General features: G+C 69.3%; 62 protein-coding genes (1 of these 62 running past the window's edge). 35 read left to right on the top strand and 27 right to left on the bottom strand.

What is annotated here, in order from left to right; translation table 11 throughout:
* The 3 genes in view from D7Y04_RS30615 to D7Y04_RS30605 are tightly spaced (each overlapping or abutting the next) and all read right to left on the bottom strand, a layout consistent with a single transcriptional unit that may run on beyond the window.
* Window positions 1–2,246, bottom strand: partial view of an ATP-binding protein gene (locus D7Y04_RS30615; RefSeq protein WP_121761583.1) — the 5' portion only. It extends 682 nt beyond the left edge of the window; only the first 2,246 of its 2,928 coding nucleotides appear in the window; it begins with the start codon at window positions 2,244–2,246; the stop codon falls past the left edge of the window.
* On the bottom strand, window positions 2,243–3,028 hold the full coding sequence (locus D7Y04_RS30610) for a methyltransferase domain-containing protein (protein ID WP_171808535.1): 786 nt from the start codon (window positions 3,026–3,028) through the stop codon (window positions 2,243–2,245). Before D7Y04_RS30610 ends, D7Y04_RS30615 begins: the two co-directional genes overlap by 4 nt.
* A complete protein-coding gene (locus D7Y04_RS30605) occupies window positions 3,028–5,472 on the bottom strand; it encodes a PilZ domain-containing protein (RefSeq protein WP_121761582.1) in 2,445 nt (814 codons plus the stop codon). Before D7Y04_RS30605 ends, D7Y04_RS30610 begins: the two co-directional genes overlap by 1 nt.
* Window positions 5,473–5,851: 379 nt before the next feature.
* Between D7Y04_RS30605 and nadA the strand changes: the two genes are divergently transcribed.
* Window positions 5,852–6,784 (top strand): quinolinate synthase NadA, encoded by a 933-nt coding sequence (gene nadA, locus D7Y04_RS30600; protein ID WP_120599477.1) that lies wholly within the window; start codon window positions 5,852–5,854, stop codon window positions 6,782–6,784.
* Between the two features lie 89 nt (window positions 6,785–6,873).
* Entirely contained in the window at window positions 6,874–7,485 is a 612-nt protein-coding gene (locus D7Y04_RS30595; RefSeq protein ID WP_120599478.1) for a hypothetical protein, read from the top strand.
* A 51-nt stretch (window positions 7,486–7,536) separates the two neighbouring features.
* Here the strand turns inward: D7Y04_RS30595 and D7Y04_RS30590 are convergent, their stop codons facing one another.
* The gene (locus D7Y04_RS30590) at window positions 7,537–7,929 is read right to left on the bottom strand and encodes a metallothionein (RefSeq protein WP_120578457.1); all 393 of its coding nucleotides are present in this window, start codon (window positions 7,927–7,929) and stop codon (window positions 7,537–7,539) included.
* A 183-nt stretch (window positions 7,930–8,112) separates the two neighbouring features.
* Between D7Y04_RS30590 and D7Y04_RS30585 the strand changes: the two genes are divergently transcribed.
* Both D7Y04_RS30585 and D7Y04_RS30580 read left to right on the top strand, forming a co-directional pair.
* A complete protein-coding gene (locus D7Y04_RS30585; RefSeq protein WP_199749754.1) occupies window positions 8,113–9,675 on the top strand; it encodes a hypothetical protein in 1,563 nt (520 codons plus the stop codon).
* Between the two features lie 23 nt (window positions 9,676–9,698).
* Window positions 9,699–10,886 (top strand): hypothetical protein, encoded by a 1,188-nt coding sequence (locus D7Y04_RS30580; RefSeq protein WP_121761580.1) that lies wholly within the window; start codon window positions 9,699–9,701, stop codon window positions 10,884–10,886.
* Between the two features lie 88 nt (window positions 10,887–10,974).
* Here D7Y04_RS30580 and D7Y04_RS30575 read toward each other — a convergent pair whose 3' ends face one another.
* The 3 genes from D7Y04_RS30575 to D7Y04_RS45240 form a co-directional block, all read right to left on the bottom strand.
* On the bottom strand, window positions 10,975–11,781 hold the full coding sequence (locus tag D7Y04_RS30575) for a hypothetical protein (RefSeq protein ID WP_167548358.1): 807 nt from the start codon (window positions 11,779–11,781) through the stop codon (window positions 10,975–10,977).
* A gap of 158 nt (window positions 11,782–11,939) precedes the next feature.
* Window positions 11,940–14,864, bottom strand: a complete 2,925-nt coding sequence (locus tag D7Y04_RS45245) for a serine/threonine protein kinase (protein WP_199749753.1) — start codon at window positions 14,862–14,864, stop codon at window positions 11,940–11,942.
* A 213-nt stretch (window positions 14,865–15,077) separates the two neighbouring features.
* Window positions 15,078–16,142, bottom strand: a complete 1,065-nt coding sequence (locus D7Y04_RS45240; RefSeq protein ID WP_199749766.1) for a hypothetical protein — start codon at window positions 16,140–16,142, stop codon at window positions 15,078–15,080.
* A gap of 159 nt (window positions 16,143–16,301) precedes the next feature.
* Between D7Y04_RS45240 and D7Y04_RS30560 the strand changes: the two genes are divergently transcribed.
* From D7Y04_RS30560 to D7Y04_RS30550, 3 genes are read left to right on the top strand one after another with little or no spacing between them, the layout of a single operon-like run.
* The gene (locus tag D7Y04_RS30560) at window positions 16,302–17,120 is read left to right on the top strand and encodes a glycerophosphodiester phosphodiesterase (RefSeq protein WP_120598918.1); all 819 of its coding nucleotides are present in this window, start codon (window positions 16,302–16,304) and stop codon (window positions 17,118–17,120) included.
* A gap of 13 nt (window positions 17,121–17,133) precedes the next feature.
* A complete protein-coding gene (locus tag D7Y04_RS30555; RefSeq protein ID WP_120598919.1) occupies window positions 17,134–17,883 on the top strand; it encodes a deoxynucleoside kinase in 750 nt (249 codons plus the stop codon).
* Window positions 17,884–17,917: 34 nt separating this feature from the next.
* On the top strand, window positions 17,918–18,436 hold the full coding sequence (locus D7Y04_RS30550; protein WP_120581020.1) for an acyl-CoA thioesterase: 519 nt from the start codon (window positions 17,918–17,920) through the stop codon (window positions 18,434–18,436).
* Window positions 18,437–18,521: 85 nt separating this feature from the next.
* Here the strand turns inward: D7Y04_RS30550 and D7Y04_RS30545 are convergent, their stop codons facing one another.
* On the bottom strand, window positions 18,522–18,905 hold the full coding sequence (locus D7Y04_RS30545; protein WP_121761579.1) for an iron-sulfur cluster assembly accessory protein: 384 nt from the start codon (window positions 18,903–18,905) through the stop codon (window positions 18,522–18,524).
* Between the two features lie 101 nt (window positions 18,906–19,006).
* Between D7Y04_RS30545 and D7Y04_RS30540 the strand changes: the two genes are divergently transcribed.
* Window positions 19,007–19,339: a rhodanese-like domain-containing protein gene (locus D7Y04_RS30540; RefSeq protein WP_121761578.1), complete on the top strand. Its 333-nt coding sequence runs from the start codon at window positions 19,007–19,009 to the stop codon at window positions 19,337–19,339.
* On the opposite strand, the gene D7Y04_RS30535 is transcribed toward D7Y04_RS30540, so the two are convergent.
* Window positions 19,340–21,556, bottom strand: coding sequence for a serine/threonine-protein kinase (locus tag D7Y04_RS30535; RefSeq protein ID WP_121761577.1), 2,217 nt, complete (start codon window positions 21,554–21,556; stop codon window positions 19,340–19,342).
* A gap of 72 nt (window positions 21,557–21,628) precedes the next feature.
* Here D7Y04_RS30535 and D7Y04_RS30530 point away from each other — a divergent pair, with 72 nt between their 5' ends.
* The 8 genes from D7Y04_RS30530 (at window position 21,629) to D7Y04_RS30495 (ending at window position 31,082) form a co-directional block, all read left to right on the top strand.
* Window positions 21,629–22,297, top strand: coding sequence for a hypothetical protein (locus D7Y04_RS30530; protein WP_121761576.1), 669 nt, complete (start codon window positions 21,629–21,631; stop codon window positions 22,295–22,297).
* A 225-nt stretch (window positions 22,298–22,522) separates the two neighbouring features.
* Window positions 22,523–23,803 carry a hypothetical protein gene (locus D7Y04_RS30525; RefSeq protein ID WP_121761575.1) on the top strand — a complete coding sequence of 427 codons (1,281 nt, stop codon included), beginning with the start codon at window positions 22,523–22,525 and terminating at the stop codon, window positions 23,801–23,803.
* A gap of 14 nt (window positions 23,804–23,817) precedes the next feature.
* Window positions 23,818–24,537, top strand: coding sequence for a VTC domain-containing protein (locus D7Y04_RS30520; protein WP_121761574.1), 720 nt, complete (start codon window positions 23,818–23,820; stop codon window positions 24,535–24,537).
* A 6-nt stretch (window positions 24,538–24,543) separates the two neighbouring features.
* Window positions 24,544–26,256, top strand: coding sequence for a dTMP kinase (tmk, locus tag D7Y04_RS30515; RefSeq protein WP_121761573.1), 1,713 nt, complete (start codon window positions 24,544–24,546; stop codon window positions 26,254–26,256).
* A 5-nt stretch (window positions 26,257–26,261) separates the two neighbouring features.
* Complete coding sequence (locus D7Y04_RS30510) at window positions 26,262–26,972, top strand: DUF4956 domain-containing protein (protein ID WP_121761678.1); 711 nt, start codon at window positions 26,262–26,264, stop codon at window positions 26,970–26,972.
* A complete protein-coding gene (locus D7Y04_RS30505) occupies window positions 26,969–27,778 on the top strand; it encodes a hypothetical protein (protein ID WP_121761572.1) in 810 nt (269 codons plus the stop codon). Before D7Y04_RS30510 ends, D7Y04_RS30505 begins: the two co-directional genes overlap by 4 nt.
* Before the next feature lie 693 nt (window positions 27,779–28,471).
* The gene (locus D7Y04_RS30500) at window positions 28,472–28,675 is read left to right on the top strand and encodes a hypothetical protein (protein ID WP_199749752.1); all 204 of its coding nucleotides are present in this window, start codon (window positions 28,472–28,474) and stop codon (window positions 28,673–28,675) included.
* 1,045 nt (window positions 28,676–29,720) lie between these two features.
* Window positions 29,721–31,082, top strand: a complete 1,362-nt coding sequence (locus tag D7Y04_RS30495; protein WP_121761571.1) for an IS701 family transposase — start codon at window positions 29,721–29,723, stop codon at window positions 31,080–31,082.
* 671 nt (window positions 31,083–31,753) lie between these two features.
* On the opposite strand, the gene D7Y04_RS30490 is transcribed toward D7Y04_RS30495, so the two are convergent.
* From D7Y04_RS30490 to D7Y04_RS30475, 4 genes are read right to left on the bottom strand one after another with little or no spacing between them, the layout of a single operon-like run.
* Entirely contained in the window at window positions 31,754–45,757 is a 14,004-nt protein-coding gene (locus D7Y04_RS30490) for an RHS repeat-associated core domain-containing protein (RefSeq protein WP_121761570.1), read from the bottom strand.
* Window positions 45,758–45,765: 8 nt separating this feature from the next.
* A complete protein-coding gene (locus D7Y04_RS30485; protein WP_121761569.1) occupies window positions 45,766–46,611 on the bottom strand; it encodes a peptidylprolyl isomerase in 846 nt (281 codons plus the stop codon).
* Window positions 46,608–77,888 carry an Ig-like domain-containing protein gene (locus D7Y04_RS30480; RefSeq protein ID WP_121761568.1) on the bottom strand — a complete coding sequence of 10,427 codons (31,281 nt, stop codon included), beginning with the start codon at window positions 77,886–77,888 and terminating at the stop codon, window positions 46,608–46,610. The genes D7Y04_RS30485 and D7Y04_RS30480 overlap by 4 nt, the downstream gene beginning before the upstream one ends.
* Window positions 77,889–77,916: 28 nt before the next feature.
* Window positions 77,917–78,702, bottom strand: a complete 786-nt coding sequence (locus D7Y04_RS30475) for a peptidylprolyl isomerase (RefSeq protein ID WP_147477223.1) — start codon at window positions 78,700–78,702, stop codon at window positions 77,917–77,919.
* Window positions 78,703–79,003: 301 nt separating this feature from the next.
* Between D7Y04_RS30475 and D7Y04_RS30470 the strand changes: the two genes are divergently transcribed.
* The gene (locus D7Y04_RS30470; protein ID WP_121761566.1) at window positions 79,004–79,960 is read left to right on the top strand and encodes a peptidyl-prolyl cis-trans isomerase; all 957 of its coding nucleotides are present in this window, start codon (window positions 79,004–79,006) and stop codon (window positions 79,958–79,960) included.
* A gap of 822 nt (window positions 79,961–80,782) precedes the next feature.
* Here D7Y04_RS30470 and D7Y04_RS30460 read toward each other — a convergent pair.
* The 4 genes from D7Y04_RS30460 to D7Y04_RS30445 all read right to left on the bottom strand — a co-directional run bounded on the left by D7Y04_RS30460 (window position 80,783) and on the right by D7Y04_RS30445 (window position 83,959).
* Window positions 80,783–81,283, bottom strand: a complete 501-nt coding sequence (locus tag D7Y04_RS30460; protein WP_147477222.1) for a hypothetical protein — start codon at window positions 81,281–81,283, stop codon at window positions 80,783–80,785.
* A 952-nt stretch (window positions 81,284–82,235) separates the two neighbouring features.
* Window positions 82,236–82,634: an Imm1 family immunity protein gene (locus tag D7Y04_RS30455; RefSeq protein WP_121761564.1), complete on the bottom strand. Its 399-nt coding sequence runs from the start codon at window positions 82,632–82,634 to the stop codon at window positions 82,236–82,238.
* Window positions 82,635–82,957: 323 nt separating this feature from the next.
* Window positions 82,958–83,374: a hypothetical protein gene (locus D7Y04_RS30450; RefSeq protein ID WP_233601643.1), complete on the bottom strand. Its 417-nt coding sequence runs from the start codon at window positions 83,372–83,374 to the stop codon at window positions 82,958–82,960.
* 387 nt (window positions 83,375–83,761) lie between these two features.
* Window positions 83,762–83,959 (bottom strand): hypothetical protein, encoded by a 198-nt coding sequence (locus D7Y04_RS30445; RefSeq protein WP_121761562.1) that lies wholly within the window; start codon window positions 83,957–83,959, stop codon window positions 83,762–83,764.
* 207 nt (window positions 83,960–84,166) lie between these two features.
* Between D7Y04_RS30445 and D7Y04_RS30440 the strand changes: the two genes are divergently transcribed.
* From D7Y04_RS30440 to D7Y04_RS30390, 11 genes are all read left to right on the top strand, one after another.
* Complete coding sequence (locus tag D7Y04_RS30440) at window positions 84,167–85,831, top strand: metallophosphoesterase (protein ID WP_121761561.1); 1,665 nt, start codon at window positions 84,167–84,169, stop codon at window positions 85,829–85,831.
* A gap of 210 nt (window positions 85,832–86,041) precedes the next feature.
* Window positions 86,042–87,532 carry an RsmB/NOP family class I SAM-dependent RNA methyltransferase gene (locus tag D7Y04_RS30435; RefSeq protein WP_120600244.1) on the top strand — a complete coding sequence of 497 codons (1,491 nt, stop codon included), beginning with the start codon at window positions 86,042–86,044 and terminating at the stop codon, window positions 87,530–87,532.
* A gap of 36 nt (window positions 87,533–87,568) precedes the next feature.
* Window positions 87,569–89,341: a M61 family metallopeptidase gene (locus tag D7Y04_RS30430; RefSeq protein WP_121761560.1), complete on the top strand. Its 1,773-nt coding sequence runs from the start codon at window positions 87,569–87,571 to the stop codon at window positions 89,339–89,341.
* A 13-nt stretch (window positions 89,342–89,354) separates the two neighbouring features.
* The gene (locus tag D7Y04_RS30425; RefSeq protein ID WP_147477221.1) at window positions 89,355–90,779 is read left to right on the top strand and encodes a tetratricopeptide repeat protein; all 1,425 of its coding nucleotides are present in this window, start codon (window positions 89,355–89,357) and stop codon (window positions 90,777–90,779) included.
* Window positions 90,780–90,846: 67 nt separating this feature from the next.
* Window positions 90,847–91,236: a carboxypeptidase-like regulatory domain-containing protein gene (locus D7Y04_RS30420; RefSeq protein ID WP_216669168.1), complete on the top strand. Its 390-nt coding sequence runs from the start codon at window positions 90,847–90,849 to the stop codon at window positions 91,234–91,236.
* Between the two features lie 279 nt (window positions 91,237–91,515).
* A complete protein-coding gene (locus tag D7Y04_RS30415) occupies window positions 91,516–92,394 on the top strand; it encodes a ribonuclease HII (protein WP_120576658.1) in 879 nt (292 codons plus the stop codon).
* On the top strand, window positions 92,391–93,026 hold the full coding sequence (locus tag D7Y04_RS30410) for a hypothetical protein (protein ID WP_120594764.1): 636 nt from the start codon (window positions 92,391–92,393) through the stop codon (window positions 93,024–93,026). The genes D7Y04_RS30415 and D7Y04_RS30410 overlap by 4 nt, the downstream gene beginning before the upstream one ends.
* Before the next feature lie 81 nt (window positions 93,027–93,107).
* Entirely contained in the window at window positions 93,108–94,013 is a 906-nt protein-coding gene (locus D7Y04_RS30405) for a peptidoglycan-binding protein (RefSeq protein WP_233601642.1), read from the top strand.
* A gap of 35 nt (window positions 94,014–94,048) precedes the next feature.
* Window positions 94,049–94,936, top strand: coding sequence for a hypothetical protein (locus D7Y04_RS46955; protein WP_147454470.1), 888 nt, complete (start codon window positions 94,049–94,051; stop codon window positions 94,934–94,936).
* Window positions 94,937–95,149: 213 nt separating this feature from the next.
* Window positions 95,150–96,346, top strand: a complete 1,197-nt coding sequence (locus D7Y04_RS30395; RefSeq protein ID WP_121761556.1) for a C39 family peptidase — start codon at window positions 95,150–95,152, stop codon at window positions 96,344–96,346.
* 102 nt (window positions 96,347–96,448) lie between these two features.
* A complete protein-coding gene (locus tag D7Y04_RS30390) occupies window positions 96,449–96,811 on the top strand; it encodes a DUF3060 domain-containing protein (RefSeq protein WP_121761555.1) in 363 nt (120 codons plus the stop codon).
* A 51-nt stretch (window positions 96,812–96,862) separates the two neighbouring features.
* Here D7Y04_RS30390 and D7Y04_RS30385 read toward each other — a convergent pair whose 3' ends face one another.
* Together D7Y04_RS30385 and D7Y04_RS30380 are read right to left on the bottom strand one after the other, a co-directional pair.
* Entirely contained in the window at window positions 96,863–98,344 is a 1,482-nt protein-coding gene (locus D7Y04_RS30385; protein WP_158627612.1) for a metallophosphoesterase, read from the bottom strand.
* A 64-nt stretch (window positions 98,345–98,408) separates the two neighbouring features.
* Window positions 98,409–100,196: a DUF885 domain-containing protein gene (locus tag D7Y04_RS30380; protein WP_121761553.1), complete on the bottom strand. Its 1,788-nt coding sequence runs from the start codon at window positions 100,194–100,196 to the stop codon at window positions 98,409–98,411.
* 106 nt (window positions 100,197–100,302) lie between these two features.
* On the opposite strand from D7Y04_RS30380, the gene D7Y04_RS30375 reads away from it, so the two are divergent.
* The 3 genes from D7Y04_RS30375 to D7Y04_RS30365 all read left to right on the top strand — a co-directional run bounded on the left by D7Y04_RS30375 (window position 100,303) and on the right by D7Y04_RS30365 (window position 103,229).
* Window positions 100,303–100,776 (top strand): MarR family winged helix-turn-helix transcriptional regulator, encoded by a 474-nt coding sequence (locus D7Y04_RS30375; RefSeq protein WP_120594757.1) that lies wholly within the window; start codon window positions 100,303–100,305, stop codon window positions 100,774–100,776.
* Window positions 100,766–101,377 (top strand): hypothetical protein, encoded by a 612-nt coding sequence (locus D7Y04_RS30370; protein WP_121761552.1) that lies wholly within the window; start codon window positions 100,766–100,768, stop codon window positions 101,375–101,377. The genes D7Y04_RS30375 and D7Y04_RS30370 overlap by 11 nt, the downstream gene beginning before the upstream one ends.
* A 130-nt stretch (window positions 101,378–101,507) precedes the next feature.
* Window positions 101,508–103,229, top strand: coding sequence for a GMC oxidoreductase (locus D7Y04_RS30365; RefSeq protein WP_121761551.1), 1,722 nt, complete (start codon window positions 101,508–101,510; stop codon window positions 103,227–103,229).
* Window positions 103,230–103,239: 10 nt separating this feature from the next.
* Here D7Y04_RS30365 and D7Y04_RS30360 read toward each other — a convergent pair whose 3' ends face one another.
* Window positions 103,240–104,460, bottom strand: coding sequence for an FAD-dependent monooxygenase (locus D7Y04_RS30360; protein WP_121761550.1), 1,221 nt, complete (start codon window positions 104,458–104,460; stop codon window positions 103,240–103,242).
* Window positions 104,461–104,683: 223 nt separating this feature from the next.
* A complete protein-coding gene (locus D7Y04_RS46615; RefSeq protein WP_304988640.1) occupies window positions 104,684–107,038 on the bottom strand; it encodes a M4 family metallopeptidase in 2,355 nt (784 codons plus the stop codon).
* A gap of 287 nt (window positions 107,039–107,325) precedes the next feature.
* Between D7Y04_RS46615 and D7Y04_RS30350 the strand changes: the two genes are divergently transcribed.
* Window positions 107,326–107,937, top strand: coding sequence for a hypothetical protein (locus D7Y04_RS30350; protein ID WP_121761549.1), 612 nt, complete (start codon window positions 107,326–107,328; stop codon window positions 107,935–107,937).
* A gap of 12 nt (window positions 107,938–107,949) precedes the next feature.
* Here D7Y04_RS30350 and D7Y04_RS30345 read toward each other — a convergent pair whose 3' ends face one another.
* On the bottom strand, window positions 107,950–108,858 hold the full coding sequence (locus D7Y04_RS30345) for a LysR family transcriptional regulator (protein WP_121761548.1): 909 nt from the start codon (window positions 108,856–108,858) through the stop codon (window positions 107,950–107,952).
* A gap of 94 nt (window positions 108,859–108,952) precedes the next feature.
* On the opposite strand from D7Y04_RS30345, the gene D7Y04_RS30340 reads away from it, so the two are divergent.
* Complete coding sequence (locus D7Y04_RS30340) at window positions 108,953–109,828, top strand: aldo/keto reductase family oxidoreductase (protein WP_121761547.1); 876 nt, start codon at window positions 108,953–108,955, stop codon at window positions 109,826–109,828.
* Here D7Y04_RS30340 and D7Y04_RS30335 read toward each other — a convergent pair.
* Window positions 109,791–110,681 (bottom strand): LysR family transcriptional regulator, encoded by an 891-nt coding sequence (locus D7Y04_RS30335; protein ID WP_121761546.1) that lies wholly within the window; start codon window positions 110,679–110,681, stop codon window positions 109,791–109,793. The two genes, D7Y04_RS30340 and D7Y04_RS30335, sit on opposite strands and share 38 nt — an antisense overlap.
* 72 nt (window positions 110,682–110,753) lie before the next feature.
* Here D7Y04_RS30335 and D7Y04_RS30330 point away from each other — a divergent pair, with 72 nt between their 5' ends.
* Window positions 110,754–111,575: a nuclear transport factor 2 family protein gene (locus D7Y04_RS30330; RefSeq protein ID WP_121761545.1), complete on the top strand. Its 822-nt coding sequence runs from the start codon at window positions 110,754–110,756 to the stop codon at window positions 111,573–111,575.
* 6 nt (window positions 111,576–111,581) lie between these two features.
* Here D7Y04_RS30330 and D7Y04_RS30325 read toward each other — a convergent pair whose 3' ends face one another.
* From D7Y04_RS30325 to D7Y04_RS30310, 4 genes are read right to left on the bottom strand one after another with little or no spacing between them, the layout of a single operon-like run.
* Entirely contained in the window at window positions 111,582–112,394 is an 813-nt protein-coding gene (locus D7Y04_RS30325) for a HEAT repeat domain-containing protein (protein ID WP_121761544.1), read from the bottom strand.
* A gap of 2 nt (window positions 112,395–112,396) precedes the next feature.
* On the bottom strand, window positions 112,397–113,251 hold the full coding sequence (locus D7Y04_RS30320) for an N-acyl homoserine lactonase family protein (RefSeq protein ID WP_121761543.1): 855 nt from the start codon (window positions 113,249–113,251) through the stop codon (window positions 112,397–112,399).
* Between the two features lie 2 nt (window positions 113,252–113,253).
* Window positions 113,254–113,832, bottom strand: a complete 579-nt coding sequence (locus D7Y04_RS30315) for a TetR/AcrR family transcriptional regulator (protein WP_121761542.1) — start codon at window positions 113,830–113,832, stop codon at window positions 113,254–113,256.
* Window positions 113,833–113,864: 32 nt separating this feature from the next.
* A complete protein-coding gene (locus D7Y04_RS30310) occupies window positions 113,865–114,245 on the bottom strand; it encodes a type II toxin-antitoxin system PemK/MazF family toxin (RefSeq protein ID WP_121761541.1) in 381 nt (126 codons plus the stop codon).
* 101 nt (window positions 114,246–114,346) lie between these two features.
* On the opposite strand from D7Y04_RS30310, the gene D7Y04_RS30305 reads away from it, so the two are divergent.
* Window positions 114,347–115,237, top strand: a complete 891-nt coding sequence (locus D7Y04_RS30305) for a CPBP family intramembrane glutamic endopeptidase (protein WP_121761540.1) — start codon at window positions 114,347–114,349, stop codon at window positions 115,235–115,237.
* Window positions 115,238–115,343: the final 106 nt, after the last annotated feature.

Raw genomic sequence — 115,343 nt, 5'->3', positions numbered from 1 at the left:
TTGAGGGGGTTTCGCACCTCGTGCGCGAAGCCGGAGGTGAGCAGGCCGATGGCCGCCAGCCGCTCGTTCTCCGCCGCGCGCACGGCCGCCTCGCGCAGGCGCAGCTGCGTCTCCACGCGCGCCAGCAGCTCGCGCGGACTGAAGGGCTTGCCCAGGTAGTCATTGGCGCCCGCGCCCAGGGCCTCCACCTTGGCGGACACCTCCTGGCGCGCGGTGAGCAGGATGACGGGCATGTCCACCGTCTGCGCATGGGCGCGCAGCTGCACCAGGAGATTCAGGCCGGACTGCACCGGCATCATCACGTCGGACACCACCAGGTCCGGCCGCTCCTCCATCGCGCGGCGCACGCCCTCTTCCCCGTTGGCGGCCTCCAGCACCCGGTAGCTGGGCGCGAGGATGTCCGCGATGAAGGCGCGGATCTCCGCGTCGTCCTCCACCACCAGGATGCGGGGGGCCTTCGAGTCCGCGCGCGTGTGGTCCTGCGGCTCCGTGGGGCGCTGCGCCCCGGCGACGGTGGCGGCCAGCACGGTGGCGAAGCGGCCGGAGCTGCGGCGCTCGCGGCGCGTGGGCAGGTCCGTGGCGCGGCGCTCGCGAAGGTCCTCGCGCAGATGCTGGGTGCCCTTGGGCAACCGCACGCGGAAGCTGCTGCCCTGCCCCGGCGTGCTCGACACCTCGATGCCGCCCGCGTGCAGCGCCAGCGTCTCCTTCACCAGCGCCAGGCCAATGCCACTGCCTCCGAAGCGCCGCGTGCCCGTCGTGTCCGCCTGGGCGAAGCGGTCGAAGATGACGGCCAGGTCCGCGGGCGCCATGCCCTGCCCCGTGTCCACCACCTCCACGTGCACGTCCGAGTCGTCCTCGCGCAGCCGCACCGCGATGCTGCCGCCGGCCGGAGTGAACTTGAGCGCGTTGGAGACCAGGTTGTGGAACACGCCTTCAATCCGCTCCGCGTCCGCGTGCACCGGCGACACCGGCCCGCCCTCCAGCGCGAGCGTGAGCCCCTGCTTCTCCGCCACGGTGCGGAAGGGCAACAGCTGCGAGGACAGGAACGCGTGCAGCTCCAGCGGCTGGTAGCGCAGCCGCACCTTGCCCGCCTCCAGCTGCGCCAGGTTGAGCAGGTTGTCGATGAGCCTCAAGAGCCGCTGCGTGCTCCGGTCCAACGTCACCAGGTGCTGCCGCACCACCGTGGGCAGCGACTCCGGTTCCTTCTGGAGCGCGTCCAGCGACAGCAAGATGAGCGTGAGCGGCGTGCGCAGCTCATGGCTCACATTGTCGAAGAACTCCGTCTTCAGCCGGTCCTGTTCGCGCTGTTTGACGAGCGCCGCCTCCAGCTTCGCGTTGGCCTCCGACAGCTCCCGCGTGCGCGCGACGACACGGTCCTCCAGCGCCACGTTGCTGCCGAACACCTCGTCGTAGCGCTGCTGCAATTCTCGCAACGAGCCCATGTTCGCCTGGGCTTGCGCCGCGAGCAGCTCGTCCTTGCGTTTGAGCTCGCGCCACCGGTCCAACCAGCCGCCCAGCGCGAAGCCGCCCATGCCCAGCGACGCCACGGAGAAGAGCGCGTCCCCCCAGCCCAGGTGCGTGGCCAACAGCCCGCTCACCATGCCCAGGAGCAGGCCCAGGTAGTGGCCCCAGAGCGTGGGCGGATCCGTCCAGGTGAGGTGGTAGCGGCACGCGTGGCCGCCCAGCACCTGGCACTCCGTCTCCCGCACCTCCGCGGGCGCCAGTCCCCAGATGGTGGGGAAGGACGCGAACTGGCCCATGCGCAGCTCGCAGATGTTGCGGTTCTGCTCCGGGATGCTGCTGCGGTAGGACAGCTTGAGCCGCTTGTGCTCCAGCAGGTCCACCGCGAACGACCCCACCCGGTTGTAACTGGGGGAGAAGTCGATGGTCTGCTTGTAGCAGGCCTTGGGTGAGCCGAAGGCGCGCAGCATGTAGAAGACGAAGCCCAGCGCCTGCGGCGACGCGGTGAAGAGGCCCGCTTCGCGCATGAAGCGCGAGTCACCGGAGTCCTCGCGCAGCGCCGCCGACACGCGCTCCAGGAAGCGCAGCGACACGTAGTTGGTGGGCTGGCGCATGTAGTCCAGCCCCAGGCTGAACGCGTGCTCGCGCCACACCCGGGCCAACCGCTCCGCGCCATAGCGGTGCTCGAAGTAGAGCAGCAGCGTGGACGTGGCGCGGACGCTCACCTCGGGGGCGTTGTCCGCGGACACGTCCTGCACCTTCACCGCCGGAAGGCGTTGGGTCACGGCTTCGTTCCTTCGGTGACCAGCGTCACCGCGTACTTCAGTCCCTCCGGGTCCTCGAGCATGGCCAGGAAGTCGGCGCAGTGCGACTGGTAGGCCTCCAGCCCGCCCAGGACCGCCGCGCCCACCGGGGCCAGCGCCTCGAAGCGCGTCTTCCAGTCGCGCACGAGCCGCGCCTCCGCGGCGCCCGGGGAGAGGTAGAAGGGCATCAGGTGCACCCGCACGTCCGTGAGCCCCGCGCGGCGGAACTCAGAATACAGCTTGCGGCCCACGTACAGGTCGAACCCCTGCGTCGCCAGGGCGTCCACGATGCGCTGGGTGCCCACGCGCAGGTGCTCCGGGAAGGGCCAGTTCTGGAGGCCCAGCCCGTCGATGTCGGACACCACCACCCGCCCCCCGGGCCGCGTCACGCGGATGAGCTCCTCCAGCGCCACGTCCCGGTCCGGCAGGTACTCGAAGACGTACTGGCTCCACGCATAGTCGAACGCGTCCGCGGGCAGGCCCGTGGTGCGCACGTCCGCCTGGAGGAACGTCAGGTTCGGGCGGTGTTCGTTGCGCAAGCGGGCCTCCGCGAGGCGGCCGTCGTGCAGCTCCACGCCGGTGACGTGGCCACCCTCCCCCACCAGCTCCGCCATCAATTCGGCGATGCCGCCGGGGCCGCAGCCGGCGTCCAGCGCGCGGTCCCCCAGCTTGAGGCCCGTGCGGCGGAGGACGTCGCGCGTGTCCTGGGACTGCTCCTGCTCCAGGAGGCGACGGGACTCTTCGGCGGATTCCATGAGGTACATCAGCGCGCCTCCTGCTTCTGGACGAACGCCGTGGCCTGGACGGAGGCCCGGGGCTTCATGCGCCGCATGGGCATCTGCCGCTCGAAGAGTGAGCGCCAGGCCTCGCACCAGCGGCGCACCATGGAGCGGTGGAAGGTCCACTCGGAGAAGAGGCCCTGGTTCAGGAAGCCCCAGGCGCCCAGCACCGGCACGTCCAGCGCGTCCACCATGCCCAGCGCCGAGTTCCGGCCCCGCTCGCGCGCGTGCGCCATGCACCGCAGCGCCAGCGCCGCCACCGCGTCCTTCGCGCGAGGGTGCTCCCGGTCCGCCACCACCAGGTTGAAGCCGTTGGTGACCTCAATGAGGCTCAGGCCCGGCGAGGCCTCGTCCTGGAGCGCCAGCGCGAGCGGGCCGTCGTTCCCCTCCACCACGAACATCCGCCGCTCGCGGTGCAGGCCCGCCGCCCGGAAGCGCGCGCCCAGGACGGACTCGGGGCCGGGGTCCGCGCCCAGGTCCTCGCTGAGCAGGCGCACCATCTCCCCCCGGCGGCGCAGGTACGACTCCAGCCACTGGCGGTCCTCCGGGCCCGCCTCGCGCACGGCCGGCAGCGCCCCCGCGTCCACGGTGGGCATCTGGGACAGGTCCGCGCGCAGGTAGTGGAACTGGCGCAGGTGGCACAGCCCCTGCCCTTCCAGCACGCGCGCCAGCCACGTGCCCAGCCGGTGCGGCCACCGGTTGTCGGTGCGCCACATGTAGCGGATGAACTCCACGTCCTCCATCGCCTCGCCCACCTCCACCGCGAGCGACGTGAGTTCGCTGGAGATCTGCTCGCTGCGCCGGAAGCCCGGCATCACGGCCAGGTGCTGCACCAGCCACGTGGCGGAGTACATGCGCAGGCCGTTGACGTGCCCCAACAGCCGGTGCGCATCCGTGAAGACGAGCGAGCGCCCCAGCTCGCGCGAGCGGCTCAGCCGCTCATGCGTCGCCTCCAGCACGGGCAGGACGCGGGCCTCCTCGCCGAAGGGGTGGTCCGGGTGGAAGGTGTAGCGGGCTTCCTCCATCATCCGCCAGACGTCCGGGAAGCGGAACACCGCGCCGTCGCGAACATGGGGGGCTCTGGCGGACACGAACGCGTCCACGATGGCGTCCGCCACCGCGCGCGGCATGTCCAGGATGCGCACGCCGCAGCGGTAGGGCCGCAGGCGCTGATCATGCCGGGACTCGAAGGGGACGACGTCCACCGAGCGCACCTCCACGCGGCACGCCACCTCCGTGCCATCCGGCAACAGCAGCGTGGTGTCCAGGCGCGAGCCCACCGGCAGCACCTCGCACGACGCGTCGATGGGGAAGGCGAACCCACGCGCGCCCAGGTCCAGCACCGCGCGGGTGATGCGCTGGCCGCTGAACGGCGAGGTGAAGTGCACCAGGAAGCGGTGCTGCGCGCTGGGGCGGAAGCGCTGCTGTCCCCGCCGGTTCTCCACCGCGAGCGAGCGGGGCATCCCCAGCGTCACGCCGTCCTGCCCCACGTGGAGCATGCTGGTGACGCCGCGGTAGCGCTGGCCGCCCATCTCGAAGGAGAGGTGGACCACCTCTCCCACGCTCGCGGGCAGCGCCGTGGACACCTGCCCGCGCAACACGCCCCGTTCGTCGGAAGGCTCCACCGCGGCGGACTCCAGTTGGAAGTGCGCCGTCTGGCTGTCCGCCGGATGCAGCCACACGGGCAGCTCGCGCCGGAGCGCCTTGCGCAGCGCGGCCTGCACCGCCACCGGGTCCCTCAGCGTGCGCGGAGGGGCGGCGGTGGACTCGTCCTGCGCGATCCGCCAGGAGATGCCCACGCGCAGGAACGCGTGAGTCCCCTGCTGGACGGGGGTGGCGTGGCGCACGTAGGCGCGGGCCACGTGCAGCACGGGCCGGCCGTCACGCAGCATGGTCAGCGAGTCCAGGGGCGTGCCCGGCAGGAAGGCCGCCAGCGACGCGTCCATGGGGACCTGCAGCGCGGCGCCGAAGTGGCCCAGGTCCTGGCACTCGGCGGTGAAGGACTGGCCGCGCAGCAGGAAGTCCACGCGCATGCCGGCATCCAGCGACACGCGCGTGGAGGCGCGCAGCTGGAGGATGTCGCGCAGGCGCGTCTTCAATTCGCCTTCGGTCAGCGCGTCATCCACCGTGCTGAAGACGTGCCCCTCCGCGGCCGTCTCCACCAACTCCTCCAGCCCGTGCTGATCCGACCGGGCGCAGACGAACACGCAGACGGCCTCCGGCGCCGCGCGGTCCACGTGGCGCAGGAAGCGGCGCGCGTTGTCCGCGGGCGCGATGATCAACGTGGGTGCGGTCGCCTCCATGCGCCGCGTGGCTTCCAATTGTGAACCCACCACTGAAACCCGGTGCGCGTTCAACGCGGACTTCAGCGCGTTGCGACGCATCTCGTTGGGGTGGACGATGAGGACTTCATGAGTCGGCACGCTCATGGATTTTTCCCGACGCGCAAGAGCCACACTGGCGCCCGTGCATGGCGCCATTCCCGTCGACGCGGGGCATGCACGCGCCCCGTTCCCGCCATCCGCATGTCTTGAGTGTCCGAGCCTGGTGCTCTCTCTGTTGCCAGCGGGCCCGCGCTGAAACGCCTTCCCCGGTGAGCCGCCGGCGAACAACCACCGCGTACTTTACCTGCTCCTATGGATTAGGTGATGTACGCGGGGGTGAGAGGACTTTTCGGAATAGGTTAAAGACGCGCAGTCTGCTGGGACCCCTTGGTGGGTAGGGACGCACGCGCGAGGGCCTGATGAGTGCGCTGGCCCCGGGTCGCGGACACGGTTACAGAATGCGTGGGCGACGAGGAGGCCCCCCATGGGCGAGACGGTGGATTACGAGGCGGGCATCCGGGAGCTGAAGCGCTCCATGAACGCGGTCATCCTGGCGCACTACTACCAGGAGAGCGAAGTGCAGGACGTGGCCGACTTCGTCGGTGACAGCCTGGCGCTCGCGCAGGCGGCGGCGCGGACGGAAGCGGACGTCATCGTCTTCTGCGGTGTGCACTTCATGGCGGAGACCGCCAAGATTCTGAATCCCAGCCGACAGGTGTTGCTTCCGGACCTCAAGGCCGGCTGCTCGCTGTCGGACCGGTGTCCGCCCGCGGCCTTCAAGGCGTTCAAGGACAAACACCCGGACGCCTTCGTGGTGTCGTACGTGAACAGCTCCGCCGCGGTGAAGGCGATGAGCGACGTCATCTGCACGTCGTCCAACGCCGTGCGCATCGTGAATCGGATTCCGAAGGACCGCCCCATCCTCTTCGCGCCGGATCAGCACCTGGGCCGGCACGTGATGAAGGAAACGGGCCGCGACATGGTGCTGTGGCCGGGCAGCTGCATCGTCCATGAAATCTTCAGCGAGAAGAAGCTCGTGGGGCTGAAGGTCGAGCATCCGGACGCGGAGGTGGTGGCCCACCCGGAGTGCGAGCAGCAAGTCCTGCGGCACGCGGACTTCATCGGCTCCACCAAGGCCATCCTGGATTACGCGGTGAAGAGCCCGAAGAAGAAGTTCATCGTGGTGACGGAGGCGGGAATCCTCCACCAGATGAAGAAGGCCGCGCCGGACAAGACGTACATCCCGGCGCCGCCGGACAACGGGTGCGCGTGCAACGAGTGCCCGTACATGCGCCTCAACACGCTGGAGAAGCTCTACCGCTGCATGAAGGACCGGACTCCGGAGCTGGTGCTGCCGGCGGACCTGCAGCACGCGGCGCTGGCCCCCCTGCAGCGGATGCTGGAGTGGTCCGCCTGAAACAAGCGGGACGCGGAGACTGTCGCCCGCGTCCCACGTTTGGCAACTCGCGTCTTGCGGACGGCGGGCCCAAGTGCCATGGAAGGAACGTGGCCTTCCGATTTCTCGCACTTCCCGCCCACCGGCTGGTGGACTTCCCCAAGACCCTGCCGGACGAAGAGCGCCTCGAGCCGGAGCTGCCTCCGGTGCACGAGGCCGTGGAGCGCGCCCTCGCTGGCGCCGAGTTCCGCGACCTGAAAGCCCGCGACCGTCTGCGTGCCCTGCTCCAGGGGGACCGTCCCCCGGCCCTGGGCTCGCCGGGCAAGGGCTTTGGCGCGAGCGCCATCTTCGCCCAGCCGCCCCAGGACCTGCCCGCGCTGCTGCGCCTGGCGGATGAGCTGGAGCACCTGGCCCGCCTGGAGGCCGGCGAGCGCGCGCTGGTGTGGAAGTGCAGCCAATGCAGTGCCCGCTACGCGGTGCCGGTGGCCCTGGTGCGCCAGGTGTCCATCCGCTGCGAGCGCTGCGGCAACCCGGTGCAGCTGTCCTCGCAGGAGAGCCTGGGCGAGGAGGCCCTCATCGACCCGTTCCAGGGCGCGGTGAACAGCAGCCGGCACCAGCTGGCGGCCTTCTTCCGCGAGGCCATGGCGCGAGGCTGGCCGGTGCTCGTGGCCGAGGGCGGAGCCCCTGCCCCGCGCGGGCGTTCCTCCAGCCCGGCGGCCTGAGCCACCTCGCTGACGTTCCCAAGGGGGCCCTTTCACGGGCCCCTTTTCGTTTCAGATGAAGATGCCGGCGGAGGCGTCGTTGCGCGCCTCCTGGAGCTCCTGCGTGGCGGGGCGGCCGCGCAGCGCATCCGTCACCTGGCGCGGCGCATGACGGCCCGAGCATTTGGAGCACTCGCACTTGCCGCGCTTGCAGGTGCAGTCCGCCTTGCTGCCGCAGGAGCACTTCGCCGTCAGCAGCTGATCCAGCTCCTCCAGCGGGCGCGGCGCGTCGTCCTTCTTGGCCTCCGGGGCCTTGTGGGCCTCCGGTGCCGGCGTCTGGGGCGCGGTGCCCTTGGACGCGGCGGCCGCCTTCGCATGGGCCTCGCAGGCGTGGGCGCTTGCGGGCAGAAGCCAGAGGCCGCCCATCAGCAATCCCGCGGTCATCAACGTCGCGCTGCGTGCCATGTCCGCTCTCCTTGGCGAAGGCCCGGGGAAGGCTTGGGGGGAGGCATCCGCCATCCCGGCCTATAGCGCAGGGCATTCCCCCTGCCAAGGCATTCGCACGCACCTTTGCCTACCCATCAACGGAGCCCACGGTGCGCTCGCCCGGCGCGGGGGCGCGCGCGTACAGTCCGCGCCCTCCTGCCCGTGACGAACCGAACTGCCCGCATCGCCTTTGTCGCCGCGCTCGTCCTGGGGGCGCTCCCGCTCTGGGTGTCGCGCCTGCTGCCCATGGTGGACCTGCCGCAGCACCTGTACCTCATCTCGGTGCTGCACCGGCTGGACGACCCGACGACGCTCTACCCCACGCTGTTCGCGGCGCGGCACGAGCTGACGCCGTACCTGGGCTACTACTACCTCGTCAGCGCACTCAACTGGCTCTTGCCGCTGGAGATGGCCAACCGCGTCTTCCTCACCGCGTACGTGGTGGGGATGCCGCTGGGCATGGCCTTCCTGTTGCGCAGCCTGGGCCGGCCGTCGTGGCCCGCACTGCTCACGCTGCCGCTCGCGTATGGGGACAGCTTCGGCTGGGGCTTCATCAACTACCTGGCGGCCCTGCCGCTGACGCTGCTGTGCTGCGGCCTCTTCGTGCGGACGCTGACGGACGCGCCACGCCGCGCGCGCTGGGGCGTGGGGCTGGCGGTGTGCCTGGTGGCGGTGCTGCTCTTCCACGTGCAGGCCTTCGGGTTCCTGGCGTTCGGGCTGCCGTGGCTGCTCCTCACCACGCCGGTGCCGGAGGACGCGGCGGCGAAAGGCATCGTGGCCCGGCTGCGGCCACGCGTGCCGGCGCTCCTGGGCGTGGTGCCCGGCGTGACGCTGTTCCTGTCGTGGGTGGTGCTGCGGTTCGGCAACCCGCCGGACATCCAGCCGGGCGCGCCGTGGAAGGCGTGGGGGCCCACGTTCTCGCCGCAGAACCTGGCGTGGAAGGGCTTCGAGCAGAACCGCGCGGAGTTCTTCCAGGTGCTCGCCAACACGTTCCACGACGGCTCGGACCGCTGGCCGCTGTACGCGGTGGGCGCGGTAGCGGTGGCGGGCTGGGTGCTGGGACTCGTGGGGCCGGGGACGCGCCGCGAGGGCCCACTGGCGCGCTGGCGGCTGTTGGGGCTGGGGGTGCTGGCGCTGGCGCTGTACTTCCTCCTGCCCTTCGACATCCGGGGGTACGTCTACTACCTCAACACGCGCTACGCGCACCTGGCCGCGGCGCTGCTGGTGGCGAGCATGCCGGCCGCGCGCGCGGACTGGCGGCGGCCGTTGGGGCTCGCGGCGGCGGCGAGCGCGCTGCTGCTGGCCTTCGTGATGGGGCGCGGCTTCCAGAACTTCTCCCAGGAGGCCCGCGAGTTGGAGGCGCTGTCCGGCCTGGCCGCGAACCGGCCGAAGGTGATGGGGCTGGTGTTCGACCCGCGCTCCAGCGTGGTGCGCTTCCCCGTCTTCATCCACGCCGCGGCGGTGGTGGCGCGCGAGCGCGGCGGGGTGCCCAACTTCACCTTCGCCACCACGCCCCACTCGCCCCTGCGCTACCGGGGGGAGGTGCCGCCCACCTTCCCGTCCGAGTGGCGGCCGCAGGAGATGAACCAAGCGACGCAGGGTAGCTGGTACGACCACTTCCTGGTGCGCGGGGTGCATCCGTCACGCGTCTTCGGCGCCCGGCTCCAGTCGGAACTGGTCATCGTGGGACAAAGTGGAGGGAGCTGGCTGGTGCGGCGGCGGTAGCGCGTGAAGTAGAAACCCGGCGCATGAGCCCTGTCTCCACCGAGCCCCGTCCCCTGCTGGATGCGTTGCGCGCCGGCACACCCCTGCCCGCCTTCCCGGAGGCGGACGTCGCCCAGGCCCGGAAGCTCGCGGACGAAGTGGGCTCCGCGACACCCGCGGCCGTGGAGGCCCTGCCCGAGGCCCTGGCGGGCGCGGTGCTGGAGGCCGCCGTGCTGGCGGGACAGGTGGCGCTGCCGGAGGCCCTGTCCGCTTCGTCGGTGAAGCCGCTGGCCAAGGCCGCGAAGAAGGCGCTCTACCGGCTGCGCTCGCGCGGCGTCACCCCGGCGGAGGCCCCCAGGGAGGCGCCCACGGCTCCGGCCCCGGAGACGCTGCCCACGCTGGTGACGGTGGTGTCGTCAGCGGGGCAGTACGGCCTGCTGCTCACGCGCGTGGTGCGCGGCGGCGTGGAGCTGCTCCAGGTCATCGCGTCGGATGAGCAGGGCGTGCTGGAGCTCAACCGCACCGAGCAGAGCCGCGGGGACATCCGCCGCATCCTCAAGCACGGGCTGAAGAACGGCTTCGGCATGGAGGTCTCCCGCGAGGAAGGGGCCCGGCTGCTCGCCGAGGCCGCGGCCCTCAACCTGAGCACCCGCACGCCCTTCCCGCCGGACCTGGAGGCCGCGCTGCGCCACCACGGAGTCCAGCCCATCCACGTGCCCGAACCCCTCCCCGCCCCCGAGCCCGACGACGTGCGCCATGCCCTGGAGGGCGATCAGCTCCATGCGACGCCGGAGATCGCCGAGTGGATGCCGCCCGACGCGGAGATGCGGGGCCTGATGGAGCAGGTGCAGGCGATGGTCTCGAGCCCGCTGGCGTTGAGCGGGGCCCAGCGCCAGGAACAGGTGCGGCAGCGGGTGCTGGACGCGGCGAAGGCCTTCTTCACCCCAGAGGTGCGCCAGCGCTACGCGCGCCGACTGTGGCGCATGGCGGCCTTCTTCGACGCGACCGGGCGGGCCCTCCAGGCGTCCATCGCCCGGGGCGAGGCGCGGCGCCTCTTCCACGGGCTCGACGAGCCCTTCTCGCTCTTCGCGGAGACGCTCTTCGCCAAGGTCGTGGTCCTGGCCGCGGCGGGTGCCCAGGCCCAGGCGGCGCAGGGTGCCACGGCCCCTGAAGCGCTTCCTGCCGCCCTCACGGGCGAGCGGCGCAGCCCCGGCGGCCTCATCCTGCCCTGACGGCGCCCCTGAGCCTTCAGGAGCCGCCGTCAGCAGGGCCCGCGCCCCGGACGCCTCAATGGGCGCCCCGGGAGCGGGCCCGCTTGCTTCAGAGCTGCTCCGTGCGGGCGCACAGGAGCAGGTCCAGGTTCTCATGCTCCCAGGCGAGCGCCCGCTGGTAGTCGTGGAAGCGCTTCTCGTGCTCCATCAACTCCGGCGGGTGGATGCAGCGCCGGCCGTCCTCGCCCCGGCGGGCGCGGTAGACGTGGTGCAGCATCTCGTGGAAGACGATCCACTCCACGAAGTACCGGGGCACCAGCGGCTGATCCAACGCCGGGTGGATGCGGATGACCTTCGAGTCCGCCGAGTACGAGCCCATCTTGATGCTCTTGCGAGGCCCCTTCACCCGGGGCGCCGGCCCGTAGGTGATGGCCGCGTCGATGCGGCTCTGGAAGTAGCGCTCGTTGAGCCGCTCATAGATGCGGGTCAGGTCGTGGTAGCGCCCCACCGGGGACAGCCGCAACCGCTTGCGCATCTGCGCCGGGGACAGCCGGCGGATGAAGATGCGGTTGCGCTCGATGTAGCGGTCCAAGAGCGCGCTGGCGTCCGGGTCCCCCTTGCGCACGAAGCTCGCGAGCGCCTGGAGCACTTCGTCCGGTGCGGCCAGGAACATGTGGTGCAGCCTCAACCGCCACAGCGCCCGCTGGCGTTGGAACGTCAGCATCGTGTGGGTGTTGTCGTGGATCTCCACCGCCACCTTCCCCCGCAGCCGCGTGCGCAGCCGGCGCTCCAACACGCGTCGCCACACCTTCACCAGTCGGTTGGGCTCTGGGGCGACCGGGAGCTGCCGGGCCACCCTCCCCGCGGGGTAGGTCCTCTGTCGGATGATGTTCTTCTGCTTCTTCGCGCGAGCCATAGAGGGGCCGGAGTCTACGGACCCCTCTGACATGTGTAAACGCGCCCGCTTGGTGGAAAGCCAAGGAATTCCAACGACTTAAGGGCACTCAAGCGTACCCGGTCCTACGTGTCCTCCGGGGGGTGCGGATGCCGCATACGCGTAAGTCGCCGTGCCAATTAGCGCCGCCTGCGGCATGGGACCCGGAGCGTCTGGAGTTCCCCGGTTACAGGTCGGACGTTGTAGGTCTCGATGCCCCGAGGTGCACGCCGTCCCGGGCAGGTGTACTGGACGCGGAGCGGGCCGGGAGCCAGGGCGACCACCTGATTGATGGGCAGCTTTCCGCCCCCCGGCCGGCCAAGCACGGTGCGCACCGGGGCCTCGAAGCGGACTTCCACGGTGGCGGGGGGTGGGGGCTCGGCCGGGGCCGCGGTCGCCACGGCCAGCGGGGCCACGGCTTCGGTGCCCGCCGCGGCCACCGCGAGTCCTGCGTCTGGCGGGCTCGCGGCGGTGTCCGCGAGGGCGGGTTCAGCGGGCTGCCGCGCGGCGGTGTCCGCGAGGGCGGGTTCAGCGGGCTTCGGCGGCGCGACTTCGGCCGGAACAGGAGCGGGTGGCGCGGGCGCCTTCACGGGGGCCGTTCCCTGAGGACCGGGCCGCGCCGGGCCTCCCGCCGGAGGCCCCCTCCTGGGCGCGGGAGGCGCCTGCGCTTCCGGACTGAAGAAGCCCATCATCCACGCGAGCCCCAGGCCCAGCACGGCCACGAGCACCACGCCCGCCACCAGCACGATGGCGCGCGAGCGCCGGGGCGACCGGGAGGCGTCGAGCGTGTCGGGCCCCTCGTCGTCGTAGTCCTCGTCCTCGTCGACGGGCGCGCGCACGACCCGACGGGGCGGCGGCCTTCGCGGCGCCTGGAACCCGACGGTGGACTCGTCGTCGTCCGGGTCTCCTGTCATGACGGGCGTCGGGTCCGTGAGGCTCACCCCGGAGGGTCCCGGGTCGGTGTTGAAGCGCTCGTCGTCTTCCGGTGACGGCCGCGGCGGAGGACGGACGTTGCGAGCCCCGGAGTTGCCGGACGGGGCGGAGCGGTTCGCGTCGCTGGACGCGGAGGCGCCCCGGCGCGGGCCCGGAGGCTGCGACAAGCGCCCATCGTCGCCCATGCGGCGGGGACCGGACGCCAGCGGTTCGGACCGGCCATCGTCGCCCATGCGGCGGGGACCGGAGGACAACGGCTCGGACCGGCCATCGTCTCCCATGCGGCGGGGACCGGAGGACAACGGCTCGGACCGGCCATCGTCTCCCATGCGGCGGGGACCGGAGGACAACGGCTCGGAGCGGCCGTCGTTGGCGGACGCCATGCCCGGCCGACGCGGGCCAGGTGGCGGCGTCGTCGCGCGGCCCTCCGGCGTGCGACGCGGCGTGGGCGCGAACGGATCATCCCCGCCACCCGCGCCGCGAGGCATGGCCACGCCGGTCGACGGACGTCGCGAACGGTCTGCTCCGCCCCGCTCTCCGGACCCGGAACGCGCGGTGGGCTCCGGCGGGCCATTGCGCCGCGCCGGTGCGGGCGTGGGCGCGACAGGCCGGGGGCGGCGCGCGCGCAGCGGGACGGTGGAGTCGCCCTCGTCGTCCTCTTCCTGCTCCTCCTCCTCGTCCCAGGCTTCCGCCTCGAACACGGGCTCCAGGTGGCGGCGTGGCGAGGGGGCGCCGGGCATCGTGCCGACCGCGGTGGACTCGCCGTCGTCATCGTCGTCGTCGTCGTCGTGGCCCGAGGGCAGGTCGCGCGGCCGCGCCATCTGCGTCTCCGGCTCCCCTTCTTCCGCGTCCCAGGTGCGCAGCGCCGCGGCCTCCGCCGTGGGCCTGCGCGCGGGAGGCCGGGACACCAGCCCCACGGGCGTCAGCGCCGAGGGCCCCCGGGGCTGCGACGCCGTCCCGCCCAGCGGAAGGGTGCGCGCGCCCGTGTCTTCATCGAGCGGAGACGTGCGCGACGACGTGTCCTCAGTGAGGGGCAGCGTGCGCGCGGCGGTGTCCTCCGCGTCGGCCAGCGGCAGCGTGCGTGCGGCGGTGTCCTCCGGCAGGTCGGGCACCGGGGGCGGCAGCGGCGTGCGCAGGGACGGCAGCGGCAGCGTGGCCTCGTGCCGGCCCGCGCGCTTCGCCGGGGGGATGTGGAGCACGGTGCGCTCCTCCTTCTCCCCCAACAGCCGCGCGATGTACTGCGCCACGTCCAGGCTCTGCTTGAGCACGCCGGACGCGAGGAACGCGTGCAGGTCGTCGCGCACTTCGGAGGCCCGCTGGTAGCGCTGGGTGCGGTCCTTCACCAGGCACCGCATCACGATGCGCGACAGCGTCTCCGGATAGTCCGGGCGCACCAGGTGCGGCGGCGTCGCCTCCTCGTAGCGGATGGCGTAGAGGATGCCTTCCGTGGTGGGGCGGTGGAAGGGCTGCTTGCCGGTGGTGATTTCGTAGAGCATCACCCCCAGCGCGTAGATGTCCGCCCGGTGGTCCAGCCGCTCCTGGAGAATCTGCTCGGGGGAGAGGTAGAGGAACTTCCCCTTGATGACGCCCGGCTTGCTGCGCTCCATGAACGCGCCGGCCTTGGCGATGCCGAAGTCGACGAGCTTCACGCGCCCGTCGTACGCAATCATCACGTTCTGTGGAGAGACGTCCCGGTGGATCAGCTCCAGCGGGCGCCCATCCACGCCACGGCTGAAGTGCGCGTGGTCCAGGCCCGCGGCGATGGCCGCGCAGATCTTCGCCGCGACGCCGTACGGCATGGAGGCGCCGAACTTGAACTCCTCCGCGAGCACGCGGCGCAGGTCCACGCCCTCCACGTACTCCATGCAGATGAAGATGTTGTCCCCCTCCTTCCCCAGCTCGTGCACCTGCACGATGTTGGGGTGGTGGAGCTGGGCGGCGATGCGCGCCTCGTCCAGGAACATCTGGACGAACTCCGGCTCCTCGGAGAGGTACGGGAGGATCCGCTTGATGACCACCAGCGTGGGGTCCGGCGGCTTGTGCGCCAGGAACAGCTCCGCCATCCCGCCCAGCGCGAGGCGCTTGATGAGCAGGTATTTGCCGAACGGGGTGGCCGTCTGGGGCGAGCTCAAGGACGTGGAAGGTGTGGGCCGCGGGTGGAACTTTGAAGCGTGTCCGGAGCCTACCTGCATTCCCGCCCCGGGGGGAGCCGTCCGACCCGCCCGGCGTCGGACTCTAGGCAGGCCCGGCGGGGCACGCGAACTTTCAGGCCCCTGAAACACGACCGCCCCCCGGGGCATGTGAGCCCTGGGAGGCGGACGGGGAAAGCGTCAGATGACGGGGGATTACGGGACGGCCGCGCCCGCCACCTCGCCCGGCAGGTCTTCGCAGCCCTGCGGGATGATGGTGTAGGTGTAGCGCTGGTCCGTGCCCGGCACGCCGCTGTCCCGGTCATTGCCGCCGGTGCCGCAGCTGGTGATGTTGGAGCTGCCGTTGATGCAGCCCGCGAAGGTGTAGGTATCCCAGACACCCGTGATGCCGTTGGGGAACGTCACCGAGCCGCCATCCAGGGCCGCCTTCTGGTAGTCGCAGCCCAAGCCGCCGTCGGACCGGTCACGCGTCTTGTCGTGGTAGACGAGGATGCCGCCGGTGACCTCGAAGCCGTAGAAGAGGGTGCCCGCGTCCTCGTTGTCCAGGCGCTGGAGCTGGGAGGGCTGCGGGTTGGTCAGCGTGAGCGGACCCGCCAGGTGCACGCGCGTTCCCAGGTAGGCCGCGCTGTTCTGGAACGCCGCGAGCGACGCCTGCAGCTGCTCCGCCGTCACCTCGTTGGCCGGGGGCAGGTTCGCCGTACCCGCGTCCGTGAGCTTGGGCGTGATGGCCAGGGGCACCGCGGGAGTCTGCTGATTGGCCAGGTGGTGGCGGCGGCCGGTGAACGGCGAGTTGTTCGGCTCCGTGCCGAAGTAGCCCACGATGTCGACGGTGTCGCCGATCTGCGGGTGGTACGCATCCGGAGTGTCCGTGTAGAACTTATGGATGAAGAGGCCCTCCTTCGGAGCGGCCGGATCCGTCACCCAGAAGTACGAGCGCCAGGAGCCGTTGCCCTGGTCGCTGAGCTTCTCGTAGTGGATGCCCGAGACGACCACGTCGCGCAGCGTCGCCTTGGTGCCGAACGACACCTTGCGCGTCGCGGCGATCTGGTTGGCGGTGGGGCCCGCGTCAGTGCCCGCGTCGGTGTTCGTGCCCGCGTCAGTACCCGCGTCAGTGCCCGCGTCGGTGCTGCAGACGCCCGTACAGCCGGCGTCGGGAGTGGGAGTGGGGTTGTCGTCGTCACGACCGCCACAGCCGGCCGCGGTGGCCATCGCCGCGGCAGCCAGGAGGGCCGCAGCGCCCAGCTTCGTGCGCAGTTCCATTTGAAATTCTCCGGGAGGTGAAGGGCGCCGAGGTGGTTGAAGTCCGACGCCGGTCGGGCTGAGGATTCAGGCCCTTATACCGGTGGGTTAGTAGGGCCGGCAAGGAACGGACCGGGGCCCTGTTCGTCACACCATCGTCAATTCAGGAATAGGTGGATCATGCTGCCGCGCGACATGTTTCTTAATGGGCTGAAGCCCACGCTCCACATCGCGCACCGCGGCGGAGCGCTGCTCGCGCCGGAGAACACGATGGAGGCCTTCCAGCGCGCCGTCCACACGCACCGCACGGACATGTTGGAACTGGACGTGCACCTGTCACACGACGGTGAAGTCATCGTCGCGCACGACGACACGCTGGAGCGCTGCACCGACGGAGAAGGTCCACTCGCGGCGCTGACGTTGGCCCAGCTGCGCAAGCTGGACGCGGGCCACCGCTTCACGCCGGACGAAGGCCGCACCTTCCCCTTTCGAGGCCAGGGCGTGCGCCTGCCCACGCTGCGCGAGGTGCTGCGCGCCTTCCCCACCCTGCGCCTCAACGTGGAGCTCAAGCCGGACGTGCCGGGCGCGGAAGCCGTGCTCGCCCGCCTGCTGACCGAGGAAGCGGCCTTGGGCCGCGTGTGCCTGGGCAGCGAGCAGGACGTCATCGCGGAGCGGCTGCACCAGGAATTGCCCGACGCGTGCCACTTCTATCCGCGCGACGCGCTGGCCGCGTTCGTCCTCGCGCTCAAGGCGGGTGAGGCGCCGCCGGAGGACGCGCGCTACAGCGTGCTCGACATGCCGCTGTACTTCGGCGAGGTGCGGCTGGTGGACGACGTGCTGCTGAAGGCCGCGGCCGAGCGCGGCAAGTGGATCAACGTGTGGACGGTGGATGATCCGGCGGAGATGGACCGGCTGATTGAGGAAGGCATTGGCGGCATCATGACCGACCGGCCGGACCTGCTCCGCCAGCGAATGGACGCCTCTGGAAAGCCGGGTTAAGCCTTCGGGCTCCATGCCCCGCTCCACCCCCCGCGCGCGTCCGGCGACGTCCCGCACCGAGCCCTCGACCAAGGCGCCACCCCCGGCCGACGCCGACACGAAGCCCGCCGCCCGCAACACGCTCAAGGTGAAGGTGCCGCGCGCCAAGCGCTTCGTGGCGCTCGCGGGCAACATCGGAGCGGGCAAGACGACGGCCGCGAAGCTCATCAGCCAGGCCTTCGGCTTCGAGCTCTTCGACGAGCCCGTCATCGACAACCGCTTCCTGCGTGACTACTACGGCGACATGTCGCGGTGGTCGTTCACGCTGCAGCTGGAGTTCCTCATCCGGCGCGTGGAGCACCACGAGCTCATCCACTCCGTCAGGAAGAGCTGCGTGCAGGACCGCACGCTGTACGAGGACCCGGAAATCTTCGCCAAGTACCTGCACGGCCTGGGGCACATGACGAACGCGGAGCTGGACCTGTACTACGAGTACTTCCAGCGGCTGTCGCGCCACATCGTGCGGCCGGACAAGGTCATCTGCTTCGACGTGCCCTCGGAGGAGGTGCTGCTCCAGCGCATCCGCACGCGCGGCCGCGCGGAGGAGAAGGGAATCGGGCGGCCCTTCCTCAAGGGCCTCAACGGCTACTACGCGGGCTTCCCGCAGGTGCTCCAGGAGAAGTACGGCGTGGAGTGCCTGGTGGTGGACGTCTCCAAGCAGGACATCCGCCGCGGCGCGGGCCGCGAGGAGTTCATGGACCGCGTCTCCGCATTCCTGGCCTGACGCGGCGCTGTTTCGTGCGACGCTCGGCGGCGCCATGCACGACCTCAGCCCCAAGAGCCCGCGCGACTCCGAAGTGGTGATGACGCAGCTCATCCTCCCTCCGGACGCCAACAACCTGAACGCCGCGTTCGGCGGGAAGGTGATGCAGTGGATCGACATCTGCGGCGCCGTGGCCGCCCAGCGCCACTGCCGTCAGGTCGTGGTGACGGCGTCCATGGACGACCTGCACTTCCACGCCCCCATCCGCGTGGGCTGGATTGCCCTCCTGCACTCACGCGTGCTCGCGGCGTTCCGCACCTCGCTGGAGGTGGGCGTCACCGTGCACGCGGAGAACCCGCTCACCGGTGAGCGGCACCTCACCACCAGCGCGCTGCTCACCTTCGTGGCGCAGGGCCAGGACGGCAAGGGCGTGCCCGTGCCGCCGCTGCTCCTGGAGTCGGAGGCGGAGCGCCAGGCCTTCCAGGAGGCGGAGGCCCGCCGCGCCCAGCGCCGCAACCGCGGCCAGGGGGAGCAGAATTGGATGAAGGTGATGAAGCCCGTGGCCGGCGCCTGAGGGCTGGACGCACGAAGGGCCGGGGGCACGCCTGCCTGGCGTCCCATCCCGGCCCTCCTTCCACCCTGAATCGACGAACAGCGAATCAGGTGGTGAACGACGTCCCGCAGCCGCAGGACGACTTGGCGTTGGGGTTCTCGAACTTGAAGCCCGCGCCGGTGATGCTGGTGACGTAGTCGATGTGCGTGCCCGAGAGGTACTGGGCGCTCAGCGCGTCGGTAGCGATGGTCACGCCATCCTGCTCCCACGTCTGGTCGCCGGCCTTCATCTCCTTGACGAGGTTCAGGTCGTAGCCCAGGCCGCTGCAGCCGGAGGGCACCACGCGGATGGAGAAGAAGTAGCCCTGGAAGCCCTGGGCCTGGATGACCGTCTTCACCTGGGCGATGGCGGCGGCCGTCAGGACGACGGGCTCGGAGGCGGCGGGCTGGGAGGCCGGCGTGGAGCCGGTGACGGCGGTAGAAGTATCCATGTGCTTCAATCTCCTCGTAGACGGTGCCACATAACGCCCTGGCGCCTGAAAAGCCAAGGGACCTGACGGGCCCCTTCCCGGCTCAACAGAAGATAACCCCCATGCCCATCCCTGAAATCACCCCCGCCGAGCTGGCCCGGCGCCTGGCCGGCCCTCCCGAGTCGCGCCCCGTGCTGGTGGACGTGCGCTTCCCGCACGAGCACGAGTGGGTGGCCCTGCCCGGCTCGGTGCTGATGCCGCTGCCGGAGCTGGCGGACTTCCACGAACAGCTGGAGTCCTTCCGCGGCCGCCCCGTGGTCGTCTACTGCCACCACGGGGTGCGCAGCCTGGACGGCGCCGCGTACCTCATCGACCGGGGCCTGGAGGCCGTGTCGCTCCAGGGCGGCATCGACCTGTACTCGCGCACCGTGGACCCCGCCCTGCCGCGCTACTAGCTACATCGACGTTTCCAGGTTGAGCGTCTGGTCGGTCACTTCGCTGGGGCTGACCTTTGCCTCGAACGTCACCGGCTCCTTCAGCTTGGAGCCGCGCAGTTCCAGAATGTGCTTGCCCTCCATCAGCTTGAGCGTCGTGCTCGCGTTCCCGATGAGCTGGTTGTTCCGGTAGACAGACAGGCCCGTCACATTCTTGGGCAGGATCTTCAACCGGAGGGTGCCTTCCTTGAAGCTGCGCTCGAAGGTCTTCAGCTCGCCGGGCTGGCCGAACGCGAGCTCCTCCGAGTCCTCCAGGTAGATGCCCTGGGCGTCGTTCTCCAGGATGAGCGTGTCCTGCAGGTGGGCGCCCTGCACGCGCGTGAGCGGCGCGGTGCCCAGCATCGTCACCGGCTCCGGGCTGTTGCAGCGCTCCGTGTGCCGCACGGACACCTTCACCGGCTGGTTGGTGTTCACCGTGAGCCACACGCCCTGCGCGTCCGCGGCCTTGGACGTGAGCGCCAGCATGATGGGTTCGCGGAAGAGCACGCCCAGCGCGAGCAGGCCCACGACGAGGCCCACCGTCACCAGCGAGCGCACACTGCCGCCCCGGGGCTTCACCGGCTCCGGCAGCGCGGGGGCGATGGAGCGCGACGGACGGCGCTCGCCGGAGTCCTCGTCATCCACCGGCGGGGCCACCGGGCGGGCGCGCGGAGCATCCACGCGGCTGGAGGTGCGGCGGCGCGGAGGCTCCACGGCGGACTGGTTGGTGCTGGTGCTGGTCCGGCGGCGCGGAGGCGGCGGCGCGGGCGCGGGCTCCGTCTCATCATCCGGAGGCGGCAGGCGCGTGCGCTCGTCATCCTCCAGGTCCATGCGGTGCACGCCCGAGCGCGAACGCATGGGCGGCTCCGACACCGGCATGGCGCGCGACGCCGTGCGCCGGGGCGGCGGGACGTCGTCCACGGACTGGCTGCGCAGGTCCGAGCGAGAGTTGGTGCGGGCAATCTGCGTCGCGTTCGGGTTGCTGGTGGACGTGCCGCGCCGGACCGCCGGCTCCGACACGCTGGAGCGGCGCCGGGGCGGAGGCTGCTCCACGCCGGTGAGCGACGGCGCGTCGTATTCGTTCGGATCATCCGACAGCGCGGGGGACATGCCCGTGGCGCGGCGGGGCGCGGAGCCCGTGCGGGTGGCGTTGCTTCGCGAGCGCTCGCGCGACTCCCCCGGCGGGGCGTCCCAGTTCATGTCCGGGGGCGGCCGGGGCGGCGCGGTGTTGGAGTCCTCGCCCACGGGCATGACCTGGCCCTGCTTGAGCTCGGCATCCAGACGATCCGCGAAGAGCGTCTTCATCAGCTCCGAAATCTGCCCGGAGGTGACGAGCCAGCGCTCGTTGACGAGCAGCTCCTCCAGCGCGGTCTGGAACTCGCGCGCGTTGTCGTAGCGGTCATCCGCGCTCTTGGCCAGGGCGCGCATCACCACATGGTCCATGTCCCGGGGCACGTCGGCCACCTCGGACGGGGACGGGATGGAGCACTCCATGGCCGCCTGCAGCGTGGCCAGCTCCGAGTCCTTCTTGAGCGGCCGGTGCCCGGTGAGCATCTCGTACAGCACCAGGCCGATGGCGAAGATGTCCGCGCGCCGGTCCAGGTGCTTGCCCGCGGCCTGCTCGGGCGCCATGTACGCGAACTTGCCCTTGATGGCGCCGGACTTCGTCATCGAAGCCTGGTCCGCGGCCTTCGCGATGCCGAAGTCCACCAGCTTCACCGAACCATCGAAGCTGATCAGGATGTTCTGCGGGCTGATGTCGCGGTGCACCACGTTGAGCGGCTGGCCGCGGTCATCGTTGCGGCTGTGCGCGTAGTAGAGGCCTTCGCACGCGGACGCGACGATGCGGATGGCCAGCGGACGGGCGATCCACTGGTTCATCCCGCTGGCCTTGCGCATGACCCGGCCCAGGTCCTCGCCGTGGATGAACTCCATGGCGATGTAATAGGTGCCGTTGGCCTCCCCGAATTCGTAGACCTGCGCGATGTTCGGATGATTGAAGCGCGCGGCGATCAGCGCCTCGTTCTTGAACATCTCCACGAACTCGCGGTCCTCCGCGAGGTGCGGGAGGATGCGCTTGACGACAAGCTCTTTCTGGAAGCCCTCGATGCCGGTCTGACGCGCAAGCCAGACTTCGGCCATGCCGCCCGTGGCGAGCTTCTTGATGAGCTGGTATTTCCCGAATGCTTGAGGATTCATCCCGGGGACTCCCCGGGGGGAGCAAGCTTGGTGGAAGGTGACAGGGCAGCGCATCTTAGGGGACAGCGGTCCATGAGGCAAAGCCGCACGACCTCCTTCCTGGGGTGGGTCGTCATGACCTGCCTGCTGGCCCTGCATGCCGCCGCGGGCCCCGCGTCGGATCAGATCAAGGTAGAGCGGCGCGGCGAGCTGCTCTCCCTCTCCTGGCGTGACGCGGAGGACCAGCTGAACGGCGTCCTCACCCCCGCCGTCCCCCGCCCCGGTGAGTCGCTGCGGCTGACGCTGTCGGTGGGAAACCTCCAGGGACCTCCCTTCCAGGGCGCCGTCACGGTCGCGTTCTCCCGTGAAGGCGTGCCGGGCCAGGTGACGCGCACGCTGACGCGCGACGCCGTGGGCTGGAGCACCGAGTTCGTCCCCGACGAGGCCGGCACGTGGGACGTGGACGTGCGCTTCCTCACCACCCGCCCCAAGTCGGCCCACGCGCGCTTCACCGTGAGCGAGCCTCCGGTTCCACCCATGGTCTGGCGCGTCCTGATGGCCATCGCGGGAGGGCTCCTGCTGGCGCGGGTGCTGTACGCCGTCACGCGGCGAGGGGTGACGCCGGAGCACCCCATCCCTCCCCTGCCCCAGGCACCTCCGGAAGCCGCACCCGTGGAGTCCGGTGCCGAGGCTCCGGAGCCTGGCGCTGCGGCGCCGGTGGAGCCCGCCGCCCCTCCGGCGGATCCGCCCGCTGATCGGTAACACCGCCCTTCTTACAGTCCGTCGTTACAGCCATGCGGGGCCCCGGGAGGGAAAAAGTCTTCCCAGGTTGGGTCTCGTCACGGCCACGTCACGGGGCATCCACCCCGCGCGCCGCTTCCGGATGTCCGGCAGTGCACGTCCCTGCCCTGGGCACCGGGGTTGCACAGGGGAGCAGGCGGCGGGTTGGAAGGCGTCGGGCATTACCGGGGCGGGGAGACATCGGGCATGGGCGGGACGGGGCTGGAGGAGAAGGGGTGGCGGCGGGGACTGCTCGTCGCGGTCCTCCTGGGCCTGCCGGCGGTCGCGAGCGCGGCGCCGGAGCCGGACGAGGACGCGGCGGCGGAGGGAGTAGACCGGCCGCTCGAGGTGTCCGGAGACGACGACGCGAAGAAGCCGGCGGACGGCACAGGTGACGCGCTGGAAGGCGCGGTGGCGCAGGCGATGCCCACGGGCTCGCAGGGGCCCGTCATGGGTGCGCCAGAGCAGGTCTCCGAGCCGGGCGCGCCGGTGCCGGACGCGGCGGTGCCGGGCAAGAAGAAGAAGAAGGACACGGGCCCCAAGGCGGACACGCTGGGCGAGGCGCCGGACGAAGCGGACAAGGTGGACGACAAGGGCGGGCCGCAGCAACGGATCCGCGTGTTCGGCCGCGTGTTCGCGCGGGCCGCCGCGGACGAGCGCCAGAAGTACGAGCGCGACCTGGGCATCGAGTCCGCGCGCGTGGGCGTGGCCGCGTCGCTGTCCAACCTGGAAGCGGAGGTGAGCGCGGATCTCGCCTCCAAGACGATTCTCAAGGACGCGTTCGTGCGGCTGGCGGACGACGGCAAGCGCATGAGGCTGTACGCGGGCCGCTTCAAGTCGCCCTTCCTGCAGCGCTCGCAGGAGTCGGCGTGGCGGCTGCCCATCCAGGAGCGCGGCCTGGTGGAGGACTACCTCACGGAGACGAACTCCCTGGGCGGGCGGCGTCTGGGCGTGATGGGCGAGATGCGGCTCAAGGAGGCGTGGGGCCTGAAGTTCTCCGCGGGCCTCTTCGAGGGTGGCGAGGACGCGACCGGGAAGCGGCTGAGCGAGGACGGATCCGCTCGGCTGAGCATCCGCCCTTTCAAGTTCCTCACGCTGGGCACGAGCACGTACCTGACGCAGGTGATTGACGGGACGAAGCAGTACGCGACGGCGGCGGACGCGGAGCTGAACCTCTGGGGCCTGTCGTTGACGGGTGAAGCGTCGATGGGCCGGCTGGCGTTGGGGCCGTTCCAGTCGCAGTCGGTGCTGGCCTACTGGACGGTGCCGGTGGGCCACAACGGGTGGGCGGTGCAGCCGGTGGTGGGGGCGGAGGCGCTGCAATTGCAGGGTGGCATCCAGGCGGAAGGGCATTCGGTGACGGGGGGGCTCAACGTGTTGTTGGCGGATTCGTTCAAGGCGCAGGTCCAGGCGGAGCGTGCGCTCCGGCCGGGGGACGTGGCGCCCGCGCTCGAGCTGTCGGTGCAGCTCGCCACCCGCTTCCGTTGAGGAGACACCTGGAGATGATCTCATTCGCTGAAGGGGAAGTGACGAAGCTGCGGCGTGAGTTCAAACGCGTGCTGGAGGCCCCGGACGCCAAGGCGGTCTGCGCGAGGCTGTCGCAGGAGCTGGGGGGCTACCTGCCGCCGCCCACGCGCATTGTGTCGGTGTACTTCGACAAGCCGGGCCATCCGCTGGCGATGCGCGCGCTGCGCACGCCGGACGACTGCCTCAAGGTGAGGACGAAGGAGTATTCGCCGGACGTAGGCGCGGCGGGCCGTGAGCGCGTGGTGCTGGAGGTGAAGCTCGAACGTGGCGGGCTCACGCGGAAGCGGCGCGTGTGGGTGCCGCGCGCGGAGCTGGGCCGGACCATCAAGGGCGGCGTGAGCCTGTTGCCGCTCATCGCGGGGGGCAGCCTGTCGCCGGTGCTGGCGGTGACGTACCGGCGGCACGTGTACCAGGTGTCGCAGGAGTGGCGCGTGACGGTGGACCGGGACATCGGGTTCCACGCCGTATCGCCGGAGCTGGCCCTGTCGCCCGTGGCGCTGACGGTGGAGCGGCTGGGGATGCCCGTGTGGGAGGACTCGCGGGTGGTGGTGGAGGTGAAGCACCTTGGGGCGGCGCTGCCCGAGTGGCTGTCGGCCCTCAATCCGGGGGGAGCGACGGCGTACAGCAAGTTCGCGGAGGGCATGGCGCGGGTGCATGCCTTCACATCAGGTGGCGTTGGGGTCGTAGGGGGTTAGGGCACCGTGTTCATCGATTTCGAAGGCATTGACGGCAGCGGCAAGACGACGCTGTCCAACCTGCTCGCGGCCCGGCTGAAGCGGCTGGGCTACAAGGTCGCGCACGCGCGCGAGGGCGGCGAATTGCAGTCGCCCACCGCCCGGCGCATCCGAGACCTGACGCGCGACGCGCGGCTTTTGGAGATGGGCCCGCGAGCCGAGTTCTTCCTGAACCTGGCCCGTGACGCGCAGCAGTTGGAAGAGGTCATCGCGCCCGCGCTGAAGCGGGGCGACGTGTGCATCACCGACCGCTACCTCTACTCGCAGCTCGCGCTGACGGGCGGCGGGCGGGGCCTGAAGGAGGAGCAGCTGTTGCCCGCGTGCGAGCTGGCCTCGCAGGGGCTGTGGCCGGACCTGGTCATCCTGGTGGACGTGGACCCGGACCTGGCGCGGCTGCGCAAGCGGCTGGGCAAGGTGCAGAGCGGCAAGGTGAACGACGCGGACAGCCGCAAGGGCCTGGTGGGCGCGGGGCTGGCGGTGCGCGTGCGCGAGGCGTTCCTGGCGCAGGCCCGGAAGGACCCTGCGCGGTGGATCATCCTGGAGAACAATGATCAGCCGCTGCGAGTGCTGGAGCAGCGCCTGGTGGACGCGGTGGTCGCGCGGCTGGAGGGACGTGAGCAGCCGGTGCAGCGGCTGGTCCCCGCCCCTGCCCCGCCGGCGCCGGGCGCGGTGTCCGTGGACGACGTGGAGGAGCGCTTCTTCCAGGCGGTGGACGGCCTGGAGGCGCGCGAGCCGCAGCTGGCGGCGTGGCTGCTCAACGGCATCCCGGGCCTGCCCGCGCACCAGCGCCGGGTGGCGTACGCGGAGCGACTCCCAGGTCTGGTGGCGCGCAGCCTGAGCGGGCTGGATGACGACACGGCGTGGACGCTGCGCGACGTGCTGTCGGCGAGCGTGCCGGTGGACGTGGCGGAGGGTCTGGGGTTCGTGACTTCCCCGCGCTCGCACGCGCTGCGGCAGCGGCTTTACGCGCGGGCGCCGGCGGCGGTGCTGGAGGGGCTCAAGCGCCAGGACTCGCCGGAAGCGTGGGCGCTGCGCGAGCGGGGCCTGAAGGACGGCCACCTGGCGGCGGTGCTGCTGGGCCTGGTGGGCGTGGACGGCGAGGAGTCCTGGGTGGTCCGCGAGGCGGGCATGCAGCGCAAGCTGTACTCGGAGGTGGCGCGCAGCCTGGGCGGCCTGGCCACGGAGCGCGCGGAGGCGCTGCGCGATGCGCTGATTCCGCACGACCGGCTGGCGGTGCTGAAGAGCACCACGGGGCTGGAGACGCCGGTGGCGGTGGGCCTGCGCGAACACCTGGAGAAGGGAGCGCTGAAGCTGGTGCTGCGTTCGCTGACGGGCGTGGACACGCCGCGGGCCTGGGCGATGCGTGAGCGGGGCGCGCAGTCCACCAAGGAGGCGCTGGACTCCGTGGACGGGATGGACTCGCCAGCCGCGTGGAAGCTGCGGGCCTCCGCGGCGCGCCGGTGGCCCGCGACGGTGGTGTCGTCGATGAAGGGCCTGCCGCTGGTGGCGGAGACGCGGGCGCTGTTGGATCGCATCCTGGAGGAGCAGGCCGGGAAGCTGCCGGTGCTGCGCAACGCGTACGCGGTGGTGGCGCACGCCCGCGCACTGGAGCAGGCGCAGCGGCCGGCGCGAGCGCTGGCGGAGACGCTGGGAGTGGACGCCGGGCGGCAGGAGGCATGACGCCCATGGAGGGTCCGTTCGGTGCCCTGTTCCAGGACGTGGAGCAGGAGCTGCAGGCGCTGTCGATGGGGGCCATCCTCCCGCGGCTGGTGGCGGCGGCGGTGATTGGCGCGCTGTTGTCGTCGCGGCCGTGGCGGATGCTGACGGGCAAGCCGCTGCCAAAGGTAGAGATGGTGCAGGCGCAGATTCTGCTCTGCGCGGCGGCGGCGGTGATTACGGCGGTGATTGGCAACAGCGTGGCGAAGGCCTTCGGTCTGGTGGGCCTGGGCGGGTTCGTGCGGTTCCGCTCGGGGCTGAAGGACCCGCGTGACGCGGCCATCCTGTTCCTGGTGATTGGCCTGGGCATGGCATGCGGCCACGGGAACCTGGTGCTGGCGTGCGTGGGCACGGGGTTCGTGGCGGTGCTGCTCTTCGTGCTGGACCTGTTCGAGAAGAAGGCCGTGGCGACGAAGGAGGCGAAGCAGCGGATGGTGGTGTCCGCGCAGGCGGACGACCTGGTGCGAGCGGAGGCCACGCTGAGGGCGGCGCTGGGCGAGCGCAACGTGCTGGTGAAGAGCTGCGCGATGGACTTCTCCGCGCGGCGCGTGGAGCTGGAAGTGGAGGAGCCGGAGCCTGGAAGCCTGGCGGCGGCGTTGGGACGGACGGAAGGGGCGCCCTTGAGGGGCCTGCGGTGGACGGCGGTGAGCGCGAAGGGCGCGCGGGAGGAGACGGTATGAAGTTCAGGAAACTGGCGGTGCTGTTCGCGGCGTGCGGAGCCATCGCCGCCTGCGGTGGCGGTGGGGGCAGCCTGCCGACGGGGAATGATCCGGGCGCGCCCACGACGAACCCGGACGGCACGGTGGACCTGCCGGGCAACGCGGTGGACCCGGGCACGGGCGGCGGCACGAAGCCGGATCAGCAGGCGGAGATGACGACGCTCTGGCCGCTGACCACGGGCTCCACGTGGACCTACCGCATCACGGATGACGTGGAGGGGGTCTTCAACAAGGTCGTGACGGTGCAGGGTCCGGAGACGGTGCCGGACACGACGATGACGGCCGTGAAGGTGCACAGCCGGCAGGACCGCACGAAGTCCGGCACGGTCTACGAAGAGAACTCCTGGCAGCTGGAGCTGACCAACGGCTTGGTGGTGCGCCTGCGCGAAGAGGACGTCACGGACGGTCTGGCCTCCAAGGCGACGACCTGGTCCCCGGCGATGATGAAGTCCCTGGCGGCGACGCCGGCCTCCGTGCCCTGGGAACACCAGGACAAGGTGCGTGAGCTGATCACCTACGCGGCGGGCGGGACGGAGGGGAAGGATCCGACGTACGTCTGGAAGGTGCTGGAGAAGGACGTCACGGTGACGACGCCCGCGGGCACGTTCACCAATGCCATCAAGGTCCAGCGCGACAAGCTGAACAAGAGCGGCGAAGTGAAGGAAGAGAAGCAGCGCCTGTACTGGTTGGTCCCCGGCGTGGGCAAGGTCCGCGAGGAGGGTGAACGCCTGGAGGAACTGGTGTCCTACGACGTGAAGAAGCCGTAGGCCGCTGATTCATCTGGATGGGATTGAGGCCCGGGTTGGCGCAAGGGATGCGCTGGCCCGGGCGTTTCGATTTATTGCCTCACCTGCCTCCGACATTTCCGCATCGCAAAGCAACACAGACATTCCTTCATACCTCCACATAGGGCGAATTGCCTCATGAAGCATGGACACGCCTGAATAAAAAGCGACCGATTGCTCAATGCAGAAGGATGATGACGGCGGAGCGCAATACGAGCCGAAGCGGCGCACGAAGGCGCAGCAACCAACCCGCAACCCCATCAATCACATTTTCCTCCACATCCATAGTGAAGAAGGGCCGCATCAAACCAACTCACCTCCCCCTCCACACTCTCCGGCTCTCCAAGAGCTCTGGCAAACGCAACACCCCTCAACTCACCACACATTCGCCTGGCACTCACCATCGCCAATCCCGAAATCAGCCGCCCCCGGGTGCCATCGGCTACTATTCCCCTCAACACACGAAGCGCATCACATCGCAGCCCCTCATTGCCGCCGCCAACTCTCCCAATTGCCGGAACGGCAGTCTCCAAAGCATCTTCATCGTCCTCCTTCCCAATCAACTCAACCAAGAAGGGACCTGGAGGGCGACCGCGCGCTCCCTCCAGGTCCGGTCGGAGGTCCTGAGCGCGCTCGCCACGGCCTGGAGATCCACCTCGCGGCGGGGACGTCATCGTGGCGACGCATGCGGGCACGCTCACCAATGCCATCACGGTCCAGCGCGACAAGGTGAACAAGAGAGGCGAGGTGAAGGAAGAGAAGCAACGCCCGTGCTGGCTGGGCCCCGACGCGGGCAAGGTCCGCGAGGAGGGTGAACGCCTGGAGGAATTGGTGTCCTACGACGTGCAGAAGCCACAGGCCGCTGATTCATATTATTGAGATTGATCTCCGAGTTGGCGCAAGGGATGCGCTGACCTGGGCCTTCTTTATTTGACAAAACGCACCAAGCAAATTCCAGACTAAACGATCTCACCAGCCTCATCTATTCTTGCCGGCATGATTCTTCCACCAACCAACGTTGTGATCGGGCTGCCATCAAGCCACTCCTCATGAACACAGTCTCGACAACTAAGAAAAATGCGCCGCCCACTCTCAGACAGAGCCACCAACGTTCGTAGGGGGCCGCCACAGTTTGGACAATCCTTGGATGACCACACCGTAACCATTTCGCGCAATGTGTCTCCAAGAGTCTCAGCCATGCCCTCAAGAGTCTTCGGCACGAACCTGGACAACCTCGACAACTCCATACTTGGCGCTATCCCCGGCTGACTAGACAAATAAAGCCGCACATCAAGACGAGCCAGCACAGACAAACCCGACCGCCCCATGGCTTCTGCGCCGAAATCACAACTATGAAGCAGAGCCCAATCAGCCACCCTCCTGTAATACTCTCCACACTCCACGCCAACTGAAGGACCAACAACCTCTCGCAGAAACTCCCTCCAAAGATCCGAAACCCTCCTCATCCCCAAATCCCTTCTCTCACGCCCTATCTGGGCGCCGGCACCGGATACGTTGCAATCAAATTTCCAGCACTATCCGTATATATTTGCATCCACGACATTTCTCCACCCCCGAACTTCAGCGCAGTATTTCCTATCGTCTCGCCAGCATCAACAATACGCCTAAACTGCCCTCCGTCGATAGCAACGACCGGCGCCGCCACAACATCAGAGCGTTGAAGAATCTGCCTTACCCGCCCAGGAGAAGCACTAAACACAGACCTGCTCTGCGCCAACGGCACATCAAAATGCCCCTTCAATACGTGATCCCAACCAGCCTGGACCATCTCACCCGTAGTCGGCTTAAGCGGACTATATCTAGTTCTCCCGCCCGCCAAGTTTATACGCGAGTGGGTATTACGAGGGACACTAATACTACCCGGTCAGATGAATCGAGCGCGGCGGCCCCGTGTTGAAGGGGCATGACGCCCGCACAGTTGCGCAAGCTCGACCGGGAACTGGCCGAGTTTCTGGACTCGATGACGGAGGGAATGGGCCGAACCGAGAGACGTCGCGCCCTTGACGGCTACCTCACCGGCCTGCTGCTCGACGGAGAGCGCAAGAGCATCGAGCCCATGGCGGCCCGGCTCGTCGAGGAACCGGGCCAGACGGAGGCGATGCGCCAGCGGCTTCAACAATGCGTTTCGGGTGCGACCTGGGACGACGCCGAGATGCGACGGCGTTTGGCGCGGAAGCTCGAGCGGAAGCTGCCGAGCCTGGAGGCCTTCGTCGTTGATGACACGGGCTTCCCGAAGAAGGGCGTGCATTCGGTCGGCGTGGCGCGCCAGTACTCCGGGACGCTGGGCCGCACTGACAACTGCCAGGTGGCGGTGAGCCTCCATCTAGCGGGCGAGAGGGGCAGCGGCTGCATTGCCATGCGGCTGTATCTGCCCGAGGAGTGGACGGCGGATAGAGGCCGGATGCGTGCGGCCGGTGTCCCGCCGGAGGTGGGCTTCAAGCGCAAGTGGGAACTGGCGCTGGAGGAACTCGACGCGGCCCTCAGCTCTGGAGTGCGCCAGCATGTCGTCTTGGCTGATGCCGGGTACGGTGACGCGCGGGAGTTCCGCGACGGCGTACGCGAACGCGGCCTGCATTACCTGATGGGCGTGCAGGGCACGCACAAGGTATGGCCACCCGGGGCGAGCCCTCGGAAGCCCGAGAAAGTGGCTGGGAAGAATGGGCGCCCTCGCACACGCTACATGGCTGAGGGCCTGCTGCCCTGGGCCATTGCGGAGTTGGCTCTTCAGGTTCCCCGGGAGAAGTTCCACACCGTCCGCTGGCGCGAGGGCAGTCGGGGCGAGCAGTCCTCCCGGTTCGCAGCCGTGCGCGTCCATACGGCTGAGCGTCACGTCCAGCGAGTCCCTCCAAGCGAGGAGGTATGGCTGCTGCTGGAATGGCCTCGCGGGGAGGCACACCCGACGAAGCACTATCTGTCCTCTCTTCCGGAGGACACCCCGGTGAAGCAGTTGGTGCGCCTGGCCAAGCTGCGCTGGCGGGTGGAGCGCGACTACCAGGAGATGAAGGGCGAAGTCGGCCTGGACCACTTCGAAGGCCGCAGCTGGCGAGGCTTCCATCACCACGCCACGCTCTGCATGGTGGCCCATGGCTTCCTCGCTCTGCACCGAGCGCTTTTCCCCCCGGAGCAGGACGCAATGGACGCTGCCGCAGGTGCGGCGGCAGCTCCAACTCCTGCTGCTGCGTCGCATCGGCTACTGTCCCCTATGCCTGCGTCAGATCAACGCGCGCGCGCCTCCTCGTGGGCCGTCACGCATGTGACCGAGTAGTACTAAGCGCATCCTTGAAACGCAGCGCCTGTACTGGCTGGTCCCCGGCGTGGGCAAGGTCCGCGAGGAAGGGGAACGCCTGGAGGAACTGGTGTCCTACGACGTGAAGAAGCCGTAGGCCGCTGATTCATCTGGATGGGATTGAGGCCCGGGTTGGCGCGAAGGGTGCGCTGGCCCAGGCTCTTTAAAGCTGGTGCCGAACGAGGCACCAGATTCCCTGAGAAACATCAACAAGAGCCCTTGCTCATCCGCCCCCCCCCAGAAGCACGCCCCTCCTGAAGAAAAATAACACACCATAAAGTCTCACAAATGAGGCCAAAGCAGCCACTTTTCGACATTCTCAACCAGCACAGAAAGCCTGCGCGTCTCACAAACCAGCACAGGACTCGCCCAATCTTCACCACGAAGCAAGACTGCACGAAACTCCCCCTCTGGACTGGAGTCCGGATACCACCCCACATCCAGGAGCAACCCATGCCGCGGATGACGCAACTGCAAAAGATCCTCGGTAAAACAAAGCCAAAACTGATGGTCATCAACAGCCCCATCAGGCTCCAACTGGCTAAGCTCATTATGCTCAACCATCCACCCCCCAGGAATCCGGAGAGGCTGCCTTGGCGGCGTGGGCATCGGGCTCTTAAACACCATTCTATCCGAAAAAGGCATCCCCATCACTCCTTCGCATCTCGAATCACCATGCGGACATCCGACACTGAACGCGGATGCCCATGAATGATATCGCCAGCTGTAATCTCCGCTCGAATCCATCGAGTCGGCTTTCCGTCAGCATACCCCACATAATCATCAAACCGGTGGTAAACATGAACAGTCCCACCGGGGTCACTAGGATCCCCCTTAATCACCTGACCAAGCCTCAACGCCTCTCGCTCCAATTTCTCATTGTCAATCTTTGGAATATACTGACCGGGCGCCCCCTTGCCTGCACTGGCCTTTATTGCATCCTCCACGGTCTTAGCCTTCAAATGCTTGTTCCCGTGATTCGTCCACTGAGACCGGGCAACCCGCATATTCCAATCATACAGTTTTTTCCGCAAATCCTTTCGACCAAACCAGCCGCCGTGTGCCAGCCTGTCTTTCTGACTGCCAGGCACAACTCCTGACCGACTGGCGCCCTCCAGGGCTTTTGCGTCTTTCCCTAGAACCCCAACCCCAACCCCAACAGCAACCTCAAACAATTTCCCCTTGCCATATTCCTCAATCGAGTCCATGGCAAGGTGAGTCTCAAGCTCTACGGCCTCGCCAAACGCCTTCGCAAACTTATCACCAGTACCACTTGCCTTCTTTGAAGATACAGCATCAATCGCCGTCCACTTAGCCGTCTCACCAAGATCATTCTTAAATGACTCAACGCCGCTAGAGATCTTGTCTCCAACAGCCAGCACATCGCGAGTAACGGGAAGCGAAAACAAGTAGTCGTGCGCAGCACCAGACGCACTCCCGGCCTCTTCAGACAACCGATGCAACCACCAATCCGTCCCGCCATCCCTACACTGAAGATATGCGCACAGCGTATTGATCAATTTCTCCCGATCGCCACGAAGAGCACCCAGCAGCTTATCGCCATCTTTCCATGAGTAATGAACCGCCGTCCTCTTCAACGCAACAACAAGGGCGTCGTCATCCATGGCCTCCAATTCCGGCCGGTAGTATTTCCCAACATACGGCTTGGCTTCCTCAGTAATCTCCCCAGACATGCCGGTAGGGTCGACGTACGCAAGGGGATTCCCATTAGCATAGCCCCATGAATGCAAACCCACGGGACGATCCAAATAGTACCGTGCTTCGATCGGGTCTTCCGATAGGAAGCGTCCTGTTCCCGTGTCGAGCCAGCGCTGCTGAGCATATGTAAGGCCTGATTCCACGTCCCAAGCGTGCCCCGTGTACCCGAGGCTGGCCTGTGTGGATGCAGGAGCCGTGGCGCCGCGATAATTACCCCAGGCGTCATACCGGTGCTGGGTACCCGAGCCGCCCGCCGTGTAGCGCCCCACCGCACTGCCCAAACCATCATGAGCAATCCGTTCGGCGCCCACCGCCACCGTCATGCCTCCGCCCTGCGTGTAGCGCAGCGCGGGCTGTTCAGACAAGCGTTCCTCCACTAGCGCGCCACCAGCCCATAGGTATGTCGACGTCTGGGCACCCGTCGTCCTAGCCACGCGCAGGCCGTCCCAGCCGTAGTGGTATTGCGTCGTGACGCTGCCGCCTTCTCCTGGTTCTTCGGGAGTGACCGTCACCTTTGTCAGACGTCCCGCCGCATCCCAGCCGTAATCCTTGCGACCATTTCCGCGCTGTTCGGACGTCACACGGCCCACAGGGTCCGTCACGTACGTCGCCAAGCGCTTCTGCGCCGGATCCGATTCCAGCTCGTTGAGGATGTATTCCAGGCCGCCACGGGAATCGTGCGTGTAGCTCCAGTGACGCTGGGCCACTGCATCATCGAAGCCAGCCGGAGTCAGGGACCCGGTGTAACCCGAGGCCGTTTCCTTCTCCTCCAGCCGTGTCCCGTCCTGAGCCAGCTTGTACAGCACCGACCGGCCGTCTTCGTATTTCACGCCGGTCAGCCGGTCCGCTCCGTCGTAGCCGTACTCCGTCTGCTTCGGCGGTCCACCTGATCCATCCCAGAAGTCTTCGTGTGTCCGGTTGCCTCGGGCGTCGTAGGTGTATTTGAAGAGGCTCTTCAGCCCCGTCGCGGCTCCCACCTCATTACACACTGCGTCCGTGGTCGCATTCCGAACCACGCTAAGCCGCCCCCGGTCGTCGTAGCAGCGCCGCTCCGCGAGCCCGCCGCCAATGACAGACAGCAGCCGGCCTCCTCCAACATCCCACTCGAATGTCGTCGCCCCTGCAGGGCCCGTCGCCGTCCCCAGCCGCCCACGCGAGTCATACCCATACGTCACCGTCCCCGCAGGGGATGTCACGGTCCAACGTTGACCCGAAGCAGTGTAGGTAAAGCCTACGGTAGCCTCGCCGCGCGTCTGCTCTTTCAACAGGCGCCGCGCGTCATATTCATAGTTATTGGCCAGCGTCTGCGTTCCCCGCGTCTCCTCCACGAGCCACGGCTGGTCCGCCGCCGTGTACGCCAGCGCCACCACCGTCAACTGCGTGTTCGCGACGCTCGACGGGCCCGGCTGGTAGGACACCCGGGCCGGACGGCCTCGGCCGTCCATCAGCGTCACCACCGTGTCCTGATTCGCGTCCACCTGCGTGGAGGCACCGTTGATCCACGTCGTCAGCCACGTCGACGTCCCCCGCGTCCTCAGGAGCTGACGCCCCAGGGCGTCATAGTCGAAGGTCTGGACCGCTGTGCGGCTCCCCGCAGGCGGCGTCACCGAGGTCAGCCGCAGGAGCCCGTCGTACGCATACACAAACGAGCCCAGGCCCGGCGGCTGCGCTCCGAGCAACTCCCCGCGCGCGCCTCGCGAATAGGTCCAGGTCTGGGGAGTCTCAGGAGGCGGTGCGCCAACTCCGTACGTCACCGTGAGGGGCTGGCCGTTCGCGTCGTATGTGTAATCCGTCGTATCCCAGCTGGTGGACCGACCGTACCTGGTACGCCATTTCAGACCTCGGGAGTCGTAGAAGTTATGCGTCTGCCTCCCGTCCGGGTGTTCCTGCAGTGTCACCCGGCCTGCACGGTCGTAGGAGTAGATCGTCGGAACCGTATCGAAGGCCTCGGTCTTCAACAGGCCATTCACATACGTGTAGCTCGTCGCCAGCAGCCCTGCCTTCTGCTGCTTCGTCAGCGCACCCGCCGCGTCATAATCCCAGACATCCGTGTACCCGCCCTGCTTCTGCGACACCACGTTGCCCAACGAGTCCACTTCCGTCTCGGACGTCCACGTGTCGGTCTTGCCGCCAGCGGTGTCCACGCTCGTCGTCGTCGCCTTGCGCTTCACCCAGGCCGCCGTCGTCTCGTACTGGTACGACTGGGACGGCGCGCTGCCCCCGGACCACGACTCCTCCTGCTCCAGCACACGGCCCCGGTCGTCCCGCGAGTCGTAGGTCGTGGTCGCGGTCCAGTCCGTGCCGTCCTTCACTTGCCGCGACTTCTCCCACGGTCCCTCCCACGCGACCGTCAGCTCGCGGTTCACACGGAATCCTGTCACCGTCTCCTTCACCAAGCGGCCCCGCGCGTTGTGCCGCTGTGTCGTGACGATGTCCTTCTCCGCGCCAAGGACAGCCGTCTCCACTGTCTCGTGCGGGATAGGCAGGTAGCTATAGCTCCAGTGCATCGCCGGCGTCGCCCCGTAGGCCGCCACCGTGCGGGTCAGGGGCCGTCCAAGGCCGTCGTACGTCTGCGTGCTCTGGTAACCCGGGTGCGGCCCGCGCTCCACTTCCACCCGGCCCTCGTTGTCACGCTCGTAGGTCTTGGTGAAGTGCCCCGGGTCCTCCACCTTCAGCAGGTTGCCCGCGGCGTCATAGGTACTGCGCGTCACCTCGTTCTCTGGCGACGTGTGCAAATACACGTCGCCGCGCTCCGTGTAGCGATACACATCCACCGCCAGCTGCCCGTCCACCTGGCGACGGAGCTCCAGCAGCCGGCCCGCGGTGTCCATCAGTTGCGTCTGGGTCTCCGTGCGCGGCCCATTCTCCGTGTCGATGGTGCGCGTCACCGTCACCAGGTGCTGCGCGTCGTCGTACGTCCGCGTCTCCACGAGCGTCCGCGTCCGGAAAGCGGAGGTTTGCATCGTGCGAGTCATGCGGGTCAGCCGGCCCAGCACGTCCGAGTACTCCATCTCCTCCACGAGCCCCAGCTCCGCGTCCTCGACGCGCTTCGGCCGGCCGGCCTCGTCATACAGGCGCACCTCGTGCACCGCGCCATTCGCCCGCTCGCTGTCCGTCTTCCGCGGCCGGCCCATCGCGTCCAGCTGCGTCAGCACCAACGCGTGCTTCCCGGCGCTGCCCAGCACCCGGCGCACGGGATTGCCCTGCGGGTCCAGCATCACGGATTCCGTGTCGCCATCCCCGTAGTCCCACGACACGGCGCGGCCCGCCTCGTCGTACTGAATCGTCGTCTGACGCTTCAGCGCATCCCAGATGGCCAGGGGACGCCCTTCCGCGTTCAACTGGTATTCCACCTCCGTGATGCCATTGACCTTGATGCGCTCCAGCCGGCCCGCCAGGTCGTACTCGTTGAGCCGCACCCGGCCCGTCGCGTCCGTGGTGCTCTTCAGACGGCCATTGTCATACGCGTAGGTCGTCGTCGCGATCCGCGCCGGGTCGCCCACACGCACGGACTCGCTCATCAACAGGCCATCCTCGTACGTCGACACCCGCTGTTGAGCGGACGTCGTGCCACCGTTCTGGGGATCCGCCTGCGCCAGCGTCTCCGTCACGGCCAGGACCAGCTTGCCTTCCGGCGACTCCGTCTCCGTGTACGTGTACGTCCAGTTCTCCTTGGGCGTACCGGAGCGCTCCAGGGTGAGCACCCGGCCCAGTCCGTCATACGTCCACGCTTCGTAGACGCCTGTCTCCGCCTCCTCGGAGCGCAACACCCGGCCGTAGGGGTCGAACCGCAACGTCCGTGTCAGGGTGCCCAGCCCCGTGGCCCCCACCAGCGACGCCACGGTCTGCTTCGCCTGTCCCAGGCCATTGAAATCCTGGTTGCTCACCGTCCGGCCCTGCGCATCCGTGAAGCTCTTGAGCAGGCCGTCCGGATCGTACTCCTGCGCCTGGAACACAGGCTTCGTGCCCTCGCTGTTCGCCAACGTCACGCCCAGCAGGTCGCCCACTGCGTTGCGGGGACTGGAGATGGTCGCGGAGCCCTCTCCCACCTTCACCGTCGACGTCGTCGGCAGCCCGAACCGGGGATCCAGGTCGTAGTGCACGAGCTTCCGGTCTTCGCCCAGGCCGGCCACGGGCAGACTACCCTCCGGTCCCTTCGTCAACACCGTGTCCGTCAATTGCAGACTCGTGTTGGACGTCATGTTCATCACCCGCCCGGTGGGTGACTCCGCCCGGTCCACCACCACGGGCTGGCCCTTCGTATCGCTCGGCCACTGCTGCTTCGTCAGCGCCAGCGGGGTCTGGCTGCTGGACAGGTTGTTGGACGTGTTGAGTTGCAGTTGCACCTGCACCTCATCCGGCCGCGTGATGGTGCGTTTGCCCTTGTCGCCGTAGGACATCGACAGCGTCCCGGCCATCCCGGTTTCCTGTACCGCCGACACCACTTCCTGCTTCGAGACGTGCGGGTGCGGCACACCGGGCGACTGTCGGAAGTACCGGGCCGCGTACTGCACCGGGCCCACCGCCTCCTCGGCGGCTCCGTGAATCCTGCGCGCCACCGACAACTCATTCAGCGCCGCGAAGCGGGCCGTGGCGCCCAACGTCTGGGGCACGGGCTCGTATTCATAGGCGTAGATGAGGAACGGCACTCCCGGCGTGCGCACCACGCGCGTGAGGTTGCCCACGCCATCGCGCGTGAACGTCGACGTGTAGGTGCCTCCCTCGCCCCCGGTCAGCGTCACCGACTTCAGCCACTGGAAGCCCTGGCTGCGCACCGCCAGCCGCAACAGGGGCGACACGCCCGGCGCCTGCAGGTCCACGGCTTCGTAGCCGAAGGCCAGTTCTACCTGTACCGTTTCACCCTTCCGCGTGACAGACGTCACCAGGTCCGACGACGGCAGGTAAGCAACCTTCGTCCAGCCCTTGTCGTCATCCCGGGCGTGCGAATCACCGAAGCGCGTGAGCAGCCAGCGGCGCTTGCCTTCGTCCGCGGCCCCCATCGCCCGCCGGTTGAACTCGAACTTCTCGCCCCGGGGCGTCGTGAGGGTAACCACGTCGCCTCCGGACATGTTCACCGGCGCCGTCACGGAGAGCTTGAAGCCGTGCGTGTTGTCCGTCGTGCAGTCGCTCGCGTTGCCCCGCTGATTGCTGTCCTCCTCGGGCGGCGTCGTGCAGCCCGGGAAGCTGTAGGCCTGGCCGTTCACCACCGCCACGTAGCGGCCGAAGCGCTCTTCGCGGACGAAGCCCTCGAAGTTGTGATGCCAGCCAATGCCCAGCGGCGCGTATTCGTTGTCCTGGTTGTTGTACGTCCGCGAGAACCCGAACGCCCCGCCCAGGAAGGGCACGGAGAAGTCCTCGTGCGAGAAGGACAGGTGCCCATCCGACGAGCTGATGCCTGACACCGACGATTGCCCCACCGCCCGCGCATTCGCCGCGTTGTAGGTGCCTTCCGGCTTGCCCAGCGCCGTCACCGAGCGCTGGCCCGCCGCGAGCAACGCCGCGGACTCCGTCACCGCGTACACCGTCTTGGCCACCAGCGTATTGCCCGGCATGCTCGACAGGTCCGAGGGCAATGCGAGCTGGAAGCGCCGTGCCCCTGTCGCGGAGGGCTGCGGCAACAACTGCAACTGCTCGCGCACGCGGCCCCGCTTCGTGTCCGTCACCACGAGCTTCCCGTCCGGCCCGACGGAGAGCAGCGCCTCCTTGAGGAGGTTCCCGTTCGACGACTCACACTCCTTCGACAGGCACAGCTTCACCACTCCGGCGCCAAGCTGGTCCGGCTCCACGAAGAAGGTGCTCATCGCCGGGCGGCCCACCTGACGGCCGATGGCCGCCGTGCCATCCGTGGCGTCCTTCATCACGGCGGCTTCCGCCAGGTGCTCCGTCGACGCCGCCAGCACGTCCTTGCGCGACGCGAGCCCGAACAGGTTGAACCGGTAGAGGACGTTCTCCGCGTTCCCGCTGAGGTACAGCTCCAGGTAGAGGATGTCGCTCGCGCTGAGAACTTCGGCGATGTATTCGCCGCCGCAGTTCGCCACGAGCGTGTGCGCCTGCGCGTTCACCTTCAGCGGGCAGTCGATGCCGAACGCATCACTGCCCAGGCGCACCCGGTAGTCCCCGCTGAGCGTGCCCGCACGCCCCGGGTCCGCGGGCGCCAGCAGCTGTGCCAGGAAGTCGTACGCCAGGTCCCGCTCCTCCGCCGCCGGTTCGGTCCCCGTCGGCGGGTCCATCAGGTCGCGCGTGGTGCCGTCACCCGTGGCCTCCAGCTTCGTCGGCTTCAGGTCGAGGATGCGGAACTCGTGCTCACGCGCCACGTCGTACTGGTCGGAGAGCACACCCTTCGCGTCGTAGCGCTTGAAGACGTTCTTCAGCACGATGGCCTGCGCGGGCAGGCCCGGCGGGTTCACTCCTCGCGGATTGGGCTCCTCGAAGTGCGGCGGCTTCGCCACGTCCTCGGCACGGCTCACCCAGCCGTCGCCATCCTGGTCGCGCTCGAGCAACCGGCTGCCCACGACATGCAGGTAGTAGTTCGCGGTCAGCAGGCTGTTGACGGTCTCCGTCTTGCCATCCGCGTTGAGCCGCCGCATCGCCGCGTCCACGTGCACCGTGTGCTGGCCCGGCGCCACCGCGAACGTCGTCACCGCGGGCTGCTCCACCGCGCTGCCGGTCACCCGGATGATCTGCCCGGCCAGCGGCGGCACGCCCGTGGGTACGTCCGTCAGCTCCTGGTCATCCTGGAGGCACGAGGCGACCTGGAGGGCCGGGGCCCCCGGCGGCAGCTCCGAGCAGAACATCTCCAACGGGACACCCGCGTCCGCGGCGTCGTCCGTCAACAGCCCCGGAGCGCACGAGCCGCCATCCGCGTGGAGGCCCCGCACGCAATCTCCCTGGGCAACGCCGCCATCGGTCGCGCCGGTCCCCGGCTCCGCGGCCAGTTGCCGCTGCCGGCGCACCCGCCAACGGGTCACCACCTGCACGTAGTCGTCGCGCGTCGTGCCGGCGCCGCCCGTGCGGATGAGGTGCTTCTTCGCCGCCTGCGCCACGCCGTCATCCTGGGCCTGCCGCTGCACCCGGACGTCAATCTCCGGCGGGTACAGGTCCACGTCGCCCGGGATGCCCAGCTCCTGCTGCGTGCAATGGGAGATGGCGAAGGTCTTGTCGCCCTCCTGGATCTGCAGCGGACCGTTCGCGTCCGCCGCGCACTTCCCGTTCACCCGGGCATTGCGGTTGATCTCCGGCACCGTCACCGTCGCCATGCCGGAGTAGCCCGTGGCGTGATTGATGGCGAAGACCACCAGCCGATCCCCAGACGACAACCGGAGGAAGGCGCTGTTGCTGTCGGTGCACTCGTTCTTCAGGAACAGGCGCTCCTCGACCGTCTTCGCCCCTTCCCTCAGCAGCTGCTCGCACCGGGTCCGCGTGGCCCGGGAGACGTTGTTCGTCGGCCCCAACCGAAGCCGGGAGTACTGCCCCTGGGAGGCGCGCGGAGGATTCGCGGCATCCGGGCACTCCCGGACCGACGGCCGCGTCACCGCGTAGCGCGCCAGCGGGTGCTCCAGGTCTCCTTCGCGGAAGAAATGGACCTCGGTCGTGGCGACGTCCGCTTCGGAGAGTTGACGCACCTCTCCCGTCAGCGGGTCGCGCTGCGTCTGCAATACGTCCGGGCAGACCGCTGGCAGCGACTGTCCATCCTTGTGCTTGAAGGTGATGGCGCCGTGCAGCAGCCGCACGTCCACCAGCACGTCCGCGCGGGTCGTCGCGCCCGGATACAGCCAGAACATGGGCGAGCACGAGGAGAACGAGCTGTCCACGCTGTCGAAGCGCGTGTTGCCCTCCGCGTCCAGCCGCGCCACGAACCGGGGCCCCAGGGGGATGTCCGCGCAGGCGATGCTCTGCGTGTTGGGCGCGGGCACCTGCACGAGCGTGCTGTACCTGCCGGACTCGCCCGTCATCGCGGCGGTGTCGACAGAGCTGGTGATGTCCACGCGAACGCCCTTGAAGCGCGCCGCGCCATGCAGCGGATCCTCCTCGCCCTCGGAGCTCACCTCCGAGCGCTGCAAGAGCAGGGTCGCGCGCTTCGGCACGCCGCCATCCACCGGCAGCGGAGTCAGCGTGGCCTTCAATTCGATGGCCCGGGTGTCGAACCGGGTCGCTCCGGCCAGGACGAGCGTCGTCGTGCCGGGCGCCAGCGTCACCGACGTGGTCAGCGTCGCCTCGTTGGCGTGCTCGACCGTCCAGTTCTCGCCCGCGCCCGGTGCCAGCGACGTGCCGTCCGGGGAAACGCCCGTCAGGAACGCGGTGACCGTTTCGCCGCCCGGGGCCGCAAGGGCGCTGTTCGCTTCATAGCGGGCGACGAAGCCAATGCCCTGCGTGTACGGCAGGTCCACCTCCACCGTCGTGCCCAGCGTGTTTTCCGCGGGCGCCTGAAGGTCCAGGCGCGTCTCGTCCTCGGCCGGCGCGCGCACCACACCCAGGGCGTGAGCCGTGCCTCCCGGGAAGGAATCCATCGCGCTCAGGCCCAGCGGCACGATGCTCAGCAGTCCCTGGGCATGCGCCGTGGACAGGATGTAGCTGGCCACCTCCCGCCAGAGCGAGGGCCGCTCCCGCGACGGAAGCCGCAGGCCCAGGCCGCCATCCGTCGCGCCGCCGGTCGTGCTCCCACCCGGCGTGCCACTCCCCGTCGAGCTCCCCGCCTGGGCCAGCGCGGCCTCCACCTGGGACTGCTGCGCGGGGGTGATCTCCATGTAGCCGAAGTATTCGAACGACGCCGAAGCCACCGGCCCGTCCGACTCGATGGCCGTCTCGCTCACCGCATGGGCGAACCCCACGCGCTTGAGCGCCAGGCGCCGCTCGTCGAACGCGACGAGCACCACCATGCGCCCATCCGCGACCTTCGTCCGGTTGGGCAGGGTCAGCGTCACCGGCTTGAGGAACTGCACGCGCTCGGGCCCCAGCTGCCACAGGGCCGCGACTCCCGCGCGGTCCTCCATGGGCACGGGCCGGCCGTGCGGCGGCAACTCCGTCACCGTGAGGATGCCCTCCGTCGAGCCTCCCGCGAAGGAGAGGCCGGCAGCGGAGACGACCATGCGCAGCGCGTCCTGCGCGCCGTTGAAGGTCAGCGTTCCTCCGGTCACGCCGCTCACCGGCTGCGCGGATGCGCCATCCACCGGGAAGAGCATCAGCGGCCGGTCCTGCGTCTCCTGCTCGGCCGTCACAAAGAGCTGCCGGCGAACCGTGGGCAGGGACCGGCCATCCGACGTGGCCCCGCCCTCGTAGCGCATCACCACCTGCTGACCACCGCTCACGCCAATCAGCGCCCAGTTGCCATCCGGCCCCGTGCGCGTGGACTTCCCCGACTGGCCCTCCACCTCCACCTTCACGCCGGAGAGGGGGAACTGCCGCTCGTCCAGCACCACGCCACGCACCACCGTCAGCGGACGGCGGACGGTGAACTCACTGGCGAACGCCGAGGATTGATCCGGTCCCTGCGAGGCCTCCGCGCCCTGGACGCGGACCTGGACGCGCTCCCCCGCCGGCAGGGCTTCCCGCGCGACGAAGGTCACCGTCTGGCCACCGGGCGCCACCGAGTACCCGCCCTCCAGCTTCGAGCCCCGGGCGCGCACCTCGAAGTGGCTGGCGACCGTGGCCGCGTCCACGGGCTTGTTGAAGGACACGCTCACGAGCGCATCCGTCTCCACCCCCGGGGTTCCCGAAGCAGGCGAGACGCCCGTCACCGCCAGCGGTTCGTTCTCCACGTCGCGGTAACGGACGCCGACGCTCGCGGCGCCCGTAAGGCCGTTGGCGTCCGTCGCGCGCACCTCGATGGTGTTCGCCCCCAGGGCCAGCGTCACCTTCTGCGTGTAGAGCCCCTCGGACTCCTTCGTGGCGGTGAGCGAGCCAATGGACACCGTCACGGGCGCCGTCCCGCCGCTCACCTGCACGCGCACGTCGATCTCATCCGACGCCGCCTCCGTGCCATCCGCCGGAGAGAGCACCGTCACCTGCGGCGGCACGCTGGCGATGTTCAGCACTTGCGTACGCACCCTGCGGTTGCCCGCGAGGTCCTCCGCCACGATTTCAACCGTGTTCGACCCCGCGTGCAGGGACACAGGCCACGCGAAGCTTCCGGCGATGATCGTCACCGGCGCGCCGTCCACCGTCACCCGGGCCAGGTTCGTGTCACCGGCCGTTCCCTTCAGCAGGAAGGGACTCTGGGTCACCGTGGCCGGGTTGGTTGAAGGCGCCTGGATGGAGAGCGACGGCATGGTCCGGTCAACGGACACCTGACGCACCGCGGAGGCCACGCGGCCCCGCGAGTCCGTCACCGCGACGGTCACCGTCTGGGGCCCTTCCAGCAGCCCCAGCGAGGCATTGAAGTACCGCCCCGTCACAGCCGCGGCGAAGCCGTTCACCGTGACCTGGAGGGGAAGCTCGCCGCCCTCCACCTGGCCCGACACCGCGAAGCGCGCGCCGCCCAGCACCGCGCCATCGTCCGGCGACGTCACCACCAGCGTGGGAGCCGGCTGGGGCTCTGGAGCGCCTGCGTCCAGTTCAAAGGGGATGCCCGCGTCGCCCGGCGCCGTCCCGCCGTCCTGCGGCCCCTGCGCGCCGCCATCCTGGGAGGGCTGCGTTCCCGCGTCCTGTCCGGGGGGAACACCGGCGTCGCTCCCCGTGGACCGCCGGTGCAGCAGGAGCGTGCGCTCCACGCTGGCGCCATCCGGCGCCGTGGCCCGGACGACGACGGTCTGATCGCCCACCGGCACCGACAGCACATGAGCGAACGTTCCATCCTCGTGGACCACCACCGTCTCGCCGTTCACCGTCACCACCGGCGTGTCGGAGGGGTTCGGAGCAGAGGCTTCGCCGCGGACCGTGACGCTGCTCGCGGTGAAGACGTAGCCATCCGGAGGATCCGTCACGACGAGCGTGGGCAGCGCCGAGGAGCGCGTCACCGTGCGCGAGATGGACTTGAAGTTCCCCGCGGCGTCCGTCGCGGTGACAGTCACCGTGTTGATGCCGTTCGCGAGGGAGACCTGCGTGGAGAACGCCCCCTGCGCATCCGGCGTCACCGCCTGGCTGTTCACCGTCAACGTCACAGGGGTGGCGTCCTGCACCGTTCCGGAGACCGTGATCGCTTCCGCACTGACGATGGCGTGGTCCGCCGGGCTGGTCACGTCGAGGGTGGGATCCACGGTGTCCCGCACGAGATGCACCGTGAGCGTGGTGCTGCTGCCCCTCTCGTCGTAGGCCACCACCTGCAGGACGTTGCTGTTCTCCGACAGCGGCACGGTGAGGCGGTGGTTGCCGTCCTCGCCGCGCACGAAGGACGTCTCCCCCAACTTCACGGCCGTCACCGGACCGTTGTCCGTGGCATGGACGACCAGTTCGACCTGGCTCTGATTCGTCACGGCGTCCGCCAGCGGCGACACCAGGGTCAGCACCGGAGGCGGGTCGATGGCGAAGCGGATCAGCTGGACGGTGTAATGGTAGAGGGAGTCACGGGCGAGGATGGACAGCGTGTAGTCGCCAGGCGCCGAAACCACGCCATTGGTGAAGGGCTCATTGTTCAAGGTGACCTGGAACAGGTCCACGTGAGGGCTCGTGACCGCCACGGAGAGGCTCACCGGTCCGGGATACACCTGCCCGTCCGCCACGCCGGTGACGACGACGTTGGGCGGCTCGGTCAGGACGGCGAAGTGGAGCCTCTGAATGGCGACGCGACCCTGGGCGTCCTCCGCCCTGATGCGCAGTTCGTAATCCCCGTGGAGGGAAACCTCGGTTCCACTCTGGAAACCCGCGCCGTTCAAGGTCGCGCTGACGACCACGGGAGCGTCGCCTCCGGTCACGCTGAACGTTGGCGTCACCGGGTCCCCGGTCACGAGCCCTTCGGTGACACCGGTGATCGCGATCACGGGAGTCGCGCTGTCCAGCACCACGGGGATGCACTGACGGGCGGTGTTCCCGCAGCTGTCCGCGATCACCGTGGTGATGGCGTTGATGCCCTCCTCGAGGGGGACCGCGGTATGGAAACCATCATGGCCGACGAGCGCCGCCGCCTGGCCATTGATGAGGACCCCCTTCGTGTCCACGCCGAACTTGCCGGAGAAGTACACCGGCGACGTCGTGAAGTACGAACCGGGCTCCGGCTCACTCAGCGTCAACGAGGGAGGAATGGCGTCCGCGTCGAACAGCGCGACTCGCGCGGTCCCACCGCTGCTGCCCTGCGCCGTCACCTTCAGGGAGTTTCCCAGCTCCATCAGGGGGACGAGCGCGGCGAACGTCCGCCGTTCAGCGGCGGGAACGTTCGCGAGCATGTCCACGCCGTTGAGCAGGACCTCCGCCGTGGTGTCCTCGCCCGTGAGGTCCACCATCAGGATCGCCAGCGTGTCCACGCCCTTGCGACTGAACGAGGGTTCCTCCGCCGGAGGGCTGCCCACCTCCGCCACCACGTTCACCATCCCGCAAGGCAGGTTGGTCAGGGCCGCGACCGACGCGCGGACCTCACCACCGCCGGTGGCGGACACCTCCAGGAGGTTGGGCGAAGACAGCACCACGCGGCGCACCGCGACGGGGGTGCCCGGAGCGAGCGTGAGCACGCCAGCGCCATTGAGCGAGACCTGCGCCGTCTGCACCGCGTTCTGGCCCCTGCCGTCGCCGTTCTGGACGACGACCAGCGCCTGCTCCGCCTCGGAGCCGGGAATCTGCGCGCTGCCCTGCGCGCCACCCGCGACCACCAGGGTGCCGCCCCGCCACGAGGTGTTCGTCGTGACCGGCTCCACCGGCGCGCAGGCCTGGACGAGGCCCGGGGACAGGGGGGCCCGGGCGTGGGCGACGGCGCCCGAGGGCGTCGCCGGGGCCGCTGGCGTCTCCTGCTTCTTGCCGCAACCCACCACCACCGTCAGCGCCAGGGCTCCCCAGAGCCAGACGCCTCGCATCCCCCCGCTCATCGCGACTCCCCTTCGGCCCGCGTGGGCGCCCCGGCGGTGGACAACCGCTCCGGGTAGCGCTTCACGGGGATGTCCTTGCGAAGCTGTTCCATCCGTTCCTGCACGGCATCGTGACGAGCCTGCGCCGCGAGCACGCCCCGCACCTCCTCGAAGGAGGGCGTCACCGTGCGCGGAGCTTCCAGCGCCTTCGCCACATGCAGCCCGAACGCCGTGGCGAACGGGGCGGAGGGCGCGCCTGGCTTCAGGTCCGCCACCGCGTCGAAGAAGCGTGAATCCACCTGGCCCTCGCGCAGGGCGCCCAGGTCTCCGCCGCGGGCGCCGGTGGCCGGGTCCTCCGACACTTCCTTCGCCACCAGGGCGAAGTCCTCACCGCTCACCACGCGCGCATAGGCGGCGTTGATGCGCGCCTGGGCCGCCACGCGCTGCTGCTCGGTGGCCTGGGGCTGCACGTAGACCACGATGTGGGCCACGTGCACCTCGCGCCGGGTCAGGGCGTCCTTGCGGGCCGCGTAGCGCTGGCGAAGGGCCTCCTCGGTGGACGCCTTCGCGCCCACGGACTCCGCGTAGGCACTGGCGAGCACCTCGCGGCGGGCCGCCTCCACCCGGGCCGCGATGACCGGGTCCTCGAGCAGCTTGTCACGCCGGGCGGCTTCGGCCAGGAGCGTGCGCTCCACCACCGCGTCCAGCGCCACCTCTGGCGTGCCGCCCTCCTGCTGCCGCAACGCGACGTCCGCGCGCGACACCGACGTGTCCCCCACCCGCGCGACTTCATCCCGCGACTTGCACGCTCCCAACCCACACGCCGCCAGCACCAGCACTCCCCAGACCAGCCCCCGCTTCACTGTCCGCCTCCAGAGGACCGGCGGACGGAAGCGCCCACGCAGTCACCGTTACCGCAACTCCAGACATCCATCCGGTCAGCGGCCCCACCGCCGACCGGCGCCATCATGGCACGCCAGGCACCACCGGACTCCCAGCCCCACCAGGAGTGAGAATTCGTTCCAGCCCCAAGCACGACGGAGGCCAGCAAGGTGCTGGAGGGGGGCGCCAGGGAGGCTTCCCTGTCTCCCTCGGCCGGTTCAGGGGCAGGCGCGGGTTTCTCCGGCCGCACCGTCCGTGAGTCCTCTTCCTCAGTCCCCTGCTTCGCCGGGGAGGCCTCTCTCTCGTGACCATTTCCTCTCAACGCCGGCGTCCGGTTCACGCAGCGATGACCCGAGCCTTCGGGCGCGCACATCTGCACGTCGTTGCAAATGAACCACGGGCGGCCGGGATCGCAGGGCTGATTACTCGACAGGGTGCCGTAGACACGCATCGTCGTGTCCTGGGTTCCGCTGATGATGATGAAGGCAGACTGCGTCGCGCTGACCTGGATGCGATTCGTGATCGGAACCCCGCCATCCGGCAGCAATTGGCTCCGGGTCCCCACGGGTGAGACGACTCCGCCAGGGATGCCTCCCGACAGCCCCACCACGTCCGCCGTTCCGCCGTCGGTCATGCCCCCATCTGGAGGTCCATCCGTCCACACGCCGCCGTCTGGCGCCTCGCTCCTGAACGCCATGCCAAGCGTCTCCACCGGCGCCTTGCAGGCATCTTCGATGGAACCACAGGCCCCCTTGCGCAAGGCCACGGTGGCGGACGGAGCGTCGACGTAGACGTACCCGGCGCCCGGCATCCGCACGCCGAACACGCGGTCCGGCGCGGGAGGCCCGCAGCGCAACTGCTCATCCCGGGTCGCGCCTACCAGCGCAACCGAGGTGAACTCCGCGGTCACGACTTCGGGCGCGGCGCAGCTCTCACCGTCACCGCCCCCTTCCACCATCCCCGACGGAGATCCACAGCCCGGGTCTTCCGGCCAATCCTTGCCATTCACCCCATCGTCATTGATGCCGTTGGAGCACTGAGGCTGCGTGGGAGGATCGGTTTCGTCATCGTCCTGGAGAGACGTGCAGCCCGGGTCGTACGGGTAGTCCACCAGGTCGTCTTCGGTGCCGTCGCTGTTCTCGTTATCGCTACAGGCAGGCCTGCGGCACGTCATCTCCGTGCCAGTGGGCAGACAGAGTGTTCCGGAACGACAAGCGAACCACGGCTGAAGCGGATCACACGTGGTGTCCTCGTTGAGGGTGGCCTTGACGTGGAGCTGGGCGTCAGTCGAGCCACTGACCACGAGGAAATAGGTCCCCTTGTCCAATGACTCCGAGACCGTGCTGGCCACCCACTCCTCCCATCCGGAGTTGTAGTAGCTCGTGTCACACTGCAACTCCGAGGTGTCGCTGAAGCACCCCGAACGCAGGGCCAGGTTGGCGAACTCCGCACTTGCTTCGAAGTCTCCATCCCCAGGCAGGTGGAAGCCGAACACCCGGTCGGGAGCGGGTTCAGAACAGCTCGACTCGAAGTTCGTCGACGCGTTCGTCAATGCCACGGATGTCACGGCCGACGTGATGACCGCCGGAGCCACGCAGCTCTCACCATCTCCCGGCACCTCCTGGGTTCCAGACGCCGCGCCGCAGGCAGGGTCATTGGGGAAGTCCTCGAGCCCATCACCGTCGTCATCACTGTCGTTCGAACAGGCGGGCGCCGGGATGAGGTCATCCTCGGAAGTGTCCTCCGGGGATTCACAGCCCGGGTCGAACGGGTAGTCGACCTTTCCGTCAGCCGGAACGTCGTTGTCCTCGCCGTCCATGCAGGCCGGCAGCTTGCAACGATGGTTGCCCTGGCCATCCGGCTCACAGGTTCCAGTGGCACAGACGAAGTCCGTGGACGCCGGATCGCACTTCGCATTCTGTCCCAGTTCCGCGCTGAGGAACTTGAGGGTCGAGTGGCCCACTGTCCCCGAGGGATGCTGAACGAAGATGCGTGCGTCGGCGGTCAGGTTCTTTACCGTCTGGACCCCGGTCTCACACGACGGCGTATTCGCGTCGCAGGCTGCGATGACAACCGCCGACGTTGGGGTTTCGAAGGTGAGCCGTTTCACCGGTCCGTCGAAGGGCAGCGCAACCCAGGTCCCCCGGTTGTTCGCCGACAAGTTACACCAGGGACCGCCGGACACCGGAGAGGGCTCCAGATAGGTCAGCGGAAGCTCGGCGGGCACGGGAAGCGCACAGGTGTTGCCAGAGCCCTCCGGGAGCACCCGCAGGGTCTTCGCATCCCAGCCCAGGAGTCCCGAGCGATCCAATGCATCCAGCGTGACCTCGACGGTCCCCTCGGAGTCAAACCAGACAGGCACTTCCCTGGAGCTGCTCGAGGAGGTGTCCAGGCTGTACAGATCTTCGTCCACCCAGAACCGCGCCCAATTCACAGGGGGCAGTTCATCCTCCACCACGCCGGTGAGTTTCATTTCACGGCCGGCCACCAGGTAGCTGGTGGTCAGGGTGACGCGAGGCGGGAGATTGGCTCCCACGGGATGGGTGTCCGTCTTGGAGTCGGTTGCCCCCAGCGCATCCACCGCCAGGGCGGAGACGACCGCCGAGGAAGCAGGAAGCGGAACCGTCGCGCAGAGCGACTTGCACTGCTGCGTTTCGCAATTCACCGACTCATTCAGCAGCTCGCCATTCAACCGGAGCTCCACGCGTGTCAGCGGCGAAGTGTCCACGACCGACATGCAGAACTTCTGGCTGTAGCCCTCGTAGAGCGGCCCCGGCACCGGGTCGAGGGTCACCACAGGCGCCTGGTTGGGCAGGGCCTGGATGGTCGCGGTGGCGGGAACTTCACTGCCGGAGTGGTCCCGGACCAGCGCGGTCAGGGTCACCACGTTGGAAGGTCCGGCGGCCGGCAGCACGAAGTTCGCGTTCAGCGTGTCTGACGCCGTCGCGGCGACCTGCTCGCCGTTCGCCAGCAGCCGCAACGAGGCGATGTCGCTTGCCCCATTCGGATCAGTCCCCTTCACGGTCACCTGGACGTTGTCGCCAGAACGCGCCGTAGCGGGCACGGAGACGAACGAAACCGAGGGCGGCTCGTTGGCGGGCTTGACGGTGTATTCCACCGTATCGCCGGAGGTGCGCCCCAGCGGGTCGCGGGCACGGAGGGTCAGCGACACCTTCTGTCCCAGACGGGACTGCGGAATGCGCAGCACGTGGCGCACGCTCAGCGGATAGTTATTCGGCGCCAGGCGCTCGGCCGACGCGACGGCGACGCCGTCCACCAGCAACTCCAGGGTGTAGGGCCCACCGCCCCAGTAGAAGTTGGCACTCTGGATGACGTTCTCGAACGGCAGCGCCCGAAGCTCCGTGGGCAGCCCCGCAGGCTTCGTCGTGATCATCGGCGCCGGAGTGATGGTCAACGTCATCTGGGCGGGTGGCGGTGAGCGACCCGCGCCGTCCAAGAGCTCCGCGCGCAGCACCTCCGTCAGCTGCGTCTGCGTCACGGGCATCCGCACGGAGAACGTCTCGTACGCGCTCTCCGCGTCCGTCACGGATTCGCCAACGATCTTGCCTGCCAGCGTCAAGCGGATGCGTGCTGGAGCAACCGCGCCCAGCCCCCTCACGCTCACCGTCGCGTACGAGCCGGACGTGTAGGCCGTCCCGTAGACGTTGATGAAGTCGATCGACAACGGAGTCTGCGGAACCGGCGCCGCTCCGACCCGGATGCTCACGGGCTCCGATAGCGCGAAGGCGCCGTTGGAGGAAAGCACTCGCACCTGGAGCGACACCTCCGCCCCGGTGCTGCTGCCTACGGGAACCCACGGAATGGCCTGCGACACGACGTCATCCAGGACGCCCACCGGCTTGCCATCCACCAGCAACTCGGCGGTGTTCAGGCCGAAGCCGGAAGCCGCGGTCATCACCAGGTATTCCGCGCCAGGGGCCACCACCGTCCCGGGGAGCGGCAACGCGATGCGCACCGATGGCGCGGCCCGCAGGGAGTCCACCGGGAAGCGGCGCACGCCCAGGTAGGCGTCCGCGACGATGAGATCCGACCCGATCACCACCGCATCGTCCGCACGCCCCGCCGGCACTGTCTGCACGAGCCGCGGTGCATCCGGATCCGTCAGGTCGAAGAGCTGCACGCCGCTGGCGGCTTCGCTCACGATGGCCAGGCGGCCATGGAGCCGGACGCGGGTCACGGCGCCCGCGGTGGGCACCGTCTTCCGCGACACGCCGCCCTCGTTCGTCACCTGCCAGGTCGTCAGGCCCGCCGTGTTGCCCGTGACCAGCAGTGTGTCATCCAGCGCCAGGGCCTGGACGGGAAGCTCGGAGTGCGTCGCCCAGCGGCGCAGACTGCCCGAGCCGTCCACGCCCACCAGGGTCCAGCCCGCGGTCCCCAGCGCCACCGCCGCCCTTCGCTCATCGCCAGAGACATCCATCGCGTCCAGGCCCAGGTCGAGCGACGCTGCGCCCGTGTCCGGAAGCAACGCGAGGCTGGAGACCTTCCGGCCATTGAGGCCCCACGCACGTCCGGGGGACACGCTGAAGCGAGACAGCTGACCGAGCTGGTTCAGCCCCGACGTCACGGTTTCGACGTTTCCATTGCCTCGGTCGTTGGCGCGATTGAGCGCGTTCCCATAGAGGACATACGTGTAGCCCCCCGAGTGCTCGACCTGGGTTGCGTTGGTCCACCAGGGCAGGTGCTTGAGGGACTCCAGCATTCCAGGCTTCGACAGCCCCAGCTGCCGGACGCCCGCGCTGCCCGCCGCGACGAGGACGCCCTCGTGGAAGGCCGTCAGGCCCAGGGGGGCGGGGGTCGCGGCGAAGGTCGCGGACGGAGCGGTTTGCACGGACTCCTGCCGCTGCGGAAGACGCCGCAACTCGACGCCCGAAGCGCTGGCGGAGAGCATCACCTCACCCGAAACCTGCAGGTCGAGGGCTTCCATGGCCGAGGTGGTCAGCATGGCCACGGTCATGGGCTCGCGAACGTCGATGACCCGCAGGAAGCCGTCCTCGCACAGGACATAGGCCAGCCCGTCAGCAACGTGCAGCGCGCGCGGGGCCGCGCTGAGCGGGACGGAGAAGTCGCCTCCATCCCAGAACTCGCGGATGCGCAGGAACTTGTCCGTGGCGACAACGAGCCGGTTGCCATCCCGCTCCGCGGCGATGATGTCTTCCGCGACGGGCACGGGGAAGGATGCGAGCGACACGTTTACGGGCCACCGGGAGAGCCGGAAGATCATCTGGACGCGATTGTTGGCAACGTGGGCCAGGTATCCGTCCCGTCCACCCGCGAGCAGTGTCCCCGAACCCCACCCATAGTAGGCCGGTGTCACGACGGGCCGCGAAGGCTCGTCGAGGTCGATGTACTGCGGAAGCTCCGCGGGCAGCGTTCCCTTGTTGGCCCACACCCACTTCCCGAACGAGAAGACCTGCGAGAAGGAGCGGTACAGATGGCTCACGACCCGCGGAGCCGTGGCTGAGGACACATCCACGACGTCCAGGCCCGGGTCGCCATGGGCCAGGAGCACCAGGTTGCCCCGGATGGCCATGGACAGGGGACGGGACGCGGAGGTGAAGCTCCCCAGGTGCGTGAGCGAAGGCACGGGCCCACGCGTCAGCTGTCCCACGGCGAAGCCCGTGGCCGTGCGGACATAGACACGGTCCTCGAGCACCTCGACCTGTTCGGCCCCCTCGAAGCCCTGGGCGAACAGCGTGCCCTGCTGGGGCGTGATGGGTGCCACGACCTTCCACACCGTCGGCGTCAGCGACGGTGAGAGTCCGGCGCGATCCGTGACGGAGACCTCCAGCTTCAGCTCCGCGTCCACGGGCGTCGACTCCGGCACGACATAGCGGAGCACGCCGCTCGCCGTGGCGACGGAGGTCCCGTTCAACTTCAGGACCTGCTGGATGCGCACCACCCCAGCCGTGTCCTCCGCCGTCACCTTCGACACCAGCGGACTGCCCGCGGCGATGCGGCCCGCGGTGGGCTCCACCTCCATCTTCACGGTCGGAGGCGTGGTGTCATCCACCACGGTGAGTTGCATCGTGCGGGGCACGGACTCGCGACCGGAGGCATCCACGGCGACCGCTTCAACCGTGACCTGTGTGCTGCCCGTCACCTGCGGCATCAACAGCGAAGCAACGTACGGCTTCGCCTTCACGCGCTGCTGATCCAGGGGCAGGGGGCCTGCACCGAGGAGCCGGAAGCGGACCGCTCCGACCGTGTCCGGAGCCGTCTCGGCGACCATGCGCACGCGAGTCCCCTCCACGATGGAGGACGGGGTCTCGAGTTCCAGCTTGCTCACCACCGGTGCGGTCCCCGTGTCGTTGAGCACCCGGACGGAGCCCTGCTTCACGGGGCCGTAGCGGCCCTGGACGTCCACCGCCACGGCCGTGACGGTCACGTCTCCATCCTCCGTGACCTGCGGCGCCTGCAGCATTCCGGCCCACGCGGGCGCGCTGAAGACCACGGGCGTGCCTCCCGCGACCGAGACCTCCACCCGGTCCACCTGGTTCGGCGACGCCGCTTCCGGGCGCACCAGGAACTCCGTTCCTTCAAGCGCATCCGTGGGCAGCCCCAGCGACAGGAGCACCGGTCCCGTGCCTGCGTCCACGAGCGTCACGGACCCCGAGGCCTGGGCCTCGTTGCCCGCCAGGTCCCACACCCGCAGCGACACCTGGACGCCGCCTGGAGCGAGCGGCAGGTCCACCGACGTCGGCAAGGCATTGTCGAGCACCTGCACCACACGCCCACCGACGCTCAGCTCGGCGGTGAACGCGTTCAAGGGAATCACTCCGTCCGACCAGGTCGTCGTCAGCGGCAGCCGCGCGCCCGCGGCCGCCGTGGAGGGCAGCCAGAGCGTCAGCGTGGGCGCAGCGGAGCCCCGCTCCAACATGAGCCGGGACAGCGACGTCCCCTTCGCCGCGACGAGGGTGTTGCCCGATGCGCTGACGCGTCCCTGGACCGCCGGATAGAAGCCCGCGATCCGGGGCGCCGTCCGGGCATCCAGCACCGTCAGGCCATTATCGGAGCCCGCCATCAGCCACGGGCCCAACGCCGCGACAGACGTGGCCGCGCCACCGAGCGTCTTCTCCCCCACCAACGACAACGTGCTTCCAGAGAGCGTGAAGCAGCGTGCCGCCGCCCCCACCACACAGGCCCGCCCGGCGCCCAGCGCCGTGACGGCCACACCCGCCGTCTGCACCTGCGCGACCTGCTTCGGCGCCGGAGGCACCGTCAGGTCGACCGCGAACAGGCTCGCGTCCGCCAGCGCGTAGAGCCAGTCGCCCTGGATGGAGAGCGCCGTCACGTTCCCCAACGGCAGGTGCGCGCGCAGCTTCCCCTTCGGATCAAACGACTCCAGGCCGTCGTCGCTTCCGACGACGAAGCCGCCCCGGAAGACCCCCACCGACGTGGGCTCGCGGCGAAGCGCCACACTGTTGCCCACCGAGGAAAGGTCCTCCGCCGACAGCAGCGCGAGGGTTCCCTTCCCCGCCGAGCGCAGCACGACCGCCAGACGGTCGCCGAGGACGGCAAGTCCCGCGGGAGTGCCTTCCAGCGACCGCCGCGACACCAACACGCCTGTCGCGCGGTCGCGGCGCTCCACCTCGGCGCCACCGCCAGCATCATCCCGGAGGACGAACAGGTCCGCGCCCTGGAACGCCAGGGCCGTCACGTCGGCGGTTCCCTCCAAGGTGGAGAGCACCGCCGGCCCCTGCGCGAATTGCGCCAGCGAACCCTCGACGCCCGCGTCCACCGTTCCGCCCAGGCCCACGGCCCGGGCCACCACGCGAACACGAGCGCCGTCCGGCCCCAGGGGCAGGACGTTCCCCGCCGCCCCCGTCGCGACTCCCGCATCCGCCACGAAGATCTGCTGCTCGACGGTGGCCCCCTGGGTGGCCGTGGCCAGCGCTGCCACGGAGGCGCCACCGGCGAAGACCGGTCCCTCCAACTCCACCGGCAGCGTCAAGGTCGGCGGAGTGGCGTTGCTGTCCACGATCCGGAGCTGCTGGACCGACGAGGCCTCGAGGCCCGCGTTGTCCTTCACCCAGGCACGCACCATCACCACGCCTCCCGCGGCACCCACGGGAGGAACCTTGAACGTGGCTTGCCAGGGCGACGCGACGACGATGAGCTCCTGCGCATCCAGGGACAGCCGCACCTCCTTGACACCGCCAGGCGCGGCCACCGTGGCCGACAAGGTCACCTCGGTCCCTTCGGTGTAGGTCCAGGCGGGGTTCGGATTGGTGATGCTGATGAGTGGCGCGTCGGCGGGCTCCACCGTCACCGTCAGGGGCTGGGTCACCCCTTCGTTGCCCCGCTCATCCAGGGCGTGGGCCACGAACGTCACCTGGGTGGCTTGCGCCACCACCGGAGCGGTCCACCGCGTCATCCAGTTGGGCCCCTGCAGGGTCTCCAGGTCCGCCCCGTCCTTCGTGATGCGGACGGACTTCACGGTGTTGGTGTCCGTGGCGCTGACGCGCAGGTCCAGCGGCATGCCAGACGGAACGCGGGTGTTGGCGCCCGGCGACAGGAACGCCACCACTGGCGCGGTGCTGTCCGGCGTCACCGTGAGCATCACGGGCGCGGCGCTGCCCACGAGCTGGGCATTGTCCTGGGCACGGGCCGTGAGCGCGTGCGTCTCCGGACCCGAAGCCACCCGCGGCGCCTTCAGCGTGTACGTCAGCGGGGCCGTGGGGTTCAGGACGAGCTTCAGCGAGGCCTCGTCGAGCCGCAGCTCCAGGCTGCTCACGCTCGAGTTGTCCGTCGCGGTCACCGCCACGGCGAGCGAAGCGCCCTCTTCCAGCGTCAGCTGCGCGACCGCGGGCGCCGTGAAGGTGACCGTCGGCGGCAGGTCGTTCACCACCTGGATGGTGATGGGCGGCAGCTCCGTGATGTTGCCCGCCGCGTCCTGGGCCCACGCCACCAGCTGCGAGTTCCCCAACGGCGACGCGGGCCAGGTGTACGTGAAGAGGCCGTTGTTCCCGGTCAGGTTCTGACCATTCACGGACAGCTTGCGGCCGGAGACCTGTCCCGAGTCGTCCGTCACGCGGACCTCGAAGGTCCACGGCGTCCCCGCGCTGAACCGGTCGCCCGTCACCACCGTGCGGCCCGAGCCCTTCGCGATGAGCTCCACCTGCGGCGGGACGCCATCCACGGTGCGGAAGGTCGCCGTGCCGCCCTGGGACAGGACATTGCCCCCCAGGTCGGTGACGCCCTGCACGCTCAGCCGGTACTGCGTCGTCTGCGCCAGGGGCGCGGCCGGCACCAGGGTGAGGCCCAGGCCATCCGGATCCGCGGTCACCGTCGACGCGACCGCAAGCCCCGTGAGCACTTGAGTGAGCTTCGCCTGCGCGACGCTCGTGGAAGCGATGGGCTCGTTGAAGCGGACCGTGAACTGCGACGCCACGGGCACGCTCTGTCCGCCCTGCGTCCCGGCCGGCGACCACGACACCACGGCCGGCGGCTTGAGGTCCGCGCGGCTCACCAGCGACGCCAGCGACACGGACGCGCTTCCCGGCGACTCCAGCCGCAGCGGCACCAGCCCGGCAGGTCCCTCCGCGACCTTTACGGTCAGCGACGTGCCCGTCAGGGAGACAATCTCCACGGGCTTCGGCTCCGGCGTCGTCTCCTCGAAGACGGAGATGCCGCGCGTGAACCGGCCGCCCGTGAACGTCACGCTGCCACCCTCGAGCGGCACCACCGCGGGTGCCACCGCGCTGATGAAGGGCTGGGCGACGTAGGTGAACGCACCGTCCCAGCGCAGCCACGGCTGCCCCGCGGCCTCGAGCGCCACCGTCACCGGACCGGCGACATTCGTAGCCGGAGTGATGACCTGCAACGCGGTCGCGGATTGGCCCGGTTCGGGGATGACGCTCGTGCCACCGAAGTGGACCTTCGACACGGCGCCCAGGTTGGAGCCGGTGAGCAGGACGGACGTCCCGCCCGCCACGTCACCGTGATCGGGGACCAGCGACGCGAGGCTCATCTGGGTCTCGACCGCGCCGCCCACGACCGGGAAGCGCCAGGGCCCGCGCACGGTGCCCCCCACCACTCCCGTCGCCGCCAGGTGCGCCTCGGCCACGTACACGGCCCCCACGGTGAGTGACGGCACGGGCGTAAAGCCACGCAGAGACCCCGATGCGACGACCGTTCCACTCACGGGCTCCGAAAGGCTTTCGGGCTTGACCACCAGCGTGCTCGCCGGGGCCACCGCCGGGGGCATGAAGGACGACAGCGTCATCGACACGGTGCCGCCCTGAGGCAGCTCGCCGCCCGGCACGGGGACCGTCGCCACCGTCACCGGGTACGGCAGGTGGAACGTCTTCATCGTGGAGGCATTGGCCGCCACCGCGACGCCCCCCACCACCAGGGTGCGCGCGCCCGACACCCCGGTCGTCGGGGCCCAGGTGCGCTCCTGGAACACGCCCGCGTCAGGCTGGGTGGTGTCCACCCACGACAAGCGCGTGCGGCCCCCCACCCACGCCCAGGGGCCCGACAGCGCCACGGACAGCGCGTCGTTGCCCGGCGTCTGCGAGTCCCAATGGCCCAGCCGTGTGGGGAACTCGGGCGTCGTCGCATCCACCAGCTCGATGCCCGTTCCCAGGCCCAGGAGGACCTGGTTGCCCTCCACGGCCATCGACAGCGCGGGCGCCGGCAGATTCTCCAGCGAGCCCGTCAGGGAGAGCTGAGCGTCCGAGAAGTCACGCAGCTCCAACCGCGACTTCGTCCCCTGGTCCACCAACAGGACCAGCGCGCCCTGGACCCGCTCCAGGGCCCGGAGCGTGCCGCCCGACAGGGACGTCTGGGCAACCACGCGCAGCTCCCCGTCCACCCGGCCCAGCAGCGACACCTCGGTGCCGCCCGCGACCGCGACATAGGCCGCGTCGCGCGAGGCCACGACGGCCATGGGCACCACACCCTGTGGCGCCAGGTGCACCCGCTCCAGCTCCTGCGGCGTGCACGCATCAAGCTCCACGGTCGCGCAGGCCCCCAGCGCGTAGCGCACGAGCAGGCCCGGTCCCACGAGGTATGCCTCGTCCCCGCTCACCGTCAGGGCCGTGGCGTTGGGGACACCCAAAACATCGTCCCCGCCGTCATACAGCGTCTCGTTCGCGGCAAGACCCCGGACCACCAACCGGCCGCCACGCGCCACCAGCAGCTTGTCACCCACGCGCGCCATCGCGTCGGCGCCGGGGGAGAACGTCCCCGTTTCATCCAACGTGAACGTGAACGGAGTGGGCCAGATGGCGCTCAGCTCCGTGTTGTCCGGACCCGGCGTCGCCACGCGCAGCACGACAGAGCCGGTGACGTTGTCCGGCACGCGGACGCGCAGCTGGGTGGCCGACAGCAGCTCGACCACGGGCGCCAGCACCGTGCCGAAGTACACCCGGCTGCCGCCGAACAGCCCCTGCCCTGTCAGCGTGATGAACGCCTGGCTGTCGAACGGCGCGGACGTGGCCGACACCGCCGTCAGCAAGGGCTCCGGGAGGTAGCGATAGGCGCCCAGCCGCATCACGGACAGGCCACCGGGGTTGGTGATCTCCACGGCCGCGGGCCCCGCCACGCCCTCGGGCACGGTCACCGCGACGCTGCGCCCGTCCGCGGCGACCACGACAGCCGTCGCGAGAGCGCCGCCGAACTTCACGGTGCAGCCCACCACGAGGTGCTCGCCGGTCAGCGTCACCCGGTTGCCCCCCGCTTCCAGGCCATGCGCCGGGACCACGGCGACCAGCTCCGGCGGCTCCGCCGACACGAGCGAAGCCGTCTTGAAGCGCACGTCCACGTCCGTGCCCAGCGCGCCGCCGGCCAGGTCCGCCAACGTGGCACCGACGTGCAGCCGGTACTGCGCGGAAGGACTCAGCGGAGCATAGGGCTCCAGGATGACGTCCGAACCACGCGTCGTCGCCTCCATGCGCCGCGCGACCTTGACCGGCTCATCGCCGCTCCCCGTCATCCGCGACAACGTCACGCCCTGCGCCGTGTTGAGGTCCGCGAGCGCCGTCACGTGCACCCGGGGCGCCGTGCCCACCGCCACCGTCTCGCCCTCGGAAGGCGTCGTTCCGACGACCTCCAGGTGGTCCAGCTCCACGACCGACAGCGAGCCCACGAGCGAGGTCACTCCGGAGGGCGGCTGGGACAGCGGCAGCTCCACCGGCGAGCCCTGCGCATTCAGGAGCAGCGTGCCCACCAGCAGGTAGTCACCCGTGAAGGCCGCCGTCCGCGCGTCGCCCACCACCTGCATCCGCTCCAGCGCGACCGGCATTCCACCCACCGGCACCGCGAAGCGCTGCACCTTGCCGCCACCCGCGGAGACGTACGCCACGCCGCCCGCCACCCAGGTCTGCTCGGCGGACATCCACGTGCGGCCCAGCGGATCCGTCAGCACCAGCACACCGCCCGAGGCCGGATGAGGCGGATCCGCCAGCTCCACCAACTGCACCTGCTTCGCCTTGCCCAGCGACGCGAACACCCGCGTGCCGCTCACGGTGAGGTGCCGGGCCGGCACGCTCAATCCGAAGCCTTCACCCATCCTGGACAGCGAGCCCTTCGCCGCGTCCAGCACGTGCAGCAGCGGCGCGGCCGCGTTGCCGTCCGCCACCACCAGGTTCGACCCAAGGAGCACCATCGCCCGGGCGCCCCCCGTCAGCAGCCGCTGGCCCACGGGCAGCGGCGCGGCCGTCTCTCCCAGCCGGTACATCGAGACGCCTGCCCCGTCCGCGACGAAGAGCAGGTCGTCCTTCACCAGCACGTCGAAGGCCTCACCCGTCACGGGCAGCGAGGACAGGGACTGCGGCGAAGCAGGCGTCGCCACGTTCCAGCGCATCACGCCCGCGGGGCCCGCGGCCATGTAGAGCGTGGAGCCCGCCTTCGCGAGCCGCCGGCCACCGCCCGCGGCGTTGAAGTTGACCGTGGTCTCCTCACGCAGCGTGGGCAGCTCGTTCAGCCGGGCAACGAGCAGTCCGCCCTGCGTCGTGGCCTTCGAGGGGTCGTAGACCACCGAGCCATCCACGTTGGTGACGGCCGTCTCGCCGCCCAGCGCGGCATAGGCGATGCCCTCATCCACCAGCACATGCGCCACGGGCAGCGAGGGCAGCTGGGAGACCGCTCCCGCGCCATAGAGGAACGGCAGCCCCAGGGACGGGGGTTGATCCGACAGCCCCAGGGTCACATCCACCAGGCCGGAGGCATGCGGCGGCGCCTTCGCCTCCGCGCTCTCCATGGACGTCACACGCACGTCGAACGACGGCGTTCCACCGAACGTCACGGCCATACCGGGCGCGAAGCCATGGCCGGTGAGCTTGACCAGCACACCGCCCTGCTGCGGCGACTGCGAGGGCGACAGGGCCACCATCTGGAGGGGATCCCGATAGAGGAACCCGCCCAGGCGCCGTGCCACCAGACCCGACGGTACGTCCAGCACCTCCACCATCGCGGGTCCAGCGACCGCGGCGATGGCCGGGGGCACGACGATCTCCAGCTCGGTCGAGGACACCCACGTCACCGCCGCGTCCTGACCGCCCACCCGCACCGTCGTGAGACCGTTCGCGAGGAAGCCGGCCCCCTTGAGCGTTACCCCGGTGGTGACGTTCGTCCGCCCGGAGGCAGGATCCAGGTCACTGATCACCGGCTGGAGCGCACCCGCGCCAGCGATGGTGAAGTAGGCCTCCACGGGCGCCGCCAGCGAGCGCGTGTCGAAGCCCTGTACGCCGGTCGTGATCCTCACGCGGACCTGCGCTCCGGGTGGGAGGGGATGCTGCGGATCCGGAGTGAAGACCGCCGTCGAGCCGCGCGTGGCGAACACGACGCCGTACGTGCCGTGCTCGTATTCGCTCCAGGCCGAGCCTTCGTTCACGGCCACCTGGAACGTGGCGCTCGTGACCGTCTCCTCCTTGACCGGCAGGCTGAAGCGCGCCTGGATGGCCTGGCTCGCCGGCACGACGCTGCCCGGTGCGGGCGACAGCTCCACCGCCAGCAGCTCGGAGGGAGGAACCTCGATGACGGTCTTCCCCGACGAGGTGGAGGCGAACAGCGAGCCGCCCACGAACGTCAGGCCCATGACCGGGCTGCCCAGATCCGACGACTGGAGGATCTTGGGCGCGCTCTCGATGGACAGGTCGAAGACGTACAGCTTCGTCCCCACCGTCACGTAGGCGCGGCCCGCGCGCACGAGCAGGCGGCTGGCCACCAGCTGTTCATAGGTGCGCTCACCGGAGAACACCGCCACGTGCCCCACGTGGGTACCGCTCCGCGTGTGGATGGAGAGGGTCAGGCCCGGGCCCTTCCCCGCGGCCACCGACGACGTGAGCGAGTAGAAGCGATCCGTCCCCAACTCCAGCGCCAGCACGTCGGTGTTCAGCGACACGATCTCCACGCCGGTCAGCCTGGGCCCCACGCCCTGGAACACCCGCACGCCGCCCCACGCGGCCGTGGGGTCCGTGACGCCCACGTAGATGCGCTCCTCTTCCACGCGGACGCTCGTCGCGAGCGAGCCCGTCGTGTCTCCGCCCGCCACCAGGAAGGGCTTCTCCGGCCGCGACACGTCCACCGCCTGCAGACCCATGGAGTCCATGGCCAGGAACGCCAGCGAACCGGAGAGGTCCAGGCCGCGCACCGGCGCCAGCGTGGACAGCCCCCCCAGCCGCAGGGGGTACTCCTCCACCTTCACGTCGAAGAGCTCCAACCCCCAGTACCCGGCGTTGGCCACGCCCACCGCGAGCTGATCTCCCTTCAGGGAGATCTCCGAAGCCACGCGCGGCGGGAAGCCCGGCAGGTCCAACGAGGAGCCGACCGGCATGTCGTACGCGAAGAGGCCCACCTGCACCGGGGCCTCGTTCGGACGGGCAATCCACACGGGGACCAGCGACGGATGGTCCACCGGGGGCGAGACGAAGCGCAACGAGGACAGGTCGCGCACGTCCACGTCCAGCTTCTGGGTCTCCTCCACGGGCTGCCAGTTGGGGGCCACGAAGACGCGCGTCCCCGGCGCCAGGCCCGGGCCCGACAGGGACACCGACACGGTCGTTCCGCCCGCCACCGGCCCATGGTCCGGGGAGATGCTGATGCCAATCCCCTCCAGCGACTGCAGGTACAGCACGGACGACGGCAGCACCGCGACCGGGCCGCCCACGTTGCGCACCTCCAGGTCGGCGGGGCCCGCCACGGTGGTCGCCGGGGCCACCACGCTCAGCTCGGTGTCACTGGTGACGGTGAAGACCGCGGGCTTGCCGCCCACGAGGACCTCGGACGTGCCGGTGAAGCGCTCGCCCACCACGGTCAAGACCGTTCCTCCCGCCATGGAGGCGGAAGCGGGCGACACCGAGGCGAGCCTCGGCGTCCGGCTCCCCGTTGCGGCCGTATGGAACGCGAGCTGGAACGGCATCAGCAACGCACCGCCGCGCTGATCCGTCACGGACGTGTCCACCGACAGCTGGTAGTCGCGGTCCGGCAACAGGGCGTCTTCCGGCCGGACCGTCAGCACCGCGCCGTCGGCCTCCAGCGTCACGTCCACGGTGTCGCCGGGTGCGCCCCCCGCGCCGGGCAGGAGCCGCAGCCGGACGCTGCTGTCCGTGAAGGACGGCGCGGCCAGCGGGCGGTTGAAGCGCACCGTCAGCGCCACGTCCTCGGGCGGAACCAGCGACCGCCGCGCGGGCTCCATTCCCGTCACGTACAGGAACGGCACCGACAGCTCCGTCAGCGCCGGGCCACCCGCCAGCAGCAGGCGGTCCTCCACCGCCACCACGTCCAGCGCCGACTCCACGTTGCCGCCGCTCACGAGCCTTGGCTCGAGCGGATTCGCCACGTCCACCAGCACCACGCCGCCCTCGGCCGCGGCGACGAAGAGCATGTCGCCCAGCAGGCGCAGGCGCTGCGGATGGCCCGGCGTGTTGGACAGCTCCTCGTTGAACGGCAGCGTCCGCTGCAGCGTCGGGCCCTGCGGATCCGACACGTCGAAGAACAGGAGCCCCTTGTCCGCCGCGGCGACGATGGCCACATCGCCCACCACCACCACGTCCGTCAGGGCCGAGTCCGCGAGGATCGACTTGGACGTCGCCCCCGGACGGGCCGACGCGAAGACGTGCAGCCGGCCGTGCGGCGAGTAGCCCTCGAACGGATTCGCATGATCGCCCATGGCATGGCCCGTGAGCGTGGTCTCCGGCGGCGGGGGCAGCACGAACGGGCCTGCACCTGTCGCGCAGTTGAAGACACCCTCGTGCACACCCGTGACCACGAAGGCGCGGCCCTGGGAGAAGGTCGCCCCGAAGACGTCCTCGCCCAGCGCCAGCTCTCCGATGCGCAGCGGGTCGCTGGGGACGCGCGTGTCGTAGAGCACCATCTTGCCGTCGGTGCCATGGGCCTTCGGACGGCCGGGGCACTGCGCCTTGGGATCCAGGGTGAGGATGGTGCCCAGGAGCCAGGCGCCCGTGGGCGTCGGCAGCACGCGGGTGGCCAGCGGCGCCGCATCCGCGGCCCCGGTTTCCAACGGCGCCTGGCCCAGCAGCGTCAGCTCCAGGCTGTGCGTCGCATCCAGCACGGCCAGGCCGCTCTGGCCGTTGGCCACCAGCAGCTGGCCGCCACGGACCGCCACGTCCAGCGAGTCCGGCATCACCTCCACGTCCGGCGGGTTCACCTTCCCCAGGAGTCCCATGCGCGTGGCGAAGAAGCGGTCCACGAGCGCGTCGGGCGGGTCGACGATCGCGACGCCCGACGCCAGGGGACGGCCGGGCTTGGACGCGTCGAACACCAGCGCCCGGTACGACTCCGGGATGTAGCCCTCATGGGTGAGCGCCCCGGTGTACTTCTGGGGGAAGGTGTTGCCGTTGCCACTGGCGCCGGCCGCCACGAACACCTGGAAGGGGTCCTCCGGGTTGGCGACGAGCGCGTGCGGAGAGGCGGAGACGACGCTCTCCTGCCCGGAGAACGCCAGGCCGTAGCCGAGCTCGGACGTCGAGCGCACGCGCGACAGGCCGTCCGGCGACACCAGCGTCACATCCGCCGCGCCGAACGAGCCGGGCGGCGCCAACGCCGTCAGCTCCGTGAAGGACGTCACCGACACGGACGACGCGGGCAGGCCGCGCACCAGGACGCGCGTGGCGCCCAGCGCGTCCGCCCACGCGGGCAGGAAGCCGTTGCCCGACACCCGCACCGTGCTGTTGCCGCGCGGGTTCAGGAAGCGGGGCAGCGCATTGCCCACCTGCAGCGGCGCCACGTACAGGTAGCCGCCGGCCCTGCGCGCGGTCAGACCTGACAGCTGCGTCAGCTCCACGTCCGCCAGCCCCACGGCCCCCGGAGGCACCGTCACCCGCAGGCGCGTGGGAGACCACTCCATCACCTGCGCGGGGACTCCACCCACCTTCACCGTCACGCCCGGCTCGAAGCCGCTGCCGAGCACCTCCACGCGGTTGCCTCCGGAGGTGGGCCCCACGCGGGGCACCACCTGGGAGATGACCGGGATGGCCCCCGCCAGGTCCGCCGTGCGGAACGACACGGAGAAGGGCGCGATGAGGGACGCGGTACCGCCCGGAGTGTGGACCGCCTGCGACACGTGCAGCTTCAACGCCGCGCCCGCCGGGAGCGGCCCGGACGGACGGAACGTCAGCGTGCTGCGCAGGGCATCCGGAGAACCGACCTCCGGCGTGCCCCCGGGCACGGGCACGCCATTGGCCGTGAAGGAGAAGGCCTGGATCGCCGAGGCCGCGTCCACGGCCGCGGAGAAGGTGACCAGCACGGACGGCAGGTCCGTGGGCACGACTTCGCCCTCCGCCACGCTCGCGCTGGCGACGGACAGCTCCGACGCGTCGCCGAAGTCCAGCGACCAGCCGAGCACGCCGCGATCGCGCGCGCTCACCAGCCGGCCTCCAGCCGTCGCCACGGCGCGGGCGTCGCCGCCCTGGCTGCCGGTGACGTGGTAGAGCAGCTTCGGGTTCAGCAAGTCATTGAGGTCCACCACCGCCACGCCCGCGGCGCCCGCGGCCACGTAGGCCAGGCGCCCCGCGAGCCGCACGTCCCAGGCGAACCCGTGCACGTCCAGCGTGGCGAGCCGCTGCAACTCCGGCTGCGACACGTCCACCAGCACCAGGCCGTCGTCCCCCGCCGCCACCACCGCCACGTCCCCCAGCATCCGCATGCGCTGCACGGACAGCGGAGCGGACAGCTCGGGCACCTTGGAGGGCGTCGCCTCCACGTTCCAGACCTGGAGCTGTCCCCCGCTCACCTTGAAGTCCGCGGCACGCGTCCCCGTGCCCAACACGGCCTTGCTTCCCCAGGCCGCGATCGCCTGGGCTCCGGGGGTCGCGTCCGCGGTGTGCACCGGGAAGGTCTCCACGGAGATGTCGAACGAGCGCAACCCGCTGGCCGCCGCCGCCGCCATCAGGCGCTCGTCATGCACGTCCACGCCGAACACGCCATGCAGCCCCACGGGCACCGTGCGGAGGAGCGACACCCCCGCCAGCGGATTGCTCACGTTCACGACCGCGACCGAGCCACCCAGCGCGACGCCGTCTTCGTCCCGGCGGACGAGGCCGACGTAGAGCAGGTGCGGCCTGGACGCCGAGCCGGGCACGTACACGACGGACGTCGCTTCGCCGGGAAGGTCCAGGTGGGCCGCGACGCGGTCGTCCCTGCCGTTCTTGTCGAGGTCGACGAGGCCGCCCCGCTGATCGAACGGGATGTTGTCCCCCATCGTGCCGTTCGTGATGTAGCGCCCCGACAGGCTCACGACGTCCAGCGACTGCTCGCCCACCGCGAAGGCCCAATCGCCCGTCACCGCGACGTCACGCAAGGTGCGTGACAGCGGCACGGCGGAGCCCGTCGGCTGATCGAAGGTGAAGCCCTTGATCAGCGTGTCCTCGGTGAAGACCTCCGGGGTCGCGGGTTCGGACTGACGGAGGGTCACATCCACCGGGCCGCGAAGGCCATCAGGCGTAATGGCCTCCACGAGCCCCAGGCCCAGCACCCGCACGTTGTAGGCGGGCTTCGTCCCGAAGCGCACCTGCACCGTACCGCCGGGTGAGAAGCCCTTGCCCGACAGGAGCACGCGCGTGCCACCCGAAGACCGGCCGCGCGCGGGCGTCACCGCCAGCAGGTCGAGCGGATCCACGTAGAGGTACGCACCGATGAGCTCGACGTGCTGGCCCCCAGCTCGCTGGACGGTGATGGTGGCCGCGCCCGCCGTCCCCTTGGGAGCCAGGACCTTGGCCTTCGTTCCGCCCTCGGTGATGCTGATGACGTCCGCCCGCTTGCCGTTGAAGGAGACCTCCAACGCACGGGTCGACTCGAAACCGGTGCCGGTCAGGACGACCTCCACCTGGCTCCCAGCGGGGCCCTGCCGGGGCGACACGCTCTGCACCTGCAGCTGGGGCTCGTCCTCGTGCGCAGCAGTGCTGAACTCCGCCACATAGCGCCCCGGCATGAGGGCGCCGTCCGACCCGACAAGTCCTTCGATCCGCAACTGGTACGTCCTGCCGGCCAGGAGGACCGCCGCATCGGGATGCACCGTCACGGTGGTCCCCACGGACTCCACGTTCGTTTCCACCTCGCTGCCGTCGGCGGAGCCATCCAGCAGCACCAGTCGGACGGTGGAGTCGGTGGCATTGGCCACCGACCGGTTGAGCGTCACCTTCAGAGGCAGCGTCACGACCACGTCATCCGCGCCGTCCGCGGGGGTGCTGCCGGTCACCACCGGGAAGGGCATGGCGACGACGCTCACCGCGTCCTTTGCCACGGCCTGGCCTACACGTCCCGCCGTCTCCGTCACCGTGGCCACGACCAGACCACCGGCCACCGCCACGTCGGACAGCCTCGTCGCGGGATACAGGTCCACCGCGTTCACGGACTGGGGCCGCGAGGGTTCCGAGGCCAGGAGCACCTGGACCAGGGCGGACGGCCCATACGCGGACGCCACGCCCAGGTGCGGTCCCATCGCGGCGTTCGTGAACTTCATGCCGCGCACCAGCGGCACCACCGGTGACGCCTCGCGGGGCCGCGTGGGCTGGGCCAGCGACAGCGTGCGCAGCGACTCCGCGGCCACCCTCAGGCCGTTGCGGCCGGACACGGCCACGTCACTGGAGCCTCCCGTGAGCTCTCCCAACACCGGCAGGTCCTGCTTCAACAGGTCCACCACCAGCAGCCGCACGTCGGCGCCGACCTTCGCGGTGAGGACCGCATGGTGGCCGGACACCTGCACGTCCTCGATGGAGGGCGACCGCATCTGCCCACCGAAGAGGAACTGCGTCACCGAGCCCAGCAACACCGGCCGGGCGGAGTCCTGCAGCGAGTACAGCGCCACGCCGCCAGACCCCGCCGCCATCAGCGCCAGGTCCCCGGCGATGGCCAGCCCCTTCGCCTCTCCCACCGAGGGGAAGATCGCCTTGAGCGTGGGCTGTGAGGGGTTGGCCGCGTCGAAGACGAGCAACGAAGGGACGCCCTCGCCCGCGACGTCGACGTACTGCAGTGACGCTCCGTTCGCCACGACGTACGCGTACGAGCCCCGGACGGACAGGGCCACCGGTTGATACGGCGGAGGAATGCCGGCCAACCCTTCGAGGCGCGCATTCGACGGGTCGGATACGTCCACCAGCGACAGCGCGCCGTGGGTGCTCCTCTCCATCATCTGGGCGACGTCCTGCGCGGACACCATCACGTTCGTCGGAGACAGCACCCACGCGAAGCCGCCGGACAGCGCGACCTTGATGGGGGGTATCGACGGCAGCTTGCCGTCGGGCCGCGGGTCGTTCTCCCCGGAGGGCACGTGCCGGCTCACGGAGGACGACACGCCCAGGTCCGTGTACAGGTAGGCCCCGGGCGCCACCACGCTCTTCAAATCCGCGTTCGTCACCACCACGTCCGCGGGACCGAACGCGCCCGGCGGGACCGTCAGGGTGATGAGGCCCGGAGACACCACCCGGACCTGCGTGGCGGGAGCGCCTCCCACCTTGACGGTCGCGCCGCGCTGGAAGCCGGCGCCCGTCATCTCCACCGTGTTGCCGCCCGCGAGCGGGCCGGTGGCGGGCGACACGAAGTCCACGTGCAGGACCTTGAGGTAGAGGAAGCCACCGAACAGCGACCCCTCCAGGCCGCTGGGGTTGACGACCGTCACCGTGGCCGCGCCTTCCTCGGCGCTGGGCGGGGTCCTGGCCGTCAGGGACAAGCCACCCGTGGCGACGGAGACGTCGGTCGCCTCCACGCCGGAGAAGAACACGCGCGCGCCGGGCACCAGGTTCGAGCCCGAAAGCGTGACGAGGGTCCCACCCTCCTGTGCCCCTGAAGCAGGGGTGAGGTGCGAGATGGCCGGCGGCTCCGCGTTCGCCGTGCGCGTCGTGAACCGCGTGCGGAAGGACGTGCCCAGGGTCCAGCCCTGGTCGGACGCCAGGGCCTTGTCCACCGTGAGGAAGTACTCCGTGGCCAGCGCCAGGTCCTTGGACTCGCCGGGACGGACGCGCAGCCGCCGGTCCGTGACGTCCACCGTGATGGGCACCACCGGGCCCAGCAGCGGGTCCCCCGAGCGCAGCACCACCCTGCCCGGCAGGTTCGCGCTGTCCGCGTCAATCACCTCCGACAGGAAGACGTCGATCTTCACGCCCGTCTCATCGTTGGAGGACACCGGGGAGGACACCGGCACCTGGCGTGCCCCGTCCTCCGGCGTGACGGACGTCACGACCATCCGCTGGAGCCCGAAGCGCACGAGCTCCTTGTCCATCACCGTCAGCGCGCCGCTCGCGGCCCCCACCACCTGGGCGGCGCGCGGGAGGTTGGCGCGCACGAGCGTCTTGCCCGGCTCCTGCGAGGAGAAGGTGGACACCGACAGCATGCCCTTCACCGGGTCCGCGTCCTGGTCCGTCAGCTCGCTGGTGGCGAGCGCCAGGTTCCCGGAGACGCTCACCGACTCGAGCCCCGTGGCCAGCAGGTCCGCGCGCCGGGGCGCGTGCGACAACAGCGAGACGAGCTTCGGCGCCTCCGGCCGCGAGAAGTCCACCTCCGCCAGGTACGCCCCTGCCCCTTCGCACGCCACGAAGGCGCGCGTGCCCACGGCCGAGACCGCGTTGGCGGCACCCGGCACCGCCACGAAGCTGTTCTCCGGCGACACCATGGGCAGCTTGGGGTTGCGCAGGTCCAGGATGCGCAGCCCGCCGCTCCCAGCGGCCACGAGCAGCAGGTTCCCGGACACGAAGACGCCCCGCGCGCCTTCCGCCCCCACCACGGGGACCGTGCGCACGCGCTGCGGCAAGGCCGGGTCCGACAGCTCCACCACCACCACGCCCGCGGTGCCATTGGCGACGTAGGCCAGCCGGTCCTTCACCGCCACGCCCCGGACGTCATCGCCCGGCAGGTCCACGCTGCCCACCACCTGCATCGACACCAGCGACACCACCGACAACAGCGGCGGGATGTACTGCCTGTCGGGCGTGGTGTGCGCGGGCGTCAGCACCAGCGCGTGGTTGCCCATGAAGGCCACCGCCTTGGGCGCGGCCGTGAAGGGCACGTGGGACAGGCGCTGGATGGCGCCGGTGGAGAGCTGCGCGAGGACGAGCGCGTTCCCCTGGCTCACCTCCAGGCTGCTGATCCCCTGGGCCCCCACGACCACCCGGTTCGTCGCATCCACCGCCAGGGGCCCCAGCCGGCCGGTGTTGAAGGGGCTCAGCCGCGCGAGCGAGGGCTGCAGGCCCAGCTCCACCTTGACGGTCTGGGAGGTGCCCTCATTGCCGGAGGGGTCCTTGGCGGTCGCGAAGAGGGGCATGTCCTGTCCAGCCCGGTCGTTCGGCGCCAGCACGTTGAGCGAATGCAGCAGCCGGCCCGCGGTTCCGGGCTGCGTCTGGGACGTGGAGTCCACGAACTGGCCATCCCGGTAGAATCCCACCGAGGTCACCCCGACGTTGTCCCGGGCCGCGGCCCTCAGCGTCACGAGGCTGCCGCCCGTCACCAGGTCGCCTTCGGGCGGATCCACGAACTCCACGTCGGGGGGGACCGTGTCGCTCACGGTGCCCACGTCCACTGGCGCGGAGGTGGTCTCCTGCCCGGCCTTGTCCACCGCCACGGCGGTGATGGAGAAGCGCCGGTTGCGGCTGCCCACGGGGGCGACGAACGTCCCAGCGTAGACATCCGGTGCGCCCGGGATGCCCGCGGGAGTCCGGGCGACATCCACCCGCTTGCCGTCCACCAGGAAGATGACTTCCTGGATGCCGCTGTCCACGTCCTGCGCCATCGCTTCGATGCGGATGCGGCCGCCGTCGAAGACGTTGGTCCCGGCGAGCGGCTTCTGGAGGGCCACCGTCGGCTTCTGGTCCTCCTTCACCAGCACGTCCAGCGGCGCGGACCAGGCCTCACGCCCCGCCACGTCCAGCACGTAGGCGCGCATGCGCACCGTCTGGCCCTTCAACGCCGCGGGCACGCGGTAGGTGAAGTCGTAGGGCCGCAGGTAGCGCCGGGACACCTCCGTGGAGCTGTCCTCCTCCGGGCCCAGCTGCAGCGAGGCGTACGCGACGCCCAGACTTTCGTTGGTCACCTTCGCGGAGAAGTCCGCGTCCAGCCCCACCACCATGTCGCTCGCGCCCAGGAGCGCCACCGCCAGCGGCTTGTCCTGCACCACGGTGACCTTCGCTTCGGCCGTGGTCGCGTTGCCCGAGGTGTCCACCGCGCGGGCCACGAACTTCAGCGTCTTGCCCAGGTCCGTCTTCTGCACCCGGTAGGTGAAGCGGTACGGCGCCACCGGCATCGTGGCCAGGGTCACCGCCGGCTGCTGATCCTCGCGCGTGAAGACCATGGCGGAGACACCGACGTTGTCGTCCGCCACGACCTCCAGGTCCAGGTTCATGCCCGCCACGATCTCCGAGTTGTTCGCCGGAGTGAGGAAGCTGACGGTGGGCGGCTGCTCATCCGCCTGGACGTTCAGCGTGACCACCGGGGCATTGGCCTCGTGCCCGAACGTGTCCTTCGCGCGAGCGCGCACGGTGAGCGGATGGTTGGCGGAGCCGTAGGGCAGCGGGACCCGGAACGAGTAGGGCTTCGTCGTCGCGGAGTAGCGCAAGGGGCCGTTCACCCCGCCCTCGATGACCGCCTCCACCCACGTGATGCCGACGTCGTCCTGGGCCGCGATGACGAGGGCGAAGTCACGGCCCTCGGTGAGGATGTCCCCATTGTGGGGCTGGGCCACCGCGACCGTGGGCGGAGCGTCCTGTCCCACGGGCAGCACGACCACCTGGCTGAAGACCACGTGGCCATACGTGTCGATGGCCTTTGCCTGGAGCGTGAGCGCCTGGGCGCCCGGCGGGACGTTCACCTGGAAGGAGAACGGCGGCTGCGTCACCGCCGGCAGGTCGTCGTTGTTCACCTTCAGCTGCACGGACGCGATTCCGACGTCGTCCTCGGCGGCGACGGCCACCGGCACGATGCTTCCTTCCACGACGGTCCGGCCATCCGGCGGGGACACGATGGCCACCGACGGCTCGCGATCCCTCACCACCCGGAACGGCTGGATGTAGGTGGCCGTCTGGCCCGACAGGTCCCGGGCCTCCGCGGCCACGAAGTAGGCCATGTCCACGCTGCCCGACGAGGGCAGCGCGGGCGCCACCGCCTGCGCGGTGATGAGCGGGGCGTAGACGTCCGCCTGCGACGAGGGGAACGCGTTCTCCAGCGGGAAGCCCCCGGCGGAGTGGAACACCTGGAGTTCCGTGCGGCTGGGACCCGCGAGCAGCTTCACCTGGTTCACGAAGACGTTGTCCCAGGCCATCGCGGACACGCGGAACGACGTCTTCTCCACCACGGCCTGGCTGAGGGTGGGGAGCAGCACCTGCACGGACGGCGGAGTGCTGTCCGCCTGCACCCGCGCGGAGCGGTCGACGACGGCGACATGGCCTTCCTTGTCGGTGGCCACCACCCGCACGTCGACGTACGTCTGGGTACGCGACGCATCCAGTGAGATGAACCCTGGCGGAAGCCGCACGCGGCCCCCGTAGGACTTCAGCCGCGAGATGTCCCGGTACGGCGAGTCCTCATCGCAGCCGGTCCATTCCTGCGTGACCTCCGGGCCCGCATCGCAGCCGAGCAGCTGCTGGTAGGCCTTGCGCACGGCTGTATCCACCGGGACCGGAAACCCGTTGAGGTACCCGTCCTGCAGGACGGCGATGGGCTTCCCCTGCGAGGCGGTGACCTCGAGGGCGAACTGGCCGTTGAGGAAGAACTCCACCTTCGCGACGCCGGTGTCATCCGCCGCCAGGGCCTCCACGAAGAGCTGGATGCTGCCCTCGATGAGGGTCGCGTCCCGCGCCGGCGAGGAGAGCGCCACCACCGGAGCCTGGGGCTTGCGGCCCTCCACCACGAGCCGCCCCACCCCCACCTTGCCAGCGGTGTCCGTCACCACGACGCTGAGCACGGACGGCGCGCCATCCCAGGACACGGGCGGCGTGAACTTCACCTCGTGCGGCACCTTCGCCCGGGCCGGAGCCACCGTGAGCGTGCTGGGAGCAGCGTCACCGAAGACGGTGGTGATGCCCACGACGCCCACGTCATCCGCGGCCTCCAGGGACAGGGTGGCCTCGACGCCCTGGACAAGCCTCACGAGGCCGCTGCCCAGCTCCATCTCGGAGACCGACTCCACGGAGGACTCGAGCTTCACCCACTTCACCGTGGGCACCGTGTCCGCGCGCACATGCACGAAGGTCGCGGGCGAAATGAAGGCATTGCCCGCACGGTCCCGCGCCACCACCGTCAACGCCACGGGCGCGCCCGTGGCCGTCGGCTGGAGCACCACCGTGCGCTGGGCCGAAGCCGCCGGGCGCGTGAACGACTCGCGCGCCGCGCCGTCCACCAGCAGGTCCGCGGACTCCACCTCCACGTTGTCCTTGAAGGACAGCACCACCGAAGTGGGCACGCCCGCGACGGCCGACGCTCCGCTGGCGGGCTGGAGCACCGCCGCCACGGGAGCCTCCAGGTCCGGCTGCACGCGCACCGGTGCCACCGCGCGAGCCCGGTGTCCCCGGGCATCGGCCGCGAACGCCGTCAGCACCGCCATGCTCGGCGCCCAACCCAGCGCGGGCTTCAGGAGCGTGACAGGTTGCAGCGCCCGGCCCGGCGCCGAACCGCCGACACTCCAGCGCGCGACCGCGAGCCAGGTCCCGGCCACTTCCGCCCGCACCTGGACCGAACCGCCTTCGTACACGAGCTGCGTGCGGCGGACGTCCACGGGAGCCGCCGGCTCAGTGCCGGACATGAACTCCACGTCGATTTCATCCACCGTCATGGAGCCCGCGGGGAACCCCAGGTCCACTTCGTAGGACGGCGCCTTGAACTCGACCACGCGGTGTCCCGCGTTCAGCGAGGCCAGGAAGGTCTTCACCTCCGTGACGGCCTCCGCGCCCGCGTTCAACCGGTAGCGGTACCCCACGCGCGCCTTCAGCGACTGGCCTGCCGGCGGCGCGGTCACCTTCAACCTCGCGAGCCCGGCCTGGTTCCCCAGCCCCGCCGAGGGAGGCACCACGCGCACGCGCCCGGACGTCACGTCCAGCTGGGCCGTGCTCGCGGCGCCCATGGACCACGTCACGTGCGAAGCCAGACCGTCACCGGTGGCACCCGGCGCCGCCACGTCGAACGCCTCGGGGGCGCCCTCGACGGCGGTGGCCTCGGCCGTGGCGAGCACCGCGAAGCTGGACGCCACCGCCACGTCGTCCCGCAGCTCCACCTGGAGGCGCTCCGAACGCTCCTCCGTCAGGGCCGCGCCCGCCGCGGGGGCGAGCCACGCCACCGAGGGCGGACCATCCGGCAGCAACACGCGGGTGAGGACCTGCTCCGTGGCCTTGCCCGACGCATCCACCGCGCGGGCGGAGAAGACCAGGGGCTGGGAGCCGGAAGCGAGCTCCGGCAGCGGGATGGACACGGTCGCGGTGACGAAGGTGCCGGGCGTGAAGGCCGGGAGCGTCAGCAGCGTGTTGCCCAGGTGCGCCTCGAGCGACTTCACCTGTCCGTCGTCGCTGGCCTGCAACACCAGCTCCACGGTGGAGCCCGCGACGCACGTGGCGTCGTCCGGGGTGTTCCTCAGGGACATCGTCAGGCGGGGCGCTTCACGGTCCACCTTCTCCTGCACCTGGAGGGTCACCGCCGTGTCGGCGTGGTTGCCGGCGGGGTCGTAGGCGCGCGCGGTGAGGACGTGCGAGCTCTGGGCGGACAGCGCGGGCAGCGTCACCGTGCCCGCATAGGTGCCCACGTACTCACGGCTCAGCAGCACGGTGCCCGGCCCCAGCGGATCCGGAGTGCGCACCTCGTCGAAGCGCTCCTCGACGTTCTGCAGGAGGACCGGCGGAGACAGCGGGCTTCCATCCAGGAGGAGGGCCACGGAGGACACCCTCACGTCATCCCGCGTCTCCACGCGAAGCCCCAGCGAGCCTCCAGCCGTCACCGTCACGGTGTCGGTCGTGGGAGCCACCCGGCTCACGCGGGGCGGCTGGACGTCGTGCGTCACGTTCAGGGCGACCGTGCCAGCGTCCGAGTCCTGCTTCGCCGTGTCCCGCGCGATGACCCCCACCGTGGCGGGCTGGCCCAGGTGGACGATGGGCGCGCGCACCACCACCGTCTGCGGCTGGCTGACGTCCCGGGCCGCGCCCGCCGAGGGCAGCGTCCCCATCGGGATGCCACCGGAGACGCCCACCCAGCCGATGACGCCGTCGTCATCGCTGAGCGACACCGTCATCCGCACGTCCTCGCCTTCCTTGTAGGGACTGCCCGGCGGCGGCGCGAGCACCGTCACGGACGGGGGCGCGTCCTGGACCACGCGGACCGTCAGGGTCCGCTCCGCGGTGCGGGCCGGGGATCCCAGGTCCGAGGCCACGGCGCGCAACGTCACATCCTGGTTCACGTCCGCCGGGGACAGCAGCACCGCGAAGGTGAAGACTTTGTAGAGCCCCTGCGCTTCGCCCGAGGTGAGGTGGCCCACGCGGGTCGAGCCGCGATACAGGTCCACCGACGCCAGCCCGACGTTGTCGGACGCCACCACCTCCACGCTCAGCGAGGACCTGGAGAAGACCCGCGCGCCCTCCGCGGGCGAACGGAAGCCCACGAGCGGGGCCTGATCGTCCTCGACCAGCACGAGGTTCTGGACCGCCGTGTCCGTATGGCCGGCGGAGTCCGTGGCCACCGCGCGGAGCACCTCCGTGCGAGCCACGCCCTCCAAGAGAAGCTCGTAGCGGTACGGCGCCGCCGTGAGGGTCGCGACCTTCTCGCTGCCCAGGAAGAGCTCCACCTGGTTCACGGACACGTCGTCCGCGGCGTTGATGAGCACCTCCAGCCGCGTGCCCAGCGTCGCGGTGGCCCCGGCGAGCGGACGCACGAACGCGACCGTGGGGTCGCTGTCCCCATTGGCCTGGAACTGGACCTCCGGGGCGATGCCCACGTTGCCGGAGACGTCCGTCGCATGCACCCACAGGCTGTGCTTGCCCAGCGTGGAGATGGACGTCTTGGGAATGATGAAGTGGGAGATGAACGACCCCACCATGGTGCCGTTGCGCGCAGGGGCGGAGTCCGTGAAGACAGGCTGGACCTTGGAGTCGAGGAAGAGCTCCACCTTCCGCACGCCGACGTCATCCAGGCCGGCCACGGTGACGAGCAGGTCCTGGGTGGCGACCACGGAGGCATTCATCAGCGGCGTGACGATGGACACCGACGGCGGCAGCAGATCCGGAGACACGGTCACGTTGCGCGTCACCGCCGTCTCCATGCCGGTGGAGTCGCGCGCCACGGCCCGGATGACCAGGGTCTTGCCGACGAAGCCCTCGGGGACGAGCGTCTCCGCGGCGTAGGGAGGCTCGCTGGCCAGGCCCGCGAGCACGCCATCCACGTACCAGCTCACCCGCATGGGCGGCGGCGAGTCATCCAGCACGTCGGCCGTGAGCAGCAGGCGGGAACCCGCGAGGATGGGGTCTGAGACGCCGGGGCTGACGATGTTGACCTGCGGCGGGCGGTCCGACTTCACATTCGCCGCGAAGGCCACCGTGCGCGTGTTTCCGCCCACATCGATGGCCTGCACCTCCACCTGGACGGTCTTGTCCAGCAGCGATGCGGGAGGCGTCCAGAGGAAGGAGAAGTCCGCGGAGCCGGACGGAGAGCCTTCGAAGGTGCTCTTCACGAGCCGCTGGGTGGCGACCACCGCCCCCCGCACGAGGAACCGCACGTCCACGCCGAACGCCAGGGCGTCATCCGCCACCGCGCCGCTCACGGTGAAGGGGGCCCCCGCGGTGACGTCCACGGGCGACTGGGCAGGCGTCTTCAGGGTGACGAGCGGCGCGGAGTCCGCCGCGACGCGGACCGGCAGGGCCTGCGAGGGCACCGGGGCGCCAGCGCTGTCCACCGCTTCCGCCCGGAGGATGACGCCCGTCCCCGCCGCCGTCAGCGGGGGGATGAAGCTCACCTCCCAGAACGGCACCAGCAGCTGTTGCAGCGCACCCTTCTCGTTCTTGAACGAGCGGACCTCCACGTGAGGTGCGGAGGCCTGTCCCAGAGGCGCGCCGTCCACGGAGAAGCGGACCGACTGGAAGTCGCTCGCCGTCAGCTCGCCGCTCGTCCAGTCGCCGCTCGTCACGCGGATCGTCTGGGGCAGACCGGCGATCAGCACCTGACCGGCCGTGGGAGCGTCGTAGACGAGGATGCGGCTGCTGGGAGCCGGGGCGGCCGTCACCGGGATGCGCAGCTCGGAGGAGGGGGTGACCTGGTTCGCGGTGTCCACCGCGCGGGCGCTCAGCACCAGGGTGGACCCCGCCGTGGAGGGCGCCTTGAGCTGGAGGGTGAACGGCGCGGAGGTGTCCGTCACCGTGGGCACGCCGTTGACGAGGAACTCCACCCGCGCCACGCCCACGTCGTCGGTGGCCACGGCCTTCACTTCCACCTCGCCGCCGGCCACCACGGTCGCGGGCGCGCTCAGCTTCACTTCCGGGAACGCGTCCCGGGCATCCACCAGGAGGGAGACCTCCGGCTGATCCGGATGCTTGGCGAACACGAGCGACGGCTGGGCCTTGAGCGACGTGACCCGGCCTTCAGCAGACACCTGGAGCCGCGTCGGGTCCTCCACGCGCCACTGCGTCCCCAGCGCGGACGACGTGAGATCCACCCACTGCTGATTGGACAGCCGGCCCCGCAGCTGCAGCTGCAGCGTCCCGCCAACGCGCGAGATGGAGGCGGCCGTCGCGGGCGGCGCGGGGATGATCTCCAGGGACGCCAGGGTCGCGCTGGAGTCCACGATCACGGGAACGTCCTCCGTGGCCCCCGCGTAGTGCACGTGCACCGTGACCTGCCCGTTCGCACGCGCCACGACCTGGCCGTCGCGCGTGACCATGGCCACGGCAGGGTCGTCCGACTCATAGGTGGCGCCGTTGAGCGCGCCACTGACGTCCACCTCGCCCGCGATGGCGAAGACCGCCGTCACCTTCAAGGGCACCCGCTGCCCGAAGCCCTCCGACAGGAGCAGCGGCTTCGGGCTGGCGCGCAGGGTCAGGAGCGGATCGAAGGCGGTCGAATCCGTGAACTCCACCGTGGAGGTGTGCACCGTGCGGCCGAAGGCATCCATCAGCGCCACGTCCGCCACCACCACGCCATCCGGAGGAATGCGGTCCCCCTGGATCGGCACCGCGAACGCCACGTGGCCCGGCGTGGAGACCCGCGGGTAGGCGACCAGCCGGCGCCCCACCGCGAACGCATGCGACTCCACCTCCGCCAGGTCGCCCTTCACCGTGCGCAGGAGGGCCGAGGAGGCCCCCATCACGGTCAGCTCCGCGCGCGCCACGCTGCCCTGGAAGGCCACGTCCACCAGCAGCTGGCCCGTGTCCTGGGACGCCCGGGCCCCCACCGCGTCTGGAGCGAAGGCCGGGGGTGGCAGGGTGGCGTCGAAGACGACCTGCACCGACGAGACGCTCGTCCCCTCGTCCGCCACCGGCGACGCGGTCACCTCCAGCCGGCCGTCCGCCGGGAACGGCTGCGACAGCGGGAGGAGCACGTGGAAGGGAACCGCGCCCGCCTGGTCGCGAGGGACCACCACGCGCGCCAGGTCCACGAAGACACCCTTGGAGGTGGAGGTGCCCTTGAGGGCCACGGCCACCTGCGACGCGGCGCCGTCGACGTCAAAGCCCAGTTCGACCGAGCGTGCCCCCGGCTGGAATGAGCGCAGGGGATGGATGGACGACACCGAGGGCGCCGGCTGTGCCAGGGCAAGGCCCGGCAGCGCGCAGCCCAGTGCGAGAATCAGCGCCAGCGCCCGCAGGCGCGGTGTGGAGAAACGCTTCATGGGTACTTCCCCCTCTCCCGCCGGCACGTCAGGGACGCGCCGTGACCTCGACCTGCACATCCGAACCACTCCGCAGCCGCGCGCGCAGCGCATCGAACACCTTGCGCTGACGCACCGGCGCCACCCGCCCCTCGACCTCCGCTCGCACTTCCTCGAACGGCGGCGTCCGCGCGGGACGCCGTTCCAGCAACTGCAGCACCGCGAACCCCTCCGCCGTCTCCACCACCGGAGAGACCTGTCCCGGCGTCTGGAGCGCGAACGCGGCCTCCTCCATCCGGCGGTCCGGCAGCTCCCCACGCGCGAACAGGCCCAGGTCGCCGTTGCGCGCGCGCTCGGGCCCATCCCCGCTGGACTGCACCTGGGAGAGCGGTTCCTTCGCCTGGAGCCGCCGCGCGAACTGCTCCGCGCGGCCGCGAGCCCGGGCCCGGTCCGCCGCGTTGCCCGGGTTTTCGAAGCGGGCGAGCACGCGCCCCAGGTGGAGCCGCTCCGGCTGCGCGAACACGTCCCGGTTCGCCTCGTACCAGGCGCGCAATTCCTGCTCACCTGGAGTCCCAGCGGCCTTCGTCTCCTCCGCCAGGAGTTCCTGCACGACGAGCCGCTCCTCCAACTCGCGCACCTGCCGGGCGATGTCCTCCCGGCTGGAAAGCCCCCGGCGCCTCGCCTCCTCCACCAGCAGGCGCTTGTCCACGAGCGACCAGGCGAACTCCCGCTGACCGGCCTCGCTCACGAACTGCTCACGCAGGGCCGGAGGAAGCCGTCGCGCCTCCCGGTCCATCTCCTCCCGGGTGACGACGCCGCCGTCGAAACGCGCCACCAGGCCGGGAGGAAGCGGCGCCCTGGGCCCGGGGGACGCCGGAACACCGCCGGGTTGACCCTCGCAGGAGCACAGCGCGAACAACAGGACCGCGCCGTGAAGGGCACGAACAGGCGATTGCAAAGGATTCCTCTGAGGCGGTGAAGACTGGCGCAGTGTGCACGATCTAGCGTTTGAGCAGCAATACCAGCGCCCCCTGACGCGTTTGAATTCCTCGCGGAGGCTTTGTTAGGTTCGTTCCGACTCGCAGCCGGGCGTTGGGGCCCAGGCTCGCCGGAATTCCCGTCAGGATTTGCATTTCATGAATATCGCCAAAATCGCTGCGACGGCCACAACAGCCCTGTTGCTGCTGAATGCATGCAAGGGTTCAGGAACGTCCCAGGAGGGGAGCGCGAATGACCCAGTCGTGGCCCGGGTGGGTGCGGGCGCCATCACGGTGAGTGAATTCCGAGCCAGGATGGAGGAGCAGCCGCCCCTGATTCGTGCTCGCTACGGCTCGCTGGAGATGAAGAAGGAGTTCCTCGACAATCTGGTGCGTTTCGAGGTGCTGGCGCAGGAAGCCAGACGCCAGGGATTGGACAAGGACCCTGAGTTCCAGGCCGCGGTGGAAAAGCTGCTGGTTCAACGGCTGGTCCAGAAGCAGGCCACGAGCGCGGTGCCGGCGCCTCCGACCGACGAGGAGGTGCGCAAGTATTATCAAGAGCACCTGACGGAGTTCTCCCGGCCCGAGAAGGTGCGAGTCAGCCAGGTCTTCCTGGCCTCTGCGGAGGGAGATCCGAAGCGGGGGGCGGTGAAGGCGGAGGCCGACAAGCTGCTGGCGGACGTGCGCAAGCAGGAGGCGGGGCCGGTGAAGACGGCATTCGGGGAGCAGGTCCGGAAGCGTTCGGACGACGCGGCATCGCGCGACGCGGGCGGGGACCTGGGGTTGCTGACGCGGGAGGAGCTGGCGGCGCGGTGGGGCCAGCCGGTGGCGGACGCGGCCTTTGGACTTCAGACGCTGAGCGAGGTGGGGCTGGTGGCCTCCCCTCGCGGCCTGCATCTGCTGAAGCTGGTGGCCCGTCAGCCGGGCTTTTCCCAGACGGTGGACCAGGTGAAACCGCGCATCGAGAGCCGCCTCATGGCGGACAAGCGCGCGAAGTCCATGGATGACCTGGTGGCCGGGCTGATGAGCAAGACGAAGGTGGAGGTCGACGACCAGGTGCTCGGCGGCCTCTCTGTCGACAAGGACGGCCTGGGAGTCACGCAGCCCTCGCCCTGACGGACCAGGCGGAGCGTGGTCACGAAGCGGCCACGCCCGCCGCCCTCACGTCAAATCCAAATCAACACAGTCAATCACGTCTCATCCACAGCCCCGGGCAGATAATCCGCCAGGAGTTCGGAGCAGCCCAACTCCCCAGCCGCCTGGCGCAATTCCTCCCAGAACTCACCAGGAAGCGGCGCACGCTCCGATCCACATCGGACCGGGTGTAGTACAGTCCCTCGATCAGGAACGCCTCTTCCGGCAGCAACCGTGAAGCGCGCGTGAGCCGGTCGATTGGAGGCCCAGCGCCCCCTCCAGCCACCACCGCTTGAGCCGCTCAAAGAACATGGGCGGAATCTCCCCCTGAAACCATGGGCCCGCGGTGCGGAGGCCTTCAGGACAAGTCCAGGGTTCGGTCCGAGCCGCCACGCTGAGCGCGTTCAAGGCAAACTTCTCAGTCGAGGGCCTCAAGTCCTGTCCACTCGTCATGAACATCCGCCTCCCACCGCCGGGAGCGCCAGCATCCATTTTCCCATTGAAGGGTCAAGAAGCACTGCCCCGCCGGGGCCACCCGCTTCTTATCAACGAAGAAGAAAACAAGGGCCCACACCTCGACGTCGCCACTCTCCACTTGGGTCACTTGCAGTTCCACGACACGTTCAACCATCACCCCGGGACACGGTGACGACCTGGCCTCCGTGAGCGTAGCGCCGGCAGCATCGTTACCGAGCCTCTCACTGCCCTCGACAAACTGAAGCGTTCCGCCCAGGAAGTCAGACAGTGCGAGCAGCCACACCTCACGCGACGACCAAACGTCCGCAACCCGCATGCCCATCGGATTCACTCCATCTGCCTTTGCGACGCCCGCTTCTTTATCCCCTCAGCCCATTCCCGGTAGCACTTCTTAAGCATGGGCCGCACCGGCTCCGCGCTCAGTGCCATCAAGGCATCTGCCAAGGCCATCGAGTCGCTGGCATCCATCCACAGTTCGATAGCGTTGTACACGTCATGCGCACACTTCCGGCCCGCCAGGGGATAAAGCCTCGCCATCAAATATCCCGCGACACGCGGCTCCACATCCATGGCAGCCTCGAGAAGCAGCATGAGGCGTCGCACGAGTTCGTAGTCTTCTGCATGCAGCCCGACCTGCTTCCTCAGCCCATCGAACAGGGACGCTCCGCCCCCATCGTCCACAATCTGAGCAGCCGCTGACAACACGTCGGAGCGAGGTGGACCCTCAACCCACTCAGAGGCCACGAGCCGGATGGAGTCCTGGTCCTCAGTGTGCTTGCTCATCGCCGAAAAGTTCCGTTCTGCCTCTGGAAGGCGCTGGAGAAGCACGCGACGACGTCATCCGTGACGCCCAAGCTCGACGACAGTCCCCGCTGGCATTGCGTTTCCATGCAGGTACCAGACGCCACGCCAGAACACCCAGGGTGAATTGAAGTACATCGACCACTGAATGGGGCTGGCGCGATAGACCTCCCAGCTCTCCCGGGTGAAGGATTGACCATTGGGCAAGACCATCAGGAGGATTTCCTTCGTAGCGTCGTCTCCCCGGACCCGATGCGTAGGCGCCCACGGACGCGTCCGATCATCAGCAGGATGGCCCGGCTCGGTTTGACGAAGTTCCTGCTCATGGCGGAAGCGCTCAATCCATCGCTCCTGAGCCTCATCCGCTCGCCGGATGGCCGCATCCTGCTGTTCCGCGGGCATGTGCTCAAGCCCGGGAACAAAGATCCCATTCAGAGAGTCATCCGGAGGCATCTTGGCACCACAGGCGGAGCACGCCTCATTATCGACAGACCAGGCGCCACACACTCCGCACTCGAATTCCACACCTGGGATTCGCACGCGTTCGTCCTTTACCAGCGGTGCGCCTATCGACCGGCGTCCGGACCAAGCACCCGGTGGGCGCACCGGAAATCGACTGAGCCCATGGGACCTGCGGCCTCCTGGTTCCAGGCCTCCCGTTCCCTGTTGAATGCTCGGCGAAGATCGATCCCCTTCTCTCCGTAGCAAATCGACAAGTCGCGCGCGGTCTTGAACAGGAACTCTCCCTGACCCGACGGCTTGAAGTATCGAGCAATCACCCGCTCCGGTTCACCGTAAGCGCGGACCCGATCCTCCACATCTACGCAATACGATAGCGACCACCCATCCCAGCAAGCCCGTGCAATTTCGTCGGTCCTGATTTTGATGACGCCGTCTCCCAGCACACCCCATCCGGGTACTACCGCATCAAGCAACACGTCAAGCAGCGGAGGGCCCCGCCTTACGCCGGCTGCACCGCCTACTCCGCAATCCATCGCATGGACGATTCCAGCTCGCAGGTCTCGAAGTAACGACGCATCGCCAGGAGAGCCTGCGCGGATCCTGCGCACAGGCTTTTGGGGAAGATGCCTTCCTGTCCCCCAGTTGTCAGACGGACCGCCTCGCCGTCATCCGCCGCCGCTGACGTCAGCGTGAATATCTCGGGGTAACGGTGCACTGTCACAACATACAGTCCACCGCCACCACCGACAATCATGCCGTGGTCCTCTTCGTCAGCCTCCAGCGTCAACAGGGTGTGCCGCCTGGAATCCAACGACCGAAACGCGCGCTCAACCTGCTCCCAGGTCGGGGCGTCCGTCTCTTCTTCGCGGAGGCGATTTCCCGCCCAGTCATCAACCGACAGCGAAATGACTCGCATATGTCCTCAGCACACTGACACTCCCTTTTCGACACGAGAGCTGACTCGATGGTCCCGAACAAGTCCGTGCCCTGGCAATGGCAGTCCCCGCCACTCGCATATGACAGGAACGCGCGAAACTGACGTCATCCCAGCAGCGCCTTTCCTTCTGGGCCGGATCCCGCCAGCCCCACTCACACTCTTCGCAATGGAGGTAGAGGGAGCCGTTCTCGAGCTCCCGCATGATGAACAGGCGCCCCTGGCCACGGCACCTGGAGCAGGTCGTATACCCATAGGTGGTCATGCCCGACGGCTCTCAACCCGGACGGCGGCGGCATCTTCGCTCACGGGGATGGCACGCCTGGATTCACGGGCTTCCCGTCCCGATATGCGTAGCGCTCGGCCACCCGTCCGACAAAACGCTGGATGCCTTCAGGCCCCAGTTGAGGCACCTCCGGTATCCCCCAGCGCCTTTCAGCTTCGTAGACAGAAGTGTCCAGCGGGTACGCGACAAGCTCTCCGGAGAGGTGCTTCTCCGCCAGCCACGCGTCCGCGAGGGCCTTCCGGGAGAAGACCGCGGTCACCTGGACGGCGCCCTCCCCCGTGAAGAGCCAGACACAATTGCGCGCCATCCTGCGCCGGAGATGGCGGTCCTCCGGCAGCTCCCGCGTCACGAACTCGGTGTTCACGCCCAGGGCGCGAAGCGCGGCGACGACCGCGGACGGGTCCGGAGGATCCGCGATGACTACCGAATACTTCATCGCTTCACTCCAGCGCAGCATGAACCGAAGCCCCGCCTCCGATTCGAAGGCCCAGTGAAACTCCCGGCCTCCGGCTGTGCACAGCGAGTCCTCCTCGATGAAGCCGGGCTCGCCAAGCGGCCGGAGTTCTTCCCGGGTCGAAGCGAACGTGACGACCCGGTCTTCATCTTCATAGGTAATCGCTACAGGGAAGGACACCGGTCGCATTGGGAGCACCCCTGCTCGGGACATCACCTCCCACCTCCATACACGCCCGGCGACATGCCGCGAAGGGTGCAGGCGCACCCTCCACACGGACACGTGACGTCGGGCCGCGGGAAGGACCGCTCCAGGGGTCTGGCGCGGACTTCCTGCGCCCTTCGCAAGTCCGACAGGCGGACGCGGAGCTCAGGCCCGCGCTGCGTCGTCGTACGACACGCGCAGGCCGTCGTGCGTCACGGTGATGAACGGGCGGCCCATCCAGCCGCAGTGCGTACAGACCGCGTTCGGACCGGTCGCGGTGACCCGCACCGGCAAGTCCGACTCGCACACGGGGCACCCGGCAGGCAGGGTGTATTCACGGGTCTGGGAATGAACTCCGGTCATGTCTTCAGGGGTAACGCAGCCTCCGGACGCCGCAAGGCGCCGCCCCGTTCCGCCTTCCCTGAAACATGCGACGCAGGCCTGTTCGTCTGTCTTTCCGCCACACCGGGCGCCCGCTCCCCTGCCTACTCCCGAACGCCTGATTTTCGGATGATCGTTGAGCGATGAACGGTTGGGCCCCCGTCCCGAATGTCTCGGGCCGGAGGATTCATGGACCGGACGAAGTCTCTTTCGCTCGCCGCCCTGGCTGCCCTTTTCGTGGGGGGCTTCGCCTCGGGTGACGCGCTCGCCCTGCCGCGTGATCCCTACCTTCAGAAGGTGGGCCCCGACACCGCCACCGTGGCGTTCCGGCTGTCGTCGAACTGCTCCAGCGCCCAGGTGCGCTACGGCGTGGGCAACACCAGCCAGACGGTGAAGTCCTCGGCCACCGCGAAGATCCACGCCGTGGTCCTCACCGGCCTGTCGCCCGCCACCTCCTATACGTACTCCGTGGACGGCTGCGGTGAGACGACCCCGGCGAAGACGTTCAGCACCGCCCCCGTGCCCGGCACGCGGCGCGTGCACTTCGCCGCCGTGGGCGACTTCGGCACCGGTGGCAGCGACCAGAAAAAGGTCGCCGCCTCCATGCTCACCAACAAGCCGGAGCTCTTCGTCGCCCTGGGTGACAACGCCTACGCGTCCGGAACCGAGACCGAGTTCCAGACCAACCTCTTCACCCCCATGGCCGCCCTGCTCGCACAGGTGCCCATGTTCGCCACGCCCGGCAATCACGAGTACGTGACCAACGAGGGCCAGCCCTACCTGGACAACCTCTACCTGCCCACCAACAACGCGGAGGGCTCGGAGCGCTACTACTCGTTCGACTGGGGACACGTGCACTTCGTGTCCATCGACTCGAACTGCGCCGTGGGCCTGGCGTCCGCGAGCAAGTGCACGCTCGCCGCGCAGAAGGCGTTCGTGGAGAAGGACCTGGCCGCCACCACGCAGCCGTGGAAGGTCGTCTTCTTCCACCACCCGTCCTGGTCCAGCGGCGAGCACGGCTCGCAGCTCACCATGCGCCGCCAGTTCGGCCCCCTGTTCGAGAAGTACGGCGTGGACCTGGTCCTCACCGGCCATGACCACGACTACGAGCGCAGCAAGCCCATGCTCGGTGACGCCGAGGCCAGCAAGAACGAGACGGGCATCCCCTACCTCGTCGTCGGCGGCGGCGGCGCCACCCTGCGCACGTTCGCCACGTCGCGCCCCTCCTGGAGCGTCATCCGCGACGACGCGGCCCACGGCTTCCTCGACGTGGACGTCGTCGAGGGCAACCTCACCGCGAAGCTCGTGAAGACGGACGGCGGCACGCTGGACTCGTTCACCCTCTCCAAGACGCTCCCCGCGCAGCCCGAGCAGCCCCAGGGCACGCTGAACGTCGCCGTCAACACCGCCAGCGGTGCCGCGCCCCACACGGCCTCGTTCACCGCGACGGCCTCCCAGTCCGGCGCCACCGTCACCTGGGACTTCGGCGACGGCGCCACCGCTGAAGGCCCCCAGGTCCAGCACGTCTTCGCCCAGGCCGGCACCTACACCGTGACGGCCAAGGCCACCGTCCAGGGCGCCGCCCCGCTGACGGCCACCACCGTGGTCACCGTGACGTCCAACGGCACCACCGACCCTGGCACCGACCCCGGCACGGGTGAGGACCCCGGCACCACGCCGTCCGACCCCGACCCCCGCCCCGAGATTCCGGGCACGCCCACGACGCCGGGCGTCACGCCGGGGGATGACTCGAACGGGGGCGGTGGCTGCGCCGCCGGCCCGTCCGCCGCCCTGATTCCCGCCGCCGCGGCCCTCGTGGCCGGGCTCGTGCGCCGCCGGCGCCGGAACCGCTGAGCTCCCCGGAGGCGGACCGCACGAACTTGTCCGACTGTCGGACAGGTTTTCGGCCCCCGCCGGGGAGGGGCGGACCCAACGGAGGTCCGAAGCCCCAGCCCCCCAGCGGCTCCCAGACGCCTCCGGCCGGTCCCTCCAGGGCCTTCCGGGGGCGTCTTTTGCGTTACTCGCTTGTCAACGCTACCCGGGGATGCAAAGGCCCCATGCGACATGGCCACGACTCGTAAGCCTGGACCTTCCCGCGGCGGCCCCCCCAAGTCCGGCGGGCCCCGCACGTCCCGCCCTGGCGCGCCGAAGAAGCGCAAGGACGCCGGTGGACGCGCCGACAAACCGAAGATGAGCCGCGCCCAGCATGAACGCGCGCGCCCCAACCCCAACCGCCCCCTGCGCGAGGACCTGGTCCTCCAGGCGTGTCTGGAGGCCTACGGCGGCGTGCGCCGCGAGGGCCGCCTGTCCGACCGCGCCCTGGAGTTCGTGCTGCGCCGCAAGACGGCCCTGTACTCCACCGAGCGCCGCGCCGTGGCCGAGCGCGTCTACGCACTCCTGCGCCGCCAGCGCACCGTGGACTTCCTCCTGGAGAAGTCTCACAAGAAGTTCGACGCCCTGGACGCCACGCGCCAGGACGTCATGCGGCTCGCCGCGTCCCGCATCCTCCACGGCGAGGACCCCACCTACGTCGCGCGCTCCAGCGGGCTCACCGGCCCGGACGTGTCCGTGCTCGACCGCCTGCCGGACGCCGCCGCAGACCTGGACGCCCTGCCGGAAGCGAAGCGCTTCCCCATCGCCGCGTCGCTGCCGGACTTCCTCGCGGACCGCTTCAAGGCCGTCTTCGGCAAGGACGCCGCGCGCGCCGCCGAGGCCATGAACGAGCGCGCCCCGCTCATCGTCCGCGCCAACACGCTCAAGGGCGACCGCGCCCAGCTCCAGGAGCGCCTGGCCGCGGAGGACGTGGAGTCCACCAAGCCCACCGCGCTGTCCCCCTTCGGCCTGGTGATGGAGACGCGGCTCAACCTCTTCTCCCTCCAGGACTTCAAGGACGGGGGGTTCGAGATCCAGGACGAGGGCAGCCAGCTGTTGGGCATGCTCGTGGACGCGCCGCCCACCCGAGTGGTGGACGCGTGCGCGGGCGCGGGCGGCAAGACGTTGCAGCTGGCCGCGCAGATGAAGAACCGCGGCGACCTGCACGCGCTGGACGTGGACGAAGGCCGCATGGAGGACCTGCGCAAGCGCGCGCGCCGCGCCGGTGTGCACAACGTGCGCACGCAGATCATCCCCCACGAGGGCCCGGACGCGGACGCCGCGCTCACGCCGCTGAAGGGCCTGGCGGACCGGGTGCTGGTGGACGCGCCGTGCAGCGGCTCCGGCACCTTCCGCCGCAAGCCGGACGCCCGCTACCGCCTCACTCCGGAAGACCTGGAGATGCACGTGGGCCGGCAGAAGGCCCTGCTCGCGCGCTTCGCCATGCTGGTGAAGCCCGGCGGCCGGCTCATCTACGGCACGTGCAGCGTGCTGCGTGAGGAGAACGAGAACGTGGTGGAGGACTTCCTGTCCAAGCACCCCGACTTCAGCGTGCGCCCCGTGGCGGAGGTGTTGGGCGCGGAGCTGGGCGCGAAGCTGGGGCCCGGCCCCTTCTTGCGGCTGGCCCCGCACACCCACGGCACCGACGGCTTCTTCGGCGCCGTGCTCGTCAAGGCGAAGTAACCCCGCCGTCCCCCCAGGAAGAAAGGCCCTCCGTCCATGTCGCTCGTCGTCCACTACCGCGTCGCCATGCCCCGCCCGCATGCGCACCTGTTCGAAGTGGAGGCGAGCTTCCCCGCCGGGACGGACTTCCTCGACGCGGTGATGCCGGTGTGGACGCCGGGCAGCTACCTGGTGCGCGAGTACGCCCGCCAGGTGCAGGACGTCACCGCGCAGGGCCCGGACGGCCAGCCCCTGCCGGTGCGCCGCGTGGACAAGCGCACGTGGCGCGTGGACGCGCGAGGGCAGGCCGTCACCCTGCGCTACCGCGTCTACGCGAACGAGCTGTCCGTGCGCACCAGCCACCTGGACGGCAGCCACGCCTACTTCAACGGCGCCACCGTCTTCCTCTACACGGAAGCCACGCGCACCCTGCCCCACCACGTCACCGTGGACGCGCCGGAGGGCTGGCGCACGTTCTGCGCGCTGGACTCGGAAGGGGCCACCTTCCACGCGCCGGACTACGACGCGCTCGTGGACAGCCCCTTCGAGGTGGGCCCGCACACGCCGCTCACCTTCACCGCCGCGGGCGTGCCGCACGAAGTGGTGGTGTGGGGCGACAGCGTGCCGGACGCGGACCGGCTGTGCGCGGACATGCAGCGCATCTGCGAGGCCCAGGCGCGCATGTACGAAGGCCTGCCGCTCAAGCGCTACCTGTTCCTCGTCTACCTCACCGACAAGGGCCGCGGCGGGCTGGAGCATCAGGCCTCCACCGCGCTGCTCTTCCCGCGCACGGGCCTGTCCTCGCTCCGGGGCTGGGAGGATTTCCTCACGCTGGTGGCGCACGAGTACTTCCACCTGTGGAACATCAAGCGGGTGAAGCCTCGCGCGCTGGTGCCGTTCGACTACTCGCAGGAGAACTACACCACGCTGCTGTGGGCCTTCGAGGGCGGCACCGCCTACTACGACAACCTCTTCGTGCGCCGCGCGGGCCTGATGTCCCCCACGCGCTACCTGGCCCGGCTGGGGGAGACCTTTTCCCTGCTGCACTCCACTCCGGGCCGCCGCGTGCAGTCGCTCACGGAGGCGTCGCTCGTCAGCTGGGTGAAGCACTACCGCCCGGACGAGCACTCCACCAACAGCGCCATCTCCTACTACCTGAAGGGAGAGGTGGTGTGCGCGATGCTGGACCTGGAGCTGCGCCGCGCCACCAGCGACGCGAAGTGCCTGGATGACGTCATGCGGTTGCTGTGGCAACGCCATGGCGACGGCTCCGGCGTCCCCGAGGACGGCGTGGAGCAGGCCGCGAGCGAGGTGGCGGGCGTGGACCTGACGCCCTTCTTCGACCAGGCGGTGCGCTCCACGGAGGACCTGGACTACGGCGTCTTCGCGCACGTGGGGCTGGAGGTGTCCTTCCGCCTGCGGGAGGCTCCCAACGACAAGGGCGGCACGCCGCCGCGCCTCAAGGGCGAGTCCCGGCCCAAGGGCTGGCTGGGCGTCACCTTGCGCGGCTCCTCGACGCTGGCCACCGTCCCGGAGGGCACGCCCGCGCTGGACGCGGGCCTGTACCCGGAGGACGACGTGGTGGCGCTGGACGGCTGGCGCGTGGACGGCGCGGGGCTCATCGCCCGCTGCGAGGACAAGCGCCCCGGCGACACCGTGCGGGTGACGCTGTTCCGCCGCGACCGCCTGATGGAGGTGCCCGTCGTCCTGGGCCAGAAGCCCGCGGACGCCGCGTGGCTGCAGCGCGTGGAGCGCCCCACGGACGCGCAGAAGGCCGCGTTCCAGGCGTGGTTGGGGTCCCCCTGGGACGAGACTCCCGGCCCGGCGTAGGCTTTCGGGCCGCATGGCCCCTTCCCTCCCTGCCCCTTCCCCCTGCGCGAGACACCCGGACGCCGCCGCTGGCTGGCGTTGCGAGCACTGCGAGGCATTGCTGTGCCCCGCGTGCGTGGAGACCCGGCGCACGGGCACGGTGGAGTACACCGTCTGCGTCCGGTGCGAGGGCACGGCGAACGTGCTCCTGCGCCACCGCTCCCAGCGGGCCCTCTGGACCCGCGTGCCTGACGCCCTGCGATTTCCCTTCACCGTTCCGGGCCTGCAGACGCTCCTGGCCGTCAGCCTGATGCTGGCCGTACTGCGTTCGCTCGGGATGGGCGTGCGCATCCTCGTGGTGCTGCCCATGGCGCTCGGGCTGGGCGTCTTCTGGTCCGCCTTCTTCGCGCTCGTGCGCGGCGCGGCCCGGGGCGACGCGGATCCCGAGGGCCCCGGCTTCACCAGCATCGTCCAGGACAACATCGTGCCGGGCCTGCGCGGCCTGGGCGTCACCGTGGGCGTCTTCGCGCCCGCGCTCGCTCGCGCCTGGCACCTGCTGCCCTCCGTGTCCGGGTACGAGACCGTCGGGCGGATCATGCTCCCGCTGCAGGCCCTGGGGCAGCCCGTGGTGTGGGCGGACCCCTTCTTCTGGGGGCTCGCCGGCCTGGGGCTCCTGTGGCTGCCGTGGGCGCTGCTGCTGGCCGCCACCTCGCAGTCGGTGTTCACCGCCTTGAATCCCTTGCGCACTCTCGGATGCCTGCGGGCGGTGGGGCCCGACGCGGGGCTGATGACGGGCGTGTTCGTGCTGCTGGCGTGCGCCCACGCCGTGATGCACTGGGGCGCGGCCTGGGCGTTCTACCTGCCCGTGCCCTTCGTCTCCACGTGGCTCGCGGAGGCGCTCACGTGCCTGGCGCCCTTCGCCGCCGCGAGCCTGCTGGGGCTCGTGCTGTACGTGCACGGGGACGCGCTGGGCTATCTGCCCGCGCGCGACCTGCTGGAGCCCGCGCTGGGCGACACCGCGCCCCAGCGCGTGCCCGTGTCCCTTCTCGAGTCCCCGGTGCTCGAAGCCCCGGGCCCCGCCGACGCCGGAGTCGAAGCGAAGGTGGCCGAGCTGGGCGCGGCGGTGGCGGCGCGCGACGTGACGAAGGCGCTGGCGCTGTATGGCGCGCTTCACGTTCTGCCCCGCCTGAAGCTTTTGCCGTCACACCATCTGTTCATCGGACAGGCCGCGGCAGTGGAAGGAGATTTCCCACTGTCGGTCAAAGCTTTGGAAGCCGCGGCGGACACGGCGCCGGATGAACCCACCGCGCCCCGCGCGCTGGTGCTGTTGGCGCGCGTGCAGGGGGAGAAGTTGGGAAACACGGTGCGCGCGGAGGAGATCTACCGCTACATCGTGCATCGTTATCCGGACACGGAGGCCGCACGTTTTTCCCATGCGCGGCTGCCGCCCGCCGCCTGACACACGCATTGCAGCACCCGTCCCCCGGTACCAGATTCCCTGCATGGGACGGGTTGGGGGCGTGGGGATGGGAAAGCGTTTGAAGACGTATGGCGGGTTGGGGCTCCTCGTGGGCGTGCTGATGATGGGCTGTGATGACGCCCCCAGCGCGAACCGGCACGAGGACACCTGCGCGGAGCCGCGGTCGCTGCGCGTGGAGGTGATGTCGTCGGACGGCGCGTACATCCAGGGCGCCTCCGTGACGGCCACCAACCTGGAGAGCAACATCAGCATCACCGGCGTGACGGATGACCGGGGCGTCACCACGGCCATCAACGAAACGCTCGCGCCCAGCCCCATCCGAGTGGTGGCCACGGCGGGCTCGCACGTGACGCATGCGGAGCGCGTGGAGTGGACCTGTGACGAATGCCACTGCACGCCTGTTCCCGACACGGTGACGCTCCAGCTCCAGGATTGAGCCGGAAGACCCGCCAGTGAGGGCCTGCGGGCGCGGAAAATCCGCCGCCTCAGGCCGTGGGGTGGTTGTGCACACCCACCTGTGCGCGGTACCACTTACGCCATGCGTCAAACCCGCATGCGCGCGAATGCGTCGGTCCGGCTCTCCTCCAGCCTCGCCGCACGCCCGTCTGGCCTGACGGCGTGCGAGCAGGCGTGTTGTCGCGGCACTGGTGTCCCCCCACTCCAGTAAGCCGTGCAACCGCGCTACCCGCCGGGTAGGCAATCCCGAAGGTCCCCCATGTCCGCAGAGAGTGTGCAGGCGCTGCTCGAATGCTCGGTCACCGAGCTGACCGGGCGGTTCGTCACCCAGGCGCAGCCCGTCCCCCAGGGTCTGCTGGAGGCGCTGGAGGCAGACCCCCGTCAGGGTGCCCAGACGCTCGCGCGCAAATTGCGCTCACGTCAGGAGAAGAACCGGGCGGAGGGACAGCGGCTGCGGCACCTGCTGAAGTTCGAGACGGAGCTGTGGGAGCAGGGCCTGTTGAAGGTCGCGGGCGTGGACGAGGCGGGCATGGCGCCCCTCGCGGGCCCCGTCGTCGCGGCGGCGGCCATCCTGCCCCGGGGTTACAAGCTCAAGGGGCTGGACGACTCGAAGAAGATCCTGGACCCGGACAAGCGCGAGGCCCTGGCGGAAGCCCTCAAGCGCGACGTGGTGGCGTGGGCGGTGGGCCGGGCGGAGGTGGAGGAGATTGATCAACTCAACATCTACCACGCGGGTCTGCTGGCCATGCGGCGCGCGGTGGAGGGGTTGGGGCTGACGCCCGACTACGTGCTGGTGGACGCGCGCACGATTCCCCAGTGCCCGGCTCCGCAGCGCGGCATCATCAAGGGCGACTCGCTGTCGTTGAGCATCGCGGCGGCGTCCGTGCTGGCGAAGACGACGCGCGACCGGCTGATGGCCCAGTTGGACGCGCAATATCCCGGCTACGGCCTGGCGGCGCACAAGGGCTACCCCACCGCGCAGCATGTGCAGGCCATCCAGGCCCTGGGCGTGCTGCCCATCCACCGCCGGAGCTTCGGTCCGGTGCGCGAGGCGCTCGGACTGGCGCAGCCCTCCGGGCCCGTCCCGATGCAATCCGAGCTGTTCGCCGCTACTCCTGCTCCGATGGCGAAGCGATGAGCGCGGACAAGGACATCGACGGGTGGTTGGCGGAGCGAGGCGTCACGCTGATGGACGCGCGTGCGCGGGCGAGGGGCGTGTTGGAGGAGGCAGGCCTCACGCGGCCGGGCAAGGCGCGGATGAGCGAGCCCAAGCTCCTGCGAGCGGCCGAGGTGCTGTCCGAGCGCTTCTTCCAGGTGTGCGCGGATCCCGGCTGCATCCAGGTGGCCTCGGCGAGCGGCCGGGAGCCTTTGCGTGTCGAGCCCCGGAGCCACTGCGCGCGGTGCGGCGGTTCCGCCAACCGGCGCGCGGAGGTGGCGTTCCTGGAGATGTGCCATCAGCGCGGCGTGCAGCGCGTGGTGGTGGTGGGTGGCTCGCCCGCGGTGCGTGAGGAGCTGGAGGCGAAGCTGAGCGGCCCCATCTCCCTGCGCATGGTGGACGGCACGGAGCGCCGCACGGCGGACCGCGCGAAGAGCGACCTGGAGTGGGCGGACCTGGTGCTGGTGTGGGGCGCCACGGAGCTGCACCACAAGGTATCCACCCACTACACGCACCTGGCGTCCTCGCACCACCGCAAGGTGGTGCACGTGGTGCGCCGGGGCGTGGCCGCGCTGCTGGACGAGGCCATGATTCATCTCCAGCGCGCGCGCTAGGAAGCAAGGCGCACCTCGGAAGGAGGCTCCCGCTTCTGGCGCCTCCCCGAGCCGATTCGCATGTTGCCGGCAGGAGGCCGCATGCGAAGGAAGACACAGACATCCCAGGCATGGACAGGCAAGGCCCGCCGACGGAAGGCCCCTGCCGGCTATAGCCGAGCGAAGGGGGCGAGCCTCCCGTTGAAGGGCTACACGCTGCCCGCGGTGGACCTGAAGCGCGGCTCGAGTGGCACGGGGGTGAGACAACTCCAGACCGCGCTGGTGAAGCTGGGCCACATGACCCAGGCGCAGATGAACACGGGCCCTGGCACATTCGGTGCCCGGACGGAAGGCTCGCTCAAGCAGTTCCAGAAGGCGCATGGCGTGGATGCCATTGGCATCTATGGCCCGAAGACGCGCGCGGCGTTCAAGGCATTGGGCGCGACCCTGGGTGGCGCAGGGCTCCGCGAGAAGATCGTCGCGGAGGGGCTGTGGGGGGCCGCCAACCAGGAGCGGATCCACTACGCCCAGATACGCCCGATCGACGGCATCCGGCTGCGCCACAAGCTGCCGCTCGACATCGACTGCTCGGGCTTCGTGACGCTTTGCTACAAGTGGGCGGGCGCTCCCGACCCCAATGGCAACCGTTACAGCGGAGCGGGGTACACAGGCACGCTCGAAGCCCACATGCTTCACATTCCGTTGTCCCAGGTCCAGCCAGGGGACCTCTGCCTCTGGCAGGGCAAGCATGTGTCGTTGGTCATCCAGGGCGGCGCGGATCCCCTGCTCATCTCCCACGGCTCGGAATTCGGCCCCTATGAGATCCGGACGTCGGCCCAGAAGAAGTGGTACCCGGCGGGGACGCGCCTCATCTGGCTCACCTCTCCCGTGGGAGTGAAGGGCGCGCGGATGACGCTCAGCCTCGAGGACAAGGCGCGCGGAGACCCTCCCGCGGAGGAAGGGCTCTCTGAACATGGCATGGCAAGGAGAGCGCGAAAAACGCCATGATGGATGACTGGAAATGCGAACCCCAGGAGTCCTGCATGCGAAGCCTCTCATTCCGGTTCATCCGTCTCGTCCCGGCGCTGGTCGTGCTGGGCGGTTGTGAGCGTCAGGAGAAGCCACCCGCACCCACGCGGTCCGCGCCGGCTCCGGTCAAGGCCATCACGCCCGCGCCGGTCACACCACCCGAGCAAAGCACCACCGAGCAGGAGCTGCGCGAGCGGCTGCGGTGCGAGGCGCTCCTGGGCCTCAAGGGGCTGTTGGTGGGCCAGCAGGAGTTCTTCGGGGAGAAGGACGCCTGGACCCCGGACGTCACACGACTCCCCACCCCGGCGGCGTGCGCGGATGGCAGCCGCGTGCCCGCGCCGGACGCCACCTGGCTCGCGGGGTGCCACTTCCGCTATGCGGTCTCGGTGGCTGGCTCGACGCCCGACGACAGCACCTTCAGCGTGCGCGCGGTGGGCGTGGGCGGACTCGCCGAAGGGTTCACGTACACCCTGACGCATGGGTACGCGGACAGGAAGCTCGTGCGCGTGTGGCCCTCGGAGCTCGTCCTCGAGGAGTGCCATGGCGTGCGCAGGCCGGAGGGGACGCCCCTGCCAGCCCCGCTGTGCGAGGGCGCCAGCAACCTGAAGGCGCTCTACACGGCCGAGAAGGCGTACTTCGGAGAGAAGGACCGGTACTCGGAGAGCGCGGCCGTGGTGGGCTTCCTTCCGGAGCCCTGCCTCGATGGCTCCCGAGCGCCGGTGCCCGATGAAACGTGGATCGCGGGCTGTCGCTTCATCTACCGCGCCGAGGTCTCAGGCACGGCGCCGGAGCAGACCTTCCGCCTCACCGCGCGAGGAATGAGCGGCCCCGTGGTGGAACAGAAGCTGACGCTGGACTCCCAGCACACCTGGAACCTAGCCGATCCAGGCTGCGCACCCTGACGGGTTGAATCTTTCGTCGCCCGTCACGTAGGGGGGAGCCGTGAGGAATCGGACCGCGCGCCCGCTTCGTCACGGAAGCGGGCGCGCCCCGGGATGACTTCCAGCTCGACGGCATCCGAATTAATCCCATTTAACTCGCCGGCCGGTGCCCCGAACGCTTTCATCACCCCATCCGCATGGTGCTGTCTCGCCGTGTAGAGGGGGAAGTGACACATGTTTTCTGATGGAATCCGCCGTGCCCTGGGGCCTGTGCTGCGCACCGTCGCGAACACCGCCGTGGAGAAGGCGGTCGCGCCGCCGCTCCAGCCCGCCGCCAAGGCAGTCGCGAACTTCGCCGTGTCCTCGTTCGAGCGCGGAACCTCGCCAAGGGTCGTGCTGAATCCGCCGCCTGTCGTCGTGCAGCGGCCGCCGGTCGACCTGACGCCGCCGAACGCGCAGGGAGACGGAAAATTGGGTGAGGGAGACTGGCTGAACGTCTCATCGTCTGACGGCGTCTACCTGCGTCCGGGGCCGAGCGCGGAATCCGGGCAGAGCGTCCTCTACGGGACGGGAACGAAGCTGAAGGTCATCGCGCCGCCGGACAACAGCGCCGCGGTCCAGGGGGAGTTCGTCTACGTCCAGGATGCCCGCGGACGACAGGGATGGGTCCGCGCGGCGAAAACCAGTGAGATGAGCACGGACGAGGTCGCGAAGTATCGGGCCGCTCGCCACCAGTCGGACGCCGCGGACACGTATCAGGACATCTACGTCAACCAGTTCGACGCCGAGACGCAGGTGGGAGGCGATGGCAGGAACGCCAACTGCGGCCCCACCGCCACGCTCATGGCGTTTCTCAACGAGGGGCTCGTCATCCCCTCCATCCCCGGCATCACGCACAACGGCACGGCCGGCGCGGATGTGCAGGCGGTGCGCTACTGGGGCAATACCGCGAGCGATAAAGGCAGCGACGGCGTGACGACCAACGCCGCAGGAGAGACGGTGTACTCGCTGACGACGGAGAACTCCCAATACACCGGCTTCCAGGACGTGAAGAACGCGGTGACGGCCGCGCGCGGAAGCTGGGCGAAGGTGGGCGCGAACTCGGAGAGCATCAAGGAGGCCATCGACTCCGGAATGTCGGTGGTCATCTCCGGGAACTTCGTCGAGACGCCCGCGCAGGCCCCGGAGGGCTCCGAGAACGCCGACCCGGTGCTCAAGAGCGACACCTGGGCTCAAGGCGGCGGTGCCCAGGAGCACCTGGTCGCGGTGGTGGGCGTGACGCCGGAGGGCAACTTCATCGTGTGCGACCCCGCGGTCGACGTCCGCACGCCCATCGAGGTCACGCCCGAGGAGCTGGACGCCTTCATGCGCGGCAACGCGGGCGCCATCGGCATCTACGATCCGACACCCGGCCCCCGTTCAGGGGCGTAGGGGCGCCCACCCGTCCATCTCCGGATTGAATCTTCCGTCGACCGTCACGTAGATGGGAGGCGTGCGGCATCAGGCCCGCACCTCTCCTCGGGGGACAAACGGATGAACAGGAAGCTCGGCGCGGCGGTGTTCATGATGGTGGCATGTGCCTTCGGCCCGATGACGGCCATCGCGCAGGAGGGCTCGGGCCATATCGACATCACCGGCAACGACGAGACTGCGACCCACGCATGTACGCCGGGCAGCACGGTGGAGATCACCGGCAACGCCAACACCGTGACGCTGACTGGTGAGTGCAAGAGCGTCGAGGTGAACGGCACCGACAACAAGGTGAAGGTAGAGGCCACCGGTGCCATCTCCGTGACGGGGACCTCCAACTCCGTCACCTGGAAGCGCGGTCACGGCAAGTCGAAGCCGAAGATCAGCCGCACCGGCGTGGACAACAAGATCGCCCAGGAGAAGTAGTCGTCGGCCCCCGCGCCCGCTTCGTCATGGAAGCGGGCGCGTTGGGGCAGCTCAAATCTCCCTGATGGGACCGCCTGGGACTGCGCCTTCTTCGGGGACGTCGTCGTTCTTCTCTGAAGAGAACACCTGACCGCTGGAGAGCCGGGCCCGCGCAAGCGTGTAGAGACTCTCATGGAACTGCTCCGGCACTGCGTCGACCCGGATCCAGGTCTCCCATGATTCATCGGGCTTCAGTCGTCTGGGCAGCGGCCTGTCTGCCTGATGCACCGCAAGCTGAGAGTGGAGTTGAAGCCAGACATGCGTCAATTCCACCTCTCGGGTTCTGGAGCTGTTGGTTGCGTTGATGAAGAAGCACTCCTGACCGCCACTGAGGAAGAACGCACGATGGACGGTCAGTCGAATCTTTCGTGGCTCCTCAGGGCTCGCGTCGCGCTGGGAGCCAGTTTGGATGGCTGGAGCTTCCGCGTTGACTCCCACGGGAGCCTTCATGCGAGGCAGATCATGCTCAGCGTAGGTTTCGTTGGGCGGTACGTTGTCGACATCCAGGCGAAAGTCCTTGTGCACGTCTGACCACATTCGAGGCCAGATGCGGACCTTCAGGGCGCCGTCTCGCGCCACCAGGGCACCGAAGTTATAGCCGTGCCGCGCCGGGTAGCCGTGCGGGGTCTTCTCGCCGTGAACAGCTCCTGCGGAGATCGAGACAAGCGCCGTACCGCCACCGTTACCTGCACGCTCCGAGGTGCCCTCGTGAACGTGGCCCGAGAGATGGAGATGTGCGTGGCGGCGAATCCACCGCGCGGCGTTGGTTTCGTCCGCGAGCCAGTGGTCGCGCAGCGGATGGTGACTGAGCACGATGGCGACCTCGTTGGGTGCGACCTCCGGCTCGGTAAAGACTGCTGAGAGCTGTCGGGTACCCAACCACAGGCGTCCCTGGTCGGCCTTGAAAACGGACTCGTCCGCGGCCAGGAGCGCGGTATTCAGGCCGATGATCCTGAGCCGCGGTCCGCCAGGCATCTCCAGGGTATGCCGCCAGTAGAGTTGTGCACCGGGAGTCTCAGCGTCGGTCCGGCACGCGGGCGCGAACCCCTCAGCGAATGCCAGGTAGTTCGCCTGCCGCGCTCTCAATTGAACCAGGCCTGCGGAATCCGCTAACACTTCGTCGAGCGAGGGTTCGCCCTTGCGCAGTTGGCGCAGCAGCGTCCTGGCCGTCACTGGCTTGTCCGCCGGGCGTTGAACATCATGGTTGCCAGGCACGACGAAGACCGAGCCGAGTTCCAGTCCCGCAGCCCTCGCGATGTCGGTCAACCACCGCACTGCCCGCATGTACTCGTCTGGCGTGCGACACGCTCCGCTGAACGCGATGTCGCCCGTCACGAAGATCGCATCGGGCCGCGGTACCCCGGAAGCGAGCATGACTTCGACGTCGCGGCGCAGCGCCCCCAGCACCAGCTTCTGATCTTCGATATGGGTCGCATCACCGTGTCCGACGTGAATGTCGGAGAGGTGGATCCAGCTGAAGAACGGACGGTTCACGGGCAACAGTCTATGCGCACCGAGGAGCGTGATAACAGGAGCGGGACATGCCAGCCGACGGTGCTCAGCGGGACGCGGCAGGCGCCGCGTCCTCGCCGAGCAGGAGCTGCCGCACGATGGGCACGGGCGGGTAGCCGTGGGAGACCACGGCGTCGTGGAAGCGCTGGAGGGTGAAGTCCCTGCCCCACTTCACCTTCGCGTCCTCACGCAGCTCCATCAGCATCTTCTTGCCCAGCGCGTACACCAGGTACGTCGGGTCGGACGTGCCACGGCGCGCCTCGCGCTCCGCGTTGATGCGCGTCATGTAGGCCTCCTTCTCGAAGAGGCTCACGGCCTGGTCGTACGTCATCCCGCGCGTATGCAGGGACAGGCCCGCCACGTAGCGCGCCAGCCGCTGAAGATAGAGCGCCAGCTGGTTCAGCCGCAGCCGGTCCGCCTGCGGACCCGTGCCGCCGTAGCCTTCGTCCAGCATCATCTGCTCCGTGTACAGGCCCCAGCCTTCGCTGAAGGAACCTGAACCCAGCAGCCGGCGCACCTTGGACTGGATGCGGTTGGTCCACAGGAACTGCACGTAGTGCCCGGGGTACGCCTCGTGGATGGAGACCAGCGGCAGCGCGTAGCGGTTGTAGAAGCTCATGTGCTGCGAGGTCTGCTCCGCGCTCCAGGCCGGGTCCGGCGGTGTCACGTAGTAGTACGCCTCCGTCGCCTTCGTCTCGAACGGGCCGGGCGTGCTCATGCTCGCGAAGGACAGCGCGCGGCTGAACACCGGCGTCTCCGCCACCTTCGCGCGCACCTCACTGGGCACGGTGATGATGCGGTGGTCGATGAGGAACTGGCGGATGTCCTCCAGCGTCGCCGTGGTGGTGGACACCAGCTCCGCGCCCGCCGGGTGCTCCTTGCCCAGCTCGCGGTACACGTCCATGGGCGCCTTGCCCGGGGCAATCCGCGCGGCCACCGCACTGAACCGCTCCTGCGTGCGCTTCATCTCCGCGCGCCCCCAGGCCAGCAGCGAGTCGATGCTGTCCGTGACGCCTTCCTCGTACTGGAGCTTCTGGCGATACGTCGCCTCACCAATGGCGAAGTCCCCGTTCGAGCGGGCCAGCAGGTCGTCCTTCAGGAAGCGGATGTAGCCATCAATGGCCTCCAGGCACTTCGCCTGAGACTGCTTGAAGTCCGCCTGGAGCGCGGCGTCCTGCACCGGCGCGAAGGCCTGCGGCAGCGTCTGCGCGTAGAGCGAGCGCGTGCCCTTCGCCTGCTCCAGGGCGATCTCTGTCCACAGCTTCGGCGGGTTCTTCAAGGTCGCCGGGGCCGCCGCGAAGACCTCCGGCACCACCGCCATGCGCTTCACCGCGGAGCGCATCCGCTCCTCCAGCGGCGCGAAGTCGCGGTTGATGAGCTGGTACACGGCGTTGGACGCGAAGCCCAGGTAGGTGTTCGGGTTGCGCTCCCACGAGCGCACCGTCTCCAGGTCCAGGATGCGCGCCCGGAAGTGGTTCTCCAGGATGTCGTAGTCGGCCCGGTCGCCCGGAGGCAGCGCGGCCCGGTCCACCGTCTGGGGCAGCGCCGCGAGCCGGTCCTTCAGGAACGCCAGGTGCGATGCCCGCTCCTCGGGCCGGAAGCCGCGCAGCTCTCCGTCATACGTGTGCATGCCCGCGGACGTGGCGGACATGGGCGAGCGGCGGAAGTGCTCCTCGAAGTACGCGTCCACGAAGCCGCGCAGCGCCACCTGCGCGGAGGACTCCGAGGGCGTGGCGGCCTGCACGTCGTCCCGGGCCGCGGGACGGGACGTGGTGCATCCAGGGGACAGCAGCAGCAACGCGGCGAGGACGCTCGGGGTTCGCAGTGCGTTCATGGAGCCTCTGGGGGAAGGAGACGCGGGGAGCGTCGCCCATGGCCTCTCACACGACAAGCGACCCGGAGAGTTGACATGGACCTGTCAAATTGACAGGTTCCTGCCAATGCCACCGTTGACCCCAAAAGCTGAGACCTTCAGTGCCCTGGTCCTGGAGGTGTTCCAGTTGAATGGGTTGCTGCTCCAGGCTGGAGACCGGCTGAGCGCTCCGGCGGGACTGACGAGCGCCCGCTGGCAGGTGCTGGGCGTCATCGACCATGGTCCCGCCACGGTCGCGGCCGTGGCGCGCACGATGGGCCTCGCGCGGCAGAGCGTGCAGCAGACGGCGGACGCACTCGCGAGCGACGGTTTCGTGGAGTTCGTCGACAACCCGCATCACCAGCGGGCGAAGTGCGTCGCGCTCACGGCCGCCGGGCGCCGCGCCTTGCGCAAGGTCGAACAGGCGCATGCCACATGGGCGGACCGGTTGGGTGCCAGCATCGCCCCGGCGCTCCTCGACGCGGCGGTCGACGGCGTCCGCGAAGCGCGCCTGCGGCTTGAAAAGGACCTGGCCGAAGCGGAGCGCTCCCATGAAAAGTGACACCAGCATCCCCCTGCTCCCCTGCGTGGAGCTCACGTCGACGCTCGAGTTCTACGCGCTGCTCGGGTTCGAGGTGACGTACCAACAACGGGCACCCAATCCCTACGCGGCGACACAGCGGGGAGGTGCGCAGCTCCACTTCTTCGGCCTGAAGGGATTGGATCCGCTGAAGGCCTTCAGCAGTTGTCTGATCATCGTGGACGAGGTCGAGGAATTGCACGCGCGCTTCCTCGCCGCGCTGCGGAAGGCCTATGGCCGGACTCCCGTCCGGGGGCTCCCGCGCATGACTCGCATGCGGAAGGGGCAGTCGCGCTTCACCCTCACCGACCCCTCCGGCAACTCGCTCATGTTCATCCGCCGTGACGAGCCGGACGGCTATGGAGACGACGCGGATACGCCGACGTCCCTCCTCGGCAAGGCGCTCAAGACGGCCCGGCGCCTGCGCGACTTCAAGGGAGATGACGCCGCCGCCGCGAAGGTCCTGGATGCCGCGATGAAGAAGCCGGATGCGGGCACTGCGATGGAAAGGGAACAGGCGCTCGCGGCCCGGGCGGAGCTGGCCGTGGCCCTGGGGGAAGTGCCCGCCCCCCTGCGTCCCTGAAAGACGCCAGCGCTTCCTGAAGCGACGCATTTCCCTGCTCGCGCGGGCGTCCCCGCCTCCGGGCCGTCGCGGCATGGCCCCTGCAAATCCCAAGGCAAGCACCTCCAGCCCCATTGCTTGTCGAGGTCCCATGGCCGCCAACTACAAGAAGTTCTTCGCTGGCTCCCGAAACATCCCGAAAGGAATCTCCCTCGGCTATCCCGTCCCCGGTCCGCAGGAGGCCAGCGCGGATCAGATCGCCGGACAGGCCTTCTTCGCCACGCCGAACGACTGGAGCGACATCCAGGCGTCCGCGTATGACTTCATCGTGATTGGCACCGGGCCCACCGGGGTGGCCTTCATCGAGCAGACGCTGAAGCACAACCCGAACGTGCGCATCCTGGTGCTGGAGCGGGGCGGCTTCTGGTTGCCCACGCACTATCAGATGCTCCCGCTCGCCTTCCAGGCCGCGACCGGCTCGCCGCCCACCACGTACCCGTGGACGCGCACGACGCGGATGGCGACCACGGAGCTGGAGTTCTTCCAGGCGGGCTACATCCCCGTGCTGGGCGGACGCTCCACCTACTGGAGCGCCTGGTGCCCTGCCCCGACTCCCGACCTGATGCGCGACTGGCCGCAGGAGCTGATCGACGTCACGCTCCAGCCGGGCTTCTGGGACCGCGCCCGCGCGTTCCTGCACGTCACCCCGATGGACAAGGTCCACGACGGCGTCTACGGCAGCCTCCAGCATCAAATCGACGTGAACCTCCGGGAGAACTTCAAGCGCTACGTGCCCTCGGCGGAGAGCGCGTTCCCGGCCCCCATCGCCGTCGGCAATACGCCCTGGAAGGGCGTCAAGTTCTACAAGTACTCCACCGTCGGCACGCTGCTGGACCTGCAGCAATCACAGAAGGCGCTGGCGGCCCAGGGCAAGGGGCAGCCCCTGACCATCGTCGACCACTGCGTCGTGAACCGGCTGGTGCATGACGGCCATGGGACGGTGACCGCGCTGGAGACCACCCGCGGCCCGCTGGCGGTGAGCTCGGCGAAGGTCGTGCTGGCCATGGGGACCATCCCGCCCGCGACGCTGCTGATGAACTCCTTCAAGGAGGCCCTGCCGAACATCGGCAAGCGTTACACCGGCCACTTCATGTCTCACATCACTGCGCGCGTGAAGCGCTCGGCGTTCAAGGACCTGGCCGCGCTGGAGATTGGCGCCACGTACCTGGACGGCAAGGCGCCCAATGGCTTGCAGTACCACGTGCAGACCAGCGCCTTCGCCTCCGCGAACCCGGAGGCCGATGAGAGCACCATCGCCCACGAGGCCCCGGACGCGGCGGCCGTCGCGTCGATGGCGCAGCTGAAGGGCTCCGAGGACTACGTCGTGTTCGTCTGCGCGACCCTGGGCGAGGTGAGCGAGAAGAACCCCGACAACTGGATCCGCATGAACGGCGGCACCGACCCCGCCACCAACATCACCCTCCAGCTCCAGCCCGGCGTGCAGGACCACCACCTGTGGGACGTGCTCGACGAAGCGACCTACCAGTCCATCGACGTCATGGCCGGGCGCGCAGGGTGCTCGGACCCGGAGGTCGAATACTGGGTCGACGACGCGAGCGGCAACGGCGGCCGTTGGCAGTCGGAGCGGCCGGACCGGAAGAAGATCCGCCTGAACATCATCGTGCACGAGGCCTCGCCGCTGTGGATGGGCAGGGACCCGGCGACGTCGGTGGTCGGGTTGGACTACCGGCCGCACGGCGTCCACAACGTCTACGTGACGGGCGGCGCGTTGTTCCCCACTTCGGGCTCGTGGAACCCCACGCTCACCATGTGCGGTCTGGCGCAGGACCTGGCGGACCGCCTGCGCGGCTGAGCGGGAGCGCTCATTCGGGGCCCATGGCCGTGCCGCGCGCGAGCGGTGTGAAGTAGCGCGGCTCGGTCACGGGCCCGGCCGTGCCCTGCATCTTCTTGCCCGCGACGGCCATCACCGCGCCCAGGATGGTGAACATCACGTGCAGCACGCCGAGCTGCTTGAGCACCATCTGCCCTGCTCGCGTCTGCCCCGCCTGCACCTGGTCGACCTCGGGCTGGCGCTCGCTCTGGATCTTGTCGAAGACCGCCGCGTCCAGCGGCCGGTCTTCACGGATGGCATCCAGCAGGTGGTTGGCGGCCACGAACGTGTCCTTGATGGCGAGGTTCAGCCCCTGCCCTCCCGAGGGCGACATGGTGTGCGCCGCGTCTCCCAGGAAGAGGACCCCCGGGGCATGCCACCGCTTCACCCGGTCCACGAGGATCCGCAACACCTGCCACTCCGTGTGCTCATCGAGCTTGCGCTCCACGTGGGGCCGGAGCGTCTCCGGCACCGTGGGCAGCAGCCGTCGGCGCAGCTCCGGGAGGTCCTTGCGCAGCCCGTTGAGGTCGCCCGGCTCGCTGAAGGCGACGTGCAGCCGGTGCCGCGTGGAGGGCTGGAAGACGACCACCCGCCCCTTGCCGAACATGTGCACCTGGAGCGACGTGGGCAGTGCCTCCGGTGCATCAGCGAGATCGAAGCGCAGCCAGAGCGCGTCGGCCGTGGTCTCGAACTGCTCGGTCTCCAGGCCGCAGGACTTGCGCAGGTGGCTGTTGCGTCCGTTGCACACGATGAAGAGGTCTCCGTCGACGCGCTCCTCCACGCCGTCGCGGCGGGTCCTCAGCGCGACCACGCGCCCCTCCTCCTGCACTGCGTCCAGCACCGTGGTGCCAAAGTCCATGCGGTAGTGGGGATGACGCAGGCATTGCTCGTGGAGCAGCGCGAGCATCCCGGGCTGCGACACCACGGCCCCCTGTTCCCGGGGACCCGGCACGCGGACCGTGCGGCGCTCGCCCACGTACATGACCCGCTCGATGTCCGGCAGCGCCTGCCCCCGCTCGAGCAGCGCGCTGAAGAGCCCCGCGCGCTTCAGGGCTTCGACGACCGGCGCCTGGAGGAGCTCTCCGCGGAACTCGCGTTCGAAGTCCGGATGGCGCTCCAGGACGCGGACCGGAACGCCGTTCGTGACCAACTGATACGCGAGGACCATTCCGGCGGGACCACCGCCCACGATGACAATGCGAGGAGGCTTCATGACGGCCCTTCTACCGGACCTGCTCCTCCTCCGATGTCGGCCGTTCAGACATGTCGAGTACGCTCAGGACAGGCGACCCGGACGACGTGCGCGTGCCGTGCCCACCCACCGTGCGGATTCAATCCGGCTTGACTCCACCCATCCCCCCTGCGCCCAGGCGAGCTGAAACAGCAGGCCCGGGCCGCGTGACGTGGCCCGGGCCTCTGGATGAAAGGACTCCCGCTCAGAACGCGCGCAGACCGAGCGCGTAGGTGGAGATGGACGCCGGGGAGGCGCTCTCGTGGTCCTTGGACGCGGCCGCGCAGCCCGAGCTCACCGGCTTGATGCGCCAGAGCATGTTGCCCGCGCCGCTCCAGTTGACGAACGCACCGCAGCCGCTGAGCGCATAACCACTGCTCAGGCCCACGGTGTAGTTGGGGTGCGAGACCACCGACGACGTGCCACTGTTGATGACATTGCTGATGGTCCCCACGCCCGGGATGGTGCCGTTGATGCCAATGGCATACGCCGTCGCCGTCGCGGGCGACGAATTGGTGTGGTCCTTCGAGCGCACGCGCCAGGACGTGGTGGTCGAGGGCGCCGAGGCGGTGGCCATGTTGCCCGAGCCGCTCCAGTTCACCCGGATGCCGCCGCCCGCCAGCACATAGCCCGCCGGCAGGGACGCGGTGACGTCAGGGTGCGCGATCGTGCCGCTCGTCGCCGTGCTGACGGTCAGGTAGGTGCGCAGCTGCGCCGGGGTCAGCCCCGCGACCTTCAGGCCAATGGCCCACGCGCGCACCTGCGCGGGGTCCGCGATGAGGTGATCCTTGGCCGACACCAGCCACGAGGTCAGCCCCGTGTCGGGGTACGACGCGGTCAGCAGGTTGCCCGAGGGGCCCTCCTTGCCCTCGCCGCCACCACCAATCACCACGAAGTCGCTGGGGACGGTCACCGTGAAGTGGGTGGTCGTCCCGGCGCTCGTCGTCGCATAGCGCTCGAAGACCGCGATGGTGAGCTTGCCGCTGGTGTCCGTCTGCCGGAACAGCTCGACCGCGCCGCCGCAGCTCACACCCACCGCGGCGAAGGCCGACGCGACGTGGGAGACATTGAAGCCGTAGTCCTGCGCCGCGGTCTGCACACCGCACGCGCCCTGGTTGAAGTCCGTGCTCGGGCCCCAGTACAGGTCATTGGCGCGGGCGAAGACCTGGAACGCCTTCACCGTGCCCCAGCCCGGCGTGGTGGCCAGCAGGTAGAAGGCCTTGTTGTACACGCCGGACGAGTAGTGCACGTCCAGGCCGTTGTAATAGTTGGAGGCGTGGCCGATGGAGCGGCCATCCTGTGGCGGGTTGGCCATGTAGCGCAGCGCCCCGCTGCTCTTGAAGATTTCAGCGCCGACGAGGAAGTCATTGGTGCCGCGCATGTAGTACTCGGCGGCCTCACCCGCGATGTCCGAGTAGGCCTCGTTGATGCCGCCGGACTGGCCTGAATAGATCAGCCCCGAGTTCTGCTCGGTGAAGCCGTGCGACACCTCGTGCGCGCCAACGTCCAGGCTGACCAGCGGGTAGAACGTGGTGTACCCATCGCCGAACGTCATCGCCGAGCCGTTCCAGAACGCGTTCTCGTAATTGCTGCCGTAGTGCACCCGCATCGTGAGCTGGAAGGTCAGCGGGGCCTTGCCCACGTAGGCCTGATACATGTTGAAGATGACGCTGCCGAAGTAGTGCGCGTCATTGAGCGGCGAATACGCCCCGTTGATGGTCTTCACCGTGTTGCGGGGACACGTATAGGCAAACGGGGTGGAGCCGCTGGTCCCGCCGTTGAGGTTCACGGTCTGGACGTTGGCGTTGGTCATCGTGCACGTGGTGCCGGACTGCGCCACGTCCATGTAGCCATAGTTCGTGCCGTACTCGTACTGGCCTGTCTTGGCGTTGCCGCCAGGGCCCGTGCCGATGAGCACGTGCTGGAGGTTCTCCCACTGCTTGAGCACCCGGCCCCCCTCCGCGTCGACGATGACCAGGGGCCGCGTGGGCGCCCCTCCACCGACGAGGTCCGCGAAGTAGCTGACGACGTAGGCCTTGTGGGCGCGGCCGTCATCGTCGACGTAGATCATCAGCTCGGAGCGCTCGTTCTCGACGAGCATGGCGCGCACGCGGTTGCCCAGGCTGGCCCCCTTGGCGATGTCCAGCGCCTCCGCGGCGGACAGCCGGGGCGCCCCCGTCGGGATGTCTCGCTCCAGACCGGTGACCTTGCGCCCGAACAGCGCGCGCAGCTCCCCGTTGGCGTCCTCGTTGACGATGACGTGCTCGCCGAAGATGGGCAGGCCCCGGAAGGTCTGCTGATAGCGGTGGTTGCGCACGCCGTGGTCGCTGACGCTGTTGAGCAGGGTCAGTCCCGAGTTCGCGTCGAGGCCCAGCGCCTGCGCGTGGCGGGCAGGCTCACGGTCGGCGCCACCCATGAGGAAAGTGGCCGCGTGCCGCTGGCGGATCGCCCCCAACTCCTCCTGTTGCAGGTCGACACGGCTCGCCGCGGAGGCAGAGCCAGCGGCCAGCATCGACGTCAGGGCCGCGGCAAGGGCTGGGTTCTGGAGAAGGGATTTCACGTCTGACACTCCTGGAGCCCGGGGTCGCGACCGCCGCGAGATGCAGCGCGCAATAACCGCTCTCCAGGAACAAACCTAAAAAACGGAAACACCGGACGTCAACAGCCCTCCCATACTCCAAGTACGGCCCCGGCTGTCATATGACACACATGTCCTGATTGTGACGCTGGAGCATGGCGCTCAGGCCCCGCGTCCCTCTGGGAGTGCGTGGCATTGCGATTGCTCTAGGTCGCGACGCCCGGGCTTTCCCCGTACGCCCGGAACCTTCACGCCTGCCCGAGGAAGCCATGCGTCGAGCCCGTCCCTCCGTCTTCGAGCGAATCCCCACCGCGACCCGTGCCTGGGCGTCACGTCTGGTGCTGCTGCTGGCCTGCGCCAGCGTCGTGGCCACCTCGCGAGCCCAGTCCAACGACGTGGCGTCCCCGGTCCACACCGGCACGCCCTTCCGCCTGACGACGGAGACCGGCAGGGTCACGCGCACGGTGGTCGTCCGGGCCTCCGCGACGAAGAAGTTGTCGGATCCGGTCGAAGGCGAGGTGCACATCCAGGCCAAGGCGAAGTGGACGCCGTCTGACCCCGCCCAGACGACGAAGCCGTCGCTGGTCATCAGCCACCTTCACGGAGAGACCCTCCATGAAGACCGCAGAAGCGTCCTGGAGCCCGACGTCGCCGTGGCGGTGGAGAGCATGGAGTTCCTCAGCGAAAAATGCTCGGAGGATCAAGGCTGCGAGTGGACCCTGCAGGCCGTCTTTGGCATCGACGTCCCATCCGACGCGGACTCCGGCACGGTCGCGGACCCCGGCACGGTCGATGTGGAGTGGACGGCCCAGGCCTTCATGCACGTGCTGGATGAATCCAGTGTCCCCAAGGGCTTCACCGTGAGCGTTTCCGAGCCCTGACGCCCCCTGGCATCAAGGCCGGGTCTCCGGCGTCTTGATGAAGTCGATGAACGCCCGGAGCGGCGCGGGCACGAAGCGCCGCCCCGGGTAGTAGAGGAAGGGCCCCGGGAAGGGCTGCCACCAGGATTCGAGCACGGGCACCAGCGCGCCGCTGTCCAGGTACGGGCGCAGCCAGTCCTCGAAGAGATGCACGATGCCGGTGCCCGCGATGGCGGCGTCGACGGCGAGGTCCGTCGCCCCACCCGCTCGCACGATGAGCGGCCCCGAGGGCTCGACCGTCACCACCTCGCCGTCGCGTTCGAACTCCCAGAGCGTCATCGCGCCGCTCGCGAAACGGCCGCGCAGGCAGGCATGCCGCAGCAGGTCCTGGGGATGTTCCGGCCGTCCATGCCGCTCCAGGTACGCCGGGGCCGCGGCCGTGGCGTGGCGCTGGACGCGAGGCCCGATGGGCACCGCGATCATGTCCTGCTCGAGCCGCTCGTCGTAGCGGATGCCCGCGTCACAGCCGGCCGCGATGACGTCCACGAAGCTGTCCTCGGTGATGACCTCCAGTTGGATGTCGGGGTACGCGGCGAGGAACGGCGGGACGATGCGCGGCAACACCAGCCGTGACGCGCTGATGGGCACGTTGAGGCGCAACACGCCGGCGGGCCGGTTGCGAAAGCCGTTCACCACGTCGAGCGCGGCCTCCATCTCCGTCAGCACGGGCGCCAGGCGCTCCAGCAGGCCCTCTCCGGCTTCGGTGGGGACAACACTGCGCGTCGTGCGGTTGAGCAGGCGGACGCCCAGGCGTTCCTCCAGCCGGCGGACCGCGTCGCTCAGCGAGGACGCGCTGCTCCCGCTCAGGCGGGCACCCTCGCGGAAGCTGCGGGCCCGCGCCACCACCACGAAGGCGTTCAAATCACCCAGGTCGACCTTCACTGTTCGCCACTCCGCACAACCTGTACGGGTCGTGCCCCGTTATGCAGAAAGTCCACGGTGGCTATGCATGCTCCATCTCAAAAGGAGATGGAGCATGCCCGGTATCGACTCATCCAGCACCTTCCCCCTCGGGGGCCACCCCGTGAAGCGCCTCGGCTATGGGGCCATGCAGCTCGCGGGACCCGGCGTCTTCGGCCCGCCGAAGGACCCGGACGCCGCCCGTGCCGTGTTGCGCGAGGCCGTGGCCCGCGGGGTGAACCACATCGACACGAGCGACTACTACGGCCCGCACGTCACCAACCAGCTCATCCGCGAGGCGCTCACGCCCTACGCCGACGGCCTCGTCATCGTCACCAAGATTGGCGCCCGGCGCGGCAATGACGGTTCCTGGCTCCCGGCCTTCTCGAAGGAAGAGCTGACGCAGGCAGTGCACGACAACCTGCGCAACCTGGGGCGGGACGTGCTGGACGTGGTCAACCTGCGCTTCATGTTCGACACGCACGGGCCCGCCGAAGGCCCCATCGAAGAGGCCCTCACCGTCCTCGCCGACCTCCAGCGCAAAGGCCTGGTGCGCCACATCGGGCTGAGCAACGTCACCGCCAAACAGGTCGCCGACGGGCGGCGCATCGCGGACATCGTCTGCGTGCAGAACCACTACAACCTGGCGCACCGGCACGACGACGCGCTCATCGACTCGCTCGCGAAGGACAAGATCGCCTACGTGCCGTTCTTCCCGCTGGGAGGGTTCAGCCCGCTGCAGTCGTCCACGCTGTCCGCCGTGGCGGCCCGCCTGAACGCGACGCCCATGCAGACCGCGCTGGCGTGGCTGCTGCGCCGTTCGCCCAACATCCTCCTCATCCCTGGCACGTCGTCCGTCGCGCACCTGAAGGAGAACCTGGCCGCGGCTGACCTCAAGCTCCCGGAGGATGCGCTCAAGGAATTGGAGTCCGTGGCGAGCCCGAACGCCTGACCTCCGGAGGCGCCAGGCGCGCCAGCAGCTCCGCGACGGCGGGCCTCACAGGGGCCTGGGTGCGTTGCACGGCATGCACCGTGTTGGTCAGCGCGGGCTTGCCCCAGCTGACCACGCCCAGGCCCCGCCCCTTCGGGATGCAGAAGCCAGGCACGACGGCGACGCCGCGCCCTTGTGCCACCCACTCCAGCACCTCTTCCAACTCCTCGAAGTGCGCGGTGCTGTACCAGTGGGGATGGCGCCGGCCGAAGTGGTGGCCCAGCCACCGGCCCACCACGTAGTCCCCCTCGTCGTAGGTCACCAATGGCACGTCCTGGAAGTGCTCCTGCACGCGCAGGCGCCGGGCCCAGGTCCTGCCCGCGACGAGCACGAGATGCTCCTCGTAGACAGGCGTCAGCGTGAGCCGGGGATGCACCGTGCTCCGGAAGGAGAAGCCCACGTCCACCTGGCCCTCCAACACCTGGCGGAAGACCTCCTCCGCTGGCGGGTAGCGCAGCGTCAGCGTCCGGTGAAGTGACTCCGACTCGCGCAGCAGCGGGAAGAGCACGTAGCGGCCAAAGCCAGACACCGCGGCGATCTCAAGCGGACGGTCTTCCTCGCTTCCCTGCAACACCGCCTGCACGTCCCGGGCGAAGCCTCCGAGGAACCTGAAGAGCCGGTCCGCCAGGGGCGTGGGCACAAGCCGCGCGGAGCGGCGTTCGAACAGGGGCGCGCCGAGCGTCTCCTCCAGCCGGCGCAGCTGATAGCTCACCGTGGGCTGGGTGCGATGCAGACGCGCCGCCGCCTCCGTTACGCCCCGGGATTCGTAGACGGTCACGAACGTGCGCAGGAAGGGGAGGTCTGGGAAGTCCATCGAAGCGTTCTATGGATTCACGGCGCTACTATCAATTGGCGTCCCTGCTCGTGAACGCGCACCTTGCCGGGCATGTCGAAGACCCTTCCGCTGGTGACGCTCGCGCTGCTCACGGCCTGTGCACGGACCGGCCCCGCTTCTCGCCTGCACGCCAGTCCCGAAGAGGCCGTGCAGGCGTACTTCCAGGCCTCCGACACGGGTTCCAGCCGGCTGCTGCGGTCCGCGTTCCATCCAGACGTGCGCATGCACTGGGTGGACGGGGTGGATGGAGCGCTGCGGACGCGGACCCAATTGGAGTGGTGGCAGGTGCTGGATGCGGATGCACCCCAGCCCGCGAGCGAGCGCGGGATGACGGTGCTCGACCGTGAGGGCCCCTTCGTGTTGATGGAGGCGGTCTCCCACTGGCCGGACCACACGTTCGATGACCTGCTGCTCGTGGTGGAGACGCCGGTGGGCTGGCGCATCGTGGGCAAGGTGTTCCAGCGGCTCGCGCCGGGAGAAAGCGCACCTGGGTCTGCATCCGCGCAGGAGGAGATTCGCGCGGTGCTCGACGCGAAGATCGAAGCGCACGCACTCTACAGCCACGCGCTGCTGCACCAGTCGCACACGCCGGACTGCCTCTATTACCGCTTGAACGTCGAAGGCGTTCCCTTCGCGTGGGGGACGCTGTCGGAGGCCGCGGCCCGCTACGCGGCGAACGCGGAGGCGGGCATCCAGGACCGGGAGAGTCCCTGGAACATCCTGAAGGTGGAGGTCCGGGGGAACGTGGCCGCCGCGAAGCTGGAGGTCCGCGTGGGAGGCGTGCGCTTCATCGACCATCTCCTCCTGGTGCGAACCGGCGGGCAGTGGCGCATCTCCGCCGCGGCCTGGGGCAATCCCGTTCCGCCTCCATGACGTGACTCAGGCCACCGACTCCAACGCGGCGATGGCTTGAGCCAATGCGCGCGTGAAGGGGCGGTCGTCCTGGCGTTGCCCCTCCAGTGCTCGCAACACGGGGAGCAGCGATGGGTCTCCCAACGCTCCGGCGGCCTCCACGAACTCCTGTCGGACACGCGAGCGGCGGAGGGCCCTGCGCAGCGGCTCCAGAGTACGTGTGTCTTTGCGCTCCGCGAGAAGGAGCACGGCTTCGGCCCGGAGGACCGGACTCCCGTCGTCCATGCGGCGCACGAGCGAATCCCGGAGCGCGAGAGTATCGGCCTCCGGGGCCAAGAGCCGGAGGTGGGCCATCGCCAGCCCCCGGATGCCTTCGTCCGGATCATCCAGGAACGGCAGGAGCACGGACAGCGGCTCCGCACCAGACGACTTCAGGAGGCTCAACAGCACCGAGCCGCGAACCTGGGCGGAGGGATGCTCCCGGAAGAGGGCAATCGCTGGCGGCCCCCGCACGTCACCCAGGTGTCCCAGGCCCGCGATGAGCGACGACAGGACCTGCGCGTCCTGTTCCTCGAGGAGCAGCGGCAGCATCTGGTTCGCGGCACGCGACCGCACGTCGGAAGGCTGCTCAAGCTGCGCCAGGATGTCGGCGCCCCGCGCTCGCTCATGGGGGAGGCGCGAGCGCAGCAGCGCGCTGGCGGCGGCGAAGACGGCTTCCCCTCCCCTGCGATGCAGGGCGTAGATGGCCTCCCAGGCCTCGGAGCCCTCCGGCACGCCCCGCAGCGCCCTGGCCACCAGCGTCTCCACCGCCCGGTCATCGTTGTCTGGTTCGTGTGCCACGCTCACTCCAGGGCAGCCGGGAACGCGGGCAGGGCTTTGAAGTCCTCGGGGGCGTGTTCCACGACGAAGGCTCCGTGCGAGTCCTTCACCAGGGCCTCGACCCGGGAGATGGACGCCAGGGTGTCTTCGCGGCTGTCATTGAAGGCCGGCACACCGTGGTGCTCCCAGTTCTCCCGCGTGTGACAGAGGTCTCCAGACAACACATACGTCCCCGCCTGCCGCAGGCGAAGCACCAGCGACTGGTGTCCAGGCGTATGGCCCGGGGTGGGGATGATTCTCACGGTGCCATCGCCAAACACATCCAGCTCGCCGTCCAGCAGCTGGACCCGGGCCTCGCGCCAGGCGGAGAAGCGGCTGGGGTCCACGCCCGGAGGGGCCGGCGTCCGGGTCGCCCACTCCAGCTCGCGCCGTTGGAGGAGCCACGTTGACGTGGGGAATGCATTGGCATTGCCCGCATGGTCCGCATGCAGGTGGGAGAATCCCACGTAGCTCACGTCCGCGGGCGTGAGCCCCAGCTTCTGGAGCTGCGCGGCCAGGGAGGTCTCCAGCCGCAAGCGATTGCCCACCGGGTCTTCCGCTCCAACCGGGAGCCCGTCGCTCAGCCCCGTGTCCCAGACGAGCGTGCCCCGCGGATGCTGGATGACGAAGCACGGGACGATCAGCTCACCGGGCTTGCCTCCCGGAGGGCTTCCGTCCGCGAAGAACCCCATGTCCTTCACGTCGATGTGGCCGCAGTCCAATGCGTAGAGACGGAGCGCGGGAACCGGCGACGCGTCTGGCGCCGTCGAACGCACGCACGCGCCCGTGAGCAGCCCCAACAGGAGCACCGCGAGTGGGGTGGAGGGATTTCGCGGCATGTTCACAAGGCCTTCAGGACGGTGTCGACAATCCGCTCCAACCGTGTGGCGTCCTCGGCCGTCTTTCCGAGGACCCTCAAGCCGGTGAGCGTGTTGAGCAGGAGGGCCGCCAGCGCTTCCGCATCCTGATGGGCAGCCAGCTCTCCCGTGCGCTGCCCCTCCTGGAGGACGGCCAGGAACGCGGCCTCCGTCTGGTCGAACATGCGCGCCGCCAGCTTCGTCGCGGAGGCATCCCGACCGGCCAGCTCGATGGCGGTGTTGATGGCCATGCAGCCCCGGCGCTCCGGGTCCGCCAGGTCCATCTCGATGATGGCGAGCATCAACGCCCGCAGCCGCTGCTTCACCGGCCCGGGCCGCTGGAGGAGCGTGAGCAGCTTCACCGCCTCATGGTCCAGATAGTGGCGCAGCGCGTGCTCGAAGAGACCGTGCTTGCTCTCGAACGTGTTGTAGAGGCTGCCTCGCCCCAACCCCATCCGCTCGCCCAGCTCCTGCGGCGTCGCCGCCGCGTAGCCCTTCTCCCAGAAGACCTCCATCGCCTTCTCCACGACGGCTTCCGGCTGGAACTTCCGGGGACGTGCCATGGCGGCCTTCTATGTCGTTTTGTACCTGCAGGTCAAATACCAGGGTCGCGGAAGAAGGAGGCCTGCTGGAAGCGCAGGCCCGCGAGGACCTGTTCGACCCGCGCGTCGGAGAGGGCCCCGATGCGCTCTCCGAGCCGCGACTTCTCCACCGAGGACACCTGCGACACGACCACGACGCTCTGCTTCGCCAGTTGGCCCTCCCCTGCTTCGAGCAGCACGTTGCCGGGCTCACTCGCCCTCTTCAGGTTGGAGGTGAGCGCGCAGACGATGACGGTGTGGATGCGGGAGCGGTTGAAGACGTCATCCTGGATGACGAGGTACGGGTGGGCGATGGGCGGCACGGAGCCCCGTGCCTCATCCGGCTCGCACCAGTACAGGTCGCCCCGGCGGATCGTCTTCGGGCCCGTGCTCATGCGCCGGGTTGTGCCACGCCGTGTCGAACCAGGGCAATCCTTCCCAGGGCCGCGCGTTGGTTGTAGGCAGGGCACGCAACCACGCTGCGAGGTCGATCCGCATGAAGGTGTTCCGGGATGGTGAAGGGCACTTGCGCAACGGGTGGAAGGGACTGGCCTTCCTCCTGCCGACCGTCGCGCTGGTGGGGCTCCTGCTGTGGCTCTGGTCGCTGCTGCCCGCGTCCGTGAAGCCGTTCGTGCCCCACTCCTTCCTCGCGTTCCTGGGGGTGCTGCTCGGGACGCTCGGCGCCCTGCGTCTCGAACGCCAGCCGCTGGCGTCGCTCGGCATGTCGCTGGACCGGCGCGCGGGCCGTGAGTTCGGCGCGGGGGCCCTGGCCGGCGTGGTGCTGGTGGGACTCGTGGCCCTGTGCGGCTGGGTGGCCGGTGGCTACCACCTGGAGCGCGCCGCGAATGCCCAGGTGACAGCGATCGTGAGGATGGCCTTGCTGATGCTGGGCGTGGGCCTCTTCGAGGAGGCGCTGTTCCACGGCTACCTCTTCCAGCGCGCCATCCGGGGCCTGGGCACGCGCTGGGCGCAGGTGGTCATCTCCCTCCTCTTCTGCCTGGCCCACCCCTTCAGCACGGACATGGAGGTCCCCACGCGCGTCGTGGCGATGATCACCACCTTCCTCGCGGGCTGGATGCTGGGACTGTGCTACCTGCGCACGCGGCACCTGGCGTTGCCGGTGGGCGTGCACATGGGCTGGAACTGGTTCCTGGGCACGATGGGCTTCGGAGTGAGCGGCAAGGAAGCCCGCGGGTGGTGGACGCCCGTCTTCGATGGCCGCCCGGAGTGGCTCACGGGCGGCGCCTACGGCCTGGAGGCGTCCATCTTCTGCGTCGCCGTCCTGAGCGTGGCAATCATTGCCCTGACACGCTGGAAGGGTTCCGCCGCGCCGGAGCAGGAGGCACTGCCCCACCCCGGCGAGGCGTCAGGGCGTGAGAAGAAATGAGCCTTCCGACTCGTCGAACCAGCCTTGCGCTATGGCGAGCAGGAGGTTGTGGGCGACGAGTGCGAGCAACCACGCGGCTTCGGCTCGCTTGCGACCTCGTACGTGA

The sequence above is a fragment of the Corallococcus sp. AB038B genome, assembly GCF_003668955.1.
Lineage (GTDB): Bacteria > Myxococcota > Myxococcia > Myxococcales > Myxococcaceae > Corallococcus > Corallococcus exiguus.
Note: the sequence above shows the minus strand (reverse complement) of the source record. Positions and strands in the feature narration are given on the sequence as shown.

Coding starts and splice junctions, on each gene's coding strand:
- D7Y04_RS30610 (WP_171808535.1), bottom strand. CDS start 3,028: ATGTACCTCATGGAATCCGCCGAAGAGTCCCGTCGCCTCCTGGAGCAG.
- D7Y04_RS30605 (WP_121761582.1), bottom strand. CDS start 5,472: ATGAGCGTGCCGACTCATGAAGTCCTCATCGTCCACCCCAACGAGATG.
- nadA (WP_120599477.1), top strand. CDS start 5,852: ATGGGCGAGACGGTGGATTACGAGGCGGGCATCCGGGAGCTGAAGCGC.
- D7Y04_RS30590 (WP_120578457.1), bottom strand. CDS start 7,929: ATGGCACGCAGCGCGACGTTGATGACCGCGGGATTGCTGATGGGCGGC.
- D7Y04_RS30580 (WP_121761580.1), top strand. CDS start 9,699: ATGAGCCCTGTCTCCACCGAGCCCCGTCCCCTGCTGGATGCGTTGCGC.
- D7Y04_RS30575 (WP_167548358.1), bottom strand. CDS start 11,781: ATGGCTCGCGCGAAGAAGCAGAAGAACATCATCCGACAGAGGACCTAC.
- D7Y04_RS45240 (WP_199749766.1), bottom strand. CDS start 16,142: ATGGAACTGCGCACGAAGCTGGGCGCTGCGGCCCTCCTGGCTGCCGCG.
- D7Y04_RS30560 (WP_120598918.1), top strand. CDS start 16,302: ATGCTGCCGCGCGACATGTTTCTTAATGGGCTGAAGCCCACGCTCCAC.
- D7Y04_RS30555 (WP_120598919.1), top strand. CDS start 17,134: ATGCCCCGCTCCACCCCCCGCGCGCGTCCGGCGACGTCCCGCACCGAG.
- D7Y04_RS30550 (WP_120581020.1), top strand. CDS start 17,918: ATGCACGACCTCAGCCCCAAGAGCCCGCGCGACTCCGAAGTGGTGATG.
- D7Y04_RS30545 (WP_121761579.1), bottom strand. CDS start 18,905: ATGGATACTTCTACCGCCGTCACCGGCTCCACGCCGGCCTCCCAGCCC.
- D7Y04_RS30540 (WP_121761578.1), top strand. CDS start 19,007: ATGCCCATCCCTGAAATCACCCCCGCCGAGCTGGCCCGGCGCCTGGCC.
- D7Y04_RS30535 (WP_121761577.1), bottom strand. CDS start 21,556: ATGAATCCTCAAGCATTCGGGAAATACCAGCTCATCAAGAAGCTCGCC.
- D7Y04_RS30530 (WP_121761576.1), top strand. CDS start 21,629: ATGAGGCAAAGCCGCACGACCTCCTTCCTGGGGTGGGTCGTCATGACC.
- D7Y04_RS30525 (WP_121761575.1), top strand. CDS start 22,523: ATGGGCGGGACGGGGCTGGAGGAGAAGGGGTGGCGGCGGGGACTGCTC.
- D7Y04_RS30520 (WP_121761574.1), top strand. CDS start 23,818: ATGATCTCATTCGCTGAAGGGGAAGTGACGAAGCTGCGGCGTGAGTTC.
- D7Y04_RS30510 (WP_121761678.1), top strand. CDS start 26,262: ATGGAGGGTCCGTTCGGTGCCCTGTTCCAGGACGTGGAGCAGGAGCTG.
- D7Y04_RS30505 (WP_121761572.1), top strand. CDS start 26,969: ATGAAGTTCAGGAAACTGGCGGTGCTGTTCGCGGCGTGCGGAGCCATC.
- D7Y04_RS30495 (WP_121761571.1), top strand. CDS start 29,721: ATGACGCCCGCACAGTTGCGCAAGCTCGACCGGGAACTGGCCGAGTTT.
- D7Y04_RS30490 (WP_121761570.1), bottom strand. CDS start 45,757: ATGCGAGGCGTCTGGCTCTGGGGAGCCCTGGCGCTGACGGTGGTGGTG.
- D7Y04_RS30480 (WP_121761568.1), bottom strand. CDS start 77,888: ATGAAGCGTTTCTCCACACCGCGCCTGCGGGCGCTGGCGCTGATTCTC.
- D7Y04_RS30470 (WP_121761566.1), top strand. CDS start 79,004: ATGAATATCGCCAAAATCGCTGCGACGGCCACAACAGCCCTGTTGCTG.
- D7Y04_RS30455 (WP_121761564.1), bottom strand. CDS start 82,634: ATGCGAGTCATTTCGCTGTCGGTTGATGACTGGGCGGGAAATCGCCTC.
- D7Y04_RS30450 (WP_233601643.1), bottom strand. CDS start 83,374: ATGAAGTATTCGGTAGTCATCGCGGATCCTCCGGACCCGTCCGCGGTC.
- D7Y04_RS30445 (WP_121761562.1), bottom strand. CDS start 83,959: ATGACCGGAGTTCATTCCCAGACCCGTGAATACACCCTGCCTGCCGGG.
- D7Y04_RS30440 (WP_121761561.1), top strand. CDS start 84,167: ATGGACCGGACGAAGTCTCTTTCGCTCGCCGCCCTGGCTGCCCTTTTC.
- D7Y04_RS30435 (WP_120600244.1), top strand. CDS start 86,042: ATGGCCACGACTCGTAAGCCTGGACCTTCCCGCGGCGGCCCCCCCAAG.
- D7Y04_RS30430 (WP_121761560.1), top strand. CDS start 87,569: ATGTCGCTCGTCGTCCACTACCGCGTCGCCATGCCCCGCCCGCATGCG.
- D7Y04_RS30425 (WP_147477221.1), top strand. CDS start 89,355: ATGGCCCCTTCCCTCCCTGCCCCTTCCCCCTGCGCGAGACACCCGGAC.
- D7Y04_RS30420 (WP_216669168.1), top strand. CDS start 90,847: ATGGGAAAGCGTTTGAAGACGTATGGCGGGTTGGGGCTCCTCGTGGGC.
- D7Y04_RS30415 (WP_120576658.1), top strand. CDS start 91,516: ATGTCCGCAGAGAGTGTGCAGGCGCTGCTCGAATGCTCGGTCACCGAG.
- D7Y04_RS30410 (WP_120594764.1), top strand. CDS start 92,391: ATGAGCGCGGACAAGGACATCGACGGGTGGTTGGCGGAGCGAGGCGTC.
- D7Y04_RS30405 (WP_233601642.1), top strand. CDS start 93,108: ATGCGAAGGAAGACACAGACATCCCAGGCATGGACAGGCAAGGCCCGC.
- D7Y04_RS46955 (WP_147454470.1), top strand. CDS start 94,049: ATGCGAAGCCTCTCATTCCGGTTCATCCGTCTCGTCCCGGCGCTGGTC.
- D7Y04_RS30395 (WP_121761556.1), top strand. CDS start 95,150: ATGTTTTCTGATGGAATCCGCCGTGCCCTGGGGCCTGTGCTGCGCACC.
- D7Y04_RS30390 (WP_121761555.1), top strand. CDS start 96,449: ATGAACAGGAAGCTCGGCGCGGCGGTGTTCATGATGGTGGCATGTGCC.
- D7Y04_RS30380 (WP_121761553.1), bottom strand. CDS start 100,196: ATGAACGCACTGCGAACCCCGAGCGTCCTCGCCGCGTTGCTGCTGCTG.
- D7Y04_RS30375 (WP_120594757.1), top strand. CDS start 100,303: ATGCCACCGTTGACCCCAAAAGCTGAGACCTTCAGTGCCCTGGTCCTG.
- D7Y04_RS30370 (WP_121761552.1), top strand. CDS start 100,766: ATGAAAAGTGACACCAGCATCCCCCTGCTCCCCTGCGTGGAGCTCACG.
- D7Y04_RS30365 (WP_121761551.1), top strand. CDS start 101,508: ATGGCCGCCAACTACAAGAAGTTCTTCGCTGGCTCCCGAAACATCCCG.
- D7Y04_RS30360 (WP_121761550.1), bottom strand. CDS start 104,460: ATGAAGCCTCCTCGCATTGTCATCGTGGGCGGTGGTCCCGCCGGAATG.
- D7Y04_RS30350 (WP_121761549.1), top strand. CDS start 107,326: ATGCGTCGAGCCCGTCCCTCCGTCTTCGAGCGAATCCCCACCGCGACC.
- D7Y04_RS30340 (WP_121761547.1), top strand. CDS start 108,953: ATGCCCGGTATCGACTCATCCAGCACCTTCCCCCTCGGGGGCCACCCC.
- D7Y04_RS30335 (WP_121761546.1), bottom strand. CDS start 110,681: ATGGACTTCCCAGACCTCCCCTTCCTGCGCACGTTCGTGACCGTCTAC.
- D7Y04_RS30330 (WP_121761545.1), top strand. CDS start 110,754: ATGTCGAAGACCCTTCCGCTGGTGACGCTCGCGCTGCTCACGGCCTGT.
- D7Y04_RS30320 (WP_121761543.1), bottom strand. CDS start 113,251: ATGCCGCGAAATCCCTCCACCCCACTCGCGGTGCTCCTGTTGGGGCTG.
- D7Y04_RS30315 (WP_121761542.1), bottom strand. CDS start 113,832: ATGGCACGTCCCCGGAAGTTCCAGCCGGAAGCCGTCGTGGAGAAGGCG.
- D7Y04_RS30310 (WP_121761541.1), bottom strand. CDS start 114,245: ATGAGCACGGGCCCGAAGACGATCCGCCGGGGCGACCTGTACTGGTGC.
- D7Y04_RS30305 (WP_121761540.1), top strand. CDS start 114,347: ATGAAGGTGTTCCGGGATGGTGAAGGGCACTTGCGCAACGGGTGGAAG.